Genomic DNA, 114,152 nt, shown 5'->3' with positions numbered 1-114,152 from the left:
AATAGATTTTTTTGCTGGTCTTGTTGCCGGTAAACTTCACTTTGCCCGCATTGATCACAATGACGTGATCGCCGCAATCGACGTGAGGTGTGTAGCTTGGCTTGTGCTTGCCACGCAAAATATTGGCGATGATCGAGGCAACGCGCCCAACGACCAGATCTGTAGCATCAATAATGTGCCAGTTTTTTTCGACATCTGCCGGTTTTACCGACTGTGTCTGCTTGCTGATAGCCTTCATGGCCAGACTCCTGTGGAAACTCTCCGGAGAGAGCGATGAATCAAAAATGATAAAAGCCAGGCAGCAATGCCCGGCCAAGTGCGGTGCCAATGGCGAGTTCTGTGCATCAAGTCAAGTAAAAGCGCGGCTTTGCTGAAGGGTATAATAATACCTATGCAGTTTTTGAACCTTCAAGCGCTGTCTGTTTTGCTGCCCAGAACATGCACGCCCCATACCGTCGCTGCGACCACAAGTGCGCCAACTGCCTGATGAAGGACAGCCAGCACAATGTTCATTCCCGTCATCACGGTTGCAATGCCGAGCAGTATCTGCACACCGAAAGCACTGTGGATCGCGATTGACGCCAACCGGGAATCGGTGCGGATTTTCCTTGCCAGCAGAATCAGCATGCCCACCACAACCCATGCCCACCAGCGGTGGACAAAATGGGTAAGATAGGGATCATTATGCAATGCCGCCCAGGCGCCCGAGGCGAAATCAATACCGCCGGGAATGAAATGGTCGTTCATCAATGGCCAGCTGTTCGAGACATAACCGGCGTTGAGACCTGCCACATAGGCACCGAACAATAACTGCACGAACAAAATCGCCAATACCCAAAAACCCAGCGGAGTTAGCCTCGCGGGTGTCTGCCCGCCGTGCGCCAGTCGCCTGAGATCGCACGCGGTCCAGATCAAGGCTCCCAATATGAAGAGGGCAAGCAGCAAATGGACGGCGAGCCTGTAATGACTAACGTCAGTTTGTTGTGCCAGCCCGGAACTGACCATCCACCAACCAATGGCGCCCTGGAGTCCGCCAAGCACCAGCAAGCCGGTCAATTTCAATCCATAGCCTGCCGGGATAGCTTTTCGGATCGCGAACCAGAGCAACGGAAGTGCAAATGCCACGCCGATCAACCGGCCAAGCAGCCGATGTACCCATTCCCAGAAATAGATGAACTTGAAGTCGGACAGCGTCATGCCCGCAGGACCGGTAATCTCGATATATTCCGGGATCTGCTTGTATTTCTCAAACTCGGACAACCAGTCAGCATCGTTAAGCGGCGGTATTGCGCCCATGATCGGCTTCCACTCGGTAATTGACAGGCCCGATTCGGTGAGTCGCGTAATTCCCCCGACAATCACCATGATAAACACCAGTAAAGCCACTGAAAACAACCAGTTGGCTATTGCTATAGGGCGAGAACGGGACGACAAATCCACATCGGTCTGAGACAGGGTATCTATGCTCATGACCGGCTATGTGCTTTTAAAAGAGGGGGCTGACAAGAGCGATCTGCACAAAACTGCGCTGATGCCAAAAATGATATGTTGTATCTTAACACTTTGCGCTCTATATCTTGTCGATCACAGCAACATACTGGAAGACTGAGTCGTGTTTACGACACCGAACCTTTGGAACAAACACGGCCTTATGGGCAAAGACGGATTTTGGGACCGTATTGCGGTTCTCGTCTCTGGTCTGTGTCTGGTCCATTGCATTTCGACCATGGTTTTCGTGGCGTTGCTCTCCTCGGCAGCAGGTGTGCTGCTTGATCCGATTGTTCACGAAGTCGGTATCGGCATTGCCATTGCGTTGGGCATGTTCACACTTGGACGAGGCGTCATGGACCACGGCTTCATAATGCCTGCAGCGATCGGCGGCCTGGGCCTTGGCATGATGATGGGAGCAATTACCATCGGTCATCAGGGCGATCACGGCGGCGCGGAACTGCTTTATACCATGTTGGGTGTTGCTGTTCTGGCACTGGGTCATGATTTGAATTACCGCGCGACGCACTAGTAGAGCCTCAGGCGCGCTTGCCTCGCTGCGCTCGGTGTGTGGCCAAGGATATCAAATAAAGCGCCTATCCAAAGAAACAAAACCCCTCTCTTGCCCTAACCTTTGAACATCCCTAAATTGGTTTCATGGGAAAACATGATCATCACGAGCATCACGGCGAGTCACTTGCCGATGCAGCGCGCCATAACCTCGAGGCGTCCGGGGAAAAATGGACCGATACCCGAGCCGCAATTTTTGAAGCGCTTTCCGGATTTTCGAGACCAGCTTCCGCTTATGATATTGCCGAACTGGTTTCGGCAGCACGGGGAAAACGGGTTGCGCCGAATAGCGTCTACCGAATTCTGGACCTGTTTGTGGCCAAAAACCTCGCCATGCGAGTCGAAAGCGCCAATGCCTATCTCGCCAACAGTCACCCGGGATGTCAGCATGACTGCATTTTTTTGGTGTGTGACTCCTGCGGAGAGGCCACTCATATCGACAATGACGCGCTATCCTCGCAAGTTCGTGGCGTCGCCCAGCACGAGGGATTTAATTCCATCCGGCCCGTGATTGAAGTGCGAGGCGTCTGCCAGAAATGCAACTGATACCAATGCGTTCGGAACAGCCCCGTCAGCCCCTGTTCAGGACCATGATGCTCAACGTTCGACATGACTTGCCATTAAGGCTAATGCCGGGATGACACAGGGAGTTAATATGTCTGGGCCCAAAACACCACTTCTTGATACGGTTTCCTACCCGGCTGACCTGAGAAAACTGGACCCGGCGCAACTGCGGCAATTTGCCGACGAACTGCGCACGGAAGTTATCGACACCGTTTCTGTAACCGGAGGCCATCTGGGAGCCGGCCTTGGTGTTGTGGAACTCACCGCTGCCATCCACTATGTCTTCAATACGCCCGAGGACAGACTGGTCTGGGATGTCGGGCATCAATGCTATCCTCACAAGATCATCACCGGACGGCGCGACCGGATCCGGACCATGCGCCAGGGCGGCGGTCTGTCGGGTTTCACGAAACGAGCCGAAAGCGAATATGATCCGTTCGGCGCTGCCCACAGCTCGACTTCGATCAGCGCAGCACTCGGTTTCGCCGTTGCGAACAAGCTAAACGATCGACCGGGTCGCGGTATCGCAGTGATCGGCGACGGCGCGATGAGCGCCGGCATGGCCTATGAAGCGATGAACAATGCCGAAGCTGCAGGCAATCGGCTGGTGGTCATCCTGAATGACAATGACATGTCGATTGCTCCGCCTGTTGGCGGCCTCTCTGCCTATCTTGCCCGCATTGTATCCTCGCGCGAGTTTCTGGGGATTCGCGAACTGGCGCGCAGGGTGGCGCGCAAACTGCCCAAGCCGCTCCATGACGCAGCGCGCAAGACGGATGAATATGCCCGCGGTATGACCATGGGCGGGACATTGTTCGAAGAACTTGGATTTTATTATGTCGGCCCGATTGACGGCCATAATATGGAGCACCTGATTCCCGTGCTCGAGAATGTAAGGGATGCGGCTGAAGGCCCTTGCCTGATCCATGTCGTCACCGAAAAGGGCAAGGGATATAAATATGCCGAAGAAGCGGCAGACAAATATCACGGAGTAGCCAAGTTTGATGTGGTGTCCGGCAAACAGGACAAGGGACCGGGCGGCGGTCCGCCCGCTTATCAGAATGTCTTTGGCGAAACGCTCGCGAAACTGGCGGATGAGGATTCAAGAATCTGTGCCATCACAGCGGCAATGCCGTCCGGTACCGGAGTCGACAAATTTGCGCAGGCGCATCCCGACAAGGCTTTTGATGTGGGCATTGCCGAACAACATGGTGTGACTTTTGCGGCCGGTCTGGCTGCACAGGGAATGCGGCCATTCTGTGCGATCTACTCAACTTTCCTCCAGCGTGCCTATGATCAGGTGGTTCATGACGTCGCGATTCAAAACCTGCCGGTCCGATTTGCGATTGACCGGGCCGGTCTTGTCGGCGCGGATGGTTGCACTCATGCCGGCAGCTTTGATCTGACTTATCTGGCCACGTTGCCCAATTTTGTCATCATGGCACCAAGCGACGAAGCTGAGCTGGCCCATATGACTTACACCGCGGCACAGCATGACAGCGGGCCGATTGCGTTTCGCTATCCCCGTGGCAACGGAACCGGTGTCCCGATTCCCGAAAAACTGGAACAGCTCGAAATCGGCAAGGGGCGCGTTGTTCGCGAAGGCGCCAAAGTCGCTATCTTGTCTTTGGGTGCACGTCTGACCGAAGCGATGAAAGCCGCCGACCGGCTCGAAGCAAAAGGATTAAGCGCGAGCGTGGTCGACCTGCGTTTTGTCAAACCGCTCGACGAAGATTTGATCCGCAAGATGCTGACCACGCATGAAGTTGCAGTAACAGTTGAAGAAGCCGCCGTTGGCGGCCTGGGCGCGCATGTTCTGACATTGGCGTCAGACACCGGTCTGACCGATGCCGGTCTGAAAATCCGGACAATGCGCTTGCCGGATATATTCCAGGATCATGACAAGCCTGACCTGCAATATGCCGAAGCCGGGCTGGACGCAGACGGAATTGTCGAGACAGTGCTCAAAGCATTGCGCCACAACAGTACCAGCGTGGAAGATGATGTTGAATCTGGCGCGCGCGCCTGATCAGAATTTCAGCTGAAAGCGGATGGCTCCACCGACGTCATCGCCGATATTTTCAAAATGTCCCGGCTGTTGCCGCCAGAAGATATTGGTGTTGAGCCAACCGCCCCAAAGCGCAGTTACATAGGCCATTTCTCCCACCAGCTCACGACCCTGCGGGGCGAGATTCAAAGTGCGTTGACCAAATTCCGTCTGCAATGTCTGATAGCTGTACCCGATCGGCAGATTGAGGTTCAACCCGCCGGATGAAACGCGAAGCGGTTGGGCAAAGCGAAAGGCCAGCTGATCCGAGGAACCGACAATTCCTGTTTTGGCAACATCTACTGCGAAGCTGGATGTTTTCACCAGACCGCCGATCACCAGATTCGATTGATCGGCATTGGTCCAGCCTTGCCGCCAGCTCGCACCGCTCCGCCAACCTGCGCCCAGCACGGACCCCAGATCAAAGTCGGCCCGGCCATCGACAAACCAGCTTTGTGATCCGCCAGCACCAAGGGTTTCCGAAAAGGTCGATCCCAGAAAAGTTGCGTTTTCTTCGACCCAGTTCGCTGCAACGCTCAAAGAGGCGAAACCAATGTCGCGGTCAATTGCAAATCCGATTCCGGAAAAGCCGGAATATTGTTGCTCGGGATTTTGCAGTCGCTGGAGTTGGCTGGACATATTGGACAGTAAAAAGGCGTTTCCGCTCTCTGCACTGAAGGTGAGTCCGAAATTGTCAAATTCATGGCGCACGGCCAATGCTGATCTGGCTTGACCGGCAAAGCCACGTTCGCTTCCGGGATTGGATGCGACCAGAAATGCAGGCCCGCTGGCTCCCTGAACACGGGCCGTCAATCCGCTGGCACTTTGGCGAAATCCGATTGCCAGTTTTGCGTTCGGCGCAATCCGGGTAACTACAGAGGCTGCAAGAAGCCTGGCCTGACGGGCACCATATCGAGACAATTGAAATCTTTCGTGATCAACCAGCCCGGAACTGTTGCGCCCGATATTCACGGCAACATCCAGGCCGGCGTTCGAAGCACGCATGTTGCGACGATCGCCTTGCAAGGCTGAAGTCAGTTTGTATTGCGGAACAGCTACTTCCAGATCATGCGCAAGGTTCAAAGCAAAGGCACGATCAAATCCGTCGAGGATAATCGCGCCGACATTCTGGCCTTGCAGAGCTGCGTCACCCATCGCGGCAGATGTCTGTCCGCCGGCTGCATTCAAATCAACCGCCACTGAAGTACCGGCCAGGCTCGATTGTCCCTGCGGCTGAAATGCGGCGGCAATATCAAGTACACCGCGGCCGTAGATGGCATCCGTTCCCGCATCGCCGACATCTCTTGCGCTGGTCAGCAACAGCTCGACAATTTCGGCACCGGTCAGGTTCGGAAAGGCTTGTGCGAGCAAGGCTGCAGCACCGGATATCTGGGGAGCCGAAAACGAAGTGCCGCTCCACAGAAATGCAGTGCCTTCATGATCGTCTGCCCGCACGCGTTCTCCCAGTGCGGCAAGATAGCTGGACGCCTCACTGCCGGCACGGTTGCTGAAGTCAGATATATTCTCGCCAATACCCACTGAGCCGGCAATAATAACATGTCCATTGCCGCTTTCTGCAATTCCGGCAGCAAATCCATCGGGAGTGGTTTCTCCATCATTACCTGCAGAAACAACCACAACAACTCCGGCCGCAGCAGCGTCCGAAATTGCATTGCGCACGGTCCGGGAAATATCCGGACCACCCAGCGAGATATTCACCACCCGAGCGCCGCTCATACGTGCCTGGTTGATCGCAGCTGCAATCGCGCCGCTATTGTGGCTGCATCCGTCGTCCGGATCATCAGGATCATCCATGCTGCAGCTTCCCGGCGTATCGGTCCGCAGGACCAGAATTTCGCTGTCAAACGCGATACCATGTGTCGCATTGCCATTCTTGCTGCCCGCAGCAACAGACGTCACGGCTGATCCATGGCCGCTTTCATCTTCAATACCGCGGCTACCGGCAAAATCATCGCTGTCCGCATGAATTCGTCCCGAAAACTCGCTGCTGGATGTGTTGATACCGCCATCTATGACGCCCAGAATAACGCCTGCGCCGGTCGCACCATCCTGATAGGCCGACAGCGCACCGTGCTGTGATGGCCCATCCGAACCACGAAACTCAGACGTATTATACGGTCCCGGGGTGGGCGCCGGACCGGGAGGAGGTGCCGGAGTAGGAGTAGGAGTGGGAGTGGGAGTAGGAGTTGGAGTTGGTGTGGGTGTTGGGGTCGGCGCAGAAGGCGGTGCCGGGGTAGAGCTCGGGGCTCCCCCGCCGCAGGCAGATAGCAGCGCAATCGACAAAAGCGATGAACCTAAACAGAACTGTTTTCCGATCCCCTTGCCAGTCATAAGACAGCCTTCCCTAAAACCCGGCATATATAACCCCTGAGCAGTTACGGGAACCTTAACGCTGATCAGGGCTTGCCCGGGCGCTTGCGAGTGACTAGGCGCATGCGATCATGACGCCGAAACTAACCCATATTGATCACTGGATTTTTGACCTGGATAATGTCCTCTATCCGGCAGAATGCGACCTGTTTGCGTTGATCGATGTAAAAATGGGTGAATATGTATCCAAACTGCTCGACGTTGATCAGCAAGAGGCCAGAATTGTTCAGAAACGCTATTTTCATGATCATGGGACAACGCTGGCGGGGTTGATGCATCATCATGGAACCGATCCGCACGATTTTCTCGACGCCGTGCATGATATTGACATGAGCCGATTACAGCCATCAACAACACTGCGAGCCGCCATCTCCGCTCTGCCGGGGGAGAAGCTGGTATTCACCAATGGCGACCGGGCCTATGCCGAACGGGTGCTGGAAAACCGCGGCCTCGGCGGAATATTCGATCATGTGCATGACGTGCTGGCCTGCGATCTCGTGCCAAAGCCAGAGAAAGCCGCCTATCACAGCCTGATTGGAACAACCGGAATTAACCCCGAACGGTCACTATTTGTAGAAGACATGGCGCGCAATTTGCGTCCGGCAAAAGAATTGGGCATGACGACGGTCTGGGTTAACACCGGATCGGAATGGGGAGCCCGGGATCACGGGTCAGAATTTATCGATCACGAAATTACCGATCTGGAAAGCTGGGTCACAGACCCCAAAATTGACAAGGAAACAGGACCATTATGACCAAGCAATTGATCGACGCCATTGAAGCGGCGTGGGAAAAGCGGGAATCGCTCTCCATTACAAGTCAGGGACTGGAACGCGAAGCCGTCACGGAGGCTTTGGCGATGCTTGATGCCGGCACCGCGCGGGTCGCAGAGAAAAAGGATGGGAGCTGGATTGTCAATCAATGGCTCAAGAAGGCCGTTTTATTGTCTTTCCGACTGAACGACAATCAGGTCATCGAAGGACCGGGCGGAGCCAATAGCTGGGACAAGGTGCCCTCGAAATTTGCCGACTGGGGCGAGAACCGGTTCCGGGACGCTGGCTTTCGGGCTGTGCCAGGCGCGGTCGTTCGTCAGGGCTCGCATATTGGCCGCAACACGGTCTTGATGCCCAGCTTCGTCAACATCGGCGCGTTTGTCGATGAAGGCACAATGGTGGACACATGGGCGACCGTCGGCAGCTGCGCGCAAATCGGAAAAAATGTCCACATCTCTGGCGGTGCGGGAATTGGCGGCGTGCTTGAACCCCTGCAGGCCGGGCCCGTCATCATCGAAGATGGTGCATTTATCGGCGCGCGCTCCGAAGTCGCGGAAGGCGTGCGGGTTGGAGAAGGTGCCGTATTGTCGATGGGCGTTTATCTCGGGGCATCCACCAAGATTGTGGATCGGGTTACCGGCAAGGTCTGGATGGGTGAAGTCCCGCCATATGCCGTTGTGGTTCCGGGCAGCCTGCCGCCCAAGGTCAATATTGACGGGGCACCTGGCCCATCTCTTTATTGTGCGGTGATCGTCAAAACCGTAGATGCGCAGACCCGGTCGAAGACCGGAATCAACGAACTGTTGAGGGACTAGACAGGGATGGGAATATTCGCATTGCTATCCGTTATCGCGCTGCAGGCTCCTGCTGCTATCCAGACATTTGATCCAGATGCGCATTCCCAAACCATCACGCAATGTGACCAGCTCATCTCTCATCCCGATGACCCCTACCGGGTCGCTCCCGGGGTGGGTCGCAAAAATGCGGATCTTCCCGCAGCAATAAGTGCCTGTGAAACGGCCATTGCAGAAGATGCAGGCAATCCCCGGCTCAACTATCAATTGGCGCGGGCTTATGGCTATAGCGGCATGGGTCAAAAGGCCCTGCCCTATCGCAAGAAATCCGTGGAAGCGGGCTATCCACAATCTCTGTTCGTTGTAGGTTTCATCACATTGCTGGGCCTGAACGAACAACCACAGGACACATGTGAAGGCGGGCGATTGATCCGGGCGTCAGCCAAAGCCGGACGTCTGGCCGGTCAGATTGCGTTCCCGGACTATTATCTTGAAGGGCGTTTTGCCACGTGTGACTTCGATGTCAGCAAAGCAGAATTGCTGACCTATCTGAAAGCCGCACAGGAAACCGCCACCGGAGATTTTTACAAGTCGATGCTGGTCCGGCGACTGGCGGATGATGTGGAGGCACATGATGGGTATTGAGCGGATCAAGACAACGCTCGGAGACAATGATCACCCCTATCGCAACGGTGCCTGGACGCCCAATTTCGATGAGCTGGACGCCAGCAACATGGAAATTATCGGCACCATTCCGGATGACATAGACGGGCTATATGTGCGCAACACCGAAAACCCGGTGCACGATTCCATTGGCCGTTATCACCCGTTTGATGGCGACGGCATGATCCACACCATGCGGATCAAAGATGGGAAAGCGACCTACCGCAACCGCTTCGTAAGAACCAGGGGACTGGAAGCGGAACAGGAAGAAGGCGGACCGCTTTGGGTTGGCATCATGGGTCGGCCTTCCGATTCAAAGCGCCCGGGCTGGGGCGCTCATGGCAGTGTGAAGGACAGCAGTTCCACCGATGTGTCGGTGCACGCCGGCACCATCCTGTCGACATTCTATCAGTGCGGTGAAGGCTATCGGCTGGATCCGGACTCGCTGGAAACCCTGGGCGTTGAAAGCTGGGTTCCCGAAGACGGGATATCCGCCCATCCAAAACTGGATGAGAATACCGGCGAATTGCTGTTCTTCAATTACAGCACCACAGCACCCTATCTGCATTATGGTGTGGTTGGTGCGGACAATGAGTTGAAACATTATGTGCCCGTTCCCCTGCCCGGCGCGCGTCTGCCGCATGACATGGCTTTCTCGGAAAACTTCGCGATTTTCAACGATTGTCCGCTGTTCTGGAAACCGGAGCTGATCGAACAGAATCTCTATATCCCATCCTATCATCCCGAATTGCCCACGCGCTTTGGAATCATTCCGCGCCGTGGCCAGCCGGAGGAAATCAAATGGTTCGATGCCAAGCCCACTTATGTGCTGCACTGGGCCAATGCCTTTGAGCAAGGCGACGAACTGGTGCTCGATGGTTATTTCCAGAATCAACCCGTACCGCCGCCGCTCACGGATTTTCCTGCGGGCTATGAGAGCATGGGTGCCAGTATCGATCTGCACAGCTTCCAGCCGGAATTGCATCGCTGGCGTTTCAACCTGAAGACCGGAGAGACCCGCGAGGAAACCCTGTTCGACGACTATCCGGTTGAGTTTGGCATGTTCAACCAGCAGATGGCGGGCAAGCCATATCGCTATGTCTACAGCGTCACCGGCGAGCCCGGCTGGTTTTTGTTCAACGGTCTGGTCAAACATGATCTGGAAACCGGAGTGGCAGAACGGTTAGATTTCGGCGAAGGGCGTTTCGGATCGGAGGCACCATTTGTACCGCGGATTGGTGCGACTGCAGAAGATGATGGCTATCTGATCAGCTTCATAACCGATATGGTACAAAATAGATCAGAATGTATCCTAATTGATGCGCAGAATATCAGTGCAGGACCGGTGTGCACGATCATCCTGCCGCACCGTATCTGCAGCGGCACGCACGCAACATGGGCGAGCGCCGAGCAGCTCGACGGAATCTAGACTTTGGGCTGCTGCTGGGTGGCGCAGTGAATTCCGCCGCCACATTCGCCAATCGGATCGACATTCAGCATGATGATTTCACGCCCCGGATATAGTCGGGCGAGCATTTCCTTGGCCTTCGCATCGGCTTCGATGTCACCAAATTGCGCCGCGATCACCGCACCGTTGCAGACATAATAATTGACATAGGACGCCACGAAATCTTCCGACTTCACCCTGATGTCATAAGGCTCCAGCAATATTTCCAGGTCAAACGCCTTCCCGCTGGCATCTTTTGCGGACCGCAATATCTCATAAGTTTCATTTGCTGCGTTGGAAAAGGGATCGCCGGGATATTCTTCCTCGCCCGAAAGCTGGATCAAAATGCTGCCGGGTCTGGTGAACCGAGCGAGCGCATCGATATGATAATCGGTTATATCCCTGTCCTTCAGACCGGGTGCCCAGATCAGCTTCCGCCCACCGACAGCTTCCAGTATCTTTTGCTCGATTTCTGCTTTGCTGCCCCGATTGCGATTGGCGATCAGCCAGCTGGATTCATGTGCGATCACGGTTCCGGCTCCATCGAATTCCAGCCCGCCGGGTTCACCGACCAGACCGTTGTCGAGCAATTCACACCCCAATCGCCCGGCGACGGCAGCCGCTATCTTGCCGTCATTGTCATGAATCTGCTTGTTGCCCCAGCCGTTAAAGTTAAAATGCCGCACGGCTTGGGTTCCCGCCTCATTGCGGACAAAACATGGCCCCGCATCCCGGCACCACAAATCATCTGTCGCTATGTTCCAGATATCCACACCATCCGACAATTTGCGCCGGGCAGGTTTCTCGAACTTCTTATCCATCAGCATGACAACGGGCTCAAACTCTGCAATCGCGTTGGCGACATCGGCAATAGACTGCTGCAACATGTCGAGGAATACGGGATCAGGATGCACTTTCCGGCTGACCGGCCATTGCATGAACGTACGCTCGTGCGGTTCGGCTTCCTCGGGCATCCAGAATTTGGGTTCGGTCATTTTAGTTGGTGCGGTGCAGGCCGCGATACTGGGGAAAGCAGCCAGCGCGCCCAGCGTCCCGGCGCGTTTTGAAAAATTTCTGCGTGAGATCATAAGACCCCTCCCCAAGGGTGATCCTAGTCAAACAGATCGCCATCCGAAGGCTTGCCCGCAGGCGGCTTCATGCCCAGATGCTGCCAGCCGCGGTCATTGAGGGCACGGCCTCTGGCGGTGCGGGCGACCAGTCCGAGCTGGATGAGATAGGGTTCGATCACTTCCTCGATCGTATCGCGCGGTTCGGACAGGCCTGCGGCCAAAGTTTCGACACCGACCGGACCGCCCTTGTAGATATCCGCGATCATGTGGAGATAGCGGCGATCCATGGCGTCGAGGCCGATGCTGTCGACTTCCAGCCGGGTGAGCGACGCATCGGCGGTCTGCTGATCGACCAGCGCCGAGCCTGCAACATTGGCAAAATCCCGAACGCGCCGCAACAGGCGCCCGGCGATACGCGGCGTCCCGCGCGCGCGGCGGGCAACTTCGGTGGCACCATCGGGCGCGATATCAAGATCGAGCAATTTCGCGGCGCGGTGAACGACCAGTTCGAGTTCTTCAGTGGAATAGAAATTCAGTCGCACCGGAATGCCAAAGCGATCGCGCAGTGGCGTGGTCAGCAGGCCTTGGCGTGTCGTCGCGCCGATCAGCGTGAACTGCGGCAAGTCGATCCGTACCGAGCGGGCGGATGGCCCCTCACCGATAATCAGATCGAGCGCGCGGTCTTCCATCGCCGGATAGAGCACTTCCTCGACCACCGGGTTCAGCCGGTGAATCTCGTCAATGAACAGCACGTCGCCTTCCTCAAGGTTCGTCAGCAGCGCGGCGAGATCACCGGATTTGGCAATGACCGGCCCGGACGTGGCGCGAAAACCAACGCCTAGTTCGCGCGCGATAATCTGCGCCAGCGTGGTCTTGCCCAGCCCCGGCGGGCCGAAAAACAGCGTGTGATCCAGCGCCTCATCGCGGCCTTTCGCGGCGTCAATAAATACGCGCAAATTGCTGCGCGCCGCCTCCTGCCCGATAAATTCATCGAGCGTTTTGGGGCGCAGGGCGGCGTCGATATCTTCGACTTTGCGTTCGGGGGAAGAGAGGCGGCCTTCAGTCATTGGACAAACTCAATATCTGCGGAAGCACCTTATCGCTGGAAAAATAATAAGGATCACCTCCAAACAGATCGACAACCCAATCCAACCAACTTCTCTCAAACACGTCCGCCACAAATTTGCTCGGTTCTTGCGATTCAGCATCTAACTTGATGGCCAAATAGCCAATATCCCGGCCGAATGTGGTACAAGAAGAGAAGAAAGCAGGGCTCACCAGAATTGCAGTTTGCTCCAATTCAGATGGTCCCTCCAAAACACGAACCCGCACTGTCCAAGATTTTGGCAATTTTTCAATGATCTTCGCTTTGATGACCATCGTACCCGGCGACGAGTCTGAAGGTTTTGTTTTATACATCATAGCTTGAGGAACCGGCTCCGCCATGCAAGCCCACGCTGGTGTTGAAGCCAAAATAATAACCAAGAAAAAGACCAGAACCTTCACTTCGCCGCCTTCTTCAGCGCTAGCCGCACCAGTGCATCCAGTGTCGCGCCCTCGCCTGCTTCTGCATCCGCTGCTGCCACCGCCGCGCTCGCGTCCGCTGGTTTGAAGCCCAGATTGAGCAGCGCGCTGACCGCATCGGCGCTGTTGCTGGAAGCTGCAGCTACCGTGCCGCCGCCCGCAATCGGATCGGTCGCAATCCCGCCAACCTTATCTTTCAGCTCGTTGACAATTCGCAGCGCGAGTTTTGGCCCTACGCCATTGGCGCGGCTGACCATCGCCTTGTCGCCGGTCGCCACCGCACGTGAAATCTCGCCCGGTTCCAGCGCCGACAAGATTGCCAGCGCGACCTTGCCGCCAACGCCCTGCACGGAAATCAGAAGCCGGAACCAGTCGCGTTCCGACCCCGAAGCAAAGCCCATCAGCCGCATGTCGGTCTCGCTGACCTGCATCTCGGTATAGATGGTCGCACCATCGCCAACCCCGCCAATCGCGCCGATTGTACGGGAGGAAGCAAAGACCAGATAGCCGACGCCTTGCACATCCAGCACGATATTGTCGGTGCCGATTTCGTCGATAGTGCCGGTGAGTTTTGCAATCATGGGAGTGTTTTAGTGCAAGAGTGGCACATGTCCAGTTCCGTTCGTCCTGAGCCTGTCGAAGGATGGGAGATTGCGCGAACCGGTGCTTCGACAAGCTCAGCACGAACGGGATTTTGTTCTTTGTATTGTTCGCTCACGCTCACGTACGAAAGGGCATCCGCCTTTGCTTCGGTACCGGCCCGTCTCCCCCTCCCAACCACCCATAGGGTACAATCGCACTGGGTGGTTGGGAGGGGGAGACGGGCTGGCGCAGAGCCGGAACGAATGTGAAGGCGCAGTGAGCGTGAGCGAACAAAAAGATTATCTTTTACGATGATGCGCGTGCGTAATCGCAACCGCCAGTGCATCGGCGGCATCCGCGCCCGCCAGTTGCACGCCAGGCAGCAATATCTTGATCATCGCCTGCACCTGATCCTTGTCGGCCTTGCCCACGCCAACCACCGATTTCTTCACCGCGCGCGCGGCATATTCGCCGACTTCCATACCGCTGCGCGATGCGCCCAGCAGCACCACACCGCGTGCCTGGCCCAGTTTCAATGTGCTTTGCGGGTTGCTGTTCACGAACACTTCTTCGACCGCTGCAGCATCCGGCTTATATTCCTGCATCAGGTCCGCAAGTTCGAGATCCAGCTTGAGCAGCCGGTTCGCCAGCTCCATTTTGGGATCGGTTTTTATCTGGCCATTGGCAATATGAGACAGCCGGTTGCCATCAACCTTGATCACACCCCATCCCGTGGTGCCAAGACCCGGGTCAAGGCCGAGGATGATCACTGCCCGCTCAGCTTCTCCATAATCTCGTCAGATACGCTGTAATTGCCATGGACGGTCTGCACATCGTCATCCTCTTCAAGTGCATCGATCAAGGCAAGCAAGCTTTCGGCCTGAGCAGCATCGACTTCCACTTCCACGGAAGGCTTCCATGCCAGCTTGACACTTTCAGCCTCGCCGAGCGATTTTTCCAGTGCGCCGGAAACCTCGTGCAGGTCTTCCATCGCGGTCCAGATTTCATGCCCTTCATCATCCGAAGCAATATCCTCTGCCCCCGCTTCCATGGCAGCTTCCAGCACTTTGTCTTCGTCCCCTGCGCTGGCCGGATACTGGATATAGCCCACCCGCTCAAAACCATGTGCGACGGAACCGGTCTCTCCCATATTCCCGCCATTGCGCGAAAAGATGGTGCGCACGTTGGTCACCGTGCGATTGGTATTGTCGGTCAGGGTTTCAACGATCAGGGATACGCCGCCCGGGCCGAAGCCTTCGTAGCGCACTTCATTATAGTCATCGCCTTCATTGGCCGATGCCTTGTCAATTGCGCGCTGGATACCATCTTTCGGCATCGATACGGCCTTGGCGTTGTTGACCGCCAGGCGCAGGCGTGGGTTCATGTCCGGATCGGGCATGCCCGATTTGGCCGCCACGGTAATTTCGCGGCTGAGCTTCGAGAATTGCGCCGAGCGCTTCTTGTCCTGCGCGCCCTTGCGATGCTTGATATTGTTAAATTTACTATGGCCTGCCATATGACTTGTCCGTTGTTTGAATGATTGTCTGTTGAGGGTTCTTTGCCGCATGTTTGAACCCAACTCAACCATTGGATGGGCTAGCGGCAAATTGCGGGCCAGCGCAATTGATCTCGTTCAGTATTTGCGTGCGCCGACACTGACGCCAACCGACGGACAGATGAGCGGCAAGCCAACTGACCTGGTCTGGCTCTTTGCCGTGAATTGCGGCGTCGTTGCATTGCTGGCAATCATCCTTTTCCCCGCAATGCTGTTGTTCGATATTGAGATGTCCGGTGACATGTCCGAGCTTTTTGCGCGCCCGGTATGGCAGATTCTTGCGATCGTCGTGATTGTCGGCCCGATCATGGAAGAACTGTTTTTTCGCACATGGCTGAGCGGTTTACCGCGTCTGCTTGTGCCGCTTTGCGCCGTTATTGCCTGGCTGATCGGTTCCGCTGCATTGCGCGAGAGCGGGGCGTCCGGTCCAGCGCCGACAGAGCTCCTGCTCCTCGGTGGCGGCATTGCAGTTGCGGCCCTGATTGGCTCGATCTGGGCGTGGAAAAAACCGGTGCCGGGGTGGTATATCCGCATGTTTCCCGGGATATTCTGGATCCAGGCACTGCTGTTCGGTTTCATGCATGTCTTCAATTATGCGGGTGACAATCCTGCGGCCCTGCTTCCGTTTATATTGCCGCAACTGACTGGCGGCCTGATCTGGGGATATGCGCGTATCCGCTATGGCTGGTGGGCCAATATTATCATGCACATGGCCTATAATCTGATCGCAACCAGCGGATTGTTATACATGCTGCTGGCCGGCAAGGAGATATTCTAGTCTGTCACCACCGCTGTGCCGGATGCAGAAACCATCAACATCGATCCCTTGTCACCGACCACTTCATAGTCAAGGTCAACACCGACCACGGCATTGGCTCCCACCTTCGCGGCTTCGTCCTGCATCTCCTGAAGCGCTTCGTCACGCGCGCGTTTCAGAACATTCTCATATTTGCCGGAACGTCCGCCAACAATGTCGGTGATGCTTGCAAACAGGTCGCGGAACAGATTGGCGCCGACAATGACTTCGCCAATCACAATTCCGCGATAATCCCTGATCGCGCGTCCTTCAATCGATGGAGTTGTGGTAACAATCATGCGCATTCTCCCGCCGTGAAAGGCTGGAGTCTAGCGGATTGATCAAGCCAGACCAAGGGCCGACTTATACGTGTCGAGAATGGCTTCCATTTCCTGACGGTCATGGGTTTCCATTTTGCGCAGACGCACGATCTGACGCATGATTTTCGCATCATAGCCCTGACTTTTGGCCTCGCTGTAAACGTCCCGAATATCGTCGGCCATGCCTTTTTTCTCTTCTTCCAGCCGTTCGATACGCTCGATAAACAGACGCAGCTGGTCTGCGGCAACATTGCCTTCACTCATTCTCTGGTTCCTCTTGAATAGGTTTTGCGGATTCGCTGCGATGCTTTAATCTGACGAGGCGTTTTTGGCTATGCTTTCCTTCATTCTTTTGAGCCTTTCCGGCGTTGCTTCCGTCTGATATTTCTTTTTCCATTCCGACGCCGGCATGCCGTGGATTGCCGCGCGCGCTTCATCCTTTGTCATCTCGCCATTGTCCTGGTTGGTCGCTTCCATGATCCAGTCCGCCAGGCAATTGCGGCAGAACCCGGCCAATCCCATGAGGTCAATATTCTCCGCATCGTGTCGATGCTGCAAATGGCTTACCAGTCGGCGAAAAGCCGCAGCGGCGGCGGCATCAGAAATTTCATGGGTCATATAATGCTTTCGTTGCTTTTTGTTTTTATCCTGTCATGAATTGGGGATAAGCAGCAGCAAATTAAAGCGCTCATCGACAGGAATTTTCAATGGCTTCGCATATGTTCTCCCGCGACCGCAAAGTAAAGGTGCTCGCAACCCTGGGGCCGGCGAGCGGCAGTCCGGCGATGATCGAGAAAATGTACAAGGCCGGTGTCGATGCCTTTCGCATGAACATGAGCCATGGCGAGCACAAGGCCCACGCCGCCAACGTCAAATCCATCCGCGCTCTGGAACGCAAAGTCGGTCGGCCGATCACGATCCTCGCCGATCTGCAGGGACCAAAATTGCGGATAGGCACTTTTACCAAGGCGCCCGTGACACTCAAGGACGGAGCAAAATTCACGCTCGACCTTTTGCGCAAAAAAGGGGACGTGAAGCGCGTGAACCTCCCCCACAAGGAGATTATCGAAACGCTGCAACCCGGACATACGCTGCTGCTTGATGACGGCAAAATTCGTCTGGAAGTTACCAAAACGGATGGCAAGAGCGTCGAGACCAAGGTCATTGTCGGCGGAGAGATTTCTGATCGCAAAGGCGTGAACGTTCCGGAAGTCGTTCTGCCCGTCAGTTCTCTGACTGACAAGGATCGCAGGGATCTGACCTTCGCACTCGAACAGAATGTCGACTGGATTGCGCTAAGTTTTGTCCAGCGCCCGGAAGATGTCGCCGAAGCGCGGCGGCTGATCGGCGGCAAGACGGCTCTGCTGGCGAAAATCGAAAAACCGGCGGCGATTGATCGTCTCGAAGAAATACTGGAACTGTCAGACGCGGTCATGGTTGCCCGCGGGGATCTTGGTGTAGAGTTACTGCCCGAACAAGTTCCGCCCTTGCAGAAACAGATTGTTGCAGCAGCACGCCGACTGGGCCGGCCGGTGGTGGTCGCCACCCAGATGCTGGAATCGATGATCAAGTCGCCAACTCCAACCCGCGCCGAAGTCTCGGATGTAGCGACTGCAATTTATGACGGAGCTGACGCCATCATGCTGTCTGCCGAATCCGCTGTCGGCGACTGGCCAATCGAGGCGGCAACCATGATGGATCGGATCGCCGCGCAGGTTGAAAGTGACCCCTCCTATGTCGAACGGGTACATTTTACCGAGACCGTGCCCGATGAAACAACTGCGGATGCACTGGCAGCAGCGAGTTACAATATCGCACGAACCGTCAAGACATCCGCCATTGTCTGCTTTACGACATCCGGATCGACCGCTCGGCGCATGGCGCGTGAACGTCCGTCCGTGCCATTGCTCGTGCTGACTCCCAATCGCAATACCGCCCGCCGTGTCGGATTATTGTGGGGCGCGCATGCCGTCGTCACGCGCGATGTCAAAGATTTCGAAGGCATGATCGCCAAGGCCAAACGCATGGCTTTGCGCCACAATCTCGGCAAGGCAGGATCACGGCTCATCGTGTGTGCCGGCGTTCCCTTCGGCACGCCCGGTTCGACGAATTTGTTGCATGTGGTGCGACTGAGCGGGGATGAACTGAAGCGGGGTTAGGGACTGATAGCCGGTTATTCGGGAAGCGCGAATGCCACCAGATTGTCCCCGAGTTTCGAACCCACGTTGGATGCTCCGCCCGCTGCGATGACGACATATTGCCGCCCTTTCCAGACATAGCTCATTGGCGTTGCCTGTCCGCCCGCAGGAAGCCGTCCTTTCCACAATTCGCGGCCCGTCGCGACGTTGAAAGCGCGCAGATAATTGTCTGCGGTCCCGGCGATAAATATCAAACCGCCCGCTGTGACAATGGGGCCTCCCAGCGCCGGCGTTCCCAGTTTCAGCGCAAGCCCGCCCGGCGCGACATCTTCAGTCGTACCCAAAGTCTGGCGCCAGATAATCTTGCCGCTATCCAGATCTATTCCGGCCAGAACGCCCCATGGCGGCGGTGTGCAGGGCAAACCGAGAGGAGATGCTAGCATCGCCCGGCTCATGCCGTAAGGCGCGCCTTCCATCGGCGCGAACTCGTCATGGTCACTGATTTTATCCGCCTTCACGCTATCCGTGATATTGGGCTGCAGACGCATATATTGCCCAATATTGTTCATGTTGATCACGAGCAAATTGCGCCTGGGGTCATAAGCGGCGCTGCCCCAATTGGCGCCGCCGCCAGTGAACGGCAAAGACAATGTGCCCTGAATTGTGGGCGGCGTGAAAAGCCCGTCAGCGCGGAGGCTTTCCAGCTGTGCCTTGCAGGCCAGCTTGTCCCAAAGCGTGATTCCAAAAGCGTCGGAAGGATCGAGCCGGTCAGGAACAACCGCCGGTGTCGCGGTGGGAAATGGCTGGGTCGGAGACAACAGTTCGCCCTGTTCAGCCCCTTGCGGAACCGCGCGTTCTTCGATCGGCAGAAACGGCTGGCCGGTATCGCGGTCGAGTACGAAAATCAGACCTGTCTTTGTCACCTGCGCGACCACATCATGCGCCTTGCCATCGCGCCACACCTGATAGAGGCCCGGCTGCGCGGGAAGATCATAGTCCCAGACATCGTGATGCACGGTCTGAAAATGCCAGGCGACAGTGCCGGTGTCCCCGTTCAACGCCACCACGCTATTTGCGTACAGATTATCACCCGGTCTGTTGCCGCCATAATAATCAGGACTCGGACTGGAGGTCGGAATTATGACCAGCTGACGCTTTTCATCGACCGCAATGGTAGACCAGACATTGCTGTGCCCGCCGCGAATATCGGGAGAGCCCGACAGCGGGTCGAATGTCCACCTGGTCTCACCCGTCCGCGCATCAAATGCAAAAACAGTGCCCTTGGGCGCGTCCGTGCGCAAATTGTCGCCGATTGACGTCCCCGTAACGATCGTGTCACCGATGATCGCAGGCGCCGAAGTAATCTGAAACTCACCCGGCCAGCGCAATGATCCGCGCATCGACCGTGCCGGTAAACAGGCGTGTCGCGCAATTGGCCTCTGGCTCTGCGGCATCGTCTTTCCAGTAGGAAACACCGCGGCAGGTATATTGATTGGCCGGATTGCTGCCGATCGGCACGACGGGATCATAACCCCACTTTTCCTCGCCAGTTCCCGGATCAACCGCAATGACCTCATTAAACTGAGTGCAGAACACCAGCGAATCTTCGACCAGTATCGGCGTCGTCTGAAGCGCGCTTTTCGCGAGATCCTTGTCGCTCTTGCCCTTCAACGCACCGCTGCGATGCGTCCAGGCGATGCCAAGCTGATCGACATTGTCGGCATCGATTTGGGTGGCAGCAACATAGCGGTTCCCGCCCCCATCACCCCCATAGGACGTCCAGCCTTCCCCCAGACCGCCGCTATCGGCGCGCACAATCTGGGCATCACCCTCTATGGTGAGATCATCGGCCAAACCCAAAACTGACCAGATTGCCGAGCCGCCAAGGAGGCTGACCGCAAGCAGCAGGAGGCCAAAAATCAGCACAATACGGATCGGCTTGAATGTCATGTCCCAATGCTAGCAGCATTTCGAATAATTAAAATCCTGGTGTGCAACCGCGGATGACCTGATTGAGCGCGGAAGCAGATGCTATTCCTCGATAATTAAACCAATATGCAAGCCTCTCATTTCTGCCATTGCTGCAGATCTGATTTGCACTATGTTACAGGACCTTAAGGATCGTTGGGGGCTGCGATGGATCACAAACAGAAAATGGCATTGGCGCGGCGAACAAAACCCGCACTGCGTGCTTCCGTGTTTGGTGGCTTCAAGTTATTTGCGCTCGACGGCAGCGAAGTCACAATTTCCAATCGCCGTGCCCGCGCCATTCTCGCCATGCTTTGTCTTGCGCCAGACGAGGCACTTGATCGCAACTATCTGAGCAAATTATTCTGGCCTGGCAGGTTTGAAACCCAGGCGCGCGCCAGTTTGCGGCAATGTCTGCTGGATATCGGTAAATTATTCCGGTCCATGAACTGCGATCTTCTGGACGTAAGCCGATCCAGCGTCAGTTTGAAAGCGCTCGCAATCCAAATTGATCTTGGTGATCTGGAAGCCGCCCTTGCTGAAGAAAACTTTGGCGAAGCAAGTGAGTTACTGACTTCCATCGGGGCCAAACCATTGCTTGATCAGATGAATTTTGATGAAAAGTTTGACGATTGGCTGAAACTTCGCCGGCATGAAACCGAACAACGATTGCAAGTTGCGGTCACGACGGCACTATCAGCTCTGAAGAAGAGCGATAAGTTGGCAGATCATGTGCGCCTGCTCAATGCCTGGTCACTGCGATCTCCGGACTCCAATCCGATATTCAACCGCAAGCGGGGCAAAGTCCGCATTGCTGTGCTGCCGTTCAAATCAAGCGCAAATCCTGATGACCAAGGCTTCTTTGCCGATGGCATTGTCGATGAATTAATCACAGCTTTCGGTCAGGTGCCCCAGCTCCTTGTTGCGGGTCGGACCTCATCGTTCCAGTTCAAGGATTCCAGACAGAACTCGGCCGAAATCGCCAACGCACTGAATGTGTCCTATCTTCTGGGAGGTTCTGTCCAGAGACAAGAAGAGCAAGTGCGTATCGATGTTGGTCTGATTGATGCCGAAACCGGTTTTGAATCATGGTCTTATAGCTTTGATGGCAGCCTGGACGATATTTTCGCAGCACGTGCCAATGTCGCACAAGCAGTCACAAACGGGCTGAGTGAAGCGCTCAATCTGCAAGGACATCAACCCAAAACCCGCACTCTAACAACCAACAGGGAAGCTTATGGTCTTTATTTGCAAGGTCGCGCACTGACGATCAGAGCCATTGGCGATGGAGTGTTACCGACTGCAATCGAACTTCTGGAAAAGGCACTCGAAATCGATCCAGACTTTGCCGAATGCTGGACAGCACTGGCTGAGGCCGAAATCAACATGACGGTGTTTACGCCATGTATCGACAGGTTGGAACGTTGTGAAAAGGCCGCGGGCTTTGCACAGCGCGCGCTTGAGCTGTCACCGGAGCAAGCTCACGCACGCATTGTGCTGGCATTCCATAAATGGACGCAAAATGACATTGTGGGAGCACTGGACCTGGCGTTTGAGGCTTACCGGATCGAGCCCAACAATCCTGATATCGTAAATCGCGTCGGCTCTTTTTTGCTCTATTGCGGGCTATGCCGGGAAGCATTGCCCTATATAGAAGCCTCTATCGATCAGGATCCGGTGAATGGCCGCAGCTACGCAATACTTTGTGGGGTGCATCTCAACCTCGGGAATATCGATGCCGCCATTGATGCGGGACAGAGGATGGTGGATCTTGGATTTCCTTCGATTTGGCTCGCCGCTGCAACAGCGATAGGTGGCGATAATAATCTCGCAGTGCAACAATATCAGAAAACCAAACTACTGATGAACACGGTGATCTTTGCACCTGCTGGAAGCACCCCGATGGAACCCGACGCAATGGATGCCTATTGGTTGATGGCTGCAAAGGGGCTTTGGAGCGGCGAAGATCAGGACCGCAAAAGTTATTGCATGGTGTTGGAGATGCTCCACGCGACACTACACGATCCTTGCGATTCAACAATCGTATTACCGGCCATCTGGATGGGTGATGCACAAATGGTTTTCAAAACTCTTGGCAAGCAGATAACACCGGCCAACTTTTTTGGTTTTATGTCGCTCTGGACCGATGCAGAACCGATCAATCAGGTCCGCCTTCATCCCGACTTTATGGATTTTGCCCAGCGCATCGGCATGGTCGCCGCATGGGAAAAATATGGTTGGCCGGACTTGCTCCCCAAGCCCCCAACCATGAAATAGACCATTATTGACGCTTTTTTGACGGTAGCATGGTTGACGTAAATTTACATTTGCGTGCATCACTAGCGCACTGAATTTGCAGACAAATTGAACGATCTGGCAGGACTCGGAAAACACCGATTCCGCCATTTGGATAGTTATGTCTGCTGTACTGGAAGGGGGATGAAATGGAGCAAGCTGTCAGGCTATCAGTGCGCCCTGCCCTGCCCTCACTGTCCGAAAGCAAGCCGGCGCGCCTCATCGTTGTGGCGATCCTCTATTTCATGCAAGGCATACCTTGGGGTCTGTCGACCGTGGGAATCTCGGCCTGGTTAGCAGCCAATGGCGCAACACCGGTTGAAGTGGGTGTATTCATCGGAACGGCTGTCCTGCCTTGGTCATTGAAGCTGGTGAACGGCCTGCTGATGGATCGCTTTACCTTCAAACCCATGGGTCGCCGCCGGGTCTGGATTATCGCTGCACAAGCCATGATGGCGATTGTTCTGCTCGCCATGGCGATAGATGCGCCGACGGTTGGTCAGATCGGACTATTGGCGGCCTATTGTTTTGCCCTCAACCTGTGTGCAACTTTCAATGACGTGGCGATAGACGGAATGGTGGTGGACCTTGTGCCCGATGAAGAGCGCACGATGGTCAATGGCATGATGTTCGCATCCCAAACGCTTGGAATAGCCGCCGCCAGTTTTGTCGCCGGACAATTGCTTATGTCGGGTGATATCTCATCGACAGCGCTGACATTCGCCGCTTTTGTTGCAATAGTATCTTCCGTGGTCGTGATCTTCCGAGAGCGCCCTGGTGAGCGATTACTGCCATGGAGCAAAGGCACCGCTTCCCGCGAATGCGAGGAGCGGCAACACAGCGCCTGGCTGCCGATCATTGCCGGCATATTTCGATCCATTGCCTCACCGCTGACCGTACTATTCCTGTTGGCAACATTCCTGAACCAGGCAGTTTGGGCCTTTATCGACGCCGCGAGCCCGACGCTGACCATCCAGATGCTAGGCTGGGGAAGCGATCAATATTCAAGCTTCGCGGCCATGGTCGGTCTGGTCGCCGCCATTGCCGCAGGCGTGCTGTCCCCTCTGATCGTGCGCATCACTGGCTTGCGCAAATCGATCATCATCCTGTTTGTGCTGCTCGGCGCCAGCGCGGCGATTGGCGGTGCGACATTCGATAGTTGGGAAGACGATAGAATCTTCATGACAATTTTCATGATCCAATATGTCGTCGGTCTTTTGCTGAGCATCCTGCTTATCGTATGGGCCATGCGCATCTGCAACCCGGCGGTGGCGGCAAGCCAGTTCGCTCTGTTTATGGCGATCCCGAATTTGGGTCGATCCCTGATGTCCGGTAATTCCGGCTGGTTGGTCGAAAGTGGCGGCTATGCCGTGACCTATTATGCGGTTGCCGCGATCACGCTGGTCGCTCTTGTCCTCTGCCTACTCGCCAAAGTGGGAAAATCTGAAGCGGTGCCGATTCCGGCACTGCCCATCAAAAGTTCAATAACGAAGGAGAAGAAGTATGAAGATGATTAAACAAATGAAAGTGGCAGCTGCGGCCATGGTGGTAACACTGCCCTTGGCATTGCCCACTGCAGTCCATGCGCAGGAATTTCCGCTTGTCGCTGGCGACTATTCCCAAGTCAGCGGTATTTTTGTCAAAGACGGCGGGGCTTTCAAATATGCGACCCATCTTGCGACCAAGTGGCTGGATGTTCAGAAATTCGCCAAATCCAAAGGCTGGATCAGCGACTATAAGATACTCGTCAACGAATATCCGCGCGATGGTGAACCGACAATCTATCTTATGACAACCTTCGCCAAAATGGCAGATGCAACGGAAGCTGAAAGACGCAACAAGGCATATGATGCCTACATGCAATCATCTGCCGAGCAGCAGATAGCGGAATCTGGCAACCGGGCGGAATACCGGACCGTACAAAGCAGTATGCTTTTGCGCGAATACAAACCTCGATAGGCCGCCCTTAGGTCTCTCGAAAAATTCGCGAAAGCGATGCGTCCGGCGGATGGAATTGCGACCCTCTATCCGCCGGCTTTCGCACGCCAGGCGAAGGCCACTTGCATCAGAAGCCTCTCGACCAATTAGTTAGCCCGGCTTCTCGACCTTCACAAACGCAAGCACCGACAATCCAATCGCGAACAGAATCGCGATCGACGCCATGCCGATGCGCTGGCTGTTAAATCCGGTGGTAAACAATTCAACCAGCAGCGGCCCCATCCAGACCGTGATCGTTCCGGCAATCGCGTATAACCCGAAAAACTCACCGCTGCGCCCGGGCGGAGCGAGCGCTACAAGCATAGCGCGGCTGGAAGAAATGCTCGCTGTCGCTGCGACCGCGACAACCGAAACCAGCGCCAGATAGGAAATGTCCGATGCCGTCTGGAACACGAGACCGTCCCAGACCTGGAAGTTATCGATCAGGCCGAACAACATTGTGTCCATAGTCAGTGAAAGCTGCAGCGCAAAGGCTATGATCATTGCAATCACTTCGATAAACAGGGCCGTTTTCACGCCCACTTTGGTGTCCAGCCAGCCGCCAAATATTCCGCCACCAAAAGCCCACATCGAACCAAACAGGGCGTAGCACGTCATTTCAAGAAAACCCCATTCCAGAAACAGCGAAACATAAACAGCAGCAAGCGCCAGCAACGCGGCCATCCCGTCAGCATAAAACATCCGCGCGATGAGGAACTTCATCAGCTGACGATAGTGCGCGGCCTCGCGCAAGGTGCGCATGACCGTTGCTGCACCCTCCTGTATCGCCGTAATCCAGCTCGCACCCTTGGTGCCGGGGTCTTCGGCATAGAGGAAAAAGGGAACGGAAAAGATCGCAAGCCAGACCGCACATAGCGGGCCGGCAATCCGCATATGTTCGAACCTGTCCAGATCAATACCGAATTGCGGTTCGGCAAATGGCCACTGGATCATCGCAGGCAGCACGAAAAATCCAACCAGCCCGGTGAACATCAGTACAGCTGCAAGATTGCCCAGACCCAGGCCCAATCCGGATATCATCGGTAGCCGATCCGGTCGGCCCGCCGCGGTAAGCATCGAATTATGGGTTACTTCGGAATAGGTATAGTTGACATAGGCAATCACGAGAATACCCATGACGACAGCCGTGGGCAGCCCTTCATCGCCGGGAATGGCGTACCATAACAGCCATGACATGACTGCGATCGTGCCAAGCATGACCGCCACAATAGGTTTGCGCAGCCCACCGCGATCCAGTGCTGCGCCCAGAAACGGAGCAGTGAGCGCGGCAATCAGGCCGGCCCATTTGGTCACCGAAGCGATTGCGGCCTGGCCCTGTGCGTTTGCGGTCTGCTTCGCCGTTTCCGGATCCAGACCGTCCAGTTCTCCGCTTGCCAGCAAATCCGCACCGATAATATCGCGCGCAAAATAGGGTGCGAAAACATAGATGACGATCAATATATAATAAGGATTGCGCGCCCATTCGAACACGGCCCAGGCAAATCCGGTTTTCCCCAGCGCCCCCCCTACCCCTGTATCTTTCCGCACGGCGGCCCCGGTCAAACGCTACTCTCCTTTGTTTGAAAACAGCATGCCCTGTTGTTTGACGAATGCAAGAGATATCGATTTTCGCTTTAGGCACGGGAACGGACATTGTTGAAACCATCTGCTAGCGGACGTGAATGACCGATACTCATCATGAAAACTCGCTCGTTGGAGCCTTCATGGCCCAGCGCAAGAACTCTCTAGTTATTCTGGAGCAATATAATTTTGGTGTTTACGCGCTTTATTTCGAAGACTCGGATGATGGCATTATGACTAGAGATGACCTGCATGACACCATCGATGACGCAAAGGAGTTTTGCAGGGAGGATTATGGCATGGTCGAAGAAGATTGGGAAAGAATCCCCGATCACACGCCAATAATGGTAACATTCTAGTGTCTGCTTTGGGCGCAAAAGCGGACACTAGGTTTATGGCTTAGATTCCAAATTAATCTTGTTGTCGACCTGGTCTGCCAATTCCAGTATTCAATTTTGAGGAGTAATGGATGGGCTCAGTCAATGGCAGACGATATGAAAACTAGTGATGTCCAGAAAGAAGAGAGCGAGAGAATCGCTTTTTTAGAACGCCGATTGGCTCGCTCGGAAACTGCGCGCAAAGAAGCGGAATCATTACTTGAGGACAAAGCCCGACTGGTAGCACTGAGAAGTGTTGAACTACAGCAGCGAGAAGCTGAGCTGATCAACAAGATGGAAATCAGCGCACAGGAATTGATCCGTGCGGAGAAAACCGGCCGGATCGCAACTTTGCACTGGCCTAAGAACAAAGATCTTTCCTATTCCCCTTTCTTCCGTGAAATGCTCGGAATCGAAGCCGACGGGGACTCGATTGCGGAGCGCGCATGGCGCGCCGTCCACCCTCTTGATCGGGCACGAGTGACCAAACTCCGGCAAGAATTCCTGTCCGCGCCTCCGGGAACCGATCACAGCTACGACTGCCGAATGATTACGCCCGCCGGCGAGATGATGTGGTTCAAGTGGAGCATGAGCAAGCAGGCGGATGCAGATGGGCAAGTTGTTGGCATATACGGAACCGTTCAAGATATCACTGAAGCACGTGCCATCGGGCGAAAGGCAAAAGCATTGCAATTGGTTGCCGAGCGACGGATCAAGCAGTTGAATCGAACTAGCGAACAACTTGCCAAAGTAACGGAGCGCGAACGACAGAATGCTGCCTATCTTCAAGCTGTTCTAAACAACGTACCACTAGGGGTGGCCGTTTTTGACGATGATCTTAGGCTTGTTAGCTGGAATGACAAACTGATGGACCTGATCGGACCGAGATATGACGATATGTTCAAGGGGATGGAATACTCCGCGTTTCATGCTCTTAAATCAGAATATCATGGAGGTAATCTTGACACATTTTCTCAGGTAGAAAGAGACGGGAGTGGGAACGTCAAGTCGCAGAAACATCTTCTAAGGCGGGGTGATGGGCGGCATATCCAAATTTCTGTTGCGCCGTATAACGGAGGTATGGTTCGCACATATTCTGATATTAGCGAATTGAAAATCATCGAAAGCCGCCTAAGGGAACAGCGGTCGCAATTGGGTGAACGCGTAGATGAACTGGAGACGCTAAGTTCTGCACTTCGATCCTCGAAACTGGAAGCCGAGCGTGCCAATCGAGCCAAGTCTGAATTTTTGGCGATGATGAGTCATGATATCAGGACACCAATGAATGGTGTTTTGGGCATGCTATCCATGTTGGAGGAAACCAAACTCAGTGAACCGCAGAAAAAGCAGCTGGATTTGGCCGTGCAAAGTGGAGAACTTCTGAAAATCCTGCTCGATGATATTATCGACCTGGCCCGGGCGGAAGCGGGAGCCATATCATTGGAGCCAGCACCAACAGTCCTGGATCTTGTGGTTACCGGCGTAATGGATTTTTGGTCAGGGGCGGCGAAAGCAAAAGGTATTGAACTTGATACGGACCGCGACCCACATCTACCATCGGCGCTGCTGATAGATCCGACGCGGTTTCGCCAACTCCTGAATAACCTGGTCAGCAATGCCATTAAATACACTCCCGGACCGAGCGGGAAAATCTCGGTATCACTCTTGTCGCGCCAACGTGACGAAAGGCGATTTTTGCGTGTTGAAGTCGCGGATAATGGAATGGGTGTACCAGAAGATATCCAGTCTTCTCTTTTCGCAAATTTTACACGTTCGCCTGAAGTTGAGAGGAGCGAGATTGAGGGCGTTGGACTGGGTCTGGCAATCTGTCATCGTTTGATCAGTGCCATGGAAGGCGACATTGGATTGAAAAGTAAAGAAGGACTTGGCAGCATGTTTTGGTTCGAGATTCCTCTCGAGGAAGCAGTGGCTCCCATTGAAATTAGCACTGAAAACTTGCCACCAGCTCAGATACACAATCTTAAAGGAGAAACACCCCACATATTGATTGCGGAAGATGTAGAAGCCAATCAGTTTGTCATCGCTTCCATGCTGGATTCATTTGGTTGTACCAGCGAGCTGGCGGAAAATGGACAAGTCGCAACTGAAATGCTGAGAGATCGCAAATTTGATCTGGTTTTGATGGATGTATCGATGCCCGTTCTAGACGGCAAGGAAGCCACGAAAATTATCCGAAAAATGGATGGCATAATTTCGGGTATCCCGATTATTGGCGTTACCGCACATGCGATGGAGACGGAACGCGAAAACTTGTTAGCTATCGGGATGGATCAATGTCTGGCCAAACCCATAGATAAGCATGAATTTGCGAGCGCAATACGCGCTGCGTTGGACAAGGTTCAAGTCGATGAATTGGAATTGATGTCTCGATCTGAAGTAAAAACAGTTATCGATGTTGATCAATTCCGCTCTGTTTTGGAGGCGCTTTCTAAAGACCGTCGAGCTTCGCTGCAAGAAACCCTGTATAAAGATCTAACCGCCTCGGTTCTACACATGGAAGAGGCTTATATCGATCAAAGTGAGGAGCTTTTGTCGCGCGCGCAGCATCGATTAAAGGGAGTGGCGCAAACTTTTGGATTTAGTGGTTTATTAGATCAGGCAAACGCCGCAGACTTGTCCAGTCAGGATTCATTCAATGAGTTCAAGAAATTTGTTGATCTAACATTGAACGAAATCGATAAAGCCTGCGACGTTTAGGAACTTTTAATAAGCGCCTCGACCCGTCAAGATCGCAGGCACAGTTGAAACCAGAAGTGAAATATCCTTCAGCACACTTTGTTGACACAGATATTCTTCGTCCATTCGAACCTGCTCTTCAAAAGGAATCTCCGCACGCCCGGATACTTGCCATGTGCACGTTAATCCCGGTTTACCGGCCAGCCGATTGATGGATTTGTCTGGCTTTTGCATCACTTCCTTTGGCAGTGCCGGGCGTGGACCAACCAATGACATGTCGCCCTTGAGGACATTTACGAGTTGCGGAAGCTCATCCATTGAAAACCGACGAATGAGTTTGCCGATTTTCGTGATGCGGGGATCATTTTTCATCTTGAAACATACATCATCACGATCACTTTGTGCAGCCAGCTGTTGCAATCGTTGCTCTGCATCGACGGCCATCGATCGAAATTTCCACATTTTGAATGGTTTCCCATCTTTTCCTATGCGGACTTGCCTAAAAAAGACTGGCCCCCGATCTTCTGCCAAAATCAACAAGGAGATTGCTGCAAAAAGTGGTCCGATGAAAACCAGGCCAAGCAGAGTCAATGTGAGGTCCAGCGCCCGCTTGTTGGTGACAAATATTTTATGCTTGAGTCCCCTCGCATTCCACCCGTTTACGATAGCTTTGGCGAGAAAACTAATGTTACCCGCCAGATATCTTTTTGCCAACCGACGGGGCTCCTGCAACAATCGCCATGACCACTCCATTCCGATCGATCTCAGGAGTTTTGGGGCACGTGGGATCCGGCCGGAATAGTAATCGAATAACCCTCCAACACCCAAAATGACGGGGGCATCAATTTGTGAGCGGTGTGCAGCTATCCATTTTTCCTGCAGGGGAACTCCCAGGCCAATAAAAACCAGATCAGCTCCAGAGCTATTGATTTGTGATATTACATTGGCGGTATCCGTATGTTCTTCAAAACCATTGCTTACTCCAGCCACCTCCAGTTCGGGATATCGCTGTTGCATGTTACGAGCAGCCTGCGCGGCAACTGTTGGTTCGCCGCCATGTAAATAGATTGATTGTCCGCTTTTTGCGGCCTGTTCGCAGAGGATTGGAAACAGATCAGTTCCATTCAAATTTTCTCCTAACCGAACATTCGCCAATTTTGCAGCGATCGACATGCCCGAACCATCAGGAAGCAACGCAGTGCTAGCATGTAGCGACTTGCGATACTCGGCATCTGACACCGCAATGTTCACGCAATGCGCGTTCAGGAAGTTTATGATCGTTTTTTGATTGGCCTGAGCTGATTGGATAATCGCTTCAGCAGTGGATTGGAGCGACCCACGGATCAGGTCGAAACAGAACAGCTTTGCTGAATCTAACTGCATCCACGCTGAAGCAAACTGTCCAAACTTCGAAGTCCTAAGCTCGGTAACGCCAATATCGTCAGAGAGGATACGTTGGTGAAGCATTTTCAAATACCTTTCGTTAAATTGTTCTCCTGTTGATTTGCAGAATCTGTGCCAATCTTCTAAATCATTGATATATATACATATTAAATTACAATCCGAACTTTATTCGATTGATATTCGCATTATGCATCGAATATTCCTAAAAGTCTTTGCATAATGCGAAGATTGATCATCAAGAACGATTTTTCGGAATTATAACCGTTATATATCAATATCTTACTGAGTTGGCACAGGAATTGATTGGTGACTTCCACATCTGTTTATGGGAGTTCGTGATGGCCATCTGGAATCATGTAAAAGCAAAGCTCAACAAAGATAGCACCTGGTTTCTTTCATCGCTGGCGGCATATGGCAGCGCTGAGTTATTGGTTAGAGTGATCCGCATTGTTGCGGTGATTGTGATCGCAAGAGCAGTCTCGCCTGAAATCATGGGACTGGCAGCATTGTCCTTGAGTCTGTTTGAACTTGTCCGGGTCCTAGCGAACGCAGGAATTGGCCAAAAAATAATTCTGGCTTCTGCATCGCAATTACCTGCGACGGCAAATACAGCACATCGACTGTTTTGGATCTGGTGTATGCTCGTCGCAATTGTCCAATTGTGTGTAGCTGCACTGCTTCATATTGCTTTCGAACAGACTGATGCCGCACTTATGCTGGCCGTGCTGTCCGCCGTGTACCTTTTTATGCCCGGAGGTCTGGTTCAGGTCTTCCTTCTCATGCGAGATGGAAAGATGGCTACCACGGCAAGAATAGCGGCCTCACAGACAATTGCCGATCATCTTCTCACTATGATTTTTGTAATTCTCTGGCCTTCCGCCTGGGCAATTGTTCTACCGAAATTGCTGACGGCTCCCATCTGGTTAATTGCGGTACGGCGGGCCCGTAGTTGGAAATATAATGCAGCAAAAGGAACGGCACCTGCGCGCTATTTTGTAACCTTTTCTCTAGGTGTACTGGGAAGCGAAATGCTGACTGCCAGCCGGATGCATCTGGATAAACTGGTTGTTGGTTCGGTACTCGGCGTAAAGGCACTCGGGATCTACTATTTTGCATTTAATGCGGGTCTTGGGATTACGACTTCCTTCGTGACCGCCTTTTCGACCATTCTGTTCCCCCATTTGTGCGAGGTCAAAGACGGTGTGCAGCGATTGCAACGTTATCGCAGATCATTTTTTCTGGGTGCCGTGATCTTCTTTCCGCTGATACTTGCTCAAGCTGCATTCGCACCAATCTATGTTCCGTTGGTTTTCGGTCAGCAATGGAATGATGCAGCACCGTTGGTAAGTATACTATCCCTAGCCGCCATTCCAATCTTCTTTGGTGCTGCCAACACGGCCTGGCTGCGCGCATCTGGTCGTATATCAGCGGATCTGATGATTGTGGCATTTACGACCTCAGCCACGCTACTTTACTTCGCACTAGGTGCGCAAATGAGCCTGCAAATGGCCGTTATCGGGTACGTGTTGGGCCTGGTTACAAACTTCATTCCCATTTCCATTCTGATTTTTCGCCATGCGCATCAACAATTGCGCATTCAATATTCATCCCAACAGGAGTCACTCATATGAACCGCCCGAAATTCTCAGTCATAATTCCGGTTTTCAACGCCGCGGCTACATTGGAAACGACGGTCGCTAGCGTATTGCAACAAACAGAAAAAGATTTTGAACTGGTTATCGTTGACGATGGTTCGACCGATAACAGCCTGATGTTGTCTCTGGATATGGCGTCCAAAGACAACCGCATAAAAGTGAAGTCACAACCTAACGGAGGTGTCGCTGCCGCGCGAAACTTTGGATTATCTTGCGCGCATGGCGCGTTGGTTGCTTTTCTGGATTCTGACGATCTTTGGCTCCCAACCAAGCTGGAACGACATAGGACCTGGCATCGGTGTTTCCCGGAAGTTGCGATAAGTTTTGCTCAGGTAGAATTCATTTCGAATTGCCGTGATGCAAAACGCACTGTTTCAAACGTGCCGCCCTTCAAACTGGATGTCTCAAATCTTCTGGCAGAAAACCCTGCCTGCACATCATCCAACATCGTTGTTCGCGCCGATTGCCTTCATCAAATTGGCCTGTTTCGAGAACACATGTCCTATGCAGAGGACCAGGAATGGCTCGTGCGTGCCTGTGCGCACGGACTGATCATTCAGGGGTTCGATTGTCATCTTGTCGACTATCGGATGAGCGAAGATGGCCTTTCAGCGGATCTCGAGAAAATGTATTCTGGCTGGCGTCGGCTTGCATCGGCATATGATGCTCATTTCGATCGATCCGCTGCTGAAGCCCAATATTGCCGCTATCTGGCGCGCAGGGCACTCAGAACAGGAGCGTGGCCTGGGACAGCCTTGCGATACTCGTTCCGTGGACTGAAGTTAAATATTGGCGCTTTTCTCTCTGATTGGAAACGTGGTTTGGGAACGTTGGGTGGCTCCATCCTTTCCCTGTTCCTTTCCCGGAAATCCCGCATTCGTATCTTCGCCTGAACATTCAAAATATTCATAAAGGATAAACAATGAAACAGCCCCTAATCTCTGTCGTAATGCCGGTTTACAATGTCGAACGTTATGTTCGAGAAGCTGTACAATCTGTGCTTGATCAAACTTACGAAAATTTTGAACTTATCATTGTCGATGATGGTGGAACGGATGCGAGCATAAATATTTGTTCCGAGTTTACCGATCCTAGAATCAGCATAGTGCGTCAGGCCAATCGTGGCTTGGCTGGAGCACGAAATCGCGGTATCAGCAGAGCGCACGGAACGTTGGTCGCAATGCTTGATAGCGATGATCGTTGGCTTCCCGACAAACTTATGCTGCACGCCATTCATTTGACTTGCAATTCGCATGTCGATGTGAGTTATTCAGGATCACACTTGATCGATGAAGATGGAAATCGATTGCGCGTCGCAATGCGTCCAAAGCTTGGAAAAATTTCTTCTTCGGACATTATAGCACGCAATCCTGTGGGCAACGGATCTGCTCCGGTTATTCGAAAAACAGCATTAGACAAGATCGCATTTCAACATCCCGATTATTCGGAACGGACATGCTATTTTGACGAGAGTTTCAAGCAATCTGAAGACATTGAATGCTGGCTGAGAATGGCTTTGTCTTCTTCCGCCAGTTTTGAAGGAATCGGGGGCTTGCTGACCGAGTACAGGATCGTGTCCGGCGCATTGTCATCCAATGTGGTGCGACAATTCGAAAGCTGGGAGAAAGCCATAGACAAGACCGCCTCCTATGCTCCCGGTTTCATCAAAAAACACAAATCGAGAGCAAAAGCTTATCAACTTCGCTATCTGGCGAGGCGGGCAGCAAGTATGGGAGATGGGCCATTCGCCCTGTCTCTTTCGTTTCAAGCGCTCGCTGAATTCCCGAGGATGATTATCGAAGAGCCCAGGAAAACACTGGTCACCAATCTGGCATGTATTGCTGCGCGTATCATGAAGCCAGCCCAATTTGCCGCCATCGCTGGATCTTGGACCGGCCAAAAGAGCGCAGTATGAGACGGGTCCGAATAACTCATTTGTTGAACGATTTCTCTGTTGGCGGTGTCACCAAAAATCTTGAGCTTTTTCAGAGCTCATGTTTCACAATAAAATATGAGTCCGAAGTTGTTGAGGTTGATCCTGAATGGTCTATCGCTCCCAAATTCAACACAGATATAATCTTTGTTCATTTTCCGCCAAGTTGGAGGAGTCTGGCATTTCTATATTCTTTACGTGGCCGAAATCCGGCCAGTGAAATCGTATGGATGGAGCATAGCTACAATCGTGAGTGGGAAACACTTAACGTACCAGTCAAGTCGCGTTTTCGGGCGATGTTACGGTGTGCAGTCGCGCTATTCGACGAAGTGATCTGTGTTTCCAAGGCTCAAGCAAACTGGCTCGGTGAAGTTACGAAATCGGATGAAAGCCGATTTCATGTGGTTAGTCCATGGAGCTACATTGAAGGATTGGATGATGTCTGCTTGCCACACTTTTCAGCCGACAAAGCTCTTACAATCGGTGCCTACGGCCGGTTTTCGAAAACCAAAGGATTCGCAGAATTGATCGAAGCCGTAAAACTTACCGACACTTCGGCTAACATTCGACTTAACATTGGTGGCTATGGCGAACAGGAACAAAATTTTCGCAAACTAGCGCACGGCTGCAGGAACATCGAATTCTACGGCAAAGTGGATTCTTTGTCAGATTTTTTAGGCCGCTGCGATGTCATAGCTGTTCCATCATATTTTGAGAGTTTTGGCTTGGTTGCAGCGGAAGCAAAAATGGCCGGGCGACCGATTATGGTCGCGCCTGTGGGCGGCCTTCCTGAGCAGGTTGAAGATTGCGGCATCATTGTCGATTGTACTGATCAGCCCTCCCTGGTATCTGCACTCAATAATCTGCGGCAGCTTCCGTTACAGAAAATGGCGTATTTAGCTCGTCAGAAAGCAATGATTTTCGAAGAGAAGCGGCATTCAGATTGGCTTGGTTTTCTAAGTCAGGTTGCTGGACGACTTTGCTTGTCAGATTCTGGGATAATGGGAAATCGCAGCCGGAGGCCATTGCCAATCAATATGAGTGCAGGCCAATAGAGATAAGCGAGAATCTCTAGATTTTCTCCAAAACTGTAAAGCAGCAGCAGCAGGAGCAAAGACAGGCCAACCCGCGCTTCCGGGTATCGGCAAGCTTTTTGTGCAAGTAGAAACAGGCTAAGCGCCATTGGTATAGCCAAAGCCAGCAGCCCGATAATGCCTTTGACAAACAATAATCCGTACCAGCTATGATGACTTCCGATCATCATGTACTCGACGAGATGGGGCCCTCTTTCAACCACACCATGACCAAACCAAGGCGCTTCTTCCTGCCAACGGTGAACTGCAATTCTTCCCAACGCCGCGCGAACCCGAGAGGAATCAGCTCGTGCACTTTCAAACTCCGATTGCACTTCGGCAACGTTTTGCACGATGTTAACCGAAAACAGACTTGCGCCCAGTAAAACGGGCGCAGCGGCGAACCAGATTGCTGGTTTGTTCACTCGGGAAATGGCGAAAGCCATCGGCCAAACGACCGCTAAAGCAACCAATGCCAATCTCGATTGGCTGAGCAATGCTACAATCAAACCTGCGCTTATCCCAACGAGTTTCCATTTCAATTGCTTTTCTTCGATCGCACATATGACGTAGACCATTGCAACCATGCCGGCTGCAGGTGACCAGGGTGCAAAAAATTGCCAACGCGGAACGCCGGCACCAGGTTCGATGGTGTAAAGTGTAGTCGCGAAATATTCCGGCCCCGGTCCGCCAACTATTTGCAATGGGGAAACATACAAGGTCTCGGGTAAACCCGCAAAAGGAGCGATCAGGAATATTGGCAGGAGTATCAATGTCTGGGCGCCAAGCTTGCAGATTGCCCGATAGATAATAGCGGGCCGGATGTCCAAAGCGGCTCCAGCCAGTATGAATATAGCCAGAAGTGCCCACCCTTTTGCCCATCCAATCGATGACTTGATCGTAGCGACCATTCCGAGGTCAAAATTGCTGTGCCCGATCCATAAGGTAACCAGCAACAAAGCCATTCCTGCAACCCAGGTCCATAGGACCCATCCAGCCTTTTTCGGCTTTTGGTGTTCGGGCAAGCCAGGGGCCAGATAAAAACGCCATGCAACATTACCGGCGAGTATCCACGCGATTACTGGCCCGGCAATGTACAAACCACCAATCAGCCACAAAACCCATGTACTCAAAAGGGAGTAGTATATCAGGCGTTCGGCAAAACTTTGCGGATGATAATTTGTCTGAACCACAATAATCCAAATCCGATTAATATTATCAAAGAGGAACCCATTGCTCCCGCTATAACGACAATAGTTGATGGCGACGAGCGTTCTTCAGGTAAGCTTGGCTCTTCAAGTGTTTGTACGAGTGGGTATGAAGCAAATGGATCTGCCTTGTTGGTGTCTATTCGCGCGAGTGCTGAAGAAAACACAGCTTCCGCGACACGGAGGTCGCGCTGCAAGTCAGCCAATTCAGAAGCTTGATTAACCAGCGTGGGAGCTTTGGCCGTTTGTTCGGAAATCTGTGCTCGAATATCAGCCAATCCTGCATTGGCTCCACTACGCTCTGAGTCCCGAGCCACCATCACGCCGACCAGTGCGCCGCGTTCACTAGACATTGACAGGTCAGCAAATCCCATCAGAACAATGTCGCTAAGTCCCGTTAATTTGCCACCTCGAGCCAGCATTTGACTTTTTAGCTGAGCATTTTCCGCATTTATCTGCTGCACTTGGCTATGATTTGGACCCAATGTAGCCTGCTTTTCAGTCGCTGATGTGTTGACTGCCGCATATCGGGTTAGCAGGGATTGAAAAACAGGATCTGCCTTTAACGTGAAGGCTTTGTTGGCCGTTGTAACGGATATATTGAGTGCTTTGGCAATTTTGGATGCCGTTGCCGCTGTTCGCTTTGCTTCCGTTCGTGCTTGTCGCTCGCGGTCTTGTAGTGAATCCAGTGCAGATATCCGGTTGTTAAATTGTTCCAGTGAAACAAGACCGGTTTTACCCTGGAAGGCTAATAAATTCTGTTGTGCTTCCCTAACCTTGGTTTCCAACTGAACAAGACGGATGCTTTCCGCCTCTTCCCGCTTTTCGCTTTCATCCTTGCGCAACTTGTCCAGTCCAACCAGAAAAGCAGTGCGCAAAGACCGCGCTTTTTCCTGTGCCCGAACAGGATTACCGGCCGATATACTCACCTCAATCAAATTGGTTTGATCGATCAGTTTAACGCGAGGTGCGGAAACCATATCATCATCATCACCGGCTATTTTGGTCGCTCTTTCCAGCGTGATCTCTGCCATCAACAAGCGCTTGTAATTTTCTGTTGGACTGATCGAGGGCGAGCTAAATGCAGAATTTGTTGCCGTCGTCGCTTGACCAATTGATTCCAGATTTAGGCTGCTGCCAACTCCGGAACCAGGCAGAATTAGTGTGAAAGAACTGTCATAGCGATTTGGCATGAGAACCAGAAAGGCTAATGTTATCAACCATATCAAGGCAATTATGCCGGACATCAACATGAGATACCTGGAATATCTGCCTTCGGTCTGCATTCCATCTCGGACAAAATCCCAGATCCGTTCTATACGCCGCTTTCGTGATATTTTATAGTGGATCATGTGCCGATGTTCCCGAAAATAAGAGCGGGAGTGGCGGTGTCGGTTATGAGTCCCAAGGCATCACGAAAGTTCATGAAATCGCTATCGTAACAGGCAAGAGAATCATTCGGCATCAAAAACGGATTGTAGGAATCACGATCTGCTCTGCGAACAAGTTGTTCAACTTTGCGTTCAGTAACCACGCTTTGGCCATTGATTGGATTACGCGAAATCAGGATGACTTTGCGTCCGGCATTCATCGCTGACCCGCCAATGCAGTTCAACGCGATCGCTCCTTGCAAAAGGCGTGTACCATAGGGCAAGCTGGTGGTCTTTTCCCCAATTGCTGCGCCGGCATTACTATTGGCAGATCGCGCAAGATTGGACATGAAGACACGAATGCCAGGTGCGGTAATTGCACTTGGACGAACCAGCTTCGGATCGAAGCATTCTTTTGATGGAATGATGAGACGGTCCAGCGTTGCTACAGGCCGATTGCCGTGTTCACTGCCATCGAAACTTCCGGACAAATCAAGTTGCGTCCATTTTTTACCCCGAACAAGATACACGGTATCGACGGCAGCATCGGGGCGAACTCCTCCTGCTGCTTTCAAAGCTGTCGATACTGTGCGGCTTGGATTGGTGTCTCCAGTGGCCAATCCTTCCTTCTGGCCAACCCGGTCTTCAGCGCGGCGATCTCCTACACGCACAGAACCTGGCTGAAATACCGCTCCAGATATTGAAACTGAAACTCCCGAACTCTCGATCAGGCGAACATCAACATTGTTACCAATTGCTCTGACGGCTCCGGCGGCAATCAGGCGTGAACGGATCGTTTGTTCAGCTGCCAGCACATTGCTCCCTGCCAATGAGACAGGGACAAGTTGAGGGATGTCGATAAAGCCATCCTCGTTGAGAACATATACCCCCGTTAGAACATCGATATCTCCGGCAACCGTTATTCTGATTCGATCCCCGGGGGAGAGACTATTGCCTCCGCCCGGCAAGTCCTTTGGTTCGACGAAATTCCAAGCTTTAAGCTCCGCAGGACGATTGGGGCGAATACATGAGAGGCTCAAATCCTGTTCAGCGCTCTGAGCATTGCGACTGCGCTGCTCATTCATCCAATAGCTGTCTGACAGATTCCGCGGCGCAGGACCGGCTGCACAGGCTCCAAGAAGCGATAGAGCCGAAAGCGACGATGTGAGTTGAATGAATTTTTTCATTTTTAGGCACCTTGAAATTGGGTTCTCATTTTACTGAGCAACTCACATGCCAAAACTATATTATTGTTCTATATCAGTGTTTTATAGAATATTTTTTGAAATTGATTTGTCATTAATTGCAAAATGCGAACGGAATATTAGCAAAATGCAACTAGAAGGAGCTATGGTTGCGATGATGCAAAAAGGAGTTTTTCCGTGAAAGGTGTGATTTTTACTGAGCTGGTACGTTTCATGGAAGAAACGGTCTCTCCTGAATTTGCAGACCAGGTCTTGGTCAACGCAGATCTACCCAATGACGGTGCTTTTACCAGTGTTGGAAACTACCCAACTGCGCACGCAGCCAAAATGATTGAAGCTGCGGTTGAATTAAGCGGAATTGCTGCTCCTGAACTCAGCAGACAATTTGGTAGAGCACTTTTCGCTCGTTTCATTGTGCTGTTCCCCGAAATCCTGTCGCGATACAAAGACGCAACTGAGTTGTTGGATAACGTAGGCCCACATATTCATACGGAAGTTTGTACTCTTTATCCCGATGCTCAACCGCCTCAGGTTACGACCGAAAAAAAAGGTGACAGCTTGATTGTTCGATATTCCTCCCACCGACCGATGGCCGCGATCGCCTTTGGTCTGATTGAACAGTGTCTGGTCCACTATAATGATGATCGACAAGTAAGCTGGGAACGTGACGCACCTGCATATAGCGCGTCTTTTGTTATAGCCCCGCCAAGCGCTGAGGTAGAATAATGGCTAAGTCCATCCAACACGCATTGATTGTGGAGGACATGGCCAGCCTCGCCTTCAACTATGCCGAACAGCTCAAAAATGAAGGCTTTCAAGTTGATATTGCAGATGATGGTGAAGCCGCGGTGCAGTTGCTGCAGTCGGCAAAAAAACCGTATTCTATCGTCCTTTTGGACCTTCAATTGCCGGACATTGATGGCCTGGACCTTCTGCAGCAACACACTGCATATCTACAAAATAGTTCCATCGTTGTCGTAACGGCAGACGGGTCGATCAATCGCGCGATCAAAGCCATGCAACTTGGTGCTTATGACTTTCTTGTAAAGCCCATTGCTTCAGAGCGCCTGGTTACTACTGCACGCAATGCCAGCGAGAAAAGTCAGCTGGTTCAGGAAGTCGAGGCGGTCAAGCACCTCCGCGACAGAACCCATTTTCATGGCTTCATTGGCAAGTCTCCCCAGATGCAAGCGTTGTACAAAGCGATTGAAAATGTGGCGGATAGCAATGCCACTATATTTATCACCGGAGAGAGTGGGACCGGCAAAGAAGTCACGGCGGAAGCAGTACATAACCAGGGTAAGCGAGCAAAAGGCCCTTTTGTGGCCATAAACTGCGGTGCAATTCCCGAGAACTTGCTGGAGTCTGAAATTTTTGGCCATCTGAAAGGGTCTTTCACTGGTGCCACTTCTGATCGAGTCGGAGCAGCACTTGCAGCTCATGGCGGTACATTGTTTCTGGATGAAATTTGCGAAATGGACATTAAGCTCCAGGTAAAATTACTTCGGTTTTTGCAAACAAGCACCATCCAGCGAGTGGGCAGTTCGCGCACGGAGCAGGTTGATGTCCGTGTGATTTGTGCCACAAATTGCGATCCGGCTGTCGAGGTTGCTGAAGGGCGTTTTCGAGAAGATCTTTTCTATCGACTGGCTGTTATTCCTGTTGAAATCCCTCCGCTCCGTGAGCGAGGGCGTGACATTGCGTTGATCGCCAACGAATTTCTTCGACGCTTTTCCGAAGAAGAAGACAAACCGTTCCAAAGTCTCGATAGCGATGCCACATTGGCGTTGATGGACTACGTTTGGCCCGGAAACGTTCGTGAGTTACAAAACCGTATTCGGCGCGCTGTCGTGATGAATGAAGGTGCAATACTGACCAGCGAGATGATCGGTTCGTTATCTGGCGAGCGCAGTATTTCAGATCAATCTGGTCAAGTTGAGAATTCGGTCGAAACAGGAGTCTCCAAAATATTGGATAACATGTCGATGGATGAAGTTGAACGATATGTCGTAGATCGAGCTCTGATGCGCGAAAATGGAAACGTGCCTGCAGCTGCGAGGGCACTAAAGCTAAGTCCATCCACTCTCTATCGAAAAATCGATCGCTGGGCGTCCTAGAAATTAAATTGAGCCAATTCCTAATGTCCGCTTTTGGGATATTGCGGTCTCAGTTTGTTCAAAAATCATAACTGAACAGCGCCACATCATCGCGGTGAATGTCAGCGAACATGCTGATCTGCAAATGTGGCTTTTATCTATCTGAAGATCAGAAAACCTACAGCAGCCCGAGCATATTCAGCTCTTTTTCCAGGCCTGCCGCCCCGTGAAAATGATGGCCCTTGATACCCTGCGCTTCCCCGGCAGCAACATTTTCCTGCCGGTCATCGACGAACAGGCAGCGCCCGGCGGTCACGTCAAAGCGCTCGAGCGCGAGCTGATAGATGGCGGGGTCTGGTTTCAGCATCTTTTCCTCACCGGAGACCACGACATCCTCGAACAGATCGAAAATCGGCGCTGTGGGCAGAAATACCTGCCAGAATTCTGCTCCAAAATTTGTGATTCCATATATCGATACATCACGATCTGCCAGCTGCCGGACCAGTTCGTGAGAACCTTCCACCGGCCCCGGGATCGATTCAACGAATCGCTCTGCATAAGCGACGATCTGCGTTTCATATTCGGGAAATTGTGCAATCCGTTCGGGAATCATTTCGGCCAGCGGACGCCCGGCATCCTGCTGAAAATGCCATTCCGGTGTGACGACATTCTTCAGAAACCAGTCCAGTTCCTGCGAGTCGTCAATCAGCTTTTCATACAGGCAGCGCAAATCCCATCGATACAGGACCTGCCCCACATCGAATATGACAACATCAATTTGTGCAGAGTCAGTCAACGGACTGACGCAACGGGTCTAGCCCTGACGTGCCTTGAACCGGCGATTCGTTTTGTTGATCACATAGGTGCGACCACGACGACGGATCACGCGGCAGTCCCGATGACGGTTTTTGAGCGACTTCAGAGAGTTGCGGATCTTCATTTTGGTACCACGCCTTGATAAATTTGAATTTTGTGAAACAGCAAGTGCCGTAAACAGACGGTGCAGTTAGGGTCGTCACCGGCCAAAGTCAAGCGTTCAGGCGCTTTGTTCCTGTTGAATATCGCCCAATTTGCGCTCCCAGGCCAGTGCATGGGTCACAATCTGGTCGAGATCGGCATATTGCGGCTTCCACGGGAAGCGATCCATGATCGCTCCATTGTCGGAAATCAGCGAATCGGGATCGCCCGCCCGGCGCCCCTCCATTTTGCGGTTTATCTTGAGATTCGTGACCCGGTCGACTGCATCCAGCACTTCAAGTACCGAAAACCCCCGGCCATAACCACAGTTGAGAAAATGGCTTTGGGTCGGATCTGCGATCAGCGCATCCAGCGCCAGCACATGGGCCGCCGCCAGGTCCGATACGTGGATATAGTCGCGAACACCGGTACCGTCCGCTGTGTCATAGTCCGTCCCGAAAATGGCAACACTGTCGCGCTTGCCCAGTGCAGCCTCGACCGCGACTTTCAGCAGGTGAGTCGCACCAATGGTCGACTGGCCACTGCGAGCCTGCGGATCGGCACCCGCCACGTTAAAATAACGCAGTGCGCAAAAATTCATGTCATGCGCCGCCGACACATCCCGCAGCATATGCTCCGTCATCAGTTTTGACATGCCATAAGGATTAATCGGCACTTGCGGCGTGTCCTCGCGCACAGGGCTAACTTCGGGAATGCCGTAGGTTGCAGCGGTGGAAGAAAAGATGAAGTGCGGTACTTTATTCGCGATCACGGCCTCGATCAGGCTGCGGCTTCTGGCGGAGTTATTGTCATAATATTTCAGCGGATTTTCTACCGATTCGGGAACGACGACCGATCCCGCAAAATGCATGACAGCGCCAATATTCTGTTCGGTGACAATTTTCGCAATCAGCGCGGCATCTGCAATATTCCCCTCATAAAAAGGCACATCGTCCGGAACTGCCCAGCGAAACCCCGTAACCAAATTGTCGATCACAGCAACCGGCCACCCGGCATCGTGCAGGGCCAGAACCGCGTGACTTCCTATATATCCGGCACCTCCGGTCACCAAAACTGTGAAACGATCTGACATAGAATCTCCTTGCGATCTGTCGCTGCGGCAATGCGTCTAGCTTTGGAACATCTCAATCCGGTTAACCATGGGTCCATCCAGATGCAATTATTTACCTGTGAAACAGCAAATTTGGTCTAAGATGGGCAAAATCGAGCAAGAGAGGACTGGAATCTCATGAATATTCAAAAGCTTGCAATATTGAGCGGGGCATGTCTGTCGGTAACCGCATGCGTCGCGGCAACACCGCCGGTCAACGTCACCCGTTTTCACAATGCCCAAACCGCGCAGATCAGCCCGGGATCAGTTGCGATAACCAGCATGATAACCGATGACGGCTCCATCAGTCTCGAGCGCCGGACCTACGAGGCTGCCGTGCTGCACGAATTGCAGCAGATTGGATTTCAGGAAGAGCGTTCTGTCTCCAAAACCACTGAATATCTTGCCCGAGTCTCCGTCGAGCAGAATCGGATAACGGCGGAAGGACGCCGGTCTCCGGTTTCCGTCGGGGTTGGCGGCAGAACCGGAGGCTATCGCTCCGGAGTCGGCCTGGGGATCGGAATCAATCTGAGCGGCCCGCCGAAAGACAAGATTGCGACAGAATTGTCCGTACGGATTACCAGGCAGGCAGATGGTGAAGTGGTCTGGGAAGGCCGGTCGGCGGTAGAAGCCAAGGATGGATCTCCAGCATCGCAGCCCGGCCTCGCTGCAGCAAAATTGGCCGCAGCGTTATTCAAGGACTTCCCCGGAGAGTCAGGAGCTACTATCAGGGTGCCATGAGCATCCAAATCACCGCCGCGTTTGATTCCGGCAATATCATCGTTGAAGAAATCAACGGCACGTCCGCAACCCTGTCTATCCGCAAGGACAAGGACAGTACATTTTTTCAGTGGTTCCATTTCCGTGTCAGTTGCGCGGTAGGCAGTAATCTTGAACTGCACATCACCGGACTGAAGGATTCCGCCTATCCTCAGGGATGGCCGGGTTACAACGCCTGTGTCAGCGAAGATCGCGACTTTTGGGGGCGTGCTGATTCCAGCTATGACGAGAATAGCGGCACATTGACGGTCAACTACACCGCCACCAGCAACATCATCTGGTTTGCATATTTCGCTCCCTACAGCATGGAGCGCCATCACGACATGATCGCTGAAATTGCTTCGGTTGAAGGTGTCACCTGCCGGACGCTGGGCCATAGCCTGGAAGGTCAACCAATTGATTGCCTTGAAATGGGAGAAGGCGACAAACAGGTCTGGCTCTACGCACGTCAGCATCCCGGTGAATCCATGGCAGAATGGTGGATGGAAGGTGCACTGGACATGCTCACCGATTCCGCTGATCCGGTGGCGCGCCTGTTGCTGCAGAAATGCCGTTTCCACATCATTCCCAATATGAACCCAGATGGTTCGCGAAGAGGTCATTTGCGAACCAATCATGTTGGAACGAACCTCAATCGGGAATGGCATGAACCCAGCGCAGAGAAGAGTCCCGAGGTGCTATGCGTCCGCAATGCGATGGATGAAAGCGGCGTTGATTTCGCGATAGACGTGCATGGCGACGAGGCCATACCGGCTGTTTTCATCGCCGGTTTTGAAGGCATTCCGAGCTGGACAGATGACATGGGCCGGAAATATAATGCCTATCGCGACAGGTTGGCTACGCGCACTCCCGATTTTCAAACTCAGCTTGGTTATCCCACGGCTCCAAAAGGGAAAGCGAACCTTTCCATGTCAACCAATCAGTTGGCCGAGCGCTTTGGCGCGATTGCCATGACTTTGGAAATGCCGTTCAAGGACAATCGCGACATGCCGGATCCGGAACAGGGCTGGTCTCCTGAACGTTGCCAGTTGCTGGGCGCAGAATGCCTGGCGACGCTGGCCGAACAGATTGACGATATCTGACGTCTTCAATCGCTCGTGCGCTGACTATTCGGAAAGTGAGTCCGGCCAGCCGCCCCCGAGCGCTTTATAAGCGGAAATCAATTTCTGAAACGCATCTCCCTGGATTACGGCGAGGCGCTGTTCGGCAAGATACCCCTGCATCTGGGCGTCCAGCCACACCAGTTTGGTGATTTCTCCGCTCCGATAGAGTTTTGCTGACAGCGCTTCATTTTCCGCAGCTCGGGCTGTTGCTTTTTTTGCCAGGGCTACCGCTTCGCGCGCGCGCGCGTAACGGGTCAAGGCCGACTCGCTTTCATTCAGAGCCGTCAAAACCGCCTGCTCATATTTGCTGGCCGCAGCATCGACACCGGCATCCGCCCCTCTGATCCGGGCGCGGATCGATCCCATCTCGAATATCGGCCAGGAGAAAGACGGGCCGATGGAAAAGCGGCCACTGCCGCCTGACGCTATCCCATCAATATCCCGTTCCTGACGCCCCAGACTACCCAACAGAAAAAACCGGGGGAAAAGGTCCGCTTTCGCTACCTTCAACCGTTGTCGTTCGGCATCAAATTCAAAGGCAGCAGCTGCGACATCCGGGCGGCGTTTCAGCATTTCTGACGGCAGGCCGGACAATATCGCATCGGGCAGCGCAGGCAACGTTCCGGTGCCTGCCAGACGCTCCACCAGTTCTGATGGCTGCCGACCACTGAGCAGGGCCAACTGGAACATCGCGACCTTGATGCGCCCCTGCAAAGGTGGAAGCTGTGCCGCCAGCGCATCTGCCTCGCCTGCAATTGCAATGCTTTCACTCAATGGCGCTTCGCCATGCTTCTTTCGCAATTCGGCCAGAACCAGTTTCTCCTGCGCACTCGCCAGGCGGTTCGAAAGCGCCTTCTCCTGCATTTCCAGACTGCGCAACTGACCATATGTCCGCGCAGTTTCGGCCATTACGGTGAGCAAGGTCGCCCGGCGGGTTTGCGCAGCGACTTCGGCATCCGCCAGCCTGGCACGTACCCTGCTGTCTTTTCTGCCCCAGATATCGAACTCGTAACTTGCATCAAACCCGGCATCGAACAGCGAATAGGTACGATCGAATCCGGGGACTCGACCAACAGGAATGACGCCATTTTCGCTCAACTGGTTCCGGCTCGCGGATCCGCCGGCACCGCCTTCGAGAAACCGCTGTCCATTTGCTGCCTCAGCCATGGCCCTGGCGCGCCGCACCAACGCTGTCGATCTTGCCACGTCAAAATTACCGGCAGCCGCTTCACTGACAAGATCGGAAAGCAGCGGATCACCAAGCGCTTGCAACCAGTCCGGATTCAGTTCTCCAGGACTGGGCGCGGAAGCGAAATTTTCCGGCGGGGCTGTTTGCGCCAGTTCCGGCGCCTCTCTCAATCCCGAAGCGCAGCCGGATAGTCCGGCCAGTGCAATCAGAAGACAAGGTCTGGATATCATGTTCACTCCATCCTCCGGCGGAAAAGCCAGGTTGCGGCTGTCAGCGAAATACCTGCGATGATTGCAAGGGGAATTACGCTGGATAGCAACTGAATAAAAGGCGTGTCTCTGAGAAACACGCCATGGGCAATAGTTGTCAGATGCCGGACCGGATTAGCCATGGACATGCGCTCCAGCCAATAGGGGATATTCTCGATCGGCGTCGCATAGCCTGACAGCAAAACTGCTGGCGTCAGGAAGATAAAGGTTCCCAGAAAAGCTTGCTGCTGCGTCATGCACAACGAAGATATCAACAGACCGACGCCGACGACCGCGAGCACAAAAAAGGCGAGCGCAAAATATAAAGTGAAAATCGATCCTTCCATCGGCACGTCAAAAAGCCAGATCGTGGCAACCACAAATAACGTGCTGTTGAGCAGGCCCACAATGACTGCCGGAACCGCCTTGCCAATCAGAATCTCGTGCAGCTTCAACGGCGTGGTCAGCAGTTGCTCAAACGTGCCGAGTTCCCGCTCCCGTGCGACCGCCTGAGCGGAAATGGACAGAGTCGTCATGCAGGCCAAAATCCCCAGCAAGCTCGGCAAAACATGCCAGAATTCTTCGAGATTGGGATTATATGCGTGAACAATCGACACTTCATCGCTGCCATCTTCAAATGTCCTTCGATCATTTGCCGACTGGCTCGCGCCTTGCCGGTTATCGAGGCTCAATGTGACTGCTGCATTTTGCGCAATGCTGCTCAGATAACCGTTTACAATCTGGGCCGCATTCGATTTGCGGCCATCGAGAACCACGCGCATCTCTGCTGATTGCCCTGCAGCAATCCGGCTGGAGAAATTTTCTGCAAACTTGATCCCCGCAATTGCTTCCTGCGTGCGAATGGCTTCTTCAATCTGATATTCCGCCTGCACGAGGGTAACCTGTTCGATATTGGAACTCGCTTCAATCTGCCGGATGATCTCGGTGGAGGCGGCTCCGCTATCCTGATTGAGCACCACAATCCGGGCGTGATTGATATCAAGAGTCGAAGCGAAGCTGAAAAGGAACAACTGGATGATCGGCGGAGCGATCAGCATCAGCCGCGCACGCCGGTCGCGTAACACTGCCAGTATTTCCTTGATGATCAAAGGCTTGATCCGGCCGCTCATGATCGCTCGCCCCTATACATGTTTTTTCGTCACACGCATGGTCATTCCGAAAAAGAAGACACCGAACAGGATCAGAATCGTGATATTGGGCAGCAGCAGTTCGGGGACGTTACCCGTCAGGAACATGCTCTGCAGCGGCGGGATCACATATCTTCCCGGGAACAGATACGTGATGATCTGCACCCAGCGCGGCATTGAAGCAATTTCGAAGATAAATCCGGACAGAAGAAATGACGGGAGAAAGGCTAAGATCACCGCGACCTGAGAGGCGACAAACTGGCTTTTGGTCAGTGCAGAAAGCAACAGGCCCTGCGCGAGCGCAGGAAACAGAAAAGCCAGAAGCAAAAGCACAAGAATGATGAACGACCCGCGAAACGGCAAACCAAAGACAGCCAGCGCAAGCAATACGCAGATCGCCGAAGCCAGCAGCCCCAAAATCATATACGGAACCAGCTTGGACATGATCAGTTCCGTCACGGTGACCGGTGTCGATATCAGTGTCTCCATGGTCCCGCGTTCCCACTCCCGCGCGACCAGCAACGATGTCAGCAAACTGCCGACCATCGTCAATATCATCGCTATCGAACCGGGGATCAGGAAAAAGCGGCTCGCGAGCTGTTCATTGTAAAGATAATGCGTACTGACTGCGACTGGAGGTTCGACCGCAACGCCCATTTCAGCAAGCGTCTGCGACTTCCAGTTCTCATACACGCCCAAACTGTAGCTGGAAAAAAATCGGGCGCTGTTCGGGCTGCTGCCATCGGTTATGATCTGAACCGCAGACGTGTCTCCGGGATTGGCGAAATTGCGATCGAACTGGCTGGGAATGACAACGATTCCGAATATCTGCCCCGCCGCCAGTCGTTCCGAGAATTCCTGCACTGTTTGGCCCGGCTGCACGTCAAAATAGGGTGAATTAGCATAGCTGGTTGCGAGGCTCGTAGACAAGCTGTCGCTGCCTTGCTGGACCAATCCCATCTGCATCCGCGTCGGATCAAGAGATACGCCGTAGCCAAACAGGAAGATCATCATCAAGGGCATGAAAAAAGCGACCAGCAAACTCGAAGGATCGCGTACGATCTGGAAGATCTCTTTCCAGATCAGCGCCCAGAGACGGCGAAAATTGATCGTCTTGTCCATCAGTCGCCAACCAACTGCGCTTCAGTGGCTTGGGAGCGTTTCGAATCTTGTTCGGATTCATGGCTTTTGATCAAGGCAACAAAGGCTTCTTCCATCGTCGGTGAAACGCCTTGCTCTCCGGCAACAGCGAGATTTTTCAGTTCATCCGGAGCCCCGATGGCGATGGTTTCGCCATGATGGATCAGCGCCAGCCGATCGCAATATTCCGCTTCATCCATAAAGTGCGTGGTCACCAATACCGTCACGCCCTTTTGCACCAGATCGTTGATAATCCGCCAGAATTCACGCCGGGTTCGGGGGTCAACACCGGATGTCGGTTCATCCAGAAACAGCACTGCCGGTTCGTGAATAACAGCACAGGCAAAGGCCAGCCTCTGTTTGAAACCCAGCGGTATGGCAGATGAATTCTGGTCCAGCACCGAACCGAGATCAAAGGCTTCAATCATATCCTGTATGCGTTGCGTCGCCGCTGCGCCGTCCAGTCCGTAGACACCGGCAAAAAACTCCAGGTTCTGGATGACGCTGAGATCTCCGTAAAGTGAAAATTTCTGCGCCATATAGCCTAGCGCGCTGCGGGCTTCGCTGCGCGACATATGCAGATCATGACCGGCAACGCTTCCGGTACCGGCAGTGGTTGTCAAAAGACCGCACAGCATCTTGAATGTGGTCGACTTACCTGCGCCATTCGGGCCCAGCAGACCAAAAATTTCACCGCGTCCAATCTCAAAGTTAATCGCCCGCACTGCCTCGAAATCACCAAATGACTTGGACATGTCGTGCGCCACAATTTGTGGCTGTGAGTGTTCTTCGATCGTTCGATATCTGCCTGCGACGAGATCATAGCGATTGTCGCTCGGGCCAAGAATGTCGAAAAATGCATCTTCGAGCCGCGGCCGTGCCGGTGTCAGACTGCCATGATATTCTGCACGGATATCTGCAATGGTATCGGGCCTGGCATCGGCCAGAAGCATTCTGACGGACGAACCTTCGATCGCGGCGTCGCGGATTTCATCGCTTGCATTTGCGCGATCGAGCAGCTCTCGGCGATTATCCTGCAAATTGTCGAGCAGGAAAACCCGGCCGGCGACCTTTTGCACCAGTTCATCCGGCGGGCCATTGAAAAGCGTTTTGCCTTCGTTGAGCAGCAATATCTGCTCAAAGGTTTCCACTTCGTCCATATAGGCGCTGGACCAGATGATGGCATGCCCGTCATCGGCCAGAGTGCTTACCATCTTCTTCAACTGGATCCGTGATATAGGATCGACGCCGACGCCCGGCTCATCCAGCAGCAGGATTTTTGGGCGATTGATCAAAGTGCAGGCCAGCGCCAGCTTCTGTTTCATGCCTCCGGACAATTTGCCCGTTCGCCGCCCTGTAAAATCCGTGAGGTCCGCAAATCCCAGCAGCCGGTCAAAGCTTTCATCCATCTCGGCGGGCGAAAGACCGCGCAAGTCGGCATAGAGTTTCAAATTCTCCTGCACCGTCAAGTCTTCGTACAGACCAAAGCTTTGCGGCATGTAGCCCACGCTATTCTGTACGATTGCAGTATCTGCAGCGATATCCTGACCGAGAAGAGAAATCTGACCTTCTTCAAATTCCATCAATCCCGCCAGAATGCGCATCAATGTGGTCTTGCCCGCGCCATCGGGACCAGCCAGTCCCATGATCTGACCCGAATAGACGTCAAGATTGACGCTCTCCAGAGCGGGCGGATCCGTCGGCAGAAACTGCCTGGTCAGGCCCCTTACCTCTATCAGAGGTCTGTCGCTGTCCATCAGTTTTGGCTTTTTCCGGATGTCTTCTGTGATTTCAGATGCACTGAAACGGGCTGGCCCTGCCGCAATCCGCCATCGGGTTTGTCAACGACCACGCGAAACCGGTAAACCAGATCGGTCCTGAGGTCCGGGGTCTGCACCGTCTTGGGTGTAAACTCGGCCTTGGGCGATACATAGCCGATTGTACCGGAATAGGCTTTATCCAGCCCGTCAGCACGAACCGAGACCTTGGTCCCCGGTTTCAGTGAACTTAGCTGGGATTCCCGTGCATAGGCCCGGACATAGACGGGCCGGTCGATAGTCAGCCGGTAAATCGGCGCGCCCGGACTCGCAATCGCGCCAACTTCCTGGACACGGGAAGTAATCACCCCATCTGACGGTGCAACAAGTTGTGATTTCTCCAGCTTCGTGCGTGCCTGCGCGAGATTGGCCCGGGCATTGGAAGCAGCCGCTTCGGAAAGTTTGATGTCTTCCTGGCGACTGCCGGATCTCTGCAGCGACAAATTTTGGCGCGCCGCCTCAACGTCCGCTGTTGCCATTTCGAATTTTTGCCGGGATTCCTCGAAATCCGCGCGAGACACTGCGCCGCTTTCGACCAGCAATCGGCGGCGGTCATATTCCTTGGCCGCCTGCTTGAGCCCGCTTTGCTTACGTTGAAACGCAGCCCGGGCGATGGCGATTTCTTCGGGCCGATTGCCGTTCTTGACTCGCGCCATGTCCGCGCGTGCGGCCTCGAGACTGGCATTGGCTGACTGGATCGTATCATCCAGCAATGCGGTGTCGAGCGTCGCCATCAAATCCCCTTTGCGGACCCGTTCTCCTTCTTCAAAAGCCAGAGAGGCGATACGGCCCTGCAGTTCAAAACCCAGCTGGACTTCCCGAACATCGACATTGCCAAGGAATTCGGATTGGCCTTCGTCAGACGGCGCGCGCAGAAAAAAATACAGCAGGATCGCAGCAAGGACCGCCAGGACAACAATGATCCGAATATTCTTTGTCCGTGATTCCATCAAATAGTCTTTCCGTCTATCGCCAGGCCGTTCGGGCCACTAGCCAGATGAGCAATTTTTGCCGATTGGATTGGTGTTGCCGAATTGACATCGGGGATCCGAGACTCCGGGCTGCGATTCTGCTTGCGCTGCGTCGCAGGGGCCCATCGGATGGACCGAAATTTATCAACGGCTGAAGCTCCCCTCCAGTTTATGCGACCAGGTAATTATGTCTTCCGCCATTTCCGGCGCAAGCGGCCTTATCTCGCCAGTTGCGGAGAGGATTCGCACGGCAGATTCATGTTGTCAAGTTGAGGTCGGCGCATAACTGTTGCCTGGAATCCCCAAAAAACAGCTATGTTCGAACAATCGACCCGCGCTTAGACGGACCGGAGAGCCGTTACAAATCGCGGAACATCCGTGATCGAGAGGCCTGACATGTTTATCCGACCCGTAGCCGGCATATGGATCGCATGACTTTCAGCGAATTCTGTCACCTGTTCTTCTGTCAATGCGAAGGTCGTGAACAGCCCGGCCTGCTGACCGGTAAAGTCCAGATCGCAGGACTGGACCTGCCCTTCCCTGACCAGAGCCTGGCGAATGGACTGCACTCTTTCACGCATCTGTTGCAACTCTTCGCTCCAGCGCGATTTCAAATCGGGATCAGACAATATGGTTCTGACGATTGCACCGCCATGATCCGGCGGATTGGAATAGTTTAACCTCGCCAGCGTTTGCAGCGATCCGGTCGCCGCCTCGGCGGCCTGGCGGCTGTCACACTGCACCAGCAGAATTCCCGTCCGTTCGCGGTACAGCCCAAAGCTTTTTGAACAGGATGCTGCAATTAGCAGCTCGGGTACCTGCTCGCTCATCAGCCTGACACCAACCGCATCAGCATCGCTGCCATTGCCGAAACCCTGATAGGCGAAATCGAACAGGGGAATAAGAGCGCGTTCGCGTACAACCTCTACAACCTGCTGCCACTGATCATGATCCAGGTCAGCGCCCGTCGGATTATGGCAAACCCCGTGCAGCAAAACTACATCACCGGCCTCGGCCCTGGCAAGAGCGGACATCATCTGGTCAAATTTCAGCGACTGGGTCGGAATGTCAAAATAGTCATAGGTTTCGATGGCAAAATTCTGATGATTGATCATCGGAATATGATTGGGCCATGTTGGTGTTCCCACCCAGATTGCCGGATCTTTCCCTGCGCGCTTCAGCAAGGCCAGAGCCTGATGCAGGGAACCGGTTCCGCCCGGGCATTGCGCCGCGGCAACCCGCTTGTCCTTCAGCGCATTATTTTCCGCACCAAGAACCATCTCCTGCATTAATGCGACAAAATCTGCATCGCCATCTGCCGGCAGATAGGCTTTGGAGGGTTGATCCTGAACGATCAGCGTCTCGGCATGCTTAACCACATCGAGAATGGACGCGCGCCCCTCGGCGTCGCGATACACACCAACACCCAGATCCAGTTTGTCAGGACGGCTGTCGGCACGAAACCGCTGGGAAACCAGCATCAACGCATCGGGACGCGGTTCGGGCAATACACCAAACATGGGTTAGACCTGAACAGGAAGCAGTGGGAACGCCGTCCCGTAGCCAATTAGATGCACCATTCAAGCTCGTGTTCGGTCGCGGTTCCGGCTGTGGATTTCACCCGGTTCGTCACCATCCGGTCATACAGTTTCTTGACGAGATTGCTTCCGGTCTTTTCGAACAGGAATGGAAAGAATCCATGCAGCAGACATGCAAAGCCCGCCAAAATCATCGGAACACCAAAGCTCGACGCCATGTAAAAATGCTCGGTATAGGTTTCGCCAACTTCTTTGGGATGTTCGGTAAACAGTTTCATATGTGCTCCAGAGGAAAGATGTGGGCGCAAATCTAAACTCTGGCGGCTAAATAACATTACCATTTTTCGTGAAATTCAGCGAATAAACAGAATTTTATTCAATTTTTTCCGTGATAAGTAGATTATTTTACACTTAATTTCGATATGTAGAAGAATAATCATACGCCTTGGACGGGAATGTGATTTAATCATGGGCAATCAACCTCATATCACCCACCAAGCCGATCAGGCCAGCAAACTGTCCCAACGTCAGCTTGTCCCGAAAGATGTCCGGCAGAATGGAACCGCACGCGCCATTTCAACAAGGCCCGAGATCGATATCAGACATAACGCCAAATTCTTGAAATTGCCGATGCTGTGGAAATCGCTTTCGCGATAAAAAATGCGTATAGCCGCATGCTTGAGGGACCAACTGGAGGACACGGAGGGATTCGAACCCTCGAAGCCCCGTAAAGAGCTTGTCTCCTTAGCAAGGAGGTGGTTTCAGCCGCTCACCCACGTGTCCTCGTGTTTGGCTAGCCAAGGTGAAGCGCTATAACGATCCTTGGCGCAGGCTGCAACGGGAAAAATTATCTTCGGTACCCGATAAAAAGCGGGCCAAATGAGGTTGCATATCGGCAAAACCAGACCCGAATCCGCAATTTTGACTCAACAGACCGCAAATTCGACTCGTGTCACCGCCCGTTCATTGCGCAGTCAGGCGCAAAGGCCAACACCCTTAGCTGGCTGGTATGGGAAGGAGTTTACCCATGTCTAAGTCATGCCCGGAGGAAATGTTTGTGAAGAAACCCCAATTGAAACGGTGGGGCACACGTTTGCTCGGCCTGTTCGCTGTGATGGCGCTGGCCACCAGCCCTGCCCATGCACAAGTCGAAACCATCGACCCCAATGATGCCATTGATGCCGACCTCGCGGCGCCGGACTATGACGGCACGTTCGAAGCGCCGGCTGCTGAAACCAACACGACGGTCGGCTCACCTGCGGATCAGGATGTTAATGCTGATCTGGTGCTGCCGGAAGACAACAGCGCCGCTGCTGACCCCACCTATCCCGATCCCGCCTATTCTGATCCGAACGGTGTTCCGGTTGCCAATGTCGATGATGCGACAACCTTTCAGGATGATGACCTCATCGGGGCAGCGGAAGGCGTATTCGGTAAAGGTGCCAAAGGTCTGGCCGGCGTTATCGAAGGCATATTGAAGAAACAGGGCCGGCCCAATGCGTACATTGCCGGCCGCGAAGCCAGCGGCGCTTTTGTTGTCGGACTGCGTTATGGCTCGGGCAAGCTCTATCACAAGATCGAAGGCGAACGGCCCGTCTACTGGACAGGACCGTCAATTGGCTTTGATGTCGGTGGCAATGCGGCCAACAGCTTTGTGCTGGTCTATAATCTTTACGACAGCGAAGACCTTTACCAGCGCTTCCCCGCTGGCGAAGGCGCGGCCTATTTTATCGGCGGATTCCATGTCAGCTACCTGCGGAGCGGAGACAAGGTTCTTATTCCCGTCCGTCTCGGAGCCGGCCTGCGACTCGGTGCCAATGTCGGATATATGAAATTCAGCAAGAAACAGCGCTGGCTGCCTTTCTGATTGCTTAGTCAGTAGTTACCGGTCGGCGTTTAGCGGGTCATGCCGTCGACCGGACCTTTTCCATCCGCGCCAGATAGCGCGCCAGGATATCAATCTCGAGATTGACTTCATCACCGGGTTTCAATGCGCCAAAGGTGGTCACCTTTGACGTGTGCGGAATGATATTCATTCCGAAAATCGTGCTGCCATCCGGCTGATCATCGACCGTGTTTACGGTTAGTGAAATTCCGTTGACGGTTATCGACCCCTTGGGTGCCAGGTAAGCTGCGATATCCGATGGCGCGTGAATTGCGACCAGATGCGAATCGCCTTCCCGGTCAATCGAGGTGATTGTGCCAACCGCATCGACATGGCCGGTGACGATATGCCCTCCCAGTTCATCGCCCACTTTCAGGGCGCGCTCCAGATTGAGCTGACCACCCTGCTCCCACATACCCTGGGCAGTTTTGGATATGCTCTCCGCAGAGATGTCGACCGCGAACCAGTTTTCGCCCTTTTCGACAACAGTGAGACAGGCACCCGAACAGGCGATCGATGCGCCGATGTCCACGCCAGACATATCATAGTGACAGGAAATCACCGCCCGCAAATCGCCGCGTTCGGAGACTTCCGTAATTTCGCCAATGTCGGAAACAATACCTGTGAACATCGAATATCCTATTTTGTTCAGGTCCGAATGCTACTCGGCCCTGCTTAACTCGGGGAGGCAAGTCTAGGCGGCGTGCTCGTATATCTCAAGCACATCCTCGCCGAGGTCACACCGTTCAATACGGGTCCACTGGCCATGCGCTGCTTCCAGGCTTTCCAGCCCAAAATCCGCAATGCCGGGTAAACCGCCGCCAATGACAATCGGTGCTCGATACAGAAGCAACCTGTCCACCATGCCGGCGTTCAGAAACGACGCCGCGGTCCCGGCGCCGCCTTCAACGAGCAGCCAGTTTACATTCTTGAGATCTGCAACCGCTTGCGGACTGTCAACCCGAAGCCAATTGTCTGGCGCATCGGACTGACCAAGAACCACTGGTTGCGGGGACCGGTCTTCCAGTCCCGAAAGCCGGACATCCAGCCCGGGCTGGTCAGCCTCGAGTGTCCCGGACCCGACCAATATCGCATCAGACCGCGCGCGTTCGAGATGAGCGTGTCTGCGCGCCTGATCTCCGGTTATCCATTTGCTGGTGCCGTCGGCCATCGCAATACAGCCATCCAGAGACATGGCCAGTTTAAGCGTGATATGCGGACGTCCTTTTTCGAGGCGCATGAAAAATCCGGCCATCGTCCGATGGGCTTCCTGTTCCAGCAACCCGATCGACACAGGGATTCCGGCTTCGCCCAGACGATCGATCCCATGCCTGCGCGTGCGTTCATCAACGTCGAGAGTTGCCACCAATACGCGGGCAGGCTTCGCATCAATCACCAGATTCGAACAAGTTGGTCCGCGCGTGCTTTCATGGGCACAGGGCTCCATGGTCACATAAATATCGGCTCCCCTGGCAGCTGCACCGGCTTGTTCCAGTGCCATGGCTTCAGCATGAGGCCGACCGCCCGGCTGCGTCCATCCCCGGCCAACCACTATGCCTTTTTTGACAATGATACAGCCAACATTCGGGTTCGCCCCAGTGCGTCCCCGGCCACGTTCCGACAAGGCTATGGCAGCCGCCATGTAACGCGAGTCACCATTTTCGGTCAGCATCTCAGCCCCTCAGGCCGCTCAACTTCTTCAACAACTTCCCCGCGCGCTGCCAGTCTTGCGGCCGCTTCGCGTTCGATTTCATCGGGATCCATCCCGGAAAGGCGTGCTAGTTTGCGCATCGACTCTTTGCGTTCTTCGGCGAATTTGTCTTTCTGGCATTGAATAGCCCAGCGATCCGCGAGGATTTCTTCATCCGTCCGATCCAGCGACCAGCTTTCAAAATAGAGCACCTTGGGACCCTCGGGCGCGGCGGTGTTTATTTTCGAATCGATAATGAAAATGAAGACGATGACGGACGGGATCAGCAACGCCAGGATCGCGGGAATGACCCGTTCTTTGGGGCTTTGGCGCAGAAATCCGACCAGATCCCGGAAACCGCCAACAATGGAAACGTCTTTGATAAAACTCATTGCCGGTAGATAGTGTCTTCAATCCGCGATGACCAGCCCCGCCGTGACGCGGGGCTGGAAAATGGGGTTCAATCGGTTATCTGAAACCGGACTTTCAATGTCATCCAGCTTTCAAACGGTTTGCCATCCCGCGTGGCTGGATCAAACCGCCATTTTTTCAAGGCGTGTTTGCGGGTGGCCGTCCAGAAATCAGCATGGGGGGTGTCGATCAACTCAATCTGCTTGACCCGGCCATCCGTGCCCACCAGCACTCGCACGCTAATCAGGGCTTCGGTACCCAACCGAAGTTGCCCAGCCGGATATCTGGGCTGAAAACTTGAGCTGTATCGCTTGTTCATTTTCGCAGGCTCAATGACAGGGTCCGGTATCAGCGGGGCAGGCTCGATCGGTGGCAAGCGGTCAATCAGCCCTTCTCCGGCAAGCAGGTCATCCCCGAGATTGCTGTAATCGGGATTGACCGGATCAACCGAGATTGGTCGTTCAACAATTGGATGAATATTGGCGGGTGCCGGTGCGGGCTGGGGAACATCCACGATAGGCTTTTGAGGCTCAGGCACGGGATCAACCGGTTTTGGTTCCGGCACATTGTAAGTGTGCACCACATTTGGCGGCAGTTCCGGCAGTTCGATCCCCGGGATGGCCAAAACGCCGGCCACCACCAGAGCATGTACCCCCACAGTCATGCTGATGCCCTTAAAATTGGGTGGCTTTTTTGTGTAAGTTGAAACGTAGCTCATAAGTCTGTCCTTTCATCCTTCTCCTCGGATGACGGAACAGTCCCGCAAATTGACGCTGTTATAACTGCACCGTCAATTGTTATGTTATACTATAACATTCAATAAATCAAACGGACGCCCTGAACCTTTCCGATTCATCCACCGCTTGTACTAGGAAATGGCAGCCTTCAGCCGCTCCAGCGCGGCATCCCGACCGATCAGGGGGAGCATTGCGCTCATGTCAGGGCCGTGATCGAGCCCGGTCAGCGCCTGACGAAGCGGCATAAAAAGCGACTTGCCCTTGCGGCCCGTTTGTTCCTTCAGTTTGACTGTCCATTCTTTCCATATTCCATCACCCCAGCTCAGCGTTTCCAGCGTGCTTTGCGCCTCGTGCAGAAAATCCTGATCTTCCGGTGTCAGCTCCGGTTCGGCAATCGGACCGGTCACAACCTGCCACCACTGATCCACTTCTCCCATATGATGCAGATTTGGCCGCACGAGCTCCCAGCCTTGCGCGGTCATGGCATCCGGCAACCGGTCTTTCACATCTTCAAAATTCAGCACATGGACAATTTTCTGATTGAGCTGCGCCAGTTCCTCGTCATCAAATCGCGCAGGTGCGCGGCCAAAGCGGCTGAAATCAAACGCCTCTACAAGCAAGCTGCCATCCGCAATCGGCTCCACCGGATCACTGGTCCCAATGCGCGCCAGCAAAGCCACAATCGATTGCGGCTCAATATGCCGTTCGCGAAAACCGCTTACCCCAAGCGACCCAAGCCGCTTTGACAATTTACCTTCGGTACCGACCAGCAATGCTTCGTGGGCAAAGTCCGGAATGGCGGCGCCAAATGCCTGAAACATCTGGATCTGAACCGCCGTGTTGGCAACGTGGTCCTCACCGCGAACAACGTGGGTGATCCCCATATCAATATCGTCAATTGTTGACGGCAGCATGTAAAGCCAGCTGCCATCCTCGCGCCGGATAACCGGATCAGACAGCAGGGCCGGATCAAAATTCTGATCGCCCCGGATCAAGTCGGTCCAGACAATTGGCGTGTCATGATCCAGTTTGAACCGCCAGTGTGCCTTGCGCCCCTCGGCTTCCAATCCGGCAATCTCATCCTGCGACAGGTCAAGTGCCGCACGGTCATAAATAGGCGGCTTTCCGCGACCCAGCTGCACCTTGCGCTTCAAATCCAGTTCCTGAGCCGTTTCATAGGCAGGGTATACCCGCCCGGCAGCCTTCAGTTCTGCAAACTGCGCCTCATAGCGATCAAAGCGTTCCGATTGCCGCTCCTCGCTGTCCGGATGAATTCCCAGCCAGGCCAAATCACCGCGGATTGCCGTGACATATTCTTCTTTGGAGCGGGTCTTGTCCGTATCATCAAGCCGCAGCAGAAACTCGCCACTATTTTTCCGGGCAAACATCCAGTTGTGAAGGGCGGTCCGGATGTTACCGACATGAAGGTGGCCGGTTGGAGACGGCGCGAAGCGGGTTTTTATGGTCATGTTGTCCTGAATGCGTTGGTGATCGGATAGCGCCGGTCACGTCCAAAATTGCGGGTACCGAGTTTGACGCCCGGAGGAGCCTGGCGGCGCTTGTATTCGGCGATGTAGAGCAGTTTTTCAATCCGGATAACCGTGTCGCGATCAAATCCCCGGGCCACCAGATCGGCGACCGAAAGCTCCTCTTCGACCAGACCGTGCAGCAACGGATCAAGCACTTCATAATCCGGCAGACTGTCGCTGTCTTTCTGATCGGGACGCAGCTCGGCGCTGGGCGGCTTGGTGATCACCGTATCGGGCATGACCGGGCCATCCGGCCCCATGCCGAGACTGGGCTTGTTCCGGTTGCGCCATTCGGACAGTTTGAAGCAAGTCAGCTTATACGCGTCTTTCAATACCGAATAGCCTCCAGCCATGTCACCATAGATAGTCGCATAACCGACACTCATCTCGCTCTTGTTTCCGGTGGTCAGCAGCATGTGACCAAATTTGTTCGACATGGCCATGAGCGTTACGCCGCGAATTCGCGACTGGATATTCTCTTCGGTAATGTCGACATCCTTGTCCGCAAAACTGTCCTCCAGCATCGCGTCGAACCCTTCTACCGCTGGATTAATCGGAATCGTGTCGAGCCGGGTCCCGAGCAATTTTGCGCAACCCGCTGCATCATCGAGGCTTTCCTGACTGGTAAACCGGGATGGCATCATCACGCACCAGACCCGGTCCGCACCAAGCGCGTCTACCGCCACGGCTGCAGACAATGCGCTGTCAATCCCGCCGGAAAGGCCCAATATGACGCCGGGAAAACCGTTGGCATTCACATAGTCACGCAAACCCACAATCATCGCATTGTAAATGTCAGCGGGATGATCGTCGAGAGCGTGAATCTCTCCGGGGGTACAGGACCAGTTGCCCGCCTCACTCCGCCACTGTGTATCCACAACGGCTTCATCCCAGTCGGGAAGCTGATGCACCACGCTCGCATCGCCGTTCAAAACGAAACTGGCACCATCGAACACCACTTCGTCCTGCCCGCCAATCCGGTTAAGGAAAATCATCGGCACACCGGTTTCGCGAACCCGCCGGGTCGCTACCTGGCCCAATCGCCGATCGTCTTTTTCAATTTCATAGGGACTGCCATGTATTGTGATGAAAAGCTGTGCACCCTGTTCCTTGAGATGCTGACATGTTTTGGGAAACCAGACATCTTCGCAAATCGGCAATCCGATCTTGCAACCCCGAAAGTCAATCGGCTCGGGCATCGGGCCTGAAGCAAACAGCCGTTTCTCGTCAAACGTGCCATAGTTGGGAAGCTCGACCTTGTATCGCACATCCTTGATCGTTCCATCGACCAAAAGAGCAACGCCGTTGAACAGTTTGCCCTCATCCAGAAAGATCGATCCAACCAGCATCGCACCATGTTTGCCGGCCGTCGCCTTCGCCAGCCGCTGCAATTCAGTCTCGGCCCGTTCGACAACCGCGGGCTTGAGGACAAGATCCTCTGGCGGGTAACCGATAAGCTGGAGCTCCGGGAAAACCACCAGATCACTGTCCGGCTTCGATTCATATACCGAAATCATGGCATCCGCATTGCCACGTAAATCGCCGACCGACTGGGTCAGTTGTGCCATGGTGATCGTCAGTTGAGCGTTCATAGCGCCCTGATAGAAAGGGCATGGGCTCTCGGCAAATGTTTTATCCGAAAACGAGAATACCCAAATTTCGTCCGGGCATGAACGAAAACAGGCCAGCTACGATCAACCCGATATACATGCCCTGCATCGCCTTTTGATGGCCTGCAATGTCGCCGACCCGAAGCGACCAGATTCCCAGCGGAACCGAAACCAGTACCAATACCGAGAACAAGTGGATGAAGCTGAGGCCTGTGCCACCAAGACCGGTGCCTGGCTCTCCGACCCAGAAGCTCACAATTGCAGTTGCAACCATCAACATCACCCAGATCTTCCCCAGCAATTTATGGATCGCGTCTCCCTTTTTGCGCCACATTACATAACCGCCAAGCGGGACTGCCGGTATCACTGTCGCCAGATGAAGAATGATCGGCAAGTTCAATCCACCCTGTTCCGCGATTGTGTTTTCATCGGCCACAAATCCACCCGTCATCCGGGTCAAAGCCATGGCAGCAAAAGTCATCAATATGATCGCCCCGCCAAGCAATATCATTGTTTGTACCGAATAACCGCCTGCATAATTTGGTTTTTGTTTTGCCATGTCGCTGATCCTCATTTCCATTGAAGCTTCGCCTGTATGTGCAATGGCAGTTGCGAAATTCCATCGGATATGCGCGGGTTGTTTCTTTTCTTCGCAAATGTCGCCATATTGTGCGCTCCGCCCATTCACGATGCGCGAATGGGCGGGACTTGGAGAGTGATTTGGTCCAAAGATTAAGTGTAGAATTGCTGGTTATGGCAGGCATCGGACTGATTCTCGGTCTCCTCGGCCCTTTTGGCACCTATGCCATGCCCACCGCATTGCGTCTGGTTTACTGGATCGGTTTCATCCTCGTCGGATATGCGATTTTTCGTCCGATAACCCGGGTTGCGGGCTGGCTTGATGACAGCACGCCTATCCCGTTTCCGGCGGCGATTATCATGGCTGTAGCAGTCGCCTCCTTGCCGCTCGCTCTTCTGATCGGATTTGCGATCAACGGCATCACCATGGACGGGTCTATGCTCGGAGCAGGTTTTGCGCTCCTGTATGTACAATGTGCAGGAATCGGCATTGCGATTTTTTTGCTCATGCGAGTTATCTTTCCGGATGGAGACGGTTCAGCAGATCCCGCTACAGCCGACGGCCAATCGCACGCAAAACCCGATATGAACCATTTCGACGGGATCCCGGTAAAATTGCTTGATCGATTACCAGCAGGATTTCCGAAGAAAATCTCTGCACTTGGTGTCGAAGATCATTATGTCCGGGTTCTCACCCCCGAGCGGACCGAGATGCTGCTGATGCGTCTTGGAGATGCCATAGCAGAAATGGATGGTATCGAAGGCATGCAGGTTCATCGCAGCTGGTGGGTTGCCCGGTCGGCAATCATGACCTCAAAACGTGATGGTCGCAATCTGCGTCTGGTATTGGATTGTGGTCTGGAAGTGCCGGTCTCGCGCGCTTATGTCGCGCCACTCAAACAAACTGGCTGGATTTGATGAAAAGGCGCTTTTGATTTGGCTGTCATCTGTCTAACAAGGTCGCGAATCATTTTCAAAGAGCCAGCGGTCGCAGTCTGATTCCGCTGAGCCTGATCTCGGGGGAAGCCAATCCATGAAACTCATGTCCGGCAACAGTAATTTGCCGCTCGCTCAAGCCGTCGCGGACTATCTCGACATCAAACTGACCGATGCCAGCGTCAAGCGCTTCGCTGACGATGAAGTTTTTGTGGAGATTCACGAAAATGTGCGCGGTGAAGACGTATTCATCATGCAATCCACCAGCCATCCGGCCAATGACAATCTGATGGAGTTGCTGATCGGCATCGATGCGCTACGCCGCGCTTCTGCAAAACGGATTACGGCAGTCATTCCTTATTTTGGCTATGCGCGCCAAGATCGAAAACCCGGGCCAAGAACCCCTATTTCTGCAAAGCTGGTCGCCAATCTGATTACCGAAGCCGGTGCAGATCGCGTCTTGTCAATTGACCTTCATGCTGGCCAGATTCAGGGATTTTTTGATATTCCGACGGATAATCTTTACGGCGCACCTGTGATGTCCGCCGACATTCAGGCGCGGTTCGCGGGGCATGAACTGATGGTGGTTTCTCCCGATGTCGGTGGCGTGGTTCGCGCCCGGGCACTGGCAAAACGGCTGGACAATGCGCCGCTGGCAATCGTCGACAAGCGCCGCGAACGGGCAGGTGAATCGGAAGTCATGAATATCATCGGCGACGTATCCGGGCGCTTTTGCATATTGATCGATGACATTGTCGATTCGGGCGGGACATTATGTAACGCGGCACAAGCGTTGAAGGACAAGGGCGCAACCGAAGTTGTCGCCTATATCACGCATGGAGTTTTGTCCGGCGGCGCCGTGGCTCGCGTCAACGACAGCGGATTGAAAGAGCTTGTAATCACCGATTCCATCGGCGCGACAGAAGCTGTCCAGGATTCAGACAAAATCCGGCACCTGACCATTGCGCCTCTGCTGGGTGAAGCGATCAAGCGGATCGCGGATGAAAGCTCGGTATCGAGCCTCTGGGACTAAATATTTCTTCGAACATGGTGGGGGGAATCCAATGCAAATACCTGGTTTTGAAACCTTGATCGCCTGGCGCTTTCAAATCGCCATATTGGCAATCGTCATTTGCATCTTCGCATGGGCCACTGAGTTTGCAGAACTGGTTTATGTTTGCCCTTATTGCCGCGCCCAACGGACGGTCATCGGCTTGCTCGGGCTGCTTCTGCTCGCCAACCCCCGACATTGGTTGAATCGCTGGATATCATCGGTGCTCGCTTTTTTCGGACTGGTCGTCGCAGCAATGCAGCATTTCAAGGGTTGGGCAAAAATCATGTCCGGCGAATTCACCTGGGGTGATTATTGGTATGCCAATGCGTGGGTCCTGTCAGGATGTGCGATGTTTATCATTACCGGATTGATTCTGTACATCTGGACCTGGCGGCCTGCCGAACCTGCAACTGATTGACGCATCACAGTTTCGGATCGAACAAGCCAAGGGGACAATGCAATCAATGTCGGCAGAATACTGGCGACGGCCGCTATTCTTGGGCGATTTTTCTTAAAATGCCTTCGGCAATTTCACGCTGACCCGGCTCAATCGCTTCATCTCCTTCGGCGGCCAAAGCTTTGGTCAGATAGATCTTCGCGGCCTCATGATCACCTGCGAAATAGAAACTTGAGCCCGCCATATAATTATAGGCAGCGTTTGTCGGAATTGTGTCCACAGCCTTTTGGAAATTTTTGGCGGCTTTTGTAAATTCTCGCCTCTCCAACTTCTTCAAACCACGGTTATAATATCTTGTCCCGCGTGCCAAATCTTCTGACTCCGCATCAAGATTTCGATCACCGGCATCACAACCGCCTTGGCAGCCAGCAAAATTCTCTGGTAGAGGCTGAGCTTGCAACCCAGCTGCTGGCAATGAGAATGACGTCACCACCAATGCCAATATCATCGCTTTACTATTCATTTTGTGATCTCTCTTGTTATCTGAAAAGTCACTATTACTATCAAAGCCCGAATTTCAAAGACAATTTCTTTTTGTCTTGGGTAAATCAAAAGACCACGAAACCCAAAGTGCAGTGGGTAGATGCTTCCAATCGAATTCAATAGGGAATAGATCGATGACCCCAAAAGACATTGCACTGGCCGAGCAACTGGCAGACGCCGCAGGCCAGGCAATCCGCCCGTTATTTCGTGCAAAATTCGATCAGGAATCGAAAAGTGATTCAACACCGGTCACCGAAGCGGATCGTGCGGCGGAAGCTGCCATGCGCAGCATTATCGAAGCAGAATGCCCGGACGACGGGATCATCGGCGAAGAATATGGCACGATCAACGAGGGCGCTTCCCGGCAATGGGTGCTCGATCCGATTGATGGAACGACCAGCTTTATCGCCGGCCGCCCGATTTTCGGGACCCTGATCGCACTGATGCAGGATGGCTGGCCCGTTCTCGGCATAATTGACCAGCCCATTGCCCGTGAACGGTGGCTGGGCGTGGTGGGCCGGCCAACGATATTTAACGGCCAACCAGCGCAGACCGCGCGATGCCGTGAACTCAAGGATGCCGTGCTGGCAACCACCACCCCCCACCAGTTTGACGAGCATGATGCCGATCATTTCATGGGTCTTGCCGGCAAGGTGGCGACCCGGAAAATCATCTATGGCGGCGATTGCTACAATTACGGCCTGGTCGCCAGCGGACATGTTGACGTGGTTTGCGAAGCCGGATTGATGTTGCACGATTATGCGGCTCTTGCCCCCATTGTTGACGGAGCTGGCGGGATGATGTGTGACTGGAATGGCGAGCCGTTGCACGCCGAATCTGATGGCCACGTGCTGGCCATCGGAGACCAGTCACGAGTCGATGATGTGCTGGAGGCCATTGCTTGTCATCACTGAACCAATCTGATGTAAAGATCCGCTTTTTTACGCCGGCCGAAGAGCTGCAGCCCTATGTCACCACGTTATATCTGACCGAGGTGAACAGCAGCGATGGTCAGCCGATTGGCGATCACCTTCATCCGGAATGGGCAAATTTGCGGATTCTCGAGAAGGAAACCCCGATAGGCGGCATTGGCGATACGAAGCCAGGTCCGCTGCCCCGGTTCATTGCGACGGGACCCACCAGCCGATCTTCGTGGTTTGAATCTGCAAAAATGCGATCCTGGGGTATTGGTTTGCTGCCCTTGGGATGGGTCAAATTTATCGGAGCTTCCGCGGAAGACTATGCAGACCGCAATATTGATGGAGAACAGGACCCTGGATTCCGATCGTTCAAGGGACTGCGCAAATTTGTTTTTGATCCATCCGCTTCTGCGCCTGCTGCAGAAGCGGAACGCATCAATCAGTTCTTGCTGAAACTGCTGAAACAGGCCCCTGCAGATAATGATCAAGTGCAGCAGGCCCACAGCATATTGGTGGACCCCGACCTCGGTACGGTCCAGGAAATGGCCGAGCGGCTGGGTATTATCGGACGATCTCTCGACCGGCTAAGCCGCAAGGCATTTGGTTTTCCGCCAAAATTGCTGCTTCGCCGCCAGCGCTTTCTTCGCAGCCTGGCCGACAATATGCTCAATCCGGAGCAGAACTGGATATCGACCATCGACCCGCAATATTATGACCAGGCCCATTTCGGCCGGGATTTCCAGCGTTTTATGGGGATGAGTGCGAGCGAATATAAAGCCCTGCCCCATCCCTTCATGAACGCAGCGGTCCACGGGCGAATGGCGGCCGCCGGTGCAGGGATGCAGGCCTTGCATGATCCGTCTCAGGGTCACGCGAAATGATCTGTCAGCGGCCTTGATATGTCATCCGTCGCTAAAACAATCGGTTCAGCCTTTATGGTTTTTCTGCTTGCGGCATGCTCCTCACAGTCAATCTCCGACAATCAAAGCTGCGATCTGTCGCGAAATGGCTGGATTGAACTTACAGATGACAATTTTCACCTCAAATTGCTCATTTCAGTGGTGCCCAAAGAGGATCGTTACCTTTGGTCTTGGCTAGGCAGCGAAGAAGCAACAGAACTATCAAAAGCACAACTCATCGAAAATCTGAGAAAAATTGAAGAATTTTATCCTCAACCGGCTCTAATTTTACCAGAGGCAAGCAACGACAATTGCACCAAACTGCGAGCACTGCAGGATTTGATTGAAAAAGAACTGAACTGCAGTGCGGGTTATCCTTGTGGATACGAGCGCATCTATCAGGGGCCAACGAAACAGCAATAACGCTTGCATTCCTGCCGAATCTAGCTATTAGCCGCTCTTCCGATGTGACGCGCTGGCCAGTGATGGGCTGCCATGCGGGTCCTTAACGGTACTTTCTAGAGGAGACCAAAATGCCCAAGTTGAAGACCAAAAGTGGTGTGAAGAAACGCTTCAAAATCACCGCAACCGGCAAGGTAAAGCACGGCGTAGCCGGCAAACGCCACCGTTTGATGAGCCATAACAGCAAATATATCCGCCAGAACCGCGGCACCAAGAAATTGTGTGATGCAGATGCTCGGACAGTCAAGAAATGGGCGCCATACGGGCTTTAACAGCTCGCGCTTCATAACTTCACAGATTTACAGGATATAGAAAATGGCACGTGTAAAACGGGGTACGACCACTCGTACAAAACATAAGAGATTACTGGATCAGGCAAAAGGCTATTATGGCCGCCGCAAAAATACGATCCGCATCGCTCGGCAGGCTGTCGAAAAAGCAGGCCAATATGCCTATCGCGACCGCAAGGTCAAAAAGCGGGCTTTCCGCGCCATCTGGATCCAGCGTATCAACGCTGCGGTTCGCGCAGAAGGCATGACATACGGCACGTTCATCCACGGCACCAAGCTCGCCGGAATTGAACTCGACCGTAAAGTCATGGCTGATCTGGCGATGAATGAACCCGCAGTATTTAGCGGCATCATCAAACAGGCGCAGGATGCATTGGCCAAGGCCTGAGCATTTTCATAATTTCAAAGAAGCGCCGGAGAGAAATCTCACGGCGCTTTTTTATTGGGTTTTTCCGGCAGGTTGCCTAGACGAAGAGCCAGCAAACAACGGGACATCACGATGAGCGACATCGCAGCAATCAAAGAGAAATATCTCGGACAAATCGAAGCGGCCAGTGATGGTGACGCCCTCGAAGCCATTCGGGTAGCAGCCTTGGGCAAGAAGGGCGAAATTTCGTTGCTCCTGAAAACCCTCGGCAAGATGACGCCCGAAGAACGGCAAAGCGAGGGACCGAAAATCAACGGCGCGCGCCAGGCTGTTGCGGATGCGATTGCAGCACGCAAGGATGCGATGGAGACAGAAGTCCTGAATGCAAAATTGGCAACCGAAACTCTCGATCTGACACTTCCGCCGCCCGCGACTCCCAAAGGCAGCATTCACCCGGTCAGTCAGGTGATGGACGAGCTGGCTGAAATATTTGCCGATCTCGGATTCTCGGTCGCAACCGGTCCGGAAATCGAGGACGACTGGCATAATTTCACCGCACTCAACATTCCGGAGACCCATCCGGCCCGGGCAATGCATGACACGTTCTACTTCCCCCAGACCGATGCCGAAGATATGCCCAAATTGCTGCGCACCCATACCTCACCGGTTCAGATCCGGACGATGATGGATGTCGCAAAGCAAACTGATGGCACGGGCGAGCCAATTTATATTATCGCGCCGGGCCGGACATACCGGTCGGACAGTGATGCGACCCACACGCCCATGTTCCATCAGGTCGAAGGCCTGGTGATCGACAAGGGCATCCACATGGGTCACCTGAAATGGACGCTGGAAACCTTTGTCCGTGCGTTTTTCGAGCGTGACGATATCGAGCTGCGCCTGCGTCCGAGCTATTTCCCGTTCACGGAACCTTCCGCCGAAGTCGATGTCGGATTCTCTGTCGAAAAAGGACGCCGCATCATTGGCGGTGATCCGCGCGGAGAAAGCGGCGGCTGGATGGAAATTCTCGGCTCCGGCATGGTCCACCCCAATGTCATCCGCAATTGCGGACTGGACCCTGATGTCTGGCAGGGTTTTGCCTTTGGCTGCGGTATCGACCGTCTGGCGATGCTGAAATATGGCATGGATGACCTGCGCGCTTTCTTCGACGGCGACCTGCGCTGGATCGAGCATTACGGATTTAATGCGCTCGACGTTCCCACTTTGAGCGGAGGAGTCGGCGCATGAAATTCTCGTTAAGCTGGCTCAAAGCGCATCTCGACACAGCCGCAAGCCTCACCGAAATCACCGACAAGCTGACCGATATCGGTCTGGAACTGGAAGGGCTCGAGAACCCGGCCGATGCCCTGCGCCCGTTCCGCGTGGCGAAAGTCATCGAGGCAGGGCCACACCCCAATGCAGACAAGCTGCAATTGCTGAAAGTCGACGATGGCTCCAGCGAACCCTGGCAAGTTGTCTGCGGTGCGCCCAATGCGAAAAAAGACATGATCGGCGTGTTCGGACCTCCGGGCACTTATATTCCCGGTAGCGATTTCACCTTGAAGCCGGCAAAAATCCGCGATGTCGAAAGCTTTGGCATGATGTGCAGTGCACGCGAGCTGGAACTGGGCGATGACCATGACGGGATTATCGAACTGGATGCCAGTGCAGCAGAGGCGGTTGGCCAAAGCTATGCCGATTATGCGCAGATCGATGATCCGGTGATTGACATTGCCATCACTCCCAATCGTCAGGATTGCATGGGCGTCCGCGGCGTTGCCCGCGATCTTGCGGCGGCCGGTGTGGGAACGCTCAAGGCGCTCGACACGGGAACAATTGATCGATCGGGCGCAGGTCCTGATGTGAGCACCAATGATCCTGACGGCTGTCCCGCTTTCTATGGCTGTACCGTCAACGGCGTGTCCAATGGTTCTTCGCCCGGCTGGATGCAGGCACGGCTGAAATCGGCCGGGCAAAAACCGATCAACGCACTGGTGGACATTACCAACTATGTGATGCTGGACCATGGCCGGCCCCTGCACGTCTATGACGTCAGCAAATTGAGCGGCGGTCTGGTTGCACGCAAGGCAACCGACGGCGAAAAGTTGACGGCGCTGAACGACAAGGAATATGTTCTTGATGCAACCATGACCGTGATTGCCGATAACAATGGGGCCCACGATATTGGCGGCATTATGGGCGGCGCAGAAACCGGGTCGGAAAAATCGACCACCGATGTGCTTATCGAATGTGCATATTTCACGCCCGAAAACATTGCCAAGACCGGTCAGAAACTGATGCTGACCAGTGATGCAAGGCAACGGTTCGAACGCGGCGTCGATCCTGCTTTTCTGGATGATGGCATCGATATTGCCACGTCGCTGGTGATCGAACTTTGCGGCGGCAAGGCCAGCGAAGTGACGCGTGCTGGCACACCACCAACTGATCAAAAGGTGATCAGCTATGATCCGAACCAATGTGCCACTTTAGGCGGGCTGGAAGTCGCGGCGGAACAACAAAAGGCCATCCTCGAAGCACTGGGCTTCACCATTGACTCCAACTGGCAGGTGACCGTGCCAACATGGCGTCGTGACGTCGGGGGCTGGCAGGACCTGATCGAGGAAGTCATCCGGATCGAAGGTCTGGACGCCATTCCGTCAACCCCGCTGCCCCGCAAGGCCGGAGTGGCCAGGCCAACAGCTTCGCCCGAACAACTGGCCGAGCGCAAAGCGCGCCGGGCTGCAGCTTCGCGCGGATTGAACGAGACGGTGACGTGGAGCTTTATCTCCGGGAAAGAAGCAGCTCCATTTGGCGGCGGCAACTGGTCGCTGGCCAATCCAATATCTGAAGACCTGAAAGTCATGCGACCTTCGCTGCTGCCAGGCCTGATATCTGCTGCCCAGCGCAACGCCGATCGCGGCGCTTCATCGATACGTCTGTTTGAAGTAGGTCGACGCTATCTGGCAGAAACGGAGCACCCGACCATCGGGCTGGTGCTCACCGGAGCCAACCAGGCTCGCAGCTGGCAATCCGGCGGCGCGACCAAATTCGATGCCTATGACGCCAAGGCACAAGTGCTGGCAATTCTTGAAGCCGCGGGCGCGCCGGTTGGCAAGCTGATGGATTTTGGACCGGATGATGCCGGACCGGGCAATCACTACCATCCCGGTCAGTCAGGCACTTTGCGACTGGGACCGAAGAAAATCCTTGCCGCTTATGGCGCCTTGCACCCGTCTGTGACCAAGGCGCTTGGTCTCAAAGGTGCTGCAGTCGCCGCCGAGATTTTCCTCGATGCGATCCCGCTGAAGAAAAAGTCGGACCATATGCGGGACGCCTTTTCACCGCCCGCGTTGCAGGCGGTCAGCCGCGATTTCGCGTTCATCGTCGATAGCGAATTGCCCGCTGGCGATCTGGCGCGGGCGGTCAAAGGTTCCGACAAGAAGCTGATTACCGACGCGCGAATATTCGATCTGTTCGAGGGCGACAGCGTCGGCGAAGGCAAGAAATCTCTCGCCGTCGAAGTGACCCTGCAACCGACGGAAGCCACACTGACCGACGAGGATCTGAAAGCGCTGACCGACAAAGTGGTCGCCGCCGCCGGTAAGCTCGGAGCGGAATTGCGTGGCTAGTGATGAAGCCGAACCGGTTCTGGTTCACATTGAATCGGACCATCTAAGGGCCGCGATAAATCCGTTGGGTGCGGAGCTCTGGACACTGGCTGATCATCAGGACCGGCAGCTGATGACCGATGCTGATCCCGCCTATTGGACGGGCCGCGCTCCGTTGCTGTTTCCGATTGTCGGACGGCTGCGGCACGACTGCTATCGACTTGGCTCCACAGAATATGCGCTGGAAAAACATGGCTTTGCCCGGCGCCAGAATTTTGAGCTGAACGAAGCGAAGGCAGATCGAGCGCTGTTCACACTCAACGCCAATGACGAGACCCGCGCGCAATATCCTTTTGCCTTTCAGCTGGACATGGCGTTCGAAATTGAAGGTCCGGATCTGTCGATGACGGCGACAGTGACCAATCAGGATGACAAGCTCATGCCGTTCAGCTTTGGCTATCATCCCGCTTTCGCCTGGCCCCTGCCCTATGGTGGTTCAGTCGCAGACCATCAGATCAATTTCGAGAAACCAGAACCGGCGCCAATACGGCGGATCGGCGTGGAACCCGGCCTGATCGCCCCCGATCCGCAGCCCACACCCGTACAGGGCCGGACATTACAACCCGACCACGCGTTGTTCGAGGAAGACGCGGTGATCTGGGACAATCTCCACAGCCGCCGCCTGACCTGGGGCGTGCCGGGACAGACACAGCTGGATATTCAATTCCCCGATACCCCGTGGCTCGGCATCTGGCAGATTCCCGGTGCCCGCTATTTATGTATCGAGCCGTGGGCCGGCATGGCTGATCCTGCCGGCTATAGCGGCAATTTTGCCGGCAAGCCCGGCATGATGGAGCTGGCTCCTGACGAAGCGCGCTCATTCCGCATGGGCATCCGGCTCAAGGAAAACTGACAGCTGGCTTGATCTCCTGCCCATTTTCCCTATTGCCAAGAGCCAGTCATGACCAACAATTCCCAAAATCCTCGCCGCACCTTTGCGATCATCTCTCACCCGGATGCCGGTAAAACCACGCTGACCGAGAAGCTGCTGCTCAAGGGCGGCGCGATCCATCTCGCGGGTGAGGTAAAAGCACGCGGCGATAACCGACGGGCGCGGTCCGACTGGATGAAGATTGAACAGCAGCGCGGTATCTCCGTGACCAGTTCGGTGATGACGTTTGAACGGAACGGTATCACCTTCAACCTGCTTGATACCCCGGGCCATGAAGATTTTTCCGAAGATACCTATCGCACGCTGACAGCCGTCGACAGCGCGATCATGGTGATTGATGCAGCAAGCGGTATCGAAGCACAGACGTTGAAGCTGTTCGAAGTCTGCCGCCTGCGCAGCGTGCCGATCATCACTTTCGTCAACAAGGTCGATCGCGAAGGCCGCGATCCGTTCGATCTGCTCGACGAGGTGGCGGACAAACTGGCCCTTGATGTCTGTCCAATGAGCTGGCCCACCGGCATGGGCGGACAGTTTGAAGGAATTTACGATCTTGAGCGCGACCAGCTGCACCAGCCCGAAGGCGACAGCAAGGTCTATGACAATGTCGCACAGCAGTTTACCGGACTGGATGATCCGAAACTTGCCGACGTGCTGAGCGACGAAGCACTGGAACGGCTGACCAGCGAAGGCGAGCTGGCACAGGGCGGCTATAGCAGCTTCGATCTGGAAGCTTATCAAAATGGCGATCTGACCCCGGTCTATTTTGGATCGGCCCTGAAACAATTTGGCGTCGAAGAACTGATCGAGGCAATCGCCCAATATGCGCCCAGCCCGCGCCCGCAACCCGCCGAACCAGAGCCAATTGCGCCGGAGAGCAAGGACGTCACCGGTTTCATTTTCAAGATTCAGGCAAATATGGACCCGCAACATCGCGACCGGATCGCGTTCATGCGGCTCTGTTCCGGCGAGTTCAAGCGCGGCATGAAACTGACGCCGTCTGCGCTGGGCAAACCGATCGCGATCCACAGCCCGATATTATTCTTCGCGCAGGATCGCGAAATTGCGGACACCGCCCAGCCCGGTGATATTATCGGCATTCCCAATCACGGCACATTGCGGGTGGGCGATACCCTGTCTGAAAAAAACCAGGTCCGGATAACCGGACTGCCAAACTTCGCTCCGGAGATTCTCCGCCGGGTGATCCTGCAGGACCCGACCCAGACCAAGAAGCTGCGCAAGGCGCTGGATGACCTGAGCGAAGAAGGTGTTGTCCAGGTGTTTTATCCCGAGCTGGGTGCCAACTGGATTATCGGCGTGGTTGGGCAGCTCCAGCTGGAGGTGCTGATCAGCCGCCTGTCCGCCGAATATAAGGTCGAGGCGAAACTGGAAGAAGCCCCCTTCGAAACCGCCCGATGGATCAGCGGCGACGAAGCCACGCTCAACGCTTTTGCCAATATCAACCAGACCGCACTGGCCAAGGATCGCGATGACAATCTGGTGTTTCTGGCGAAAAGCGGCTGGGACGTAAATTATCAGGAAGAACGCAATCCCGATATCAAGTTTAGTGCGACAAGGGAGCGGTAGGAGAGACAATATGCAAGATATATGGTCCATCTACCTATCGGGTGAGATCCACACCGATTGGCGCGAAGAAATTGCCAAAGGCGCAAAGGAAAAAGCTTTGCCCGTCCAGTTCTCGGCGCCGGTCACTGACCATCCCGCTTCCGATGATTGTGGCGTGACCATTTTGGGAGGCGAAGAAAAGAAATTTTGGCACGACCGAAAAGGGGCGCAGATCAATGGCATTCGCACCACTAGCTTGATCAAGAAAGCGGATATTGTTGTCGTCCGTTTTGGCGAGAAATACAAGCAATGGAATGCCGCTTTTGATGCCGGATATGCAGCGGCGTTGGGCAAACCACTCATCATCAATCATGGCCCGGAAATTGTTCATCCGCTCAAAGAAGTTGATGCCGCTGCGATGGCCGTTGCAGAAACACCCGCACAGATCGTTGAGATACTGGACTATGTAATCAACGGGAAACTGGCTGGGTATACGGAGTGAATTGGTAGCGCCTTCCGTTTCGACACACATTCACCCCCGCAATAGAAACACCGCATGTTCGGCCAGCAAATTCGCCATGCCGCGTCCGGTCTGTTTGTCACCACTCAGAAACCATTGCCCCTCTTGTTGCAACTTCCCTTCGCGGACCAGTGCACGAAAATCGTCGATGGTGACATGATGGATATTGGGCGTGTCATACCAGCGTTCCGGAAGCAGGCGTGTCACCGGCATCCGGCCGCCGAACAATAGCGACATGCGCACGCGCCAATGCGCAAAATTGGGGAAGCTGACAAAGGCCTGCCGGCCGATGCGCAGCAGCTCGTCCAGTATCGCATCCGGCCGCATCGTGGTCTGTAGCGTCTGGCTGAGGATCGCATAATCGAAACTGCCGTCCGGATAGGCGCTGAGATCGGCATCCGCATCACCCTGAATCACGGACAGACCTTTGGAGACCGCGCTGGCGACATTGGCAGGATCGATCTCCAGCCCCCGGGCATCAACCTGCTTGTTGTCCCGCAGTGCCGCCATCAGTGCGCCGTCGCCGCAACCGACATCCAGCACACGGCTGCCCGGCGCAATATTGTCAGCAATAATCTGAAGATCGGGTCGAAGACTGGTCATTGATAGATATCCGGAAAACTGCGCTGCATCGTCTTGCGCGGGTCAGCGACCTGCTGCCAGCCCAATGAAGAATAGAGACTCTGCGCATCCGCGGTCATCAGCAGCCAGTTTCGGATTTGCGTGAGCTCCTGATGATCCTGCAGATATTGCACCATCGCTTTGGCAACACCCTGTTTGCCATGCCCGGCCAGCACATAGACATCGGCAAGATAGGCGAATGTCGCCATATCGGTCACCAGTCGCGCAAAACTGATCTGATCATCTTCATGAAACACACCGACACACAGGGAGCCCTTGATGGATTTCTCGACAATATCAAGCGGGATGCCCTTGGCCCAATAGCTGCTGGTCAGATAGGCATGGATAGCGACTGGCTGCATGTCCTGCTGCCGCTCGGACAACCGATATCCGTCTGGAAGAATGCTCATACCCCTTCCCCCGCTTTTAGAAACCCGTCCACAATCCCGTTCATTTCGGCATTTTCAAGCAGGAAACTGTCATGGCCAAAAGCGCTCGACAATTCGACAAAACTGGCTGCTGCGCCCGCCGCGTTCAGGGCATGCACAATCGTTCGGGACTCGCTGGTCGGATAGAGCCAGTCGCTGTCAAAGCTGATCAGGCAAAAGCGCGTTTTCGAGCCCTTGAAGGCATTGGCCAGAGTACCTCCATGGGTCTCAGCCAGGTCAAAATAGTCCATCGCCCGCGTGATATAGAGATAGCTGTTGGCGTCAAAACGGTCGACAAAGCTGATCCCCTGATGCCGTAAATAGCTTTCCACCTGAAAATCTGCATCAAAGCCGAACGTCTTGGCGTCACGGTCCTGCAATCGCCGTCCGAACTTTTCGGTCAGGCCTTCCTCTGACAAATAGGTGATGTGCGCCGCCATGCGGGCTACCGCGAGGCCGCTGCTCGGCGGATCATCATCTGCATAATAATCGCCGCCGCGCCAGCGCGGATCCGCCATGATGGCTTGCCGCCCCACTTCGTGAAAGGCGATATTCTGGGCAGAGTGGCGTGCTGCGGACGCAATGATGATCGCCGTTTTGACTCGATCGGGATAGATCGCCGCCCAGGATACGGCCAGCATCCCGCCCATCGATCCGCCAATCACCGAATGCAGTTTTTCCACGCCCAGATGATCCAGCAACAGCGCCTGCGCGCGCACCATGTCGGCAATCGTCAGCACCGGGAATTCCATCGCCCATGGCTTTTCGGTCGCCGGGTTAACCGTCGCCGGTCCGGAACTGCCGAGGCAACTGCCAATCACATTTGCGCAAATGACAAAATAGCGATCCAGATCAACCGGCTTGCCCGGCCCGACCATGCCGGTCCACCAGCCGCCTTTGCCGGTAATCGGATGGGTCGATGCGACATATTGGTCCATCGTCAGCGCGTGACAGATCAGGATCGCATTGGAGCCATCATCGTTCAACGTTCCATAAGTTTCATAGGCAATATCGACAGGCGCAAGTTCGGCTCCGCTGTCCAGCCGCAACGGCCCCAGCAAGCGAACGGTTTTATCCAGACCAAAACGCGCATCTTCACTCATGAATTCAGGAGCTAAGGGGGGAATCCGTGCCGGTCAAACGATATTGCTGTTGACTGACCCGCTGTGCAGGCTAGTCCGGCTGCAATAGTCGATAGCAAGCATCAGGCGGATGATATGGAAAACAGCAAACCACAGCCAAAAGACTGGATCATGGGTATCGCCGCCTATGTTCCCGGTAAATCCAGCGGAGACGGCGGACAGAAGCTGGTGAAACTGTCGGCCAATGAAAATCCGCTGGGCTGCAGCCCGGCCGCTGCACGGGCTTTGTCAGATGCCTCCGCTTCGGTGCCGCGCTATCCCGATCCCGGTTCCAATGCCTTGCGCGAAGCGATTGCGGCGAAGCATGATCTTGATCCCGCACGGATCATCTGCGGCACGGGGTCGGATGATGTCCTGCATCTCGCCGCCAATGCCTTCAGCGGCCCGGGTGATGAAATCATTTACGTCCGCTATGGTTTTGCCGTCTATGATATTGCAGCACGGCGCTATGGCGGTACACCTGTCATTGCCGATGATCTAGACTATGGCACCGATGTTGATGCGATCCTTGCCAAGGTCACGGACAATACCAAAGTCGTGTTTATCGCCAATCCCAATAACCCGACCGGGACACTGACCGACGGTGCCGAAATTCGGCGTCTGCAAGATGCGCTTCCGGGACATGTCCTGCTGGTTCTCGATGGCGCTTATGCGGAATATCTCGAAACAGATGAAGATGATCGCGCACTGGAACTCGCTGAAACCCTGCCCAATGTGCTGGTGACACGAACCTTTTCCAAAATTCACGGCCTGGCAGCTGAACGCATTGGCTGGGGCTATGGAGCAGCGGATGTCATTGGAGCGATGAACCGCATCCGGCTTCCGTTCAATGTCACCACTGCAGGACAGGAGGCGGCGCTTTCTGCACTTGATTCCGATGACTTTGTGACATCCAGCCGCGATCATAATCGCAAGTGGCGGCAATGGCTGACCGATGAAATTGGCGCGTTGGGCAATCACGGGCTGCGGGTCATACCCAGTCATACCAATTTCCTGCTGGTGCTGTTTGAAGGCAAGGTTTCTGCAGAACAAGCCAACAGCGCACTGATGGCCAAGGGCTATGCCGTGCGCTGGCTGCCTGGACAGGGATTGGTCAATGGACTGAGAATTACCATCGGCACCGAAGATGAGACCCGCGGCGTTGCGTCTGCGCTGCGTGACATTCTGGAAGAAGCCAGCTGATGCTGCCTTTTGCAAATATCACGATCATCGGCCTGGGGCTGATTGGCTCTTCCATTGCGCATGCCATACGCGCCAATATGTCGGCCGCCCGGATCACCGGCTATGATCAGGATCCAGCGGTCCGCGCGCGCGTGCTGGAATTGGGCTTTTGTGATGATGTGACGGATAGTCCCGGAGCCGCCGTTACAGATGCCGATCTGGTCATGCTCTGCGTCCCGGTGGGCGCCATCGCGGCAACTGCCAAAGAATTGGCAGAAGACTTGCCCGAAAGCGCCGTGATCAGCGATGTTGGATCGTCAAAGGAAAGCGTCCTCAACGCGCTTACGGATGCCCTGCCCGGCGCACGCATCATTCCCGCTCATCCCGTCGCCGGGACCGAGCATAGCGGCCCCGATGCCGGCTTTGCCACATTGTTCGATGGCCGCTGGTGCATATTGACGCCCCCTGACAATGCCGATCAAGCTGATCTGGAGCGCGTGAAAGCCTTTTGGGAAAAAATGGGTGCAAATATCGAGATTATGGATGCCAGGCATCATGACCTTGTTCTCGCGGTGACAAGTCATCTTCCGCACCTGATTGCCTATACAATCGTCGGGACAGCCTCAGATCTGGAAGATGTGACACGCAGCGAAGTGATTAAATATTCCGCCGGCGGCTTCCGTGATTTCACGCGTATTGCTGCCTCTGACCCGACAATGTGGCGTGACGTATTTATGTCGAACAAGGATGCTGTGCTGGAAATGCTGCAGCGCTTCTCGGAAGACCTGACCGCATTGCAACGCGCGATACGCTGGGACAAGGGCGATGAACTGTTCGACCTTTTCACGAAAACCCGTGCAATCCGGCGGCGGATTATCGAAGAAGGCCAGGACGATGCCGCGCCCGATTTTGGACGTCATCACGAATAGACACAGGATCAATGAACCCTTTCAAATTTTTCTCCCGGTTCACAATATCAGAAGCCCACCGAATATGGGTCGTTCCACTTGCATATCTGGCGATCGCGCTTGGGACCTATATGTTTACATCAGCCGATATGTCGGCATGGACGGTTCGGGGCAGTGTCGAAACTTTTGATGACCTTGGCAACACGCAAGAATGGGGAGATTTTGCAACTCTTGCTTTGACGATCTTTGGCGCGAGCGTGATGATCCGTCTGGCGGTGACCCTGTTCGATTTCTATCGCGTAAACCGCAACCCCGGGACACGCATATCATCGGACTATCTCTTATGGGTGCTGGCCTGCTATGTTTTGGGCGCGTTGATGTTTATCTTTATGACGTTGGTAATTGGCTGGATCGCCTATGCCGGGTTTGGATTTGATGCAGATAGTGTGACCGCTTTTATTTCATCTGGGGATGCCAGCATAAAGGCTTTTCATCACGCGATCCCGAACCTCATCAACCTGCCGGGCTTTATAGCCTTCATTCTCATATACCTGGTCTGGTCTTTGTTAATGTACGGGATTCACTATCTCGGCCATGTGTCGCGCCTCTATTGGCTACTGGCCCATCGCAATCATCATATTACCACGATATTGACGTCCGGTTCGACCCTTCCAGCGGATTTTTCTTTCCCCCTCAACTGGCTTTACGTGATTGTACAGGGGTTGATCCTCGTCACCGTCTCGAAACTCATAACCGAAAATTCCACATTGATATATTTTCTGTGCTTCGCAATTTTCTACTTTTCTCTCGAGCAGTTTAACCACACGCAATCCTTTTACCTGCCGATCAAGAATAGCAGGGTTTTCCGGTTTTTCTGCAGATTGTTCGTTTGCGGGCCGTATCATATCCTGCATCATTCTTCGAAGCCAGAGCATCAAATGGTGAACCTGGGTGGCAATTCGGCGATCTGGGATCATGCCTTCGGGACGTTTTGCGAGCTTCCAGGCGAGGACAAAGATCCATCCATAGGTTTAACCCACCAACCGACAATTTATCTGTCGTCGTTCAACGTTATTTTTTCAGGGCTCATGCAGATCGGATATGAACTTTGGCACAACAAGGATTTTGGAACGCGCATGAAAATTCTGTTCGGGCACATTGAATATGAACCACCTGTTTCAAGGAACTTTTTGGTCGATTACGCAGCCAGGAAGGGTGTGGAACAGCACAAGATTTCCCCTGTTCATCAGACTTCGGGATAATATAAAAAATCCAATCCTGTCTTGGATGCGTTCTCGGTTCTGTCCCGAATGCTGACCATTAACTTGCTTTTGTTTAACGGAGTGGTTTAGCTTCGACCTGATAAAAGAACCATTGGGGGGTTTTATGCGCGTTTTTCTTTGTCTGTTGTTTGCATTCAACCTTATTGGCTTTTCTTCTTCTCCCGTTTTCTCGCAGAACAACACAAAATTGAATGAAGGCAAATCAATTGATCCGCCGCAGCTCATCCCTCCCCAAACCTTTGCAGCAGCCGGACAGATGGTGCGTCCAAAACTATCCCCGGATGGGCTGAGGATGGTTCACAGAGAACAAATCGGTTCGAATAAACTCCTCACCATCAGAACGATCGATAGCGGTAAAATCGAACGCATTAGAGTGCCGGAAAAAAACACCCTAAACTGGTATCGTTGGGCTGGGAACAACAAGATCATTGTAAGCGTCAGAGGAATTGCGACAAGAGGCTCCAGAGAATATCATAAAACATCGATGTTTTCTTATGATATTGCTACTGGAAGTTTTAATCCCGTCGGGCGATGGCAGGCAGTCTCGGATGGTGACAATGTCCTGTATGTTGATCCAGATGGAACTTATCTGCTGCAGTCAATCCAAGCTAAATCAACGGAATATCCAACCGTCTATCGTGTTAGCCTGGCTGACAACAAAGTCTCTACAGTAGTTTATCCTCAAAATAGGATCTGGCGCTGGTTGGCTGATAATTCAGGTATTGTAAGAATGGGCATTGCCTTTCGCAGCAAAGGATTGGACATTTACTATCGCAGCAACGCGGATCAGAAATTTGAGCTGATCAGTAAATTGCGTGACAAGGACAGTGACGAAGAACGCGAAGATAGCTTGCTGGATATCGCCGGTATCGTTGCAGGTAGCGATACTGGTTATGTCCTGTCCAACAAGGAAACTGGTCGCTTTGCGTTATATGAGTTCGATTATCGCACACGCGCACTCGGCAAAATGATCCTGGATCACCCGGAAAACGACATCTCCAGTTATCGCCTCAGTGAGGACGGCACAGCGTTGTTGTCAGCTCGCTATACGGATGCTCGCGACCGGATTGTTTGGTTTGATGAAAATTATAAACAGATTCAATCCAATCTCGAAAAAGCCCTGAAAGGTCAAGAAATCTGGATTCAATCACGGAGTAAAGACCGCAAAAAGATGATCATTTATACTACATCGTCGACTGATCCAGGCAGCTATTATCTGTTCCAACCAGATGCAAGAAAGCTGGATCGGCTCGGCGGAATAAATGACCCCATTGATCCCGCAGAAATGGCTGAGACAAAATATGTGGAATATCAGGCCAGAGATGGTTTGATGATCAAGGCATATCTGACGCTACCCAAGGGCAGGATCCACAAGAAGCTGCCATTAATCATTTTGCCGCACGGCGGACCATATGATGTCCGCGATACATGGGACTATAATGCAGAAGTGCAGTTTCTTGCCAATAGGGGTTACGCGGTCTTCAGGCCTAACTTTCGCGGTTCGGGAGGTTACGGAGAGGAGTTTTATACCAAGGGCGAAGGCGAGATCGGTCGAGCCATGCAGAATGATCTTGATGATGGGATGGATTGGTTGATTGACCAAGATATTGCCGATGCCAAAAGAGTGTGCCTGATCGGTTCTTCTTATGGTGGTTATGCCGCAATGTGGGGAGCTATAAGAAATCCGGAAAGGTACCGATGTGCAGCGAGCTTCGCCGGCGTGACCGATTTGGCGAAACAGTTGAAATATGACAGAAAATTTCTCCGAAGCCGTTACGCAAAAGAATGGAAGCAGACAGTACAGGGCGATGAAGAATTTGATCTGGATAGCGTTTCACCAGCCTATCAGATCTCGAGACTAAAGCGGCCTCTAATGCTTGCTCACGGGAAAGATGACAGTAGGGTGCCCTTCAGCCAATATAAAAAGCTTGTGAAGGCAGCGAAGAAAGCTGATATTCCGATTGATCAGATAATTTACGAAGACGAAGGGCATGGCTTTTCTGACCGTGCCAATGAGGCTGATTGGTACGTTCGACTCGAGGCCTTCTTGCGCATCCATAATCCGGCAGATTGAATGAACGGAGAAGACTGAACGGCCAGAACACTGCATGGGCATTTGCGTCCAAATCCGATATTGCCGCCAGCGCCAGTCAATCGTTCAGTGCGTTGATCGCCGCATGGACACGGTCACGAATTTCATCGCGCGGTAGCCCAGGTTCAATCTCGTCTTGAATGGCATAAGTAATGATGCCGCTTTTCTGCACAAAAGTATCTCGGGGCGCAATGATGCCACTGTCCAGGGCCACTGGGATCAGTGGCAAGCCCAGAAGTTTGTATATGCCGGCAAATCCGGTCTGCAATTCCGGGCGCTCGCCGTGATGCGCGCGGCTGCCCTCGGCGAAAATCACGATCGGTCGGCCCTCCGCAATCGCGCGCTTGGCCTGTTTGATAATCTGCCGCATCGCCGCTCCGCCGCCATCCCGGTCAATACCCAGAAGGCCGTGTTTCTTGGCGATCCAGCCCCAGAGCGGAATGACCAGCAATTCCTTCTTTGCGATAACCACCGGTTTGTCGAAAATCCGCAACAGATCGATGGTTTCAAACATGCTTTCATGCTTGAAAACATAGAGCAGCGGTTCGTTGCGGATTTTGCCCTTCATTTCGACTTTTATGCCGAGGATCAATCGCGTGCACAGATAATGGTATCTGCTCCAGACTTGCGCCATGTAATGTGTGCCCGGCTCCGAAAAAAGCGCGACAATGAACGACGCGATAATGATTGGTGTTGATCCCCCGTAAAACACGGGAATGAAAATGAGCGACCGGATTTTTGCGAGCATCTTCAAATGCCTACCATGGCTGCGAGATAGCGCATCAGAAATTTATTATATTCCTTGAACAAGGTTCCCAGTGACGGGGCCGTGGCAACCGCATCCGGGACAATCACAATGTCTGATGGCAGTGCGCGTTCCAGTTCCAGACGTGCGCGCCGCATATGCCAGTCCGATGTGACGAGGCGTATTGATTTATCTTCCCGGCGCGCGGCCCATCGCGCCGTTTCCAGTGCATTGGACCGGGTATCTACGGCCTGGAAGCCCAGATCGATGCAACATTCGAAAAAGCTCGTCGGCCGTTCATATTGCGCCGCCAGTTCATTGGGTTTGACCTCGCGATCCACGCCGGAAACCAGCAAGCGTTCGGCTTTTTTCTTTTCCACGATTTGCAAGGCATGTTCGATACGACCCGGACCTCCGGTCAATACCACCACAGAATCAGTCTGAAGATCGGTTTTGGCTGGCCGAGGCAGATCGACCGCAAACCATGCAAATCCGATCATCCAAATCAGCATCAGAAAACAAAGGAGGCGCAGGATCATAAGACTGACTACAATATCTTTTTCAGGGCGCCCATGACCGTCATTCGGGCCGTCATCATCGCAAGCAACATTCCCAATATCGGAACTGCTGCAAGAATCAACATGCTGTACCACGACAGGCCTAGCGATTGCACAAGGCCGGATCCCAATGCCGATAACTGGATGCTCAAAAGCCAAATGATTGCGGCACCACCAGCCAGACCGATCAGGCCACCCAGCAAGGCATCCAACGCGATCCTGCGCTGAAAAAGCTTGCTTATCTGGCGGTCTGTCCCACCAAGCAAATGGATGATGCCAATCGTCTCGTTATGTGTGTTCAAAGCAGCCCGGGCAGAAATAATGACCGCCGCAGCCGTGGCAATCGCCAGCAGCACAACCAGCCCGAACGCGATCCATTGCAACGAGCGCACCAGATCAATAACCGGCTCGATCAAGCCTGTACTGGGTTCCACGCGCGCGCTGCTCGCCATCATTTGCGCCGCCGCACGCAGCTCGGACAACTCATCTTCTCCGGCGGTCTTCGACAACGTGACGTCAATTAGCGCCGGCAACGGGATATCCTCCGAGATATCCTGGGATCCCAGCCATGGCTCGATCAGATCCTCTATTTCCTGTTCCGGAAGCACCCGCACAGTATCGACAATATCCAGTCCGCGCAGTCGCGCAGCCACTGCACTGCTCTGACTTGCTTTGAGTTCTGAACTGGCTTCCACGATCTGAACCGTCACCCGGCTTGACAGATCGTTCGAAACACTGCGCGCTGCTTCTGAAAATGCGAGACCGGCAGCAGCAGCCAGAACCGTCAGAAAAATCATGATTGCGATCACCCAGGGCATCGGGCCGGACAATCGTCCTTCCGGGATAAGCCTGCGATCGTGACTGGGTATGAGAAAGAAACGAAGCATCGGTCGCGTCAGGCGTTCGCGTTCTGGGGTTTCGGCGGGTGACGCAGCGATCCGGTAGGATCAGACAGGCTGCCTTTTTCGAGCTTCATCATCTGAGCGCCGGGAACTTTGCTCAGTAGATGAATATCATGCGTCGCGACAACAATGGTTGTTCCCAGCGTATTCAATGCTTCAAACAGCTGCAGCAGGCGCACGGCCATCTCGGGATCGACATTACCGGTTGGTTCGTCTGCTACCAGAATTTCGGGACGGCCAATGACCGCCCTGGCAATTGCGACCCGTTGCTGTTCACCACCGGAAAGTGTCGCCGGTCTTGCAGAAGCACGATCCCCCAGTCCAACCCAGTCGAGCATTTCGGCAACAGGCGTTTCGAGATCTTTCTCCCGCACACCCGCCACACGCAGAGGCAAGGCAATATTATCAAATGCAGACAGATGGCGGACAAGCCGGAAATCCTGAAACACCACACCAATGCGACGCCGAAATCCGGGTAATCGCGCACGCGGCATGGTCACCGCGTCTTCACCGAACAGGCGAATGACGCCACGGCTGGGTCGCTGTGACAGATATAGCAGTTTGAGTAGCGACGTCTTTCCCGCTCCGGATGCGCCGGTCAGAAAATAGAAACTGCCGGGATAAAGTGTGAAACTGAGGTCAGACAGCGTCTCAACGCCTGCCCCGTAGCGCAGCCCAACATTCTCAAATTGAACGATTTCATTCATCCCGGTTTTTAACCAACCTGTTCAAATACAGCCACGACTGGCGGTTTTTGTCCAATAGGCTGTTCGCCCATGCGAAATCAACTGGCAGATCACAATCAAGCCAGATTCTGATGCCCGAAACGCATAAAAAAAGGATCTTGTCTCAAAAGCATGCACCGCGGACTTGCAGTTTGCTGTCGCGGCGTGTTTAGAGAGACGTCATGATATTGAATTGCCCGGCCTGCAAGACCCGTTATCTCGTCCCGGACAGTGCGATCGGTCCGACCGGACGATCGGTGCGCTGCGCGTCATGCCGTCACAGCTGGTTTCAGGAAGGCGGAATTGTCGATCCACCGCCGCTTGCCCCGCCGATTCAGCCCGCGCCAAAGACCGCGTCCCAGGTATCCCCAGTACAGACATCGCCCACAACCCGGAGTGCAGAACCTGAAAATACAGCTTCCGCGGCTTCGGTTGCTGCCGTTGGTGCTGAAATACCGCCCTTTGCATCTCAGGAAAGCAGCTTTGCCCATGAACCGCCGTTCAAACCGCGACGCAATCCGGCCAAACTCTGGACCATCGCAGCTATTGCTTTCGCCCTTGTTGTAACAGTTGCCGGTGGCGCGCTTTACATGTTTGGCGCGCCCAACTGGTTCACCGAATACCGTTTCGCATCCGTTGACCAGACGCCGCTGTTGATCGAGCTATCCGCCAATCAGGATCGACGGACATTGCCGGACGGCACAGAATATTTCGCGGCCAGCGGCACAGTGATAAACCCGTCAGACGCCGAACAACAAATTCCTCCAATGCTCGTCATGCTGCGCGATGCCAGTGGCCGGATTGTTTATAGCTGGCAGATGAAGCCTCCGGTCAAAACGCTGGCGCCCGGTGGAAAGGTCAATTTCAATGAAGCGAAACTCGATGTTCCGCGCGCCGCCACTAATCTTGAAATCGGCTGGGCGGAGTCTTCACCGCAGCAGTAAATGAATTGCGGGTCGGCGCAGCGGTCTAGTAAAATTCCACCAACAAGCGGTCCGGACGATCCTTGCCAACACTTCGCGAACGATCCCGCGCGCTCGGCAGCAGAAGCTTCGGGCTGCCGCTATTGGCTTGCAACAGCACGGGCAGATTTTCGTGATTTTCGAATCGGATGGTTTCGCCCCGGATGATCTGCGCGCTCACCACGGCAGTGGAACGCGCCTTTGGTTTGGCCGGCAAGTCGGATGCCACCGGCCCTGCCAAAAGAGCGAGGGGTATGATCAAAGCGTCCATAGTGGCTAATAAAGCGGGCATTCCGGGCATCCATCAAGGTAAATGAAAGGTAAACGAGCCCGTGAACGGACTTGAACTTCTTAAAACGGATGCAATCGCGAAAACTGTACTGCTTCGGGACAGAAATCGGGAATATAATGCCCGCGCGGCGGGATTGAACAATGCAAGAATATTGGTTGCGGGAGCACCGCCCCTTTGCTAATGGCTCGCGCCTACCCGGGGGTTCTTCGCCCCCGCTCAAATATGACAAGTGCGGTCGTGGCGGAATTGGTAGACGCGCAGCGTTGAGGTCGCTGTGGGGTTAATACCCCGTGGAAGTTCGAGTCTTCTCGACCGCACCAAGGTATCGGAACATATGTGTTCCAGCTATTTCTTTAGATCCTACGAATCTATCAAATATTGTATATCGGCCTTGGCGTCAGTGCATTGGCTATGAGTGGTTGTAGTAACGCCGCCAATCAAACTAATCCGGAAAAGGGATAGCCTGCGCTCGGAACAGCGATATCTTGCCTATATCAAGCTACTCGGAACACTTGATACCTCAGATGTCTATATTTGGTTCAAGGGAGTATTGTGGGGTGGTTTACCTGGCTGATCTCCGCTTCCACTATGTGGCTTTCAGGGACTTGCCCGGCAACGGTGGAACGCGAAAGGCGATGATCGTAAAAGCAAAAGTGATAAGCTGAGTTGGACTTTCGCCAGAAATCAGGCCTGCCTTTCCGAAATGTCGATTGGAGAAGCGCAGAGCAAGTCATTGCCGGAGAAACCAGCTAAGCGACTGATTTGAAACTGCTGCTCGACACCAAAGTTAGACAAGCTGAATATGCCCTATTCTGGCCCTCATTTAGTCCATGGGAGCCATGGTTATTAATGGATGGCGCGCCCGGTTTCGCACAATGGCGGCCGACAGGTATGAAGATGGAATCCTATAAAGATGTGCCAAGGGAAATGTTGGACTTTGTCGCAAAAGATCAATCAAATTTTTGTTAATGCGGATCCCTGACCCGATAGGTTAAGCAATACAGCCCGCTTCATGAAACAACGATCACCTACAAAACGCATGCGTTAGAGGTCTAAAATTAGTCCAGCTTTGACGGAGCGTCACGCATTTGCTTCAAGCGGTTTCGGTCCAAGTAACGGCCATCTTTGAACACTGCATCAATCGCGATCAAATTCCGGATATCGCTGAGTGGATCTGCATTCAAAAGCACCAGATCAGCTTTTCGTGACGGCGAAATCGAACCTTGCTTATCTTGAAGGTTGAGGAATTTTGCGGGCTCGATAGTAGCCGTACCAATGGCCTCCATCGGTGTGAGGCCAGCTTCGACAAGCATGGCCAGCTCTTCGTGTAAGCTGATGCCTGGTGTCGTAAAAGCGATCGGTGAATCTGTTCCGGCGAGGATGGATATTCCCGCCTTATCCAGTGAAGATACCATCGCCAAAAGCCACTTATCATAAGCGATATCAGAAGCCGTGGGCTCCCGGTCTGCAAAGCCTACAGAGCGTTCCAGCCATCCCTTGGCAATTGATTTGGGCATCCAAGCATATGTATCCTGCCAACGTTTTTCCGCATATAATTTCCTTGAGAGAAAACGGCTAATGACCAATGTCGGTGTTTGCGACACGCCTGATTTTTTCATAACCGCGATTAACTCGTTGCAGACTGCTTCGTTTTTGGCCGCGACGGCTTTTGCACGCTGTAAGCGGTGCAAAGATGATCGCAACTTGCCGCCATATTTCTCTTTATTCTCAGCAATTTTTTCCTGCCGTTCGGCCAAAAGCGATTGAGGATCAACGGCACAATCCATTTCCAGATTTCGCAAGTGCTGCATGTCCTTCATGCCTGCCATGATCGACTGACGTACGGTCATCGACAAAGGTGAATGCCCGGTGACGGGCAAGTTGTGGTATTTTGCACGTGTGGCCACAGCTTTAAGAGCAGTTGGAGAGAGCATCTCATAGGCTTTAATAAAATCAACACCTTGCGCAGCAAGCTTGTCGACTTGCGCAATGGCCTGCGCTTCATTCGCCACTCCTACAGACAGATCCGGGGTTCCTGCCGATTGCCCAGCATAAACCCGGTTCTTGCCATCAACCAATGGTCCCGAAACATACAGATCAGGCGCAATTGCATCGCTAGCCGAAATTGCGCGTGCCTCTGCCAATTTATCCAGATGTCCACCGGTATCACGCAAATATGTAATGCCGTGCGCCAGCGAGAGCGGGAAGAAAACTTCATGGCCGATATCTGGGTGATAAGCCAGATGGACATGTGCATCCCAAAGACCCGGGATCAGATATTTGCCGGTGCCATCAATGCGTTTTGCCCCGCTGTGGGTGGAAGCTGAGAGATCTTGGTCGACCGCAGATATCTGTTCGCCATCGATCAAAATATCAACATTTGCGCGAACACCATTAACCGCATCAATCGCAGTAACATTGGTTATGACAATCTGGCCGCTCGATTCATTGGCGGGATTGTCAGGCAAGTTGGCGCATGCCGCCAGCGCGAAAACAAAAAAAACAGTGAAAGACCGGAAAAGGTTGAGCATCATTCAGTCGCCTCCCTGAGAAATGGACGCCGAAACCGGCTTTCGGTAATCCATATCCGTTCACCATCCGGCCCGCGCATAAGAAGCTGGGTGTGGCCGCCGCCTTCCTTTGGTTTGGGGGCGGAAATGACCTCATATCCTGCTGCGACCACCTTGCGGTGGATTTCGGAGGTGTCTTCAACCAGGAACATCAATGCCATCGAGCCATAAGGATTCATGTTCTTCGGCACGTCTGGAAAGATCGCAAGACTATCGTCAGCATTACGAATTTCCGAAAGACCCAGATAACCGGTAATCAGGGTTGCCCCACTATCTGTGTCGGTCTTAACTACCGTGAGGTTCATATATTGGTCTTCCGTCAATCCAGAGAATGCAGGCAAGCGGTCATCCTTCAGTTTCGTTCGCACATAATATGGGTTTAGGCCCAGTATATCGCGATAGAATTTCAGGCTATCTTCAATGCTCCGCACCGTCATACTGGTACGGAAAATGACAGCACTGGTGATTTCAGGCTCTTTTTCCGGCCAATAGTTTTCAAAACTCTGTGCTGAGGCTGCGGAAATCAACCCAAATGACAGTGTCAGAAAGAGTAGCAACTTCTTCATGATAGAACTTCCAATATTCTGCCCGTGAAAAACAATATCATCCGGCCGCACGAACGCCCTGGCTTTTCTTCGGAGCGGCGCCGGTTCTCAAGTGATATTCGAACGCTTCTGCAGGTCTGCCTTGCAAATAGGGCACAAGATAGAGAGCAGCCATGCCCTCCAGATAGCGCGATTGCCATATTGGGCCAACATCAACCGTCTCAAAGCCCATTGCCTGTGCCAATGCGCCAACCGTCGCTTTTGCCTGTTGGTCATCTCCGGCAAGTATAGCGCTGATCGGTCCATCCGCTGCATCGGCGTTGGCAATATGGTGGAAGCCGATCGTATTGAATGCCTTCACCACTTTTGCATTGGGACAGGCTTTTTGAATTTCTTCGCCCGCAGAGGTTTCGGATGCCAATTCCATTAAACCATCGCCAGACATTCCCAGAGCATTGGTTACATCAATGATTGTTTTGCCGGTAGCATCACCGATCTCAGAAACCACTGCCTCTTGCGCGGCATAGGGTGTTGCGATGACCATGGTATCAGCGATCTCGGCCGCGTTGCCGATCGTCGAGGCGTAGCTGCCAGTCTCATCCAATAAATCTCTAAGTGCCTCTCCATCAGGATCACGGCTGCCAAAAATAATATCATGCCCGAGGGAGTGGAGGCGCTTTCCTATGGCGCTGCCAAATCGACCGGTTCCTATCACTGCTATCATCCTGCGAGCCCCGCTATTGATCCTGCTGTGCGTCGATATGGTCGAGTTGACGCCGATAATATTTGATCGCCAGCGGGATCAGCAATAGCGGAACGAGGCCATACAGCACCGGCAACGCAGCCATAGCGAGCCGGATATTCTCTTCGCCAAAGACCCGTGTTGATAACATCCCCACTGTGGATGGACCAAGGAACAGGCCTGCCATGCTGATCGCCATATAATAGAGGGCGACAACCTGACCGCGGATCTGCCCCGGCGTGATTGCGAGCAACGCTGTGATCGCCATGCCTGAAATCATCGCAACACCAATCGTGTTCAGACACAGAATCGCATAGGCAATTTCCGGCGTTGGCATGAACATCGGCAAGATCGCCGTGGGGATCATGATCACATAACCGATGATTAGCAATCGCAGCGAAGCATCCCTAATACCGGCCTGCGTCCAGCGATCGGAAATCACACCGGTGATAAACACAGTTGCTGGACCAAAAAACAGCAACGCCACGCCGTTAATCAGCGCATATTTTTCTGGAGGCCATCCCCATGTCCGTTCAAATGTCGCAGGAAGAAACCCCTGGCTATACGCGATGATCGCCATCACAGCCGCCATCGAAACGAACGTGCCATAGGTGCCGATGCGCCGGCTGACATATGTCAGCGCATCGCCAATGCTATTGCCGTCGAGATCGCTGTCCAGTTCAACTGCTTGCCGTGCCGGTTCCTTGATGAACATGAAAACCAGACCGAGCAAAAGCCCCGGCAGGCCAACCGCAAAGAAGGTGAGTTGCCACGGTGCCAACGCTCCGAAAAGTGGCACGGCTACGGATTCTGTAGTCTTTGCCCAAATCAGAACTGCACCACCGATTAGCGAGGCAATACCGCTGCCTAGCGACAAAGCTGCGACATAGACGGAAATAGGCTTGCCGCGTTTTTCGGGAGGGAAGCTGTCCGCGATCATTGACATGGCGGACGGACTGAGCGTTGCTTCTCCTACCCCAACCATCATGCGTGCAAGAAACAGATGCCAGAAACTCTTGGCCAAGCCCGAAACCGCCGTAGCAATCGACCAGACAAAGATACCCGCTGCCACAATCCAAGTTCGTCTGCTTCGATCCACAAGCCATCCCAGGGGAAGCCCCATGGTCGCATAGAAAATGGCAAAAGCGGGGCCGATGACCCAGCCAATCTGTTCGTCAGTCAATCCCAGATCGGCCTTGATCGGTTCGATCAGCAGGCCGAGAATATAGCGATCGATGAAACTGAAAATATAAGCGATGGTGAGCATGATCACCAGAAACCAGCCAGCCTTCGCCGTAGGAAAAACGACCTTAGCTGGTTCGTTCGCGCTCATATCTTCAGCCACTAAATTACCCTTCAAAAATCTCGATCAGAAAACCATCGGGATCTCTCAGAATAAGGGACCTGCCATTGGACAAGTGCGGACTGTGATATTCTTCCGCTCTGCAAACGACTTCGATACCAGCGTCCGTTGCTCGTTTTTGAACATTGTCGATATCGCTGGTAGCAAAGGACCACATCGCAATGCCGCGATTGGGCGGACCGTAACTCGGTGCCGGGCTTGACTTGGTCGCTTCCTGATGATCCATCAGTACCAGATAGCCCGTGGCGCTGCCCGGTGCGAAAGCTTGGATGAAACGTTCGGTTGTGCCCTCCGGCATCAGCAACGCAGATTTTTCGCCAACAGTAAACTCTACATCGCGGCGAATTTCAAAACCCAAAACATCCTGGAAGAATGCGACAGTTTCATCACCGGCAGTAATACAGCGCGCCGAGTAGGCCGACCCGCCCAATCCGGTTGCCGGATCAACCGGCCCAACCGGAATAAAGATATCAGGTCGAACCACGCCCATCACAAACACATAGTCCGGTGCCTTGTAGACAATTTCTGCGGACACATAGGTCTCACCAGTCGGGCTGGTAAATTCCATTTCCTTGACGCCAATGGTCGATTCCACGCCAATGGAAGCCATATGCTTTTCATGGGCGTATAGATCGTTGATCGGAAAACTCATGGTCGCGCCGCCGGCGTAGAGACCATCATAAGCCGGTCTTACCAGAGGTGTTTCCTCTTCCAACGCTATAACGCGGATTTGGACATTGGCCCCTTCACCCGATTTGAAAAACACACAGCTTTGCCATGTGGTGTCCTCATCAAATCCAAGATATGCACCCACCGCTGCGCTGCTTGGCTCGGTCCAGCCCGAACTATCCAGACCATATCCTTTGCGGAAAATCTCTTCGACCCTGTCTTTGTCGCATGTGACATAGGTGACCGTATGCAGCGGGCCGACAATCGCATCTTCAGGACTCGATTCTGGTACAAAAATATCTGCGGTCATTGTTATTCCTTTCGCCCGAATTCTATTTCGCTCAACCCTTAGGGGCCTTCGACGATTATTACCTCGGCATCTGCCAAGCCCTCTCGCAGTTTTTTGACTTCGGCATATTCCGGTGAATCCCAGAACTTGCGGGCGGCTTCTTTGCTCTCCCATTTCGAAATGGCTATTGAACTATAGCCTTCCAAATTGCCTTCGAGCAGTTCGCCGCCCGGCGCGACGATAAGATATTCGCCGCCATATTTTTTGACGACCTCGGGAACTGCTGCGCCGTATCCGGATATGAATTTTTCCCGATCATGAATTTTGCAGGCTATCACCATATATGCTGGCATTTAAGTCTCCTGTATGTTCAAGTTTTTCGAACAACCCGATTGAGATACTGACCCAAAGAGTTCATTCTGCGGCGACAAGGCTTTCATTCTCATCGTCCAAAAAATTTCTAATGATTTGGGCCAATTCTTTAGCGCGGGTTTCAAGAAAACCGTGGTTCCAACCGGGCAAGTCAATCATTTCGCCATTCTGGATATGTTGCAATGTCCGTGGCGTCATTTCGTAAAGATCATCTTCCGGATTGAGCAGTGCAATGGGATGCCGAAGCTCAGCCAATCGCGATGGAAAGTCCTTGTTATATTCAAACACCGCGCGATGACCCCAGCTATAGGTCTCGCCGCTACGAACCATCTCCGCGAAATTTTTAGCAGCCAACTCTAACGGCGCATCTTGCGCCTGGTTTCTAACCAGCATATCCCAAAAGCGACGAAAACGAGAACCTTCCTGATCCAATTCAACATGGGAAAGTGAGCTTCTCATCCGTTCAATCTCTTCAGGGAGCAATATTGCTGCCGACGTTAGTATGAGTTTTCTAACTCGGGTAGGGTGGAGATAAGTAAGTTCGGTGGCAAGTTTTGAGCCTGCGTGAATGCCGAACACATCAATCTGGCCACCACCTTGAACCAAGGAAAGGTTCTCAACCACATCCCATATGGCATCAGCGTATTCTGTTGCTGTTATCGGGATTTTCGGCGGATCAGATTCACCGTATCCCGGAAAGTCAGGAGCGACGACAACCCGGTCGGTACCAACCTCTTCGACTAATTTTTCGAAGTTTCTGCCGGATTGCGGAAACATGTGCAAACAGATCAAGGGAATATGTTTCGGCTGGTCGGGTTCAGCAATACGAAGGTGCATCTGCCCATATCGACCGTCCACAAATTTTCGTCGATAACCACGCATTTGCTTTCCCTTAAAAGCTTGAACATCCAACTCTGACAGCCATGACATTGTGAAGCGAATATAAATGACGGAAGAACCATCTGCGCTTTCGCCACTATTTTACCGTCGCCTGACCGGAACTGAGAAATTTGTTCTTCCCCGTTCAATCCCGGGAGAGGGGATGAACAGGTGACAGACGACGGTAAACTTTAGAATTCTCCGCTAAAGCGCAAGCCAAACTGCCGTCGGTCGCGCAGACCAAGCCGATAGGAATACTGACCAAAGAAGAGCGACGCGAAATCAGATGTTCGCCCGACACCCGTGGGGACGTTAGAATTGGTCAGATTCTTGACAAATGCTTCAACCCGGAAGTTGCCAGGCTTTACTCCAGCACGCAGATTCGTAATGAAACCATCGCCGCTAAAGCTCAGGTTAGAGATGTCAGCAAAGCGCTTGCCAATGTAAGATGTGTCGGCACGAGCAAAAATACCCAAGCCTGATGGCAATTCGTCTTCATAGCTAACCGAGAATGATCCACTCCATTTTGGATAGCGTGCAGCTTTCTGGCCTGACGCATCTTGTGTTCCGAAATAGTTTTCGAATACTGTGTCTGCGACGACCTGAAACTCAGCATCTACATATCCAAGCGAAGCGCTAAAGGTCAGGAAATCGGCTGGCTTAACCGTACCTTCAAACTCAAAACCTCTAATCTCGGATTCGCCTCTGTTGAGGAAGTACGTTACCGTACCGCCGAATTGAGGATCAGTAACTGATGTTCGGAATTGCTGCCCAGCTCGTTCCATGAGGAAGGCTGTTACTGCTACCGAACCTCGGCCATTAGCAAAGCCATGCTTCACACCGATCTCATAGCTATCAAGCTCTTCCTCATCGAAGGTAGGTTGAGCTAATGGATCCAGTGTAAGCAGAAACGCAAAATCTGTCGCACTCAGTTCGATCACATCGGGGTTGAAACCACCCGGGTTATTGCCTTTAGCATAGCTAGCATAGATCAGTGTATCGGGCGTAGCCTGGAAATCCAAAATTACGCGTGGCAGGAAGTTTTTAAACTTGGCTTGGTTGTTGGTGGCAAGCGCTTCATTAGGATTGTCAAAAATGTCATCTTGTTGATACCGTCCCTCAAACGTAGCGGTGATATCGTCGGACAGATTGAACGCCAGACTACCGAACACACCCAATGTTTCGACCCGCTCACGAGCGATGGTGTCAGGCATTGTAATCGGCACAAGAGCACCGTTGTTGAACTGAAGGAAACCACCGGCATTGCGACTTTCTTGCCAGAACCGGCTGGCACCGATGCTCCAGTCGATGAAATCATTGAAAACTGAGCCTGAAAGACGGAGTTCCTGACTGTTCATCCGAAACTGCCGGTCATTGGCCGATGCAAAGAAGCGCGTTCGCACGGGCACAGCATCACCGTCGGAGAGGAGCGTTGTATCTTCTGCGCTATAGCCAAAAAGACCCGACAACGTGATGTTGTCTGTAATGTCGAAGTCAAACTGACCGCTTAATGACAGATTTTGCCGATCAAAGCCAAACGTGTTGCGCCGTCCATTGAGCACGTTCAGATTGTCAAGAGTAGCATCGAGACCTGGAATCAAGCCAATCTCACTGCCAATAGGCAAGAAGTTGTCAGAATTGAGCTCGCCACAAAAGAATCGGCGAGTTTGACTACCGCCAAACGGACCACAATTTGACTGAGTAAAACGGATTTCGCCCACCGCTGGAGGGCCATCGTCATTCTCAAAATACGCGGCGCGCAGCTTTGCCGAAAAACGATCACTTGGAGTAAAGAACAGCGATGCAGAAACGTTCCACGTTTGCTGGTCCCCTAGCTTAGCACCCGTCGTGCCCGTACCGGCGCTTTGAAAAGTGTTACTAGTAACCCCTGACGCAGAAGCAAAAGAGAACGGATTAACAAAAACGATGTTATTCGCGTCAAACGTGTTCGCAAAGTGGCCTGCCTTGTCTCTAAATGAGCCGCTCACCCGCCCGGACAGCACACCAGGAACGATGGGACCTTCCATTCCAACGGAGAATTCATAATCGTCCCGGGTCGATACTGAAGCAGAAAAGTCGACAGCAAGTTCATCACCAGGAGTCTTGGTTATATAGTTTATCGCGCCGCCAAATGTGTTTCGCCCAAAAACAGCAGATTGCGGGCCCTTGATCACCTCAACTCGCTCGATATCATTGAGAGCGATACCACTAGCTCCATTGATCACATACACGCCGTCAACAAATACAGATGCAGTTTGGCGAAATGGATCGCCCGTATCGATATCGATGCCACGAAAGCGCGGTGATTGATCGAAACGACCCGGAACCGTTGCAAAAGCTTCAAAAACAAACCCAGGAGTAAACAACTGGACGTCTTCTATGCTGTTCAACCCGAGGTTTTCAATCTGCTCCTCTCCAAATGCCGTAATAGCGAGCGGTGCTTCGAGCAGTGATTCTTCCTGTTTGCGTGCCGTAACGACAATGACGTTACCACCTTCATCAGCACCGTCGTTATCTTGCGCGAATGCGGCCGAAGGGTTCACCATCATCAGCCCGCTGGCCGCCGTAGCTAGAAAGAATGTCTTAGCTGACATATTCATTTTTTTACTCCCATTATTATGCTTTTGCAGCACTCTGAATCATGCGTTCAGACGGCCTGCTTCCCTCGCTGAATGACCGCAGATAAAAATGTGGAGTGATTTTAGTCAATGGACGTAGATAGAAATGGCGTTAATATAAATATACGTATACCTCTAGCGATTATTTTAACTTGAATGACGTCTTTATGCCATGCTCTTTTGCCAATCTAGCGATCGTTTGACGGTGCTGATCCGCGCATTGTGCGATGCGTTTGCTTGGACCAACCACACCGATGACCAAGGTTTCTTGATTGGCGAGTGTTTTGACCGGAAGGCAAACCGCACCGACGCCATCAACCAAAACATCTCCTTTGGCCGCCGACCCATATCGCGCCAGATCTTCCCGCACATCGTCGAGCTGCCTCTTGTCAAATTTCTCTCGCTGATCCGAATCGATAGAGTTGATGTAATTCAGATATTTGGAAAACTCTTCGTCATTCAGCGAAGCCAGGGCTACAAGGCCAGTGAGCGAGTTTCCCGCTGGCATAGTCACTCCGACTTTTACGCTGACCCCAACCAGGTGAACCGATTCAAGGCCATGGATGATGCGCACCTGTGTACCAATTCTCTTGCTGATATTGACTGTTTCCTGTGTTTCCCGATTCAGCGCATTGGCAAAATCCAATATGCTGGTTTCCCGCTCGATAATATCGGGTACCCAGTCCAAAATGGATGTGAAACTTTTTGACGGCATGTAGGTCCAGTTCGGCGCATCAAAGTCCACATAACCAAGCTGATACATGCTTTTCAGCAACTGGTGCGCGCTCATTAACGGGTAGCCGAGCTCTTTAGATATTTCCTTTGCTGCTAGTGGCCGACGTTCCTGATCAAAAAACTCCAGAATCTCGAAAATGCGACCTACGGATTTTATTACCCCATCTGACATTACTATTTCTCCCCAGCTGAGTGCCTCCAATTGGCTTTGATTTTCAGTACTTACATAGCTTCGATTCGCTAAGCGCTTTGTTTCGATCTATGCCGATATATATTATGAAGCGCGTTTTATATGCATATATTTATCAAATGTGGAATTTCTGACTTTGCTCTGGGCCGTTTCGCTTGCCTCTGGTTTATTGGAACATCACAACGCAGGCAGACAAAAGATGAAGAATGATATTCCAGAAGTTCCGGGCCAGCTGTCCCGGAAGCAAAAAAAACAATCTGTTTCCCGTCGGCAGATTTTGGCAAGTGGGGCCGCAGTTGGTGCCCTGGGACTGGTCGCCTCCTGCTCGGAAACTTCTTCAACCCAAGATTCTACAAACAACGGAAAGACTGACGACACGGTCTATGATGCGATTATCGTTGGGGCTGGCCTATCTGGCCTTCATGCTGCGAGGCTTCTGGAGGAGCAAGGCATGAATGTCCTCACGTTGGAGGGTCGCGACAGGGTTGGTGGTCGTGTTTACACATTAATGGATATTCCGGGCAAACCAGAAGCTGCTGGTGAACTGATCGGTGGCAATTATGCCAGGATGCTGGATACGGCGAGGCGTCTTGGTCTGGAACTGTTCGAGCCTAAGAGCCCCCTGGGCAGCAGCGAACGCTATTATCACATTCGCGGCACCACTATCATGAAGGATGAATGGGAAAATCATGAACTGAACCCCATGAGCGGCGAAGATCGCAAAATTCTTCCTGACCGGATGCTATGGACGCTTTCCCACAAAAATAACCCGCTGTCCGGGAAGCCTCTCGATGACTGGATCAAACCGGAATATGCCAAATATGACATCCCGCACAGCCAGTATCTGAAAGAAACGCTGGGGTTTAATGACGAGACAGTCCGGTTGATGAATATCATTATCCATTCCGATCATATCGACAACACTTCTGCGCTGAATGAACTGCGCCGCTATGCAGTGAATGAATTCAACAGCAATATGGCAAAGGCGCGCCCTGACCTTCCGGCGGTTCAACAGGTGAAGGGCGGAAACTCGCTCATGGTTCAGGCCATGGGAGAAAGTCTGAAAAACGGAGTGTTGCTCAACAAAACAGTCCTGTCTTTTGATGATGATGGCGACTTAGTGACCGTTCAATGCGGAGACAATAGCAGTTACAAAGCACGCCACATCGTCAACACCATGCCTTATTCGGTCATGCAGAGTGTGAAATTTTCGCCGCGCCTACCGGAACGCACCGCACAGGCCATCACCGACATCAGTTACGGCATTTCTATCCAGGTCCATTTCCTGCTCGAGAAAGAATATTGGGAAGAAGACGGTTTGCCCGGATCCATGTGGACCGATTCAACCTTTGAGAGGTTTGCATTGCTCAGCGATGATGAAACCGGGGAACCGACTTCAGCTATTGCCTTCATCAACGGCAATGAAGCTTTCAAATATAATTTCATGACCGATGAGCAAGCCGGTGAATATACGATGCGAGAACTCGAAAAAATCCGACCATCGCTCAAGGGCGCTTTGAAACCGGTGGTGGTTCAGTCCTGTCACCGTGATGTGCACGGCGCTGGCGATTGGGTTTTCTGGCGTCCGGGCCATGTCATGAAATACGCACCTTATATGCGGGAGCCCCATGGCAATATTCATTTTGCGGGCGAGCATACGGCCCTGCTGGAACGCGGCATGGAGGCCGCTTTTGAGTCAGGCGAACGCGCCGCGCTTGATATCCTAAATCGCGTTTAAGCCAACCAGACGGAGCCTTATTGATGAAATCACTATTTGTTTTGATGCTTGCGGCGCTGATGCTTGGAATTGCCAGTCCGGCCGAAGCAGCGGATCGCGATCCGATGACACGCGATCTGATTTTGCTCACCGATTGGTTTGAAGGCAATTTCGACAACGAAGAACAGATTTGGTTTCAAAAGCTTCAAGGCGATGCTCTGGCTGAAAAAGATCGCCATCAACGCATTCACACGATTCACCGCCGTGTTGACTTGCCCCAGTTCGGTAAGAACGTGTTCTATATCGAAGAATATCTAGACAACGATCCTAAAAATGTCTTCCGCCAGCGCATTGTGATTTTCTCCACAGATGGGAAAACACGTCAGATTCGCATGGCATCTCCGGCGATAAAAAACGGGAAAGAATTTCACGGAGCCTACAGCGATCCATCTAAACTCACTCATCTCACCCGCGATGATCTGATATTTTTCGAAGGATGCGACGTGTTCTGGGAAAGACGAGCAAGTCAATTTGAAGGTCAGATCATTCCCAAAAGTTGCGTTTATGGGGAAGGAGAGAAACGCCGATACTCTCTGCACAAGCTATGGCTCTCGTCTGACAAGTTTTGGCGGGTCGATGCCTCGCTGCTGATGTCGGATGATAGCCTTCATGTAGGGCACCCCGAAGACATGCCGCACGAGATGCGGCGTGCCTTGCCCTTTAATTGTTCCATCCATTTCTTCGCGGACAATCAGTTTAGTGGCCAAGTTGTGGAAGACCTCTCGCTGCATAGTCAGGGCGGCACTGCTTCAGCAACGCGGAAAAGCGATGGCCGTGAATTTGAAATCCTGATGCGCGAAAAGGAATATCCTTACTATGAGACCCGTCCCGATTTCATCTATTTCTCGTTGCGGGAAAAGGGTCAAGAACGGTCCATTGGCTTCAGTGTGAATGACCCCAGTTCGCGCCAAGTTGGTGTTCGGGCAGAATCGATCGGGGCGTTCTGTCACCGTGACGGATATAATTTCAGGGAATCGCTGGAGTTGCTTCCCGAGTAGCGATCCGGTCGGATCAGGTATTTTATTAAGAGGGCAAATATGACAGTTAAAAAACATGTCGCGTTAGTATCAGCAATTCTAATAACGGCAGGATGCTCGGGCGGTGACAGCCTGCCTGCGGATCAGCAGGAACCAACCAGCACTGAAGCGCCTGCGAAAACAGCGCCTGAAACTCCCGAAATTGAACTCAGCGCGCTAGCAAAAAAGGGCAAAATCGCCTTCCTAAAATGCCGATCATGTCACACGGTTAAGCAAGGTGAGCCGCATCTAACGGGACCAAATCTGCATGGTTTCTATGACACCAAAGCCGGGACACGTGATGGTTACGTTTACTCCGAAGCACTTTTGGCATCGGGCATCTCCTGGAACGATGCTGCGCTCGATAGCTGGATTGAAAAGCCTACAACTGCGATTCCAGGTACAAAAATGGTGTTTGCCGGCATTACGAATAAGGAAGAGCGGGACGCATTGGTTGCCTATATGAGGGAGGTTACACAATGATGTCTGCACGTTTTGCAGTCGTAGCTGTGGGTTTGGCGGGAGCCATGGCTTTACCATTTTCTCCCGTTTTTGCAGACAATGCATCTAACAGCTTTACCGACTGCGACAACTGTCCGGAAATGGTCATTGTCCCATCAGGCGAAGCGATGATCGGTGCAGAACCTTTTGAAGCAAACCGCAAGCGCGGCGATGTATCCCTGCGCAAGGTCAAAATCGCCTATAAACTTGCTGTTGGCAAGACGGAAATTACCCGTGGCCAATACAGACTCTTCATGGAGAAATCGGGCCATAAGATGGTTCAGGATGGCTGCAATACCTGGTCACGAAACCGGATCATGGGATATGTAAAAAACCACAACTGGGATAACCCGGGATTTCCGCAGAATGACAAGCATCCAGTCGTCTGTGTCAGTCACACAGATGCCACTGAATACGCAAAATGGCTCGCGGAAAAAACCGGTAAGCCTTACCGACTTTTGTCGGCAACTGAATATGAATACGCGGCGCGCGCCGGTACTCGCGGTCCCTGGTATTGGGGAACATCACAGCGTGATGCCTGTAAGAATGCCAATGTTGCCGATGATATTTTCCGGCGAAATTTTGATCATGCCCCGCTGTTCAAATGCGACGATGGCTATGAGCACACCGCACCGGTGGCCACATATGAACCCAATGCATGGGGACTCTATGATGTGCTAGGCAATGTTTACGAATGGACTGACGATTGTCTCCATCGCGATGCCAGCAATATTCCGACCGATGGGCGTGCATGGCTGGCGGAAGATGGCGGCGAATGCGATCGCAGGGTGCCAAAGGGCGGGAGCTGGGTGTCCGGCACAGATTGGGTTCGAGCGGCATCACAAGCAGGGGATCGGGCAGGATACCACAGTCAGCTTCTTGGCTTTCGGGTCGGGATGAAAATGCCCTGAGATGACAGCTGCTTTTCGCATTTCGACGCGACTACGCGAATTGGATCCGGCAAATGCCGGTGATAACGAGCTGGCTGCACAAATGCCTGCGCTGATGGCGCATGCCGGTCGATGGGGAGGTAATTTCCAACATTTTGATAATGAAGGTCAGTTTCTGGAAAGCCATCAGGCCGTTGTACAGCACCAATTTCCTGAAGAGGGTCCTGACGCGCATGTCCAGGACAGCCCTTTCATCTGGGAATCCGACTTCGTAAATGTACCGGGCAATATCTCACAGACATCATATCCACACCTGCCACTCAATGAAATGATCTGCCTTGAACCCAAAGGTAATCGCCGTTCACGGGTGAGGCAGTGGTTTAAAAATGGCCGTCTATTCAAGCGTACCTTGTGTCGGGAACGACGAATCAGCAATACACGTTAAAAGCGCATCACAAGGGTAAAAATATGTCCGAGTTCATGTCCATCCCGCTCTATCAAATTTTGGTCTATGTACACTTGTTGCTGTTTGTGTTCTGGCTGGGTGCAGATATTGGCGTCTTTATGCTCGGGCAGCATTTTCGCAAGCGAGAGAAATATGATCTCCCGCAGCGAATGATCCTGCTGCAGCTGCTTGTCAATCTCGATATGGTGCCGCGCATAGCATGGGCGTTGATGGTGCCACTGACGCTCGCGATGGTCGATTCCGCAGGCTATTGGGACTTGCCGACTTGGGCAATCATAGCTGTTTGGATACTGGGCGGGGCCTGGATCTGGCTGATCTGTGATGCGCACAAACATGACCAGACACCGCGAGCGGCGAACGACCGTAAGATCGAGTTTGTTCTGAAAATCTTTCTGACTATTTTCTATTTGGGGCTGGGCACGATTTCATTCGCGACAGGCGAGCCGCTGGCCGCCACATGGCTGGCGACAAAAGCACTTATGTTCGGGCTGATATTTGCAGCTGCGATCATGATCGATGTTGCTTTCAAGCCGGTTGGACCGCACTTAATCAAGCTTTTGAACGAAGGCTCTTCCGACGAAACCGAAATCCCACTGCGGCGGACGATGGATCGCACGCGCATATGGGTGTGGGTTGTCTATGCACTGCTCTTGGCAACAGCGTTTTTGGGAAATGTGAAACCAATTTTAAATTAAGCCGAGCGATCAGGAGAGACTTTGTGGAAAGACTGATATCTATTGGAGTAAGGGTTGCTTCCTTTCGCATCCTCATTGTCGGTTCGTTTCTCCTGTCATGGCCTTCCATCGCAAATGCGCAAGGCGAAGATGGTTTGCGGGCTGAACGGAATTTGCAGGTGATTGCCGAAATGCTGCCAGGCCGTTTTGACAACGCCAATCAATCCTATTTCGACAGCCGTCTGAAAGAACCCGCCGCTGAACAGCACCCCCGGTTTCATACCACCATAAAACGCATAAAATCACCCGAGATTGGAGAATATGTCTTTTCGGCAACTTTCGTTGAACAAACCGAAGGAGAGCGGACAGAGCAGTTTCTATATTCCCTCGCAGTCAATGACGATGGTTGGTCAGTACGCATGAAAATCTACGCCCAGACGGATACTGGTGATCACGGTTCGGGAACCTATCTGTCAAATTGCGACATATTATGGCTGGAAGAAGCCGGGCAGTTTCGTGCGTCACAGGCAAATGACAACTGCCAAACCGGGTCGCATATAACGTTGGCGAGGGAGATGCTCTTGTCCGAAGATGCTTTGTGGGTGAAGTTTCGGCACGATTCCCGGCGTTATTATACAATGGAGCGGGCGCGGTCCTTTTCTTGCTACCTGGATGTTCCCGGTGTCGGCGGAGGACGTGATATCCCCTATAAACGTTATCAAATTCCAACCATCCACGATCGCGGCGGCGAGGTGTGGACAACTCTGGATGATGGCAGCGAAATTTCAATCAGGTTGCAGAACATCCGGTGGCCGATGAACAACTTGAAGAATATTTTTACCCGCCATTCGTTCGTCATCTACATCAACAAGCGGGAAGGCGACAAGACCGAGGAAATTACCTATGCATGGACCGCGCCGGATGCCCAGCGCATCGGGGTCAATCTGAAATGGATGCTCGTCAACTGCTTCATGATCAACAACGAGAATGTAACGCCCTTCTTCAAGACGGAACCAAGATTACAGGAATGAAGTGGCGCTGTGGAGCCGCCTTCCTCAGGAAAAGGAAAAACCACATGACAGCCAAGTTTGTTCCCCTGTTCATACCGGTGATGCTGGCCATCACAATGCCGGCAACAGCGCAAATCAAACCGGCACCCTGGCCTGAAAAAATGCCGGAATTTCAATCTGCGGTATTTGCTCGTGCAGGGGTGACGGTCCGGGATATTGACGAGAGTTTGAAATTTTATCGCGATATATTGGGCATGACGGTTATCCATGATCGCAAAGCGATGTTTGATCCCAGACTTGTTGAATTTGCGGGCCTGGAAAATGATCGGACAATCAGGCTGGTAATATTGCGGCCAGCGATTACCGGCGATGCAAAATTCCACGCAGGCTATATTGCACTATCGGAGATTTCCGATGCCGAGGGGAAGAAGCTGAGCCCCAAAGAGCCTGTTTCAGGCGACGGATCTGATCCCGGTTCGATCATGCTGCAATTCATGGTGGAGGATGCCAAACTGGTGCATCAGAAAGTCAGACAGCTTGGTTATGAGATTATTGCGGCACCCGATCCAGAAAAGCCGCATGGTGAGTTGTTGGTGAGAGACCCCAATGGCATTCGCTTTTGGATTACCGATCGATACAGCCGCGCGATCCTGATCGAATAAGCGTTTCAAAGATATCTCGGGAAAGCTTCCATATCCGGATATTTCAACAGCCTCACAACACGGCTGATCGCCATGATCCGTTCGCGGGCTGGAGAGATGGTTTGAATAAGCTGGTGCGCATCCTTTAGGCGACCATGCTTTGCCAGTCCCCACGCAATGTCGCGCTGCGTCACTGCCCTGAGCGAGCTGGTCGATCCGAATTTGGTTTCCGGCAATATCGCAGCCAGACCATTGGCGGTGTCAAATTCACCTGCAAATGCTGCCGAGCCGGCGATCTCGTAGTTGCAGAAATTCTCAAACAAAGGCGACTTCGCTTGCTTGGCGAATGTCAAAGCTTCGGCAAAAATAGCCCCCGTATCAGTATATAGCTTAATATCGGCCAGGCTGGTGGCAATGCGGCTCAACGCCCGCGCTCTTTCCTGATTGCTGTTTCCAGTCCGCGCACCAGCCTTGGCATCTTCAAAAAATTGACTGGCTTTGTCTTTCTCGCCCGCACGCGCATAAACCACTCCGATATCGCGCAGCGCCCCTGCGAAAAAATAACCGTTGTCCTGGGCTCGCGCGATTACATCTGCTTCCCTTGTCAGTTTCATTGCCCGTTTCTGATCACCCACCTCGAGCGCAAGCAATGCAACATCCGAACGCGCCGTGGACTGGTAGTAGGTGAGTCCCATGGTCATCCTGGCGATTGTTTCTTCGGCTGCATCAAAATTGCCAGCTTTTGCTTGATGGACAGCTATTTCGCGATATGTGCGCGCCTTGAACGATGAATGATTGTCGCTCGTTTCGGGAAAGGCCTGTACTTTTGAGAGCGCCAAACCTGCTTCGCCAATCGCAGCACGAACGGAAGCCAACTTGCCGAGAAGGTCGTATTTTTTGGCATTCTCTTCCAGTTTCTCTGCCTGACTTTCGCCCCAATCCATCAGACCCGATGCAATGTCGTCTTGACCGGCTTCGGCCGCAGACTTGCCAACTTCCGCTGCTGCTGAAATCTGAGACTGCACACCATCCAGTAACTTCACCTTCTCGGCTGCTTGCTCAAGATATTTTCGCGCAACTTGATCTTCACCATTGACGTGCAATGCAACCGCGTATTCCGCTGCCGCATTTATCCAGTGCGCGTCATTGTCAATTTCTGAAAATGCGCTTGCGGCAGAGTGCAACAAACAATTGGCGCTGACATTCCCGGTCTCGCAATCGCTCGGCTGTTCAGTGGCGCTCGCAACGTCCGGCAGAGTCTGACACCCCGAAAGACCCAATGTCACACTGGTCAAAATCGAAGTCAGTGCGATTCCAGAGCGCGGAAAAATAATTATGGTCAATTGACCCTGTCTAGCTCGTGATATGTATAATCGCCCGCCATCGAAACGATACTGTCGTCGGCCACGGCATTAATCTTGTCGCGAAACCAGAAACTGTCTTCACCGAGCAGCACCTGATAGCTAAAATAATTCTTGCCAAAGACGCAGGCCTTGTCGCCCATAGGCATGTGATATTTGTCGCCCTGCTTTTTAACCAAAAGGTCGCAATCATCTTGCAGCGGGAACATCTCTTCCTTTGTCAGGCCTTTTAACCTGGACAGGTCTTTCCAGGCACCGACATATTTCTTTTTGTCATTGAAATACCAGAGTTTGACCCGCACCTGATCCGCATCATCGATCGACAGGGCGTAAATCCGTTGGCGGAAGATATTCTCGGGATCGCCATGTTTGGTCTCTTCCACATAGATTACGTGATCGCCAAATTCCGGTAAGTCAATCGCACGATAATGGGATGTCACTTCGATATGGCCGCCTTTGCCCGTATCATCGACACGCCAGATCGGTTTTCCGGCAGCAGCCAGTGCTGTCAGTTGTCGGTCGTTGTTGTAGCTGCCACCCCACCATTTCATGATAGTGTTTAAATCCTGTTGCGCGGTGCTGGTTGCCGCACTGCCAGCGCTTTCTGCTTCGGATTCATAGCTACATCCCGAGACCATCAGCATGCAGGCCAGGCTTGCGACAGCAGTTTTCACCATCCGTGCGGCATTGATGCGTTTCATATTTTACTCTCCAAAAATCAAATCAGTTCGGCAACTTCAAAAGCCGCCCGTTCACCGGATTCCATCGCGCCTTCCATGCCGCGAGCTGCAACCGCCGTATGCTCACCGGCAAAGTGCACTCGGCCAGCCGGTTTCGCCATGTCCTTGCCAAAAGTGGACAATTGCCCGGGACGCCAGGCAGCATAGGCACCACCGGCAAAGGGATCGAGCTGCCAAGAATAGAATTTCACAAATTCCAGTGCACCTTTGGTGCTCGGACGAATTTGTTCGAGATAGGACAATATGCGCTGGTTCGCGGCCTCGGGCCCCAATCGGTCCAGCAAACTGGCCTGTCGGTCATTAGCGAATGCGATGAAACTCGTGATCTCTTCCGGGCTTTCCGGATTATTGCGAAGCGCCATGAACCGGCCGGTTGGACCATCGGTCCACATCGATGGCTGCAATCCGTCATCTTCCCAGAACTTGCGTTTGGGAACATAGTGAAGATGCGTCACATTGGTGTAGCCCAAAGAACGGATGGCCCGGGATTGCGCCGGTTCCAGCGGCGCATCAATATTGATCAATCGCAGGGCCGAGAAGGGCATCGTCACGATTACCCGTTTCGCCGTGAGCGTTGAACCGTCGTCCAGAACGACCTGCGCCTGATCTTTCTCACTCCTGATCCCTACAACTTTGGCATTCATTCGGATTTCGTTCTTCAGCCCTTTCGCCATACCTTCCGGAATGCGCTGATTGCCGCCTTTTCCGGCAAAGGGAGAACCCGGCAATGTGCCGCCGCTATTGGCCTGGCCAAAGGCAATGATATTGAACCACATCAGAACCGAAAGCCCATATGGGCCGCGTTCGTCGCCATAGCTCATATTGGTACCCGCACCGAGTTCAATTGCCTCCCTTGAGAAGCCTTTGCTGGTCAGGAAATCAAAAACCGAAACATCATATTTGGCAAATTTCGGATCAAGAAACTGGTCGGGTCCGGCAAGTGGATTATTGTCGCTGTAAATACCATATTTGAACGACCATGGCATCTTCTCCCGCATCGCTTCGGGAAAGGGATTAAGCCCGTGGCTAGCCCAATCGGAAGGTTTGATACTCTGACGTGCGATGTTGATGATTGTATTTTCTGCATTGCCTACGGTTCTCGCCCGTTCGGAGTCTTTTTCAATATTGTAGCGGTCCATGCTGCCGAGCAGCCGACCATAGCTTGAACCAATACCGCTACCCCCGGCTTCCGGAGCGCCGGGTACATCATCCATCGTGTAAAGCCGTCCGCCAACCCGGTCTCGCCCTTCCAACAGGATGACTTTGTGACCCAGCTCTTCAAGCAGAAGCGCTGCATTCAGACCTGACAGTCCAGCGCCGATGACAATCACATCAGCCTTATCCGATTTCGAACCGGACTTTTGGATAGGAGCTGATTTCTGGGAAAACATCCCGGACGAATAGGCTGCACCCGCCGCTACGGTAGCTACAGCCGCTCCTCCCAATACTGTTCGTCTAGTAACTGATCCCATAGGTCACCTCAGATGGATTTTCTACGATCTTATGAAGATCGGATTTTAGAATGAATTAGAGTCGCCCACCACAATGGCGTCAACATGGATTCATCAAAATCGGTTTTTGGTACATGTATGTTGACTGAAAAAGGCTAGAACTACGGCTATGTGATGCGGATTGCCGAGCTATTGGGCCGGAAGCGCTGAAAGAAGGATTAGCTCAATCGAGCCAGGCTAATTTTGGACCTTGCTTGCCACTTTTGGTAGCCAAAAACCCGTCGATCATAGACGTTATACGCGTAACCAGATTATTCTCTCTGGTTGACTTAGACACAGCGATAGTAATCGTTTCTTTGGCCTGCCTGACATCATCCAATCGATATTGAGCCATAGCTTTTGCGGCCCATAGCATGGTATCTTCTGGATATTTAGCGAGAGAGCTTTCGATCAACGGTAGGGCTTGTCTCGCTTCACCACGCTCGACCAATGCGAAACCCAGCGCCCAATTGGCGTAAGCACTGTCATCGAGTTCCAAGGCCTGTTTTGCATATGACACCGCCTGCTCCAGCATTCCCAGTTCAAAATAGAAAAGCGAAATATTGACCCGGGTGTAGTGCGGACTGTTTCGATTTTCACTGTTTGAGATACGGATATATTCATCAACATATGGTTGAATTTCAATCGAACGATCAACCGCTATTCTAGCAATAACCTCTCTGAAATAAGTGGAGCGCAGGGTTGTTGAATTTCCTTTTCCTGCTGTTGCGGCAGGGATCGCTTTGTCATATTGGCCGCTACGAAACAGGGCTTTTGAATGAAGATAATGAATCCACGAGGATTCCCATTTACTATGATCGGGCTCTACCGCGATTGCCTTTTCTGCGGCATCAGCCGCTTGCGCATATTGCTCTGCGGAGGCATGGGCCGACGCCAGCTCATACCATGACCATCGGTTGTTTGGATTTATCTGACTAGCTCGTATCCAATGTCCAATCTCAACCGGTTTATCATTTGCTACTCTTGCTGAAAGAGCTTCAAACCATGCCAGTTGTTCGCCGGTCATCATTTTCTTCCGAGGCATCAACGCAGCGATCTGCACTTTCGCCTTTTCATATTTTGAGCGTTTAGAATAGGCATATAAGAGATCCAGCTTCGCCGAGACATTGTCATCATCTTGCGCCACCGCACGCTCCAGCAGATCAGTGGCCTTGGGATATTCGAAACGGTCTTTCGCGTCGTAAAGCAGATCACGTCCGCGCTGATAGTCTGATAGGATTTGTGGTGCCGAGGAAGCCGTTGATGCCGGTGGTTCAGCAAGGGACGGCTTGCATCCCGTCAATGTCACCGTGATCAAAACCAGAGAAAACCCGGATTTCCAAATTCTGCCTGTCATTTTCAAACTTTCAATAAGGCCGCAATGAACCTTTAAATTCCAACATGAAAGATGACCGAGTGCACCGTGACAGGTCAACATTTCATGACGCAAAAGGGGAAAATGCACACATATGATTATAGTCTCATGAAATATCTTTGGGCCCGCGCGCCCTTTTGACTTCCAGACCGGGATATGGCCGGTCGTCAGCATGAGCTGATCAGGAGAATATTTTTCGCGCTGGCTCCCATGTCTGCCTCAAACTGAAACCGGAAAGTTTTCGAAATACCGGTTTCACCGTCAGCTAAACGTTGAGTAATTTGTTGCCCGCGTTCAATTTTCAATGTTACTGGTCAACGGACAAACCTCCATTGCTGGCAAGCAAAACTGTCTGTGATTTTGAAAATGGGTAAATTGATCATGCGCGCAAAAAGCAATCTCCTGTTGTGTTTGATGATGCTGGCCTCGGCTTGTGGACCAGCGGACACGGCACCCGAGATATCACCGATCCATCTTGATGATATTCATTTCATCGTTGCAAATGAAGCCGACGCCGTGGGCTTTTTTGAACAAAAATTTGGCGCGAGAGAGATGGCACATCCGGGAGAGCGTTTCGATCTGGCCCGGTTCCTGTCGGTCAAATGGCAGGACCCCACCATCACGATCACCCGAATTGGTCCCTACAAGGATTTGCCCCCCGAGCGAAACGCACGTTGGCTGGAGGCAAAGCTGATCCGTCCTGATAATGCAAAGATCAATCCCTATTACGGGGTCAAGTGGTTGGCATTTGCCACACCTTCGCTGGATGACGCGCGACGCAAATTGATTGCAGCTGGCGCCGGGATTTCTGAAACTTCCGTGAATTTACCGATGGAACCCGAAGCGAAAGCATTCAGTATCTATGGACCTGACGGGGCGGAATTGGTCATCGTCGAACGCAAAGACCGCGAATATGCAAACGCGGACTTTGCCATCGATCATATCCAGTTCCTTACGTCCGATGTAGCGGTGACCAAGAAATTTTTCGAAAATGTTTTTGATGGCACGACAACCGGGCAGACCAAGGCCGGAACGACTATGAAAGTAGCTGATGCTGTAATCACTTTGTCAGAACCAGAAGCCTTTGGTTATGATCGTGAAAAGGTCTCCCCCGCCAGCCGCTCAGGCGCCATTCAGCTGGGTGTTGACCACCTTGGCTTTTTATATGAAGACATTCAGGCTGCCGTTGATCAGGCCGCCCTCAACGGATATGAGCCCGTCTTCAAACCCACACGGTACATTTATAAGAACAAGCCTACGGTCTATACGTTCACAGCTTTTGCGAGCCCCGACAAGTTCAACATTGAAATGGTTCAGGTCGATGGCCGGCATGGTCCGCATTCATATTATGACCAACGCACAGAAACGGATCGCTAATGTTCGCTTTTGCGGATGAACGACGGCTAATATCCAGGCGCGACGCAAGTAGCCCGCCGTCCCGATAAAAGTGCGCGATGATCAGTCGGTTGCTTTCGCCCGCTTCTGTCGCGCCATTGCAGGAATCTTGTTCGGCTTGATGTCCGGATTCATTTTTTTGCGCTCAAGTATCGCTGCCCGTTTGGCCGCTTTTCGCTGCAGCATCAGACCGCCGAGCATTCCGAGATTAATCGCCACCATATACTGGACGTGCGATGTCACAAAAACCCACTCGTAGAGGCAATGCAGGCTGACGATTATCATCGTCACTCCTATGCCAAGTGCAAGTTCACCTCGTGGATCACTGCGGTTCTTCCAGGCAAATCGCAATGCCGCAAATATCGGGACAAACATGAAGATCATGAAGAATAGCAAACCCAGATAACCGGTTTCTGCGGCAACCAGCAGATAGGCATTATGGACTTTCGCCGCCCGGCTCCCATAGTTCCAGATCACGCCTGCACGTTCGGAATAGCCTTGTGTGTTGGCGACAACGACATACTGGTTCGCGCCGACTCCCATGGGATAATCATCCAGGATCATCTTCGCGGCACGTTCAAAAGCGACCCGTTCCTCCGCACTGCCTTCGACGGACTTGACGGCAAATCGATGCTCCAGAGAAGCCCATGCAACAGGTGTAGCGATCGCCAGCGCAAGCAATCCTGCAATCGCGGCTTTGGTTTTCCGGGCGCTGGGTTTGCGCAGCATGGACAGGCCAATCAACAGCACGACACCTACGCCCGCCAGTCCGATTGTCGCCCGAGAGGCACCCAAGGCGATTACAATCATCGCCGCAGCAACGCCGATCAACGGCAGCCGGCTTTTGTTTGTGGCCAACAGCATGGCCAGTGACGGATAGAGAACGAAATGGGTCACCATGCCCAGCAGATTCTGATGCCCGAGAGTTCCGCTTGCCTGCACGACGCCCGACAGCTTTTGACTGATGGCAAAGCCAGCCTGCAATGTGATGCCGCAAACCAGTCCCGCAATAATGATCCGCCGTCCGTTTTCATCCTGACACACTGTTGTTACCGCCATAATAACAAGCAGCATCGTTCCCAGTTGCCAGACGTAGAAGAAAGACGCCTGGGGATTGGCGGCAAAGGCGATAGAGAGAGCTGCAGATAGCAGATAGGCAATGGTAATTCCGACAAACGGATAGGTCCAGGGAGATCGCCGGGAACTCAGGACCACTGCAAGCGCGAGCGAGTCAAGCAAAGTCAGGATCAGGCCTTTGGTCTGTCCCTGCCAGGCCGGCCAGCTGATGAGCGCAGCATCCAGATTCCAGGCGGTAATAACAAAGGGTAGAAAACCAATCAGAAAATACAGATAGCGCCGATATCGAGGATTCTGCCGAAGCAGCATCATCAATGCAGGCACAGCGAAGATGAGCACTGCCAAAGCTACAAATCTCACGCCCGTGGCTCCATTATATAATGTCTCGTCCTCTTTATCATCGCTCGCTGCCTGTGATTACTGATTGTCTTTACTGGTTATCTTTAATGGCCCGAACAAAGAGCGATAGCGATTTTGGGGAGTAAAATCATCCTACTTTCGCTTCTCTTTCAAAAATCCGCTCAACAGACCAGTCAATCTGGTCCTGTCGGTTATGAGTCGGAACCCGCTCGGTCGTCCACCAGAGTTCGCGGTTAACGTCGTCCCGTTCTGGCACAGGTTCGTTGTGCACTCGTCCTTGATTCCGGCCGAGTCGTTTTGGCCCTCTGTGAACGAACCAGAAAACCGGCATTTTTCTTGCGTAATTTCGTTCATTCGAGTCAGATTTTTTCAACTCAGCTGATAAATTTTGAAGCGGCCCAATATTACATTGACTCTTCTGTCCTCATATAATTAACTCTTTATTAAGCCTATTCTGGCGAAAGTTGAGGGGAATATACATGAATAAAGCAAAGCTTTTACTTGCTAGCGCAGCACTGTTCGCAGTGCCATTGGCGGCAACGCCCGCAAGCGCATTGACGATCGTGCTGACCGATGATGGCGGCGGCGGCGTGGTAGAAGGCACGAGTGCCTTCAATGCCTTTTCCGCAGCAGCTCGGTTCTGGGAAAGCGTTTTCACAAATGATGCGACGGTCAACCTGACCGTGGGTTTCCGTTCGCTTGATCCAGGCGTTCTGGCTCAGGCCGGTAGTGCAAGGACCGATGTTGACGTTGGGAATTTCATAGGTGCTCTCGCAGCAACCGGAACGACCAACCTTGATGCGGCGGCTGTTCTTCCAACTCTTGGTGCGTCAACTGTTGCCGGTGCGACGGGTGCAGTAGATGCCGTGATCTCGGGTCCTCGGCCAGACGGTACGGGAGTGGCGCTTCCACTGGAACGCGTTCTCGACAATGATGGCGGCGATAACAACTCCATTTTGTGGGCGAACAACTCAGTATTGAAGGCAGTGGGCCTGCTAGGCGATGACGGCTCCGCAGATGGCGCCATCACGTTCAGCAGCAACTTCCAGTTCGATTTTAACCCCAACGATGGCATTGACGCTGGTGCGTTCGACTTTGTCGGTATTGCGATCCATGAAATCGGACACGCTCTTGGCTTTGTTTCCGGCGTTGATATTTATGATATCAATACGGGATTTGGTGGAGACATTGGAGCGTTCGGCCTGTTTTCGGCGCTCGACCTGTTCCGCTACAGCAACGAAAGTGCTGCTCAAGGTGCTCTGGACTGGGCTGTAGGTGGTCATGAAGACCCCGATACGGCGTCTTTCTTCTCGATTGATGGCGGCGCAACCAACTTTGGCGATGCCTTTTTCTCTACTGGTAGTGTCAATGGCGATGGTCGTCAGGCCAGTCACTGGAGAGATGTTGGTGCCGGTGAAACCCAGCGCGGAATCATGGACCCAACGTTCGGACGTAACCAGGAAGGCATTATCACAGGTCTTGACCTTGCCGCATTTGATGCGTTTGGCTGGAACCTGAACTATGATGTGCTCGCTGATCCGGACCGGACCTTCAATACGAAAGATCTTTTCGTGTCATCGGTTCCTGAACCAGCAACATGGGCGATGATGATCGGTGGCTTCGGTCTTGTTGGCGGTGCAATGCGTCGTCGTCGCAAGAGCGTTGCAAAACCAGCTTTCGCCTGATTCCGAACCTTCGGAAAAACCAAGAACCCGCTGGCGCAAGCCGGCGGGTTTTTTATTGCCTGAGGTAAAATCTTCAGACCATTTTTAACATTCTGAGTTATCACAATAATCTGTGCCGGAGTTACTTCTGGCATAGCTTTGAACGGCAACGTAAATTGGGCTAGAGCGCCAAAACATGTTTCAGCGAGCGGGAATATTGCAATGACACTATTTTCCCCTAGCATGGTGTTCCACCGCATCCGGGTCAAAAATGGAAAAATCATCGATGGCTGACCAATATTCAACAGAAGCAAGTCAGGCACACATGGTGGACCTCACGTCTCGCGTCGGTGTGGTGGTGATTGGCCGGAACGAGGGGCAACGGTTGATCAAATGCCTGGAATCCCTGG

Annotated in this window: 111 protein-coding genes and 2 tRNA genes (2 of these 113 only partly in view); 53 read left to right on the top strand and 60 right to left on the bottom strand. The window is 53.1% G+C overall.

Annotated features, from left to right (window positions below):
- Both rplM and ABJI30_RS06075 read right to left on the bottom strand, forming a co-directional pair.
- Positions 1-238: the 5' end (the start) of a 50S ribosomal protein L13 gene (rplM, locus tag ABJI30_RS06080; protein ID WP_348016290.1), read on the bottom strand. It extends 242 nt beyond the left edge of the window; only the first 238 of its 480 coding nucleotides appear in the window; the start codon lies at positions 236-238; its stop codon lies off the left edge, out of view.
- A gap of 170 nt (positions 239-408) precedes the next feature.
- Entirely contained in the window at positions 409-1,470 is a 1,062-nt protein-coding gene (locus ABJI30_RS06075) for a COX15/CtaA family protein (protein ID WP_348016289.1), read from the bottom strand.
- Between the two features lie 181 nt (positions 1,471-1,651).
- Between ABJI30_RS06075 and ABJI30_RS06070 the strand changes: the two genes are divergently transcribed.
- The 3 genes from ABJI30_RS06070 to dxs all read left to right on the top strand — a co-directional run bounded on the left by ABJI30_RS06070 (position 1,652) and on the right by dxs (position 4,651).
- A complete protein-coding gene (locus ABJI30_RS06070) occupies positions 1,652-2,020 on the top strand; it encodes a MerC domain-containing protein (protein ID WP_348016288.1) in 369 nt (122 codons plus the stop codon).
- A 125-nt stretch (positions 2,021-2,145) separates the two neighbouring features.
- Positions 2,146-2,604 (top strand): transcriptional repressor, encoded by a 459-nt coding sequence (locus ABJI30_RS06065; protein ID WP_348016287.1) that lies wholly within the window; start codon positions 2,146-2,148, stop codon positions 2,602-2,604.
- A 109-nt stretch (positions 2,605-2,713) separates the two neighbouring features.
- Positions 2,714-4,651, top strand: a complete 1,938-nt coding sequence (gene dxs, locus ABJI30_RS06060; RefSeq protein ID WP_348016286.1) for a 1-deoxy-D-xylulose-5-phosphate synthase — start codon at positions 2,714-2,716, stop codon at positions 4,649-4,651.
- Here the strand turns inward: dxs and ABJI30_RS06055 are convergent, their stop codons facing one another.
- Positions 4,652-7,021 (bottom strand): S8 family peptidase, encoded by a 2,370-nt coding sequence (locus ABJI30_RS06055; RefSeq protein WP_348016285.1) that lies wholly within the window; start codon positions 7,019-7,021, stop codon positions 4,652-4,654. It abuts the gene before it with no gap.
- A gap of 110 nt (positions 7,022-7,131) precedes the next feature.
- Between ABJI30_RS06055 and ABJI30_RS06050 the strand changes: the two genes are divergently transcribed.
- Genes ABJI30_RS06050 through ABJI30_RS06035 form a run of 4 tightly spaced genes read left to right on the top strand, consistent with a single transcriptional unit; the run spans position 7,132 to position 10,719 of the window.
- On the top strand, positions 7,132-7,815 hold the full coding sequence (locus ABJI30_RS06050) for a pyrimidine 5'-nucleotidase (RefSeq protein WP_348016284.1): 684 nt from the start codon (positions 7,132-7,134) through the stop codon (positions 7,813-7,815).
- Complete coding sequence (dapD, locus tag ABJI30_RS06045; protein ID WP_348016283.1) at positions 7,812-8,648, top strand: 2,3,4,5-tetrahydropyridine-2,6-dicarboxylate N-succinyltransferase; 837 nt, start codon at positions 7,812-7,814, stop codon at positions 8,646-8,648. The genes ABJI30_RS06050 and dapD overlap by 4 nt, the downstream gene beginning before the upstream one ends.
- Positions 8,649-8,654: 6 nt before the next feature.
- Positions 8,655-9,272: a hypothetical protein gene (locus ABJI30_RS06040; protein ID WP_348016282.1), complete on the top strand. Its 618-nt coding sequence runs from the start codon at positions 8,655-8,657 to the stop codon at positions 9,270-9,272.
- Positions 9,259-10,719, top strand: a complete 1,461-nt coding sequence (locus ABJI30_RS06035) for a carotenoid oxygenase family protein (RefSeq protein ID WP_348016281.1) — start codon at positions 9,259-9,261, stop codon at positions 10,717-10,719. The genes ABJI30_RS06040 and ABJI30_RS06035 overlap by 14 nt, the downstream gene beginning before the upstream one ends.
- On the opposite strand, the gene ABJI30_RS06030 is transcribed toward ABJI30_RS06035, so the two are convergent.
- The 6 genes from ABJI30_RS06030 to ABJI30_RS06005 all read right to left on the bottom strand — a co-directional run bounded on the left by ABJI30_RS06030 (position 10,716) and on the right by ABJI30_RS06005 (position 15,429).
- Positions 10,716-11,825, bottom strand: a complete 1,110-nt coding sequence (locus ABJI30_RS06030; protein ID WP_348016280.1) for an agmatine deiminase family protein — start codon at positions 11,823-11,825, stop codon at positions 10,716-10,718. The genes ABJI30_RS06035 and ABJI30_RS06030 overlap by 4 nt on opposite strands.
- Positions 11,826-11,848: 23 nt before the next feature.
- On the bottom strand, positions 11,849-12,874 hold the full coding sequence (gene ruvB, locus ABJI30_RS06025) for a Holliday junction branch migration DNA helicase RuvB (RefSeq protein WP_348016279.1): 1,026 nt from the start codon (positions 12,872-12,874) through the stop codon (positions 11,849-11,851).
- Positions 12,867-13,313, bottom strand: a complete 447-nt coding sequence (locus ABJI30_RS06020; RefSeq protein ID WP_348016278.1) for a hypothetical protein — start codon at positions 13,311-13,313, stop codon at positions 12,867-12,869. The genes ruvB and ABJI30_RS06020 overlap by 8 nt, the downstream gene beginning before the upstream one ends.
- Entirely contained in the window at positions 13,310-13,912 is a 603-nt protein-coding gene (ruvA, locus tag ABJI30_RS06015) for a Holliday junction branch migration protein RuvA (protein WP_348016277.1), read from the bottom strand. Before ruvA ends, ABJI30_RS06020 begins: the two co-directional genes overlap by 4 nt.
- A 300-nt stretch (positions 13,913-14,212) precedes the next feature.
- A complete protein-coding gene (gene ruvC / locus ABJI30_RS06010) occupies positions 14,213-14,683 on the bottom strand; it encodes a crossover junction endodeoxyribonuclease RuvC (RefSeq protein WP_348016276.1) in 471 nt (156 codons plus the stop codon).
- The gene (locus ABJI30_RS06005) at positions 14,680-15,429 is read right to left on the bottom strand and encodes a YebC/PmpR family DNA-binding transcriptional regulator (RefSeq protein ID WP_348016275.1); all 750 of its coding nucleotides are present in this window, start codon (positions 15,427-15,429) and stop codon (positions 14,680-14,682) included. Before ABJI30_RS06005 ends, ruvC begins: the two co-directional genes overlap by 4 nt.
- A 49-nt stretch (positions 15,430-15,478) precedes the next feature.
- On the opposite strand from ABJI30_RS06005, the gene ABJI30_RS06000 reads away from it, so the two are divergent.
- On the top strand, positions 15,479-16,246 hold the full coding sequence (locus ABJI30_RS06000; RefSeq protein ID WP_348016274.1) for a CPBP family glutamic-type intramembrane protease: 768 nt from the start codon (positions 15,479-15,481) through the stop codon (positions 16,244-16,246).
- Here the strand turns inward: ABJI30_RS06000 and ABJI30_RS05995 are convergent.
- The 3 genes from ABJI30_RS05995 to ABJI30_RS05985 are packed head-to-tail and all read right to left on the bottom strand — an operon-like array spanning position 16,243 to position 17,202.
- A complete protein-coding gene (locus ABJI30_RS05995) occupies positions 16,243-16,563 on the bottom strand; it encodes a heavy metal-binding domain-containing protein (protein ID WP_348016273.1) in 321 nt (106 codons plus the stop codon). The two genes, ABJI30_RS06000 and ABJI30_RS05995, sit on opposite strands and share 4 nt — an antisense overlap.
- A 42-nt stretch (positions 16,564-16,605) precedes the next feature.
- Complete coding sequence (locus tag ABJI30_RS05990) at positions 16,606-16,848, bottom strand: DUF2312 domain-containing protein (RefSeq protein WP_100093000.1); 243 nt, start codon at positions 16,846-16,848, stop codon at positions 16,606-16,608.
- 45 nt (positions 16,849-16,893) lie between these two features.
- Positions 16,894-17,202, bottom strand: a complete 309-nt coding sequence (locus tag ABJI30_RS05985) for a DUF1244 domain-containing protein (RefSeq protein WP_348016272.1) — start codon at positions 17,200-17,202, stop codon at positions 16,894-16,896.
- 89 nt (positions 17,203-17,291) lie between these two features.
- Here ABJI30_RS05985 and pyk point away from each other — a divergent pair, with 89 nt between their 5' ends.
- A complete protein-coding gene (gene pyk / locus ABJI30_RS05980; RefSeq protein WP_348016271.1) occupies positions 17,292-18,743 on the top strand; it encodes a pyruvate kinase in 1,452 nt (483 codons plus the stop codon).
- Positions 18,744-18,757: 14 nt separating this feature from the next.
- On the opposite strand, the gene ABJI30_RS05975 is transcribed toward pyk, so the two are convergent.
- Together ABJI30_RS05975 and ABJI30_RS05970 are read right to left on the bottom strand one after the other, a co-directional pair.
- The gene (locus ABJI30_RS05975) at positions 18,758-20,122 is read right to left on the bottom strand and encodes a PQQ-binding-like beta-propeller repeat protein (protein ID WP_348016270.1); all 1,365 of its coding nucleotides are present in this window, start codon (positions 20,120-20,122) and stop codon (positions 18,758-18,760) included.
- On the bottom strand, positions 20,094-20,672 hold the full coding sequence (locus ABJI30_RS05970) for a hypothetical protein (RefSeq protein WP_348016269.1): 579 nt from the start codon (positions 20,670-20,672) through the stop codon (positions 20,094-20,096). The genes ABJI30_RS05975 and ABJI30_RS05970 overlap by 29 nt, the downstream gene beginning before the upstream one ends.
- Positions 20,673-20,858: 186 nt before the next feature.
- On the opposite strand from ABJI30_RS05970, the gene ABJI30_RS05965 reads away from it, so the two are divergent.
- From ABJI30_RS05965 to ABJI30_RS05955, 3 genes are all read left to right on the top strand, one after another.
- The gene (locus ABJI30_RS05965; protein ID WP_348016268.1) at positions 20,859-22,967 is read left to right on the top strand and encodes a hypothetical protein; all 2,109 of its coding nucleotides are present in this window, start codon (positions 20,859-20,861) and stop codon (positions 22,965-22,967) included.
- Positions 22,968-23,134: 167 nt separating this feature from the next.
- Positions 23,135-24,502, top strand: a complete 1,368-nt coding sequence (locus ABJI30_RS05960; protein ID WP_348016267.1) for an MFS transporter — start codon at positions 23,135-23,137, stop codon at positions 24,500-24,502.
- Positions 24,489-24,944 carry a hypothetical protein gene (locus ABJI30_RS05955; RefSeq protein WP_348016266.1) on the top strand — a complete coding sequence of 152 codons (456 nt, stop codon included), beginning with the start codon at positions 24,489-24,491 and terminating at the stop codon, positions 24,942-24,944. Before ABJI30_RS05960 ends, ABJI30_RS05955 begins: the two co-directional genes overlap by 14 nt.
- 129 nt (positions 24,945-25,073) lie before the next feature.
- Here the strand turns inward: ABJI30_RS05955 and ABJI30_RS05950 are convergent, their stop codons facing one another.
- Positions 25,074-26,510 (bottom strand): MFS transporter, encoded by a 1,437-nt coding sequence (locus ABJI30_RS05950; protein ID WP_348016265.1) that lies wholly within the window; start codon positions 26,508-26,510, stop codon positions 25,074-25,076.
- A 134-nt stretch (positions 26,511-26,644) separates the two neighbouring features.
- Between ABJI30_RS05950 and ABJI30_RS05945 the strand changes: the two genes are divergently transcribed.
- Both ABJI30_RS05945 and ABJI30_RS05940 read left to right on the top strand, forming a co-directional pair.
- Complete coding sequence (locus ABJI30_RS05945; RefSeq protein ID WP_348016264.1) at positions 26,645-26,902, top strand: hypothetical protein; 258 nt, start codon at positions 26,645-26,647, stop codon at positions 26,900-26,902.
- 123 nt (positions 26,903-27,025) lie between these two features.
- Positions 27,026-29,638 (top strand): ATP-binding protein, encoded by a 2,613-nt coding sequence (locus ABJI30_RS05940; protein WP_348016263.1) that lies wholly within the window; start codon positions 27,026-27,028, stop codon positions 29,636-29,638.
- 6 nt (positions 29,639-29,644) lie between these two features.
- Here ABJI30_RS05940 and ABJI30_RS05935 read toward each other — a convergent pair whose 3' ends face one another.
- Positions 29,645-31,084, bottom strand: a complete 1,440-nt coding sequence (locus ABJI30_RS05935) for a WecB/TagA/CpsF family glycosyltransferase (RefSeq protein ID WP_348025308.1) — start codon at positions 31,082-31,084, stop codon at positions 29,645-29,647.
- A 275-nt stretch (positions 31,085-31,359) separates the two neighbouring features.
- Between ABJI30_RS05935 and ABJI30_RS05930 the strand changes: the two genes are divergently transcribed.
- From ABJI30_RS05930 to ABJI30_RS05915, 4 genes are read left to right on the top strand one after another with little or no spacing between them, the layout of a single operon-like run.
- A complete protein-coding gene (locus tag ABJI30_RS05930) occupies positions 31,360-32,652 on the top strand; it encodes an oligosaccharide flippase family protein (RefSeq protein ID WP_348016261.1) in 1,293 nt (430 codons plus the stop codon).
- Positions 32,649-33,569, top strand: a complete 921-nt coding sequence (locus ABJI30_RS05925; RefSeq protein WP_348016260.1) for a glycosyltransferase family A protein — start codon at positions 32,649-32,651, stop codon at positions 33,567-33,569. The genes ABJI30_RS05930 and ABJI30_RS05925 overlap by 4 nt, the downstream gene beginning before the upstream one ends.
- A gap of 29 nt (positions 33,570-33,598) precedes the next feature.
- The gene (locus ABJI30_RS05920; RefSeq protein ID WP_348016259.1) at positions 33,599-34,591 is read left to right on the top strand and encodes a glycosyltransferase; all 993 of its coding nucleotides are present in this window, start codon (positions 33,599-33,601) and stop codon (positions 34,589-34,591) included.
- A complete protein-coding gene (locus tag ABJI30_RS05915) occupies positions 34,588-35,664 on the top strand; it encodes a glycosyltransferase family 4 protein (RefSeq protein ID WP_348025408.1) in 1,077 nt (358 codons plus the stop codon). The genes ABJI30_RS05920 and ABJI30_RS05915 overlap by 4 nt, the downstream gene beginning before the upstream one ends.
- On the opposite strand, the gene ABJI30_RS05910 is transcribed toward ABJI30_RS05915, so the two are convergent.
- The 3 genes from ABJI30_RS05910 to ABJI30_RS05900 are packed head-to-tail and all read right to left on the bottom strand — an operon-like array spanning position 35,571 to position 39,447.
- The gene (locus tag ABJI30_RS05910; protein ID WP_348025407.1) at positions 35,571-36,875 is read right to left on the bottom strand and encodes an O-antigen ligase family protein; all 1,305 of its coding nucleotides are present in this window, start codon (positions 36,873-36,875) and stop codon (positions 35,571-35,573) included. The genes ABJI30_RS05915 and ABJI30_RS05910 overlap by 94 nt on opposite strands.
- A complete protein-coding gene (locus ABJI30_RS05905; protein WP_348016256.1) occupies positions 36,830-38,242 on the bottom strand; it encodes a hypothetical protein in 1,413 nt (470 codons plus the stop codon). Before ABJI30_RS05905 ends, ABJI30_RS05910 begins: the two co-directional genes overlap by 46 nt.
- Positions 38,239-39,447 carry a polysaccharide biosynthesis/export family protein gene (locus ABJI30_RS05900; RefSeq protein WP_348016255.1) on the bottom strand — a complete coding sequence of 403 codons (1,209 nt, stop codon included), beginning with the start codon at positions 39,445-39,447 and terminating at the stop codon, positions 38,239-38,241. The genes ABJI30_RS05905 and ABJI30_RS05900 overlap by 4 nt, the downstream gene beginning before the upstream one ends.
- Positions 39,448-39,642: 195 nt before the next feature.
- Between ABJI30_RS05900 and ABJI30_RS05895 the strand changes: the two genes are divergently transcribed.
- A complete protein-coding gene (locus ABJI30_RS05895; protein ID WP_348016254.1) occupies positions 39,643-40,191 on the top strand; it encodes a heme NO-binding domain-containing protein in 549 nt (182 codons plus the stop codon).
- Positions 40,191-41,582 (top strand): sigma-54 dependent transcriptional regulator, encoded by a 1,392-nt coding sequence (locus ABJI30_RS05890; RefSeq protein ID WP_348016253.1) that lies wholly within the window; start codon positions 40,191-40,193, stop codon positions 41,580-41,582. Before ABJI30_RS05895 ends, ABJI30_RS05890 begins: the two co-directional genes overlap by 1 nt.
- A 157-nt stretch (positions 41,583-41,739) precedes the next feature.
- Here ABJI30_RS05890 and ABJI30_RS05885 read toward each other — a convergent pair whose 3' ends face one another.
- The 3 genes from ABJI30_RS05885 to galE form a co-directional block, all read right to left on the bottom strand.
- Entirely contained in the window at positions 41,740-42,357 is a 618-nt protein-coding gene (locus ABJI30_RS05885) for an HAD family phosphatase (protein ID WP_348016252.1), read from the bottom strand.
- Positions 42,358-42,375: 18 nt separating this feature from the next.
- Positions 42,376-42,501 carry a type B 50S ribosomal protein L36 gene (gene ykgO / locus ABJI30_RS05880; RefSeq protein ID WP_007165381.1) on the bottom strand — a complete coding sequence of 42 codons (126 nt, stop codon included), beginning with the start codon at positions 42,499-42,501 and terminating at the stop codon, positions 42,376-42,378.
- A 96-nt stretch (positions 42,502-42,597) separates the two neighbouring features.
- Positions 42,598-43,611: a UDP-glucose 4-epimerase GalE gene (galE, locus tag ABJI30_RS05875; RefSeq protein ID WP_348016251.1), complete on the bottom strand. Its 1,014-nt coding sequence runs from the start codon at positions 43,609-43,611 to the stop codon at positions 42,598-42,600.
- A gap of 156 nt (positions 43,612-43,767) precedes the next feature.
- Between galE and ABJI30_RS05870 the strand changes: the two genes are divergently transcribed.
- Both ABJI30_RS05870 and ABJI30_RS05865 read left to right on the top strand, forming a co-directional pair.
- Complete coding sequence (locus ABJI30_RS05870; protein WP_348016250.1) at positions 43,768-44,370, top strand: DUF4136 domain-containing protein; 603 nt, start codon at positions 43,768-43,770, stop codon at positions 44,368-44,370.
- Positions 44,367-45,491 (top strand): M14-type cytosolic carboxypeptidase, encoded by a 1,125-nt coding sequence (locus tag ABJI30_RS05865; RefSeq protein ID WP_348016249.1) that lies wholly within the window; start codon positions 44,367-44,369, stop codon positions 45,489-45,491. Before ABJI30_RS05870 ends, ABJI30_RS05865 begins: the two co-directional genes overlap by 4 nt.
- 24 nt (positions 45,492-45,515) lie before the next feature.
- On the opposite strand, the gene ABJI30_RS05860 is transcribed toward ABJI30_RS05865, so the two are convergent.
- The 8 genes from ABJI30_RS05860 to ABJI30_RS05825 all read right to left on the bottom strand — a co-directional run bounded on the left by ABJI30_RS05860 (position 45,516) and on the right by ABJI30_RS05825 (position 54,346).
- Complete coding sequence (locus ABJI30_RS05860; protein ID WP_348016248.1) at positions 45,516-46,931, bottom strand: TolC family protein; 1,416 nt, start codon at positions 46,929-46,931, stop codon at positions 45,516-45,518.
- A gap of 2 nt (positions 46,932-46,933) precedes the next feature.
- Positions 46,934-48,079, bottom strand: coding sequence for an ABC transporter permease (locus ABJI30_RS05855; RefSeq protein ID WP_348016247.1), 1,146 nt, complete (start codon positions 48,077-48,079; stop codon positions 46,934-46,936).
- Positions 48,080-48,091: 12 nt separating this feature from the next.
- Positions 48,092-49,219 carry an ABC transporter permease gene (locus ABJI30_RS05850; protein ID WP_348016246.1) on the bottom strand — a complete coding sequence of 376 codons (1,128 nt, stop codon included), beginning with the start codon at positions 49,217-49,219 and terminating at the stop codon, positions 48,092-48,094.
- Entirely contained in the window at positions 49,219-50,994 is a 1,776-nt protein-coding gene (locus ABJI30_RS05845) for an ATP-binding cassette domain-containing protein (protein WP_348016245.1), read from the bottom strand. Before ABJI30_RS05845 ends, ABJI30_RS05850 begins: the two co-directional genes overlap by 1 nt.
- On the bottom strand, positions 50,994-52,004 hold the full coding sequence (locus ABJI30_RS05840; RefSeq protein WP_348016244.1) for an HlyD family efflux transporter periplasmic adaptor subunit: 1,011 nt from the start codon (positions 52,002-52,004) through the stop codon (positions 50,994-50,996). The genes ABJI30_RS05845 and ABJI30_RS05840 overlap by 1 nt, the downstream gene beginning before the upstream one ends.
- Before the next feature lie 359 nt (positions 52,005-52,363).
- A complete protein-coding gene (locus ABJI30_RS05835) occupies positions 52,364-53,545 on the bottom strand; it encodes an amino acid aminotransferase (protein ID WP_348016243.1) in 1,182 nt (393 codons plus the stop codon).
- Positions 53,546-53,592: 47 nt separating this feature from the next.
- The gene (locus ABJI30_RS05830; protein ID WP_348016242.1) at positions 53,593-53,841 is read right to left on the bottom strand and encodes a DUF6356 family protein; all 249 of its coding nucleotides are present in this window, start codon (positions 53,839-53,841) and stop codon (positions 53,593-53,595) included.
- A gap of 413 nt (positions 53,842-54,254) precedes the next feature.
- Positions 54,255-54,346: transfer RNA gene (locus ABJI30_RS05825), tRNA-Ser, on the bottom strand.
- Positions 54,347-54,677: 331 nt separating this feature from the next.
- Between ABJI30_RS05825 and ABJI30_RS05820 the strand changes: the two genes are divergently transcribed.
- Positions 54,678-55,430: a DUF1134 domain-containing protein gene (locus tag ABJI30_RS05820; RefSeq protein ID WP_348016664.1), complete on the top strand. Its 753-nt coding sequence runs from the start codon at positions 54,678-54,680 to the stop codon at positions 55,428-55,430.
- Between the two features lie 37 nt (positions 55,431-55,467).
- Here the strand turns inward: ABJI30_RS05820 and ABJI30_RS05815 are convergent, their stop codons facing one another.
- The 7 genes from ABJI30_RS05815 to ABJI30_RS05785 all read right to left on the bottom strand — a co-directional run bounded on the left by ABJI30_RS05815 (position 55,468) and on the right by ABJI30_RS05785 (position 61,984).
- On the bottom strand, positions 55,468-56,079 hold the full coding sequence (locus ABJI30_RS05815) for a riboflavin synthase (protein ID WP_348016240.1): 612 nt from the start codon (positions 56,077-56,079) through the stop codon (positions 55,468-55,470).
- A gap of 63 nt (positions 56,080-56,142) precedes the next feature.
- Positions 56,143-57,120 carry a bifunctional diaminohydroxyphosphoribosylaminopyrimidine deaminase/5-amino-6-(5-phosphoribosylamino)uracil reductase RibD gene (gene ribD, locus ABJI30_RS05810; RefSeq protein ID WP_348016239.1) on the bottom strand — a complete coding sequence of 326 codons (978 nt, stop codon included), beginning with the start codon at positions 57,118-57,120 and terminating at the stop codon, positions 56,143-56,145.
- A complete protein-coding gene (locus ABJI30_RS05805; RefSeq protein WP_348016238.1) occupies positions 57,114-57,530 on the bottom strand; it encodes a hypothetical protein in 417 nt (138 codons plus the stop codon). The genes ribD and ABJI30_RS05805 overlap by 7 nt, the downstream gene beginning before the upstream one ends.
- A 68-nt stretch (positions 57,531-57,598) precedes the next feature.
- Complete coding sequence (locus tag ABJI30_RS05800; RefSeq protein WP_348025406.1) at positions 57,599-58,213, bottom strand: TonB family protein; 615 nt, start codon at positions 58,211-58,213, stop codon at positions 57,599-57,601.
- 204 nt (positions 58,214-58,417) lie between these two features.
- Positions 58,418-59,755 carry a glutamate--tRNA ligase gene (gene gltX / locus ABJI30_RS05795; RefSeq protein WP_348016236.1) on the bottom strand — a complete coding sequence of 446 codons (1,338 nt, stop codon included), beginning with the start codon at positions 59,753-59,755 and terminating at the stop codon, positions 58,418-58,420.
- Positions 59,752-61,407, bottom strand: coding sequence for an NAD+ synthase (locus ABJI30_RS05790; protein ID WP_348016235.1), 1,656 nt, complete (start codon positions 61,405-61,407; stop codon positions 59,752-59,754). The genes gltX and ABJI30_RS05790 overlap by 4 nt, the downstream gene beginning before the upstream one ends.
- Before the next feature lie 40 nt (positions 61,408-61,447).
- Positions 61,448-61,984, bottom strand: a complete 537-nt coding sequence (locus tag ABJI30_RS05785; protein ID WP_348016234.1) for a DUF2306 domain-containing protein — start codon at positions 61,982-61,984, stop codon at positions 61,448-61,450.
- A 161-nt stretch (positions 61,985-62,145) separates the two neighbouring features.
- Here ABJI30_RS05785 and ABJI30_RS05780 point away from each other — a divergent pair, with 161 nt between their 5' ends.
- From ABJI30_RS05780 to ABJI30_RS05770, 3 genes are all read left to right on the top strand, one after another.
- Complete coding sequence (locus ABJI30_RS05780; RefSeq protein WP_348016233.1) at positions 62,146-62,922, top strand: LytTR family DNA-binding domain-containing protein; 777 nt, start codon at positions 62,146-62,148, stop codon at positions 62,920-62,922.
- Between the two features lie 115 nt (positions 62,923-63,037).
- The gene (locus ABJI30_RS05775; protein WP_348016232.1) at positions 63,038-63,973 is read left to right on the top strand and encodes a ribose-phosphate pyrophosphokinase; all 936 of its coding nucleotides are present in this window, start codon (positions 63,038-63,040) and stop codon (positions 63,971-63,973) included.
- Positions 63,974-64,004: 31 nt separating this feature from the next.
- The gene (locus tag ABJI30_RS05770) at positions 64,005-64,412 is read left to right on the top strand and encodes a hypothetical protein (protein WP_348016231.1); all 408 of its coding nucleotides are present in this window, start codon (positions 64,005-64,007) and stop codon (positions 64,410-64,412) included.
- Between the two features lie 73 nt (positions 64,413-64,485).
- Here ABJI30_RS05770 and ABJI30_RS05765 read toward each other — a convergent pair whose 3' ends face one another.
- Complete coding sequence (locus ABJI30_RS05765; RefSeq protein WP_348025405.1) at positions 64,486-64,893, bottom strand: hypothetical protein; 408 nt, start codon at positions 64,891-64,893, stop codon at positions 64,486-64,488.
- Positions 64,894-65,068: 175 nt separating this feature from the next.
- Here ABJI30_RS05765 and hisN point away from each other — a divergent pair, with 175 nt between their 5' ends.
- The 10 genes from hisN (at position 65,069) to ABJI30_RS05715 (ending at position 74,497) form a co-directional block, all read left to right on the top strand.
- Complete coding sequence (hisN, locus tag ABJI30_RS05760) at positions 65,069-65,848, top strand: histidinol-phosphatase (RefSeq protein ID WP_348016229.1); 780 nt, start codon at positions 65,069-65,071, stop codon at positions 65,846-65,848.
- The gene (locus ABJI30_RS05755; RefSeq protein ID WP_348016228.1) at positions 65,836-66,735 is read left to right on the top strand and encodes an AraC family transcriptional regulator; all 900 of its coding nucleotides are present in this window, start codon (positions 65,836-65,838) and stop codon (positions 66,733-66,735) included. Before hisN ends, ABJI30_RS05755 begins: the two co-directional genes overlap by 13 nt.
- A gap of 18 nt (positions 66,736-66,753) precedes the next feature.
- Positions 66,754-67,176: a hypothetical protein gene (locus tag ABJI30_RS05750; protein WP_348016227.1), complete on the top strand. Its 423-nt coding sequence runs from the start codon at positions 66,754-66,756 to the stop codon at positions 67,174-67,176.
- Positions 67,177-67,286: 110 nt separating this feature from the next.
- Positions 67,287-67,487 carry a 50S ribosomal protein L35 gene (rpmI, locus tag ABJI30_RS05745; protein ID WP_348016226.1) on the top strand — a complete coding sequence of 67 codons (201 nt, stop codon included), beginning with the start codon at positions 67,287-67,289 and terminating at the stop codon, positions 67,485-67,487.
- A 43-nt stretch (positions 67,488-67,530) separates the two neighbouring features.
- Positions 67,531-67,893, top strand: a complete 363-nt coding sequence (rplT, locus tag ABJI30_RS05740; RefSeq protein WP_348016225.1) for a 50S ribosomal protein L20 — start codon at positions 67,531-67,533, stop codon at positions 67,891-67,893.
- Between the two features lie 111 nt (positions 67,894-68,004).
- Positions 68,005-69,120 carry a phenylalanine--tRNA ligase subunit alpha gene (gene pheS / locus ABJI30_RS05735; RefSeq protein ID WP_348016224.1) on the top strand — a complete coding sequence of 372 codons (1,116 nt, stop codon included), beginning with the start codon at positions 68,005-68,007 and terminating at the stop codon, positions 69,118-69,120.
- Positions 69,117-71,501, top strand: coding sequence for a phenylalanine--tRNA ligase subunit beta (gene pheT / locus ABJI30_RS05730; RefSeq protein WP_348016223.1), 2,385 nt, complete (start codon positions 69,117-69,119; stop codon positions 71,499-71,501). The genes pheS and pheT overlap by 4 nt, the downstream gene beginning before the upstream one ends.
- Positions 71,494-72,393 (top strand): aldose 1-epimerase family protein, encoded by a 900-nt coding sequence (locus tag ABJI30_RS05725; RefSeq protein WP_348016222.1) that lies wholly within the window; start codon positions 71,494-71,496, stop codon positions 72,391-72,393. Before pheT ends, ABJI30_RS05725 begins: the two co-directional genes overlap by 8 nt.
- Positions 72,394-72,441: 48 nt before the next feature.
- Positions 72,442-74,016, top strand: a complete 1,575-nt coding sequence (locus tag ABJI30_RS05720) for a peptide chain release factor 3 (RefSeq protein ID WP_348016221.1) — start codon at positions 72,442-72,444, stop codon at positions 74,014-74,016.
- A 10-nt stretch (positions 74,017-74,026) separates the two neighbouring features.
- Positions 74,027-74,497: a YtoQ family protein gene (locus tag ABJI30_RS05715; protein WP_348016220.1), complete on the top strand. Its 471-nt coding sequence runs from the start codon at positions 74,027-74,029 to the stop codon at positions 74,495-74,497.
- A gap of 30 nt (positions 74,498-74,527) precedes the next feature.
- On the opposite strand, the gene metW is transcribed toward ABJI30_RS05715, so the two are convergent.
- From metW to ABJI30_RS05700, 3 genes are read right to left on the bottom strand one after another with little or no spacing between them, the layout of a single operon-like run.
- On the bottom strand, positions 74,528-75,118 hold the full coding sequence (gene metW / locus ABJI30_RS05710) for a methionine biosynthesis protein MetW (RefSeq protein ID WP_348016219.1): 591 nt from the start codon (positions 75,116-75,118) through the stop codon (positions 74,528-74,530).
- Positions 75,115-75,546: a GNAT family N-acetyltransferase gene (locus ABJI30_RS05705; protein WP_348016218.1), complete on the bottom strand. Its 432-nt coding sequence runs from the start codon at positions 75,544-75,546 to the stop codon at positions 75,115-75,117. The genes metW and ABJI30_RS05705 overlap by 4 nt, the downstream gene beginning before the upstream one ends.
- The gene (locus tag ABJI30_RS05700) at positions 75,543-76,667 is read right to left on the bottom strand and encodes a homoserine O-acetyltransferase (RefSeq protein ID WP_348016217.1); all 1,125 of its coding nucleotides are present in this window, start codon (positions 76,665-76,667) and stop codon (positions 75,543-75,545) included. Before ABJI30_RS05700 ends, ABJI30_RS05705 begins: the two co-directional genes overlap by 4 nt.
- A 114-nt stretch (positions 76,668-76,781) precedes the next feature.
- Here ABJI30_RS05700 and hisC point away from each other — a divergent pair, with 114 nt between their 5' ends.
- The 4 genes from hisC to ABJI30_RS05680 all read left to right on the top strand — a co-directional run bounded on the left by hisC (position 76,782) and on the right by ABJI30_RS05680 (position 82,132).
- A complete protein-coding gene (hisC, locus tag ABJI30_RS05695; protein ID WP_348016216.1) occupies positions 76,782-77,888 on the top strand; it encodes a histidinol-phosphate transaminase in 1,107 nt (368 codons plus the stop codon).
- Entirely contained in the window at positions 77,888-78,796 is a 909-nt protein-coding gene (locus tag ABJI30_RS05690) for a prephenate/arogenate dehydrogenase family protein (protein ID WP_348016215.1), read from the top strand. The genes hisC and ABJI30_RS05690 overlap by 1 nt, the downstream gene beginning before the upstream one ends.
- 110 nt (positions 78,797-78,906) lie before the next feature.
- Positions 78,907-80,037: a sterol desaturase family protein gene (locus tag ABJI30_RS05685; protein ID WP_348016214.1), complete on the top strand. Its 1,131-nt coding sequence runs from the start codon at positions 78,907-78,909 to the stop codon at positions 80,035-80,037.
- 124 nt (positions 80,038-80,161) lie between these two features.
- Positions 80,162-82,132, top strand: coding sequence for an alpha/beta fold hydrolase (locus tag ABJI30_RS05680; protein WP_348016213.1), 1,971 nt, complete (start codon positions 80,162-80,164; stop codon positions 82,130-82,132).
- Positions 82,133-82,208: 76 nt separating this feature from the next.
- Here the strand turns inward: ABJI30_RS05680 and ABJI30_RS05675 are convergent, their stop codons facing one another.
- The 4 genes from ABJI30_RS05675 to ftsE form a co-directional block, all read right to left on the bottom strand.
- The gene (locus ABJI30_RS05675; protein ID WP_348016212.1) at positions 82,209-82,898 is read right to left on the bottom strand and encodes a lysophospholipid acyltransferase family protein; all 690 of its coding nucleotides are present in this window, start codon (positions 82,896-82,898) and stop codon (positions 82,209-82,211) included.
- A 2-nt stretch (positions 82,899-82,900) separates the two neighbouring features.
- On the bottom strand, positions 82,901-83,434 hold the full coding sequence (locus tag ABJI30_RS05670) for a YdcF family protein (RefSeq protein WP_348016211.1): 534 nt from the start codon (positions 83,432-83,434) through the stop codon (positions 82,901-82,903).
- 8 nt (positions 83,435-83,442) lie between these two features.
- Positions 83,443-84,282, bottom strand: a complete 840-nt coding sequence (locus ABJI30_RS05665) for an FtsX-like permease family protein (RefSeq protein ID WP_348025404.1) — start codon at positions 84,280-84,282, stop codon at positions 83,443-83,445.
- Positions 84,283-84,347: 65 nt separating this feature from the next.
- Positions 84,348-85,061 (bottom strand): cell division ATP-binding protein FtsE, encoded by a 714-nt coding sequence (ftsE, locus tag ABJI30_RS05660; protein WP_348016209.1) that lies wholly within the window; start codon positions 85,059-85,061, stop codon positions 84,348-84,350.
- Between the two features lie 200 nt (positions 85,062-85,261).
- On the opposite strand from ftsE, the gene ABJI30_RS05655 reads away from it, so the two are divergent.
- The gene (locus tag ABJI30_RS05655; protein ID WP_348016208.1) at positions 85,262-86,023 is read left to right on the top strand and encodes a zinc-ribbon domain-containing protein; all 762 of its coding nucleotides are present in this window, start codon (positions 85,262-85,264) and stop codon (positions 86,021-86,023) included.
- 25 nt (positions 86,024-86,048) lie between these two features.
- On the opposite strand, the gene ABJI30_RS05650 is transcribed toward ABJI30_RS05655, so the two are convergent.
- Positions 86,049-86,333 carry a hypothetical protein gene (locus tag ABJI30_RS05650; protein WP_348016207.1) on the bottom strand — a complete coding sequence of 95 codons (285 nt, stop codon included), beginning with the start codon at positions 86,331-86,333 and terminating at the stop codon, positions 86,049-86,051.
- A gap of 231 nt (positions 86,334-86,564) precedes the next feature.
- On the opposite strand from ABJI30_RS05650, the gene ABJI30_RS05645 reads away from it, so the two are divergent.
- Positions 86,565-86,653 (top strand) — tRNA-Leu (locus ABJI30_RS05645).
- Positions 86,654-87,391: 738 nt separating this feature from the next.
- On the opposite strand, the gene ABJI30_RS05640 is transcribed toward ABJI30_RS05645, so the two are convergent.
- The 9 genes from ABJI30_RS05640 to ABJI30_RS05600 all read right to left on the bottom strand — a co-directional run bounded on the left by ABJI30_RS05640 (position 87,392) and on the right by ABJI30_RS05600 (position 97,287).
- Positions 87,392-88,867, bottom strand: coding sequence for an amidohydrolase family protein (locus tag ABJI30_RS05640; RefSeq protein ID WP_348016206.1), 1,476 nt, complete (start codon positions 88,865-88,867; stop codon positions 87,392-87,394).
- Positions 88,864-89,469 (bottom strand): VOC family protein, encoded by a 606-nt coding sequence (locus ABJI30_RS05635; protein WP_348016205.1) that lies wholly within the window; start codon positions 89,467-89,469, stop codon positions 88,864-88,866. The genes ABJI30_RS05640 and ABJI30_RS05635 overlap by 4 nt, the downstream gene beginning before the upstream one ends.
- Before the next feature lie 37 nt (positions 89,470-89,506).
- A complete protein-coding gene (locus ABJI30_RS05630; protein ID WP_348016204.1) occupies positions 89,507-90,172 on the bottom strand; it encodes an NAD(P)-binding domain-containing protein in 666 nt (221 codons plus the stop codon).
- Positions 90,173-90,185: 13 nt separating this feature from the next.
- Positions 90,186-91,535 (bottom strand): MFS transporter, encoded by a 1,350-nt coding sequence (locus ABJI30_RS05625; protein ID WP_348016203.1) that lies wholly within the window; start codon positions 91,533-91,535, stop codon positions 90,186-90,188.
- Positions 91,536-91,539: 4 nt separating this feature from the next.
- Complete coding sequence (locus ABJI30_RS05620; RefSeq protein ID WP_348016202.1) at positions 91,540-92,532, bottom strand: VOC family protein; 993 nt, start codon at positions 92,530-92,532, stop codon at positions 91,540-91,542.
- Between the two features lie 38 nt (positions 92,533-92,570).
- Positions 92,571-92,864: a DUF1330 domain-containing protein gene (locus ABJI30_RS05615; protein ID WP_348016201.1), complete on the bottom strand. Its 294-nt coding sequence runs from the start codon at positions 92,862-92,864 to the stop codon at positions 92,571-92,573.
- Positions 92,865-92,925: 61 nt separating this feature from the next.
- Positions 92,926-93,765, bottom strand: a complete 840-nt coding sequence (locus ABJI30_RS05610) for an alpha/beta hydrolase (protein ID WP_348016200.1) — start codon at positions 93,763-93,765, stop codon at positions 92,926-92,928.
- Between the two features lie 188 nt (positions 93,766-93,953).
- Entirely contained in the window at positions 93,954-96,362 is a 2,409-nt protein-coding gene (locus ABJI30_RS05605) for a TonB-dependent receptor (protein WP_348016199.1), read from the bottom strand.
- Positions 96,363-96,522: 160 nt separating this feature from the next.
- Complete coding sequence (locus tag ABJI30_RS05600) at positions 96,523-97,287, bottom strand: helix-turn-helix domain-containing protein (RefSeq protein ID WP_348016198.1); 765 nt, start codon at positions 97,285-97,287, stop codon at positions 96,523-96,525.
- A 217-nt stretch (positions 97,288-97,504) separates the two neighbouring features.
- Between ABJI30_RS05600 and ABJI30_RS05595 the strand changes: the two genes are divergently transcribed.
- From ABJI30_RS05595 to ABJI30_RS05560, 8 genes are read left to right on the top strand one after another with little or no spacing between them, the layout of a single operon-like run.
- Positions 97,505-99,043, top strand: a complete 1,539-nt coding sequence (locus ABJI30_RS05595; protein ID WP_348016197.1) for an FAD-dependent oxidoreductase — start codon at positions 97,505-97,507, stop codon at positions 99,041-99,043.
- 23 nt (positions 99,044-99,066) lie between these two features.
- On the top strand, positions 99,067-100,080 hold the full coding sequence (locus ABJI30_RS05590; RefSeq protein ID WP_348016196.1) for a chromophore lyase CpcT/CpeT: 1,014 nt from the start codon (positions 99,067-99,069) through the stop codon (positions 100,078-100,080).
- A 39-nt stretch (positions 100,081-100,119) separates the two neighbouring features.
- Positions 100,120-100,581, top strand: a complete 462-nt coding sequence (locus ABJI30_RS05585; protein ID WP_348016195.1) for a c-type cytochrome — start codon at positions 100,120-100,122, stop codon at positions 100,579-100,581.
- Positions 100,578-101,510 carry an SUMF1/EgtB/PvdO family nonheme iron enzyme gene (locus ABJI30_RS05580; protein WP_348016194.1) on the top strand — a complete coding sequence of 311 codons (933 nt, stop codon included), beginning with the start codon at positions 100,578-100,580 and terminating at the stop codon, positions 101,508-101,510. The genes ABJI30_RS05585 and ABJI30_RS05580 overlap by 4 nt, the downstream gene beginning before the upstream one ends.
- A 1-nt stretch (position 101,511) precedes the next feature.
- Positions 101,512-101,934: a hypothetical protein gene (locus ABJI30_RS05575; RefSeq protein WP_348016193.1), complete on the top strand. Its 423-nt coding sequence runs from the start codon at positions 101,512-101,514 to the stop codon at positions 101,932-101,934.
- A gap of 23 nt (positions 101,935-101,957) precedes the next feature.
- Complete coding sequence (locus ABJI30_RS05570; protein ID WP_348016192.1) at positions 101,958-102,650, top strand: hypothetical protein; 693 nt, start codon at positions 101,958-101,960, stop codon at positions 102,648-102,650.
- A gap of 23 nt (positions 102,651-102,673) precedes the next feature.
- On the top strand, positions 102,674-103,660 hold the full coding sequence (locus tag ABJI30_RS05565) for a hypothetical protein (protein ID WP_348016191.1): 987 nt from the start codon (positions 102,674-102,676) through the stop codon (positions 103,658-103,660).
- A 44-nt stretch (positions 103,661-103,704) separates the two neighbouring features.
- Positions 103,705-104,301 (top strand): VOC family protein, encoded by a 597-nt coding sequence (locus tag ABJI30_RS05560; protein WP_348016190.1) that lies wholly within the window; start codon positions 103,705-103,707, stop codon positions 104,299-104,301.
- A 5-nt stretch (positions 104,302-104,306) separates the two neighbouring features.
- Here ABJI30_RS05560 and ABJI30_RS05555 read toward each other — a convergent pair whose 3' ends face one another.
- The 4 genes from ABJI30_RS05555 to ABJI30_RS05540 all read right to left on the bottom strand — a co-directional run bounded on the left by ABJI30_RS05555 (position 104,307) and on the right by ABJI30_RS05540 (position 109,420).
- Positions 104,307-105,623: a hypothetical protein gene (locus ABJI30_RS05555; RefSeq protein ID WP_348016189.1), complete on the bottom strand. Its 1,317-nt coding sequence runs from the start codon at positions 105,621-105,623 to the stop codon at positions 104,307-104,309.
- Entirely contained in the window at positions 105,620-106,342 is a 723-nt protein-coding gene (locus ABJI30_RS05550) for a chromophore lyase CpcT/CpeT (protein WP_348016188.1), read from the bottom strand. The genes ABJI30_RS05555 and ABJI30_RS05550 overlap by 4 nt, the downstream gene beginning before the upstream one ends.
- Before the next feature lie 17 nt (positions 106,343-106,359).
- Complete coding sequence (locus ABJI30_RS05545) at positions 106,360-107,853, bottom strand: FAD-dependent oxidoreductase (protein WP_348016187.1); 1,494 nt, start codon at positions 107,851-107,853, stop codon at positions 106,360-106,362.
- A 202-nt stretch (positions 107,854-108,055) separates the two neighbouring features.
- A complete protein-coding gene (locus ABJI30_RS05540) occupies positions 108,056-109,420 on the bottom strand; it encodes a tetratricopeptide repeat protein (protein ID WP_348025403.1) in 1,365 nt (454 codons plus the stop codon).
- Positions 109,421-109,612: 192 nt separating this feature from the next.
- Between ABJI30_RS05540 and ABJI30_RS05535 the strand changes: the two genes are divergently transcribed.
- Positions 109,613-110,623 carry a VOC family protein gene (locus ABJI30_RS05535; RefSeq protein WP_348016186.1) on the top strand — a complete coding sequence of 337 codons (1,011 nt, stop codon included), beginning with the start codon at positions 109,613-109,615 and terminating at the stop codon, positions 110,621-110,623.
- Between the two features lie 81 nt (positions 110,624-110,704).
- On the opposite strand, the gene ABJI30_RS05530 is transcribed toward ABJI30_RS05535, so the two are convergent.
- The gene (locus ABJI30_RS05530) at positions 110,705-112,078 is read right to left on the bottom strand and encodes an O-antigen ligase family protein (protein ID WP_348016185.1); all 1,374 of its coding nucleotides are present in this window, start codon (positions 112,076-112,078) and stop codon (positions 110,705-110,707) included.
- A 479-nt stretch (positions 112,079-112,557) separates the two neighbouring features.
- On the opposite strand from ABJI30_RS05530, the gene ABJI30_RS05525 reads away from it, so the two are divergent.
- Positions 112,558-113,763, top strand: a complete 1,206-nt coding sequence (locus ABJI30_RS05525) for an NF038122 family metalloprotease (protein WP_348016184.1) — start codon at positions 112,558-112,560, stop codon at positions 113,761-113,763.
- A 265-nt stretch (positions 113,764-114,028) separates the two neighbouring features.
- A protein-coding gene (locus tag ABJI30_RS05520; RefSeq protein WP_348016183.1) for a glycosyltransferase crosses the window boundary here: on the top strand, positions 114,029-114,152 show its 5' portion. 902 nt of this gene lie beyond the right edge of the window; the window shows 124 of its 1,026 coding nt (coding positions 1-124); its start codon is at positions 114,029-114,031; its stop codon lies beyond the right edge, outside the window.

The sequence above is a fragment of the Parasphingorhabdus sp. genome, from assembly GCF_039968395.1.
Taxonomy (GTDB): domain Bacteria; phylum Pseudomonadota; class Alphaproteobacteria; order Sphingomonadales; family Sphingomonadaceae; genus Parasphingorhabdus.
Note: the sequence above shows the minus strand (reverse complement) of the source record. Positions and strands in the feature narration are given on the sequence as shown.

Excerpts from the sequence above, each read along its gene's own strand:
- ABJI30_RS05595 (WP_348016197.1), top strand. The coding sequence starts at position 97,505 with ATGAAGAATGATATTCCAGAAGTTCCGGGCCAGCTGTCCCGGAAGCAA.
- ABJI30_RS05960 (WP_348016267.1), top strand. The coding sequence starts at position 23,135 with ATGGAGCAAGCTGTCAGGCTATCAGTGCGCCCTGCCCTGCCCTCACTG.
- ftsE (WP_348016209.1), bottom strand. The coding sequence starts at position 85,061 with ATGAATGAAATCGTTCAATTTGAGAATGTTGGGCTGCGCTACGGGGCA.
- ABJI30_RS05535 (WP_348016186.1), top strand. The coding sequence starts at position 109,613 with ATGGGTAAATTGATCATGCGCGCAAAAAGCAATCTCCTGTTGTGTTTG.
- ABJI30_RS05990 (WP_100093000.1), bottom strand. The coding sequence starts at position 16,848 with ATGAGTGAAGGCAATGTTGCCGCAGACCAGCTGCGTCTGTTTATCGAG.
- ruvA (WP_348016277.1), bottom strand. The coding sequence starts at position 13,912 with ATGATTGCAAAACTCACCGGCACTATCGACGAAATCGGCACCGACAAT.
- ABJI30_RS06055 (WP_348016285.1), bottom strand. The coding sequence starts at position 7,021 with ATGACTGGCAAGGGGATCGGAAAACAGTTCTGTTTAGGTTCATCGCTT.
- ribD (WP_348016239.1), bottom strand. The coding sequence starts at position 57,120 with ATGCTGACCGAAAATGGTGACTCGCGTTACATGGCGGCTGCCATAGCC.
- rpmI (WP_348016226.1), top strand. The coding sequence starts at position 67,287 with ATGCCCAAGTTGAAGACCAAAAGTGGTGTGAAGAAACGCTTCAAAATC.
- ABJI30_RS05540 (WP_348025403.1), bottom strand. The coding sequence starts at position 109,420 with ATGCTGACGACCGGCCATATCCCGGTCTGGAAGTCAAAAGGGCGCGCG.
- ABJI30_RS06070 (WP_348016288.1), top strand. The coding sequence starts at position 1,652 with ATGGGCAAAGACGGATTTTGGGACCGTATTGCGGTTCTCGTCTCTGGT.
- ABJI30_RS05970 (WP_348016269.1), bottom strand. The coding sequence starts at position 20,672 with ATGACATTCAAGCCGATCCGTATTGTGCTGATTTTTGGCCTCCTGCTG.
- ABJI30_RS05805 (WP_348016238.1), bottom strand. The coding sequence starts at position 57,530 with ATGAGTTTTATCAAAGACGTTTCCATTGTTGGCGGTTTCCGGGATCTG.
- ABJI30_RS06000 (WP_348016274.1), top strand. The coding sequence starts at position 15,479 with ATGTTTGAACCCAACTCAACCATTGGATGGGCTAGCGGCAAATTGCGG.
- ABJI30_RS05850 (WP_348016246.1), bottom strand. The coding sequence starts at position 49,219 with ATGGACAAGACGATCAATTTTCGCCGTCTCTGGGCGCTGATCTGGAAA.
- ABJI30_RS05840 (WP_348016244.1), bottom strand. The coding sequence starts at position 52,004 with ATGGAATCACGGACAAAGAATATTCGGATCATTGTTGTCCTGGCGGTC.
- ABJI30_RS06075 (WP_348016289.1), bottom strand. The coding sequence starts at position 1,470 with ATGAGCATAGATACCCTGTCTCAGACCGATGTGGATTTGTCGTCCCGT.
- ABJI30_RS05865 (WP_348016249.1), top strand. The coding sequence starts at position 44,367 with ATGAGCATCCAAATCACCGCCGCGTTTGATTCCGGCAATATCATCGTT.
- rplT (WP_348016225.1), top strand. The coding sequence starts at position 67,531 with ATGGCACGTGTAAAACGGGGTACGACCACTCGTACAAAACATAAGAGA.
- ABJI30_RS05615 (WP_348016201.1), bottom strand. The coding sequence starts at position 92,864 with ATGCCAGCATATATGGTGATAGCCTGCAAAATTCATGATCGGGAAAAA.
- ABJI30_RS05620 (WP_348016202.1), bottom strand. The coding sequence starts at position 92,532 with ATGACCGCAGATATTTTTGTACCAGAATCGAGTCCTGAAGATGCGATT.
- ABJI30_RS05920 (WP_348016259.1), top strand. The coding sequence starts at position 33,599 with ATGAAACAGCCCCTAATCTCTGTCGTAATGCCGGTTTACAATGTCGAA.
- ABJI30_RS05550 (WP_348016188.1), bottom strand. The coding sequence starts at position 106,342 with ATGAAACGCATCAATGCCGCACGGATGGTGAAAACTGCTGTCGCAAGC.
- ABJI30_RS05995 (WP_348016273.1), bottom strand. The coding sequence starts at position 16,563 with ATGATTGTTACCACAACTCCATCGATTGAAGGACGCGCGATCAGGGAT.
- pheT (WP_348016223.1), top strand. The coding sequence starts at position 69,117 with ATGAAATTCTCGTTAAGCTGGCTCAAAGCGCATCTCGACACAGCCGCA.
- ABJI30_RS05955 (WP_348016266.1), top strand. The coding sequence starts at position 24,489 with ATGAAGATGATTAAACAAATGAAAGTGGCAGCTGCGGCCATGGTGGTA.
- hisC (WP_348016216.1), top strand. The coding sequence starts at position 76,782 with ATGGAAAACAGCAAACCACAGCCAAAAGACTGGATCATGGGTATCGCC.
- pyk (WP_348016271.1), top strand. The coding sequence starts at position 17,292 with ATGGCTTCGCATATGTTCTCCCGCGACCGCAAAGTAAAGGTGCTCGCA.
- ABJI30_RS06005 (WP_348016275.1), bottom strand. The coding sequence starts at position 15,429 with ATGGCAGGCCATAGTAAATTTAACAATATCAAGCATCGCAAGGGCGCG.
- ABJI30_RS05570 (WP_348016192.1), top strand. The coding sequence starts at position 101,958 with ATGTCCGAGTTCATGTCCATCCCGCTCTATCAAATTTTGGTCTATGTA.
- ABJI30_RS05930 (WP_348016261.1), top strand. The coding sequence starts at position 31,360 with ATGGCCATCTGGAATCATGTAAAAGCAAAGCTCAACAAAGATAGCACC.
- ABJI30_RS05580 (WP_348016194.1), top strand. The coding sequence starts at position 100,578 with ATGATGTCTGCACGTTTTGCAGTCGTAGCTGTGGGTTTGGCGGGAGCC.
- ABJI30_RS05655 (WP_348016208.1), top strand. The coding sequence starts at position 85,262 with ATGATATTGAATTGCCCGGCCTGCAAGACCCGTTATCTCGTCCCGGAC.
- ABJI30_RS05870 (WP_348016250.1), top strand. The coding sequence starts at position 43,768 with ATGAATATTCAAAAGCTTGCAATATTGAGCGGGGCATGTCTGTCGGTA.
- ABJI30_RS05600 (WP_348016198.1), bottom strand. The coding sequence starts at position 97,287 with ATGTCAGATGGGGTAATAAAATCCGTAGGTCGCATTTTCGAGATTCTG.
- ABJI30_RS05890 (WP_348016253.1), top strand. The coding sequence starts at position 40,191 with ATGGCTAAGTCCATCCAACACGCATTGATTGTGGAGGACATGGCCAGC.
- ABJI30_RS06040 (WP_348016282.1), top strand. The coding sequence starts at position 8,655 with ATGGGAATATTCGCATTGCTATCCGTTATCGCGCTGCAGGCTCCTGCT.
- ABJI30_RS06050 (WP_348016284.1), top strand. The coding sequence starts at position 7,132 with ATGACGCCGAAACTAACCCATATTGATCACTGGATTTTTGACCTGGAT.
- ABJI30_RS05750 (WP_348016227.1), top strand. The coding sequence starts at position 66,754 with ATGTCATCCGTCGCTAAAACAATCGGTTCAGCCTTTATGGTTTTTCTG.
- ABJI30_RS05630 (WP_348016204.1), bottom strand. The coding sequence starts at position 90,172 with ATGATAGCAGTGATAGGAACCGGTCGATTTGGCAGCGCCATAGGAAAG.
- dxs (WP_348016286.1), top strand. The coding sequence starts at position 2,714 with ATGTCTGGGCCCAAAACACCACTTCTTGATACGGTTTCCTACCCGGCT.
- ABJI30_RS05860 (WP_348016248.1), bottom strand. The coding sequence starts at position 46,931 with ATGATATCCAGACCTTGTCTTCTGATTGCACTGGCCGGACTATCCGGC.
- ykgO (WP_007165381.1), bottom strand. The coding sequence starts at position 42,501 with ATGAAGATCCGCAACTCTCTGAAGTCGCTCAAAAACCGTCATCGGGAC.
- ABJI30_RS06065 (WP_348016287.1), top strand. The coding sequence starts at position 2,146 with ATGGGAAAACATGATCATCACGAGCATCACGGCGAGTCACTTGCCGAT.
- ABJI30_RS06030 (WP_348016280.1), bottom strand. The coding sequence starts at position 11,825 with ATGATCTCACGCAGAAATTTTTCAAAACGCGCCGGGACGCTGGGCGCG.
- metW (WP_348016219.1), bottom strand. The coding sequence starts at position 75,118 with ATGACCAGTCTTCGACCCGATCTTCAGATTATTGCTGACAATATTGCG.
- ABJI30_RS05820 (WP_348016664.1), top strand. The coding sequence starts at position 54,678 with ATGGCGCTGGCCACCAGCCCTGCCCATGCACAAGTCGAAACCATCGAC.
- ABJI30_RS05900 (WP_348016255.1), bottom strand. The coding sequence starts at position 39,447 with ATGAAAAAATTCATTCAACTCACATCGTCGCTTTCGGCTCTATCGCTT.
- ABJI30_RS05680 (WP_348016213.1), top strand. The coding sequence starts at position 80,162 with ATGCGCGTTTTTCTTTGTCTGTTGTTTGCATTCAACCTTATTGGCTTT.
- ABJI30_RS05650 (WP_348016207.1), bottom strand. The coding sequence starts at position 86,333 with ATGCCCGCTTTATTAGCCACTATGGACGCTTTGATCATACCCCTCGCT.
- ABJI30_RS05690 (WP_348016215.1), top strand. The coding sequence starts at position 77,888 with ATGCTGCCTTTTGCAAATATCACGATCATCGGCCTGGGGCTGATTGGC.
- ABJI30_RS05525 (WP_348016184.1), top strand. The coding sequence starts at position 112,558 with ATGAATAAAGCAAAGCTTTTACTTGCTAGCGCAGCACTGTTCGCAGTG.
- hisN (WP_348016229.1), top strand. The coding sequence starts at position 65,069 with ATGACCCCAAAAGACATTGCACTGGCCGAGCAACTGGCAGACGCCGCA.
- ABJI30_RS05855 (WP_348016247.1), bottom strand. The coding sequence starts at position 48,079 with ATGAGCGGCCGGATCAAGCCTTTGATCATCAAGGAAATACTGGCAGTG.
- ABJI30_RS05985 (WP_348016272.1), bottom strand. The coding sequence starts at position 17,202 with ATGACCCATGAAATTTCTGATGCCGCCGCCGCTGCGGCTTTTCGCCGA.
- ABJI30_RS05845 (WP_348016245.1), bottom strand. The coding sequence starts at position 50,994 with ATGGACAGCGACAGACCTCTGATAGAGGTAAGGGGCCTGACCAGGCAG.
- ABJI30_RS05715 (WP_348016220.1), top strand. The coding sequence starts at position 74,027 with ATGCAAGATATATGGTCCATCTACCTATCGGGTGAGATCCACACCGAT.
- ABJI30_RS05635 (WP_348016205.1), bottom strand. The coding sequence starts at position 89,469 with ATGAAGAAGTTGCTACTCTTTCTGACACTGTCATTTGGGTTGATTTCC.
- ABJI30_RS05785 (WP_348016234.1), bottom strand. The coding sequence starts at position 61,984 with ATGGCAAAACAAAAACCAAATTATGCAGGCGGTTATTCGGTACAAACA.
- ABJI30_RS05700 (WP_348016217.1), bottom strand. The coding sequence starts at position 76,667 with ATGAGTGAAGATGCGCGTTTTGGTCTGGATAAAACCGTTCGCTTGCTG.
- ABJI30_RS05685 (WP_348016214.1), top strand. The coding sequence starts at position 78,907 with ATGTTTACATCAGCCGATATGTCGGCATGGACGGTTCGGGGCAGTGTC.
- ABJI30_RS05675 (WP_348016212.1), bottom strand. The coding sequence starts at position 82,898 with ATGCTCGCAAAAATCCGGTCGCTCATTTTCATTCCCGTGTTTTACGGG.
- dapD (WP_348016283.1), top strand. The coding sequence starts at position 7,812 with ATGACCAAGCAATTGATCGACGCCATTGAAGCGGCGTGGGAAAAGCGG.
- ABJI30_RS05975 (WP_348016270.1), bottom strand. The coding sequence starts at position 20,122 with ATGCGCGGATCATTGCGCTGGCCGGGTGAGTTTCAGATTACTTCGGCG.
- ABJI30_RS05705 (WP_348016218.1), bottom strand. The coding sequence starts at position 75,546 with ATGAGCATTCTTCCAGACGGATATCGGTTGTCCGAGCGGCAGCAGGAC.
- ABJI30_RS05940 (WP_348016263.1), top strand. The coding sequence starts at position 27,026 with ATGGCAGACGATATGAAAACTAGTGATGTCCAGAAAGAAGAGAGCGAG.
- ABJI30_RS05925 (WP_348016260.1), top strand. The coding sequence starts at position 32,649 with ATGAACCGCCCGAAATTCTCAGTCATAATTCCGGTTTTCAACGCCGCG.
- ABJI30_RS05905 (WP_348016256.1), bottom strand. The coding sequence starts at position 38,242 with ATGATCCACTATAAAATATCACGAAAGCGGCGTATAGAACGGATCTGG.
- ABJI30_RS05915 (WP_348025408.1), top strand. The coding sequence starts at position 34,588 with ATGAGACGGGTCCGAATAACTCATTTGTTGAACGATTTCTCTGTTGGC.
- ABJI30_RS06035 (WP_348016281.1), top strand. The coding sequence starts at position 9,259 with ATGATGGGTATTGAGCGGATCAAGACAACGCTCGGAGACAATGATCAC.
- ABJI30_RS05770 (WP_348016231.1), top strand. The coding sequence starts at position 64,005 with ATGCAAATACCTGGTTTTGAAACCTTGATCGCCTGGCGCTTTCAAATC.
- ruvB (WP_348016279.1), bottom strand. The coding sequence starts at position 12,874 with ATGACTGAAGGCCGCCTCTCTTCCCCCGAACGCAAAGTCGAAGATATC.
- ABJI30_RS05605 (WP_348016199.1), bottom strand. The coding sequence starts at position 96,362 with ATGAATATGTCAGCTAAGACATTCTTTCTAGCTACGGCGGCCAGCGGG.
- ABJI30_RS05815 (WP_348016240.1), bottom strand. The coding sequence starts at position 56,079 with ATGTTCACAGGTATTGTTTCCGACATTGGCGAAATTACGGAAGTCTCC.
- gltX (WP_348016236.1), bottom strand. The coding sequence starts at position 59,755 with ATGACCATAAAAACCCGCTTCGCGCCGTCTCCAACCGGCCACCTTCAT.
- ABJI30_RS05965 (WP_348016268.1), top strand. The coding sequence starts at position 20,859 with ATGGATCACAAACAGAAAATGGCATTGGCGCGGCGAACAAAACCCGCA.
- ABJI30_RS05775 (WP_348016232.1), top strand. The coding sequence starts at position 63,038 with ATGAAACTCATGTCCGGCAACAGTAATTTGCCGCTCGCTCAAGCCGTC.
- ABJI30_RS05830 (WP_348016242.1), bottom strand. The coding sequence starts at position 53,841 with ATGAAACTGTTTACCGAACATCCCAAAGAAGTTGGCGAAACCTATACC.
- ABJI30_RS05670 (WP_348016211.1), bottom strand. The coding sequence starts at position 83,434 with ATGATCCTGCGCCTCCTTTGTTTTCTGATGCTGATTTGGATGATCGGA.
- ABJI30_RS05585 (WP_348016195.1), top strand. The coding sequence starts at position 100,120 with ATGACAGTTAAAAAACATGTCGCGTTAGTATCAGCAATTCTAATAACG.
- ABJI30_RS05935 (WP_348025308.1), bottom strand. The coding sequence starts at position 31,084 with ATGCTTCACCAACGTATCCTCTCTGACGATATTGGCGTTACCGAGCTT.
- ABJI30_RS05800 (WP_348025406.1), bottom strand. The coding sequence starts at position 58,213 with ATGACTGTGGGGGTACATGCTCTGGTGGTGGCCGGCGTTTTGGCCATC.
- ABJI30_RS05640 (WP_348016206.1), bottom strand. The coding sequence starts at position 88,867 with ATGATGCTCAACCTTTTCCGGTCTTTCACTGTTTTTTTTGTTTTCGCG.
- ABJI30_RS05575 (WP_348016193.1), top strand. The coding sequence starts at position 101,512 with ATGACAGCTGCTTTTCGCATTTCGACGCGACTACGCGAATTGGATCCG.
- pheS (WP_348016224.1), top strand. The coding sequence starts at position 68,005 with ATGAGCGACATCGCAGCAATCAAAGAGAAATATCTCGGACAAATCGAA.
- ABJI30_RS05720 (WP_348016221.1), top strand. The coding sequence starts at position 72,442 with ATGACCAACAATTCCCAAAATCCTCGCCGCACCTTTGCGATCATCTCT.
- ABJI30_RS05610 (WP_348016200.1), bottom strand. The coding sequence starts at position 93,765 with ATGCGTGGTTATCGACGAAAATTTGTGGACGGTCGATATGGGCAGATG.
- ABJI30_RS05945 (WP_348016264.1), top strand. The coding sequence starts at position 26,645 with ATGACCGATACTCATCATGAAAACTCGCTCGTTGGAGCCTTCATGGCC.
- ABJI30_RS05545 (WP_348016187.1), bottom strand. The coding sequence starts at position 107,853 with ATGGGATCAGTTACTAGACGAACAGTATTGGGAGGAGCGGCTGTAGCT.
- ABJI30_RS05790 (WP_348016235.1), bottom strand. The coding sequence starts at position 61,407 with ATGAACGCTCAACTGACGATCACCATGGCACAACTGACCCAGTCGGTC.
- ABJI30_RS05560 (WP_348016190.1), top strand. The coding sequence starts at position 103,705 with ATGACAGCCAAGTTTGTTCCCCTGTTCATACCGGTGATGCTGGCCATC.
- ABJI30_RS05835 (WP_348016243.1), bottom strand. The coding sequence starts at position 53,545 with ATGTTTGGTGTATTGCCCGAACCGCGTCCCGATGCGTTGATGCTGGTT.
- galE (WP_348016251.1), bottom strand. The coding sequence starts at position 43,611 with ATGTCAGATCGTTTCACAGTTTTGGTGACCGGAGGTGCCGGATATATA.
- ABJI30_RS05590 (WP_348016196.1), top strand. The coding sequence starts at position 99,067 with ATGAAATCACTATTTGTTTTGATGCTTGCGGCGCTGATGCTTGGAATT.